Source organism: Joostella sp. (genome assembly GCF_048266025.1).
Taxonomy (GTDB): Bacteria; Bacteroidota; Bacteroidia; order Flavobacteriales; family Flavobacteriaceae; genus Galbibacter; species Galbibacter atrarenae.
Map to the genome: position 1 here is coordinate 173,015 of NZ_JBLXAF010000004.1, position 95,947 is coordinate 268,961.

Below are 95,947 nucleotides of genomic sequence, written 5' to 3' on the forward strand. Positions count from 1 at the left end.
CTTTATCTTTAAAATACGCAATAAGTTTTTTTATAAAGTCCAGTGATAGGAACTCAGTTTCCACATGAATAGACGCCAAATCAAAAGGGAAATCTTTAAAAAGAGCGTTGAGGTCTACGGTTTCATCAGGAAAGACAAAAAGAATACTTTGAGCTCCTTTTTCTATGTTTTCTAGAGCTTTAGCATTCGCACCAAAAGCTTTAGCAACATATATTCTTTCGCAAATATTCCATGGAGGGTTACTTCCAATTTCCATTTCAGTAGGAAGATCCTCTTGAGAATAAAAAGGCTTGATATTTATGTCTTCAAGCGTTTTTGTAACCAAAGTGGTGTTATAATCTTCACCTTTTAAATCGAATTGTATTTTCTGTTTCCATTCTTTAACAGAAACATCTCTAAACTCATTAAAAAGGGAATCTAACATAAGTCTTAGTTTTATTTTATTGGTTCTGGAGTTAATTAAGGCAGTCTTAAAGTATTAATTGCTCTCTAAACTGTCTTCATATTCAATGAGATAAATTTCTTCATTCTCTTTTTTAAGATAATATTCTTCTCTCGCAAATTTTTCAATTTCTTCTTCGCTATTTAATTTTCTAAGAATAGATTTATCTTTTTCTATCGCTTCTTTTAAATGTACTTTTTGCTCCTCGAGTTTTTCAATTTCTTTATTAAGTTCTCTATGTGTAAACCACCAAGAATTTGTGTCAAAAAAGAGCATCCATATTACAAATACCGTAAGTACAAGCACATAGATATTGCTAAAAAATTTAAACCATTTAGATTTCTTTATGTCTTTGAGCTTCATTTTATAACAAGCGTTCGTTTATAATGGTTCTTACAATATCAACGGCAACAGTATTGTATCTATTGTTTGGGATAATAATATCTGCAAATTCTTTAGTCGGTTCGATAAACTGCTGATGCATTGGTTTTAACGTTGTTTGGTAACGTAGTAAAACCTCATCAATATCTCGTCCTCTTTCAGAAATATCTCTTTTTATTCTTCGGATAAGTCGCTCATCAGAATCGGCATGGACATAAATTTTAATATCAAAAAGTTCACGCACTTTAGGATTAGTAAGAATTAGAATTCCTTCTACAATCATTACTTTTCTTGGGTGTGTAATAAGCGTGTCTTTTGTACGGTTGTGTTTTACAAAAGAATATACAGGTTGCTCAATTACTTTATTTTGTTTTAAATCAACCAGATGCTCATACAAGAGGTCAAAATCTATTGCCCGCGGGTGATCGAAATTTATTTTAGTACGCTCGTCATAGTTTAAATGAGAGGTTTCGTTGTAATAAGAATCTTGGGAAATAACCCCAACTTCATTCTCCGGAAGTTCATTTACAATTTGATTTACAACAGTTGTTTTCCCACAGCCGGTACCTCCAGCAATTCCAATAATGAGCATATTAGTTTTATTTTTTACAAAAATATGAATTTTAGGTGTCAATTATAACATTTAGATATTAACACTTTAGGCTTTACTTAGTAATTTACGCTTCTATATTGCATTGGAAGGAATGAGTTCAAATTTTATAACTACATTGATAATCATTAATTTATAGGTTTTTGTTTTCTTTAGTTTGATGAAAATCACATTTTTAAGAAAAGTTAAAATTATATTTAACGATTCTTGTCTTGTAAGAATTATACTCTTTTTGTAGTTTTAGCCCCTGTAATGAAACTACTACTTAGATTTTTTATATCGCTCTCTATTATCCTTATAAGCGGATATAGTTTGTTGTTTGCAAATAGCAATCAGCAGCAAGGCAGTATTTCCAAAATCGATAGTATTGAAAATTCAGCACCATCTGGTGTAACTCTCCTACAAAACGCTAAATTTTTTAAAGATTGCTTTTTTTCTCATTTTGAAAAGAAAGAGCATAAATTTGAGATTGTAGAGAGTGAAGTAGAAGAAGAGCTAACAGTTTATAAGAAAAATGCTGAGCTAAATACTTTTGTAAGTTCTGCATTATACTCTTTAGCATTATTAGCTTTTTTCCCTTTTCCTAAGAAACATTTATTTCACTGTAAGAAATTCTCCAATTTTTTATCTTACAGATTGTATGTCATATTTCGAGTATTCCGAATTTGATTTTTTAAAATATTTGAAGAGTAATAATAGCATTGCTTTTCAACTCCTATCATTTAAAATTTAAACACAAGCTTATAGCAGTTTACATGATTGCTATGGCAAACTTCTGTGTTTTTTCAACTTTAAATATAACCTTAAATAATCCTTACGCTTTAAAAAAGCATCATTTATTATGAAGAATACTCTCATAGTGATGAGCCTGTTTGCCTTACTGAGTCATACAAGTTGTTCATCTAAAAAAGAAAAAGAAAAAAAGGAAGAAACCAAATATGCGGTTACAAATCCTAAAGTTCAAGACACTATTATTACGGAAGATTATGTGTGTCAAATCCAATCCATCAGACATATCGAATTAAGAGCCCAAGAACGTGGGTATTTGCAAAAGATATATGTAGATGAAGGTCAGCATGTAAAAAAAGGACAATTGTTATTTCAGATAATGCCTAAACTCTATGAGGCAGAATTTGAGAAAGCAAAAGCAGAAGCAAATTTTGCAGAAATAGAATATAATAATACTAAGAAGTTAGCAGATAATGATATTGTTGCACCAAATGAATTGGCCATGGCAAAAGCCAAATTCGATAAGGCAAAAGCAGAGATGGCATTATCTAATGTGCATCTTCAGTTTACAGAGGTTAGAGCTCCTTATGACGGTATTATCGACCGTTTTCATGTTAGAGAAGGGAGTTTAGTAGACGAGGGAGAGTTGCTTTCTAACCTTTCTGATAATAGCGAAATGTGGGTTTACTATAATGTTCCAGAAGCTGAATATTTAAATTATACAACTAGTTTCAGTAAGGAAAATCCTATAAGTGTAGATTTATTAATGGCCAATAATCAGCTGTTTAAACACGGCGGTAAAGTGGGTACTATTGAGGCAGAATTTAATAATGAAACAGGGAATATTCCTTTTAGAGCAACATTTCCTAATCCTGAAGGTCTGCTAAGACATGGAGAAACAGGAAGTATTATGATGAAAGTTCCTTTTAAAGACGCCATGATAATTCCACAAAAAGCAACTTTTGAAGTCTTAGATAAGAAGTTTGTTTTTGTAATTGATAAGGACAATGTAGTAAGACAAAGAGAGATTTTTGTAGCTGCAGAATTACCGCATCTGTTTATTGTAAGCAAGGGACTATCCGAGGATGATAAGATACTACTTGAAGGTATCAGAATGGTGAAAGATGGCGAAAAGATTGAGTACGAGCTTGAAAAACCAGACAATGTGTTGGCAAGCTTAGATATGTACGCAGAGTAATTCAAACCGATAAAATTACAACAAAATGTTTAGTAAATTTATAAAAAGACCGGTGTTGGCCATTGTCATATCCGTAGTCCTAGTTTTTACAGGATTACTGGCTATGAAGCAATTACCAATATCGCAGTTTCCACAAATTGCACCAACCACCGTTAATATATTTATAGCTTATCCTGGAGCCAGTGCCGATGTATTGGTGAATTCAACATTAATTCCTTTAGAAACTTCGATAAATGGGGTGCAGGGAATGCGTTATATAGCTTCCGATGCTACTAGTGCTGGGGAAGGAACGCTACGTATTATTTTTGAACCAGGAACCGATCCAAATCAGGCAGTAGTAAGAGTTAAAACAAGGGTCGATCAAGTGATGCCTTTACTCCCAGAATTGGTACAGAGGGAAGGGGTCGTAATTACGCCTGTGCAACCAAGTATGTTGATGTATGTTAACTTGTTTAGTAAAAACAAGAATAACGATGAGAAATTTCTTTACAATTATGCATACACAAAAATAGTTCCTGAAGTACAACGTATAAAAGGGATTGCAAGTGCCAAAATATTAGGAAGTCGTAAATATGCAATGCGTGTTTGGTTAAAACCAGACCGTATGAGAGCTTATAAAATTTCTGCTGAAGAAGTTTTAGAAGCTATGGATGAGCAGAGTATTATTGCAAGGCCAGGACGTTTAGGAAGAAGTTCTGGTAAGAAATCTCAAGCCTTAGAATATGTACTTACTTATGAAGGAAGGTATAATGAAGCCGAAGATTATAAGAATATAATTATTAAGGCGAATGAAGACGGGGAGATTTTAAAATTAAAAGATATTGCAGATGTAGAACTCGGAAGTGAGTTTTTTGATATTTATTCCAATTTAGATGGAGATCCAGCTGCTTCGATTGTATTAAAACAAACTTTTGGAAGTAATGGTAGCGACGTAATTAAGTCGGTAAAAGATAAACTTAAAGAGCTTAAAGAGGATCTCCCTCCGGGGGTAGATTACCAAATTGGATATGATGTCTCTAACTTCTTAGATGCTTCTATTGAGCAAGTTGTTCATACACTTCGAGATGCATTTATTCTTGTTGGGATTGTTGTATTCTTATTTTTGGGAGATTGGCGTTCTACGTTGATTCCAATTATTGCAGTACCGGTATCATTAATCGGGACTTTCTTTGTCATGCAAATGTTTGGACTCTCCATCAACTTAATAACCCTTTTTGCATTAGTATTAGCTATTGGGATTGTAGTAGATAATGCCATTGTTGTGGTAGAAGGAGTTCACGTTAAAATCCACGAGGAAAATCTCTCGCCTTACAAGGCATCTTATGCTGTGTTAGAAGAAATGGGAGGAGCCATTGTTGCAATTACTCTTGTAATGGTTTCTGTATTTATTCCAATTTCATTTATGTCTGGACCAGTGGGAGTTTTCTATCGCCAGTTCTCAATAACCATGGCAGCTGCTATTATTTTATCAGCAGTTGTGGCGCTTACATTAACTCCAGTTTTATGTGCCATTCTTTTAAAGAATAATCATGGTAAGAAACGTAAATCTCCTGTAGATAAATTTATAGATTGGTTTAATTCTAAGTTTGATAATCTAACAGGGAAATATGTAAAAGTTCTTAAACTGATTGTTAATCGTAGGGTTGTTACTTTTGGATTATTAGGAGCTTTCTGTGTAGGTATATTTTTTACCAACCAGGTATTACCAGCAGGGTTTATTCCAAATGAAGACCAAGGAATGATTTATGCGATTATACAAACACCTCCCGGAGCTACCTTAGAGCGTACTAATGAAGTAGCTAAAAAACTTCAGAAGATTTGTGAAGAAACGGAAGGAGTAAAATCTGTTTCTTCTTTAGCAGGTTACGAAATTATGACAGAAGGTAGGGGATCTAATGCAGGGACATGTCTTATTAACTTAAAACCATGGGGAGATCGTGAACATACTGTACACGAAATCATGGAAGAGTTGGAAGAAGAAACAAAAGATCTAGGAGCTGTTATCGAATATTTTGAGCCACCAGCAGTACCTGGTTTCGGTTCTTCTGGAGGTTTTGCTATGCGTTTATTAGATAAAACGAACTCTACAGATTTTCATGAATTTGAAAAAGTGAACGATAACTTTATGGATGCCCTAAGAAAGCGTCCAGAAATTACAGGGTTATTTACATTTTTTGCTGCTAACTATCCTCAATATGAGTTGAAAATTAATAACAAAGCAGCAATGCAAAAAGGGGTATCCATTGGGAAAGCTATGGAGAACCTAAATATATTGATCGGTAGTACCTATGAACAAGGGTTTATTAAATATGGTAGATTCTTCAAAGTTTATACACAATCGGCTCCAGAGTATAGAGCGATGCCTTCTGATTTAGAGAAGCTATATGTTAAAAATGAAGAAGGAGAAATGGTACCTTATTCTGCTTTCATGAAAATGGAAAAGAAATTAGGACCTAATGAGATTACTAGATATAACTTATATAATTCTGCAGCGATAAGAGGACTTCCAGCAGCTGGATATACCAGTGGAGATGCTATTAAAGCAATCCGAGAGGTAGCAGAGCAAACGCTTCCTAGAGGTTATGATATCGGTTGGGAAGGATTATCTTATGATGAAGCTTCTCGAGGAAACGAATCGTTATACATCTTTGGTGTTGTATTAATATTCGTGTATTTGGTATTAGCAGCTCAATACGAAAGTTTCTTATTACCATTGGCAGTTATTCTTTCATTACCAGTTGGTGTTTTTGGTTCTTTTTTACTACTGAAATTAACAGGATTAGCGAACGATGTTTATGCACAAATTGGTGTAATCATGCTGGTCGGGTTATTAGGTAAAAATGCCGTATTGATTGTAGAGTTTGCAGTTCAGAAACGTAGGGAAGGAGCATCTATTGTAGATGCCGCAATTGAAGGAGCAAGAGTACGTTTTAGACCTATTTTGATGACCTCATTTGCCTTTGTTGCAGGATTAATTCCGTTAGTAATTGCAACTGGTGCTGGAGCAATTGGTAATAGAACAATTGGTAGTTCTGCCATGGGAGGAATGCTTATAGGTACAATCTTGGGAGTTTTAGTAATTCCTGGGTTGTATTATGTCTTTGCTAAAATGTCTGATGGGCGTGAGCTTATAAAAGATGAAAGTACAGAACCTGTTTCTGAAGAGTTTATGCGTACAGGAGAAGGAGAGAGAAAAACAGAAAAGAAGCTTCGCAAAATAGATAAGCTCATGAAAAAATTAATGAAAAAACCTGACGATGAACAATAAAAAGGGAATTATGTTACAGTATAAAAAAACATATCTGGTTGGGATTATTGCGATAACGACCCTTTATTCTTGTGTACCAGCTATTAAAAGTATGGAAGCGGACACTTCTGAGCTAGAGCAGTTGGAGACTCAGTCTAATGATACGCTAAATACAGCACGTGTAAAGTGGCAGGACTATTTTACAGATCCTTACCTCGATACGTTAATAGGAGAAGCACTAGAAAACAATCAAGAGTTAAATATCACTTTGCAAGAAATCCAAATCGCAAAAAGTGAAGTAAGAGCTAAGAAAGGGGAATATATGCCCTCTATTGGTTTAGGTGCTGGAGCCGGTATCGATAAAAGAGCTCGATATACAAGTTTAGGAGCAAACGATGCAACTACAGATATTAGACCAGGTGAAGAGATGCCAGACCCTTTACCAGATTTTATGCTTGGCGCTCATGCTTCATGGGAAGTTGATATTTGGGGTAAATTACATACAGCCAAGAAAGCTGCGGTAAGTAGATATCTTTCAAGTGTAGAAGGGAAGAATTTTGTAATTACAAATCTAATTGCAGAAATAGCTAATTCCTATTATGAGTTGCTTGCTTTGGATAATCAATTAGCAATTGTAAAGCAGAATGTCGAAATTCAGTCGAATGCGTTACGTATAGTTAAGCTTCAGAAGGAAGCAGCACGAGTTACAGAATTAGCAGTTCGTAAGTTTGAAGCAGAGGTACTACATACCAAGAGCTTGCAATATGATATTCAGCAGCAAATAACAGAAACTGAAAATAAGATCAATTTCTTAGCTGGGAGATATCCTCAGACGATAGAAAGAGATTCAAAATCGTTTTCAGATTTAACACCTATAGAAGTGCATACTGGACTCCCGTCTCAATTACTAGAAAATCGTCCAGATGTTAAGCAAGCAGAATTAGAGCTCGCAGCTTCAAAATTAGATGTTAAAGTAGCTAAGAAAAGGTTTTATCCGAGTTTAGATATTTCCGCAGCCATAGGTTATCAAGCTTTTGATACAAAGTATTTGTTTACATCGCCAGAATCTTTACTGTATAATATCGCAGGAGAATTAACAGCTCCTTTAATTAATAGAAGTGCTATTAAAGCAGATTATTACAGTGCAAACGCAAAGCAAATTCAAGCTGTGTACAATTATGAGCAAACCGTGTTAAACGCTTATATAGAGGTTGCAAATCAGTTAGCTAAGATTGATAATATTAAGCAGAGTTATGACCTCAAATCTGAGGAAGTTGCAGCACTTAATAAATCGATAGAAATTTCTAATGTACTTTTTAAATCTGCTAGAGCGGATTATATGGAAGTGTTATTAACACAGCGTGATGCTTTAGATTCGAAGTTTGAACTCGTAGAGACTAAAATGCAACAAATGAATGCCATGGTAGATATGTACCGTGCGCTAGGAGGTGGATGGAACTAACATTCGCTTTCTTATAACGATCCATACTTTAGTGTTAAGCAAGGTTCCCTCATTCTTGCATTTAATGTTGGATTAGTTTTTTTTTGATTAGTTTTTTTGGTGCGAGCTCGCTTAACAGTGAGCTCAATCCAAAATTAAAACTTTAAAGAGCCTTCAGAATATTTGTATTCTGAAGGCTCTTTTTATGATGTTAAAGAATAAATAAAGTGTGCTAAACTTATTATAAACTAACTGATAGTTATTGTGTTACGGTTTTTGGTGTGTAATTTTAAGTAATAGTAACCACGAAACTAAGATTATGAAAAAAGAAGAATTAATAAAAGTATTGTATGAATGTGTGGCCACATGTAATTCTTGTGCTGATGCTTGTTTAGATGAATCTATGAATATGAGTAATTGCATTAGGTTAGATAACGTGTGTGCTACAACTTGCAACGCTCTTGCAGAAGTACTATCTACTAATTTTAAAGAAGTATCAGGATTAATTAACTACTGCTTCTTTGTTTGTCAGCAATGTGAAAAGGAATGTGAAAAACACGATATGATACACTGCAAGGAATGTGCTGAAACATGCAAAAAATGTGCTCAAGCTTGTCAAGAGTATTTACAAGGACATGAATAATTAACTCTAAAATCATTGAAACATGCCAAATCCAAGAATAAAAAATGAAGATCAATACGAAGCGCTCCGAGATAAAGGATATAGTAAGGAGAAGTCTGCAAGAATAGCAAACTCTCCCAATGCTGGAAAAAGGGGAGGAGAAGCTAAACTATATGAGGAGTGGACAAAAGATGACTTATATGATCAAGCTAAGAATGTTGGTATTTCTGGTCGTTCAAAAATGAATAAAAAGGAATTGATTAAAGCGTTGAGGAATAATTGATTTTTTTAATGGAATATTAGCTGGTCATTAATAAATAAAAGTTAAATCCTTTTTTGTTTCTAACTGATTGTTTAGTTTTATACTGAAATTAAATATTTATGCCGCGTACGAAGAAATATAACGAGCAAGAAGTCATAGAAAAGGCGATGAATTTATTCTGGAAAAATGGTTATGAATTAACCTCTATGCAAATGCTCGAAAAAGAAATGGGAATAAACAAATTCTCTATTTATTCAAGCTTTGGGAGTAAGGAAGGGGTGTTTTTAAAAAGTATAAATTGTTATAAGCTTAAATTAAATAGTTTACTCAATAAACTTAAATCATCCGATGAAGGTATTAGTAGTATCAAAACTTATTTTTATGATTTTATAACGTTTTCTAAGGAAAGTGAAATTAGAAAAGGGTGTTTAGTGACTAATGCAGCTAATGAAATAGGAGCGCATGCAAATGACCAGATTAAATGTGCTTTATTAGACTTTACAGAGGATGTAAGAAATACATTTGCAACAGTTTTGGCAAAAGATCTATCGAAAGATAACGCAACGATAGAGCAACAAGCTGATTATTTAATTATTTCCATGTTTGGTTTATCATCTGCTTCAAAAGTATTTACAGAATCACAATTGGATAATTATATTTTAAACATATTTAAAAATATATAACTTTTTTTAATCCATAACTAACCGATTGGTTAGCTATATAAATAATAAATAAATTCTAAAATTATGAATACAACAAACACAGGAGAAAATTTACAGATTCATACAATTGAAACTGCTCCAGAAAAAAGTAAATCTTTATTAGAACAATCAAATAAATCTAATGGTTTTGTTCCTAATTTACATGGGGTACTTGCAGAGGCTCCGGGTTTATTAGAAGCTTATCAAAACATTCATGAGCTGTTTGTAAATTCATCTTTTAACAATGATGAAATAACAGTGGTTTGGCAAACTATAAATGTGGAACACGAATGCCATTACTGTGTACCAGCACATACAGCTATTGCAAAGATGATGAAAGTGGATGATGAGATAACAGAAGCATTACGTAATAAAACTGAATTGCCTATGCAGAAGTTGGAGGCTTTACGTAAGATGACATTATCAATGGTAAGGAATAGAGGTAATGTTTCAAAAGAGGAAATTCAGGCGTTTTACAATGCAGACTTTAACCAAAGACATTTATTAGAAATTATACTTGGGATTTCTCAAAAAACAATAAGTAATTATACAAATCATATTGCAGAGACACCTTTAGATAAAGGTTTTGAGAAGTACGCTTGGAATAAATAAACTTAATAAGTAAAGGTGTTGCAAAAGAGAGTCAGCACCTTTACTTATTTTATATCTAAACATATAGGAAATTGAAAAATAACAGAAGGAGTTTTATTAAAAACTTAGGAGTTATGGGCTCTTCGTCAATTTTAATGCCCAATATTATATTAGGACAACGAAAAGAAAACAACATGGAACCAATAATAAAAGAAAGACCAAAAGTTTTATTTTTTGATGTAAATGAAACGCTTTTGGATTTGACAAAAATGAAAAATGTTGTAGCAGAAGCATTGAATGGTAGAGATGATTTACTTTCTCTGTGGTTTACTACAATGTTACAATATTCTTTAGTTACTTCAGCAAGTGGTAAATACGAGCACTTCGGAAATATTGGAGCAGCCTCTCTTCAAATGGTAGCTGCAAATAACAATATAAAAATATCAGAAAGTGATGCTCGTGAGATAATTTTAAAAGCATTACGAGGATTACCAGCCCACCCAGAGGTAAAAGGGGCGTTAAGTAAATTAAAGGAAAATGGATACAAATTAGTGTCTTTTACAAATTCTTCTAATGAAGGTGTAAAAAAACAATTTGAGAGTGCCGACTTAACAGCGTACTTTGATCAACGTTTGAGTGTAGAAGAGGTTGGTAAGTTCAAGCCATTTAGAGAGACATATGAATGGGCATCAAGAAAAATGGACGTAAAACCTTCTGAAAGTTTATTGGTAGCAGCACATGGATGGGATATTGCGGGAGCATTATCTGCAGGCTGGAGAGGAGCTTTTATTAGCAGACCAGGAGCTCAACTATATCCACTTGCAAAAACACCAGAAATAAGTGAAAGTAACTTAGAGTTAGTTGCTAATAAGTTAATTTCTTTAAAGTAGATAATTAAACAGAATTATAAAAAATAAACACTTATGGGAGTTAAAAATAAAGTTATCATCGTTACAGGCTCTTCTAAAGGAATAGGAAAAGAAGTTGCTATTCTTTTGGCTGAAAATGGAGCAACAGTAATTGTAAATCATTCAAACAGTAAAAATGAAGCAAAGGAAACTGTAGAAACCATTATAAAAAATGGGGGGAAAGCTATGGAGATCCAAGCAGACGTTAGTAAAAAAGAGCATGTAGTTACACTCTTCGATAAGACGATAGAAACTTATGGAAAAGTAGATGTGTTAATAAATAACGCTGGTATAATGTATAATGAATTTCTAAAGGACCATACACAAGATGAGTTTTCTAAGCTTTTTGATGTTAATGTAAGAGGTATTTTTAATACACTTCAAGAAGCAGATAGTAAGCTAGCGGATAATGGAAATATTATTAACTTTTCATCAAGCACAGCAAGTCTGATGTTTCCAAAGTATTCGTTATATTCCGCTACTAAAGCAGCAGTTGAGCAAATAACAAAAGTTTTTTCAAAAGAAATAGGAAGAGGAATTTCTGTTAATGCGATTGCTCCTGGGGCTACAACAACCGAGCTGTTTTTAAACGGGAAATCAAAAGAAACTATAGAAAAATTAAGTGCTATGAATGCTTTTAATAGGCTGGCCGAGCCGATTGATATAGCACGAGTAGTTTTGTTTCTTGCTAGCGATGAGTCTAAATGGATATCTGGTCAAGTAATAGGTGCAAATGGAGCTATGGTTTAGTGAAAACTGAAACTACCAATCAATAAAATCTACAGGGAATAATTATTTTTCCTCGATAAATATTATCTTTAGGAATCAACATTTATTTTTAAAAAATGTAATCATGGCAAAATTTATAGTGTTACTTATCTGTAGTTTTTATACTTTTTCTATTAATGCTCAAAGCCTTATTGGAGCTTGGGAAGCTACCATTACTTCTCAAGATGGAGATAAGCTAAGAAGTGTATGGATTTTTGCTGACGGTTATCAAGCATTAACAACCTATGATGCAGCAACTGGGGAGTTTCTAAACACTAACGGGGGAACTTGGGATCTAAAGGGAGATGTTATCACAGAGTTAATAGAATTTAATACAGATAATGGGGAACTTGTAGGCGAAGAGATTAATATTAAAATAGCCGCAACTAAAGACCTTCTTCATATTGTTGATAGTAAAATAGAATACAAAAGGATAGATAATGGAAAACCTGGAGTGTTAAATGGAGCTTGGTTAATGTCTGGTAGGGTAAGAAACGGGGAAACACAGTTGCGAGATATTGATAAACCAAGGAAAACAATGAAAATTTTATCTGGTACTCGTTTTCAATGGATAGCCTATAATACAGAAACAAAACAATTTATGGGGACTGGAGGAGGAACTTATACAACCATAAATGGGGAGTATACAGAAACGATCGAATTCTTTTCAAAAGATAATTCTAAAGTAGGAATTAGTTTGAAGTTTAATTATAAATTAATTGATGGTAAATGGCACCACTCTGGTTTATCCAGTAAAGGTGATCCAATTCAAGAAATTTGGAGTAAAAGAAATTAGTCTTATTAACTGAAAGTTAGTTATAATAATGTAACTTTTTAGTTAGAATATTTGGATAAGAAAAACCACTGTCAATCTTGATTGATGGTGGTTTTTCTTATTAGTTGTCGGGATGACAGGATTTGAACCTGCGACCACACGGCCCCCAGCCGTGTACGCTAACCGGACTGCGCCACATCCCGTTTTTTAACGTTCGCAAAAATATAAAAATATGTAAAATCCCCTGTCAGAAAAGAATCAAAATAATTATGAGTTGTAATACTCCGTTGGATAAGTGAACTCTAAAATGCTTTAAGCCATTGCTTATGTGAGTTTCTACAGTTCTAATATGATTATTTAACTATTAGGTAATTACAATGCTTTTCTCTAATTTTAAGTTTATAGTAACTTCACAATTTCACTTTTTGACATCCATAATAATATTACTATGGATATTTAATACTATCTTTATAATGTCAGAAAAAACAACAAAATGAGACTGCTGTTATCACTGTTAATTTTATTAATAGTAAATGTTATGTCTGCTCAAGAGGAGTCAGGTTTTAGGTTATTTAAGGAAATGTTTATAAAAGGATCTGCTAAGACTATTGGAAATAATATCGTGAGTTTAGATTCTAAAGAACCCTATAATAAGGTGGGGTATCATGCTGAAAAAAATGACCGACTTTCAATGGTGTATGTTGATATCGATGAGGATCCAAATACGTTTAGCTCTAGTACCGCTATGTTAATTTCTCCAAAAAATTATACTAGAGTAGCTTATGCAGGATTGTTTTGGTCTGCAGTATATGAATATGAGGAAGGCAAGATTAAAAAAGTAAGGGGAGATTATGAGTATATTGTTCAAGAAGAAAGACAAGAAGATTTTAATACAATATTATTCAAGGGACCTAGTAATAACTATAATAGCATTTTAGGAACTGTTTTAGAAGATCATAAAGATAGTATAGGGCGACCTTATTTATGTTACGCAGATGTAACAAAAGTTTTAAATTCGAATTCAGAAATCTCAGGGAATTATACCGTTGCTAATATGAGAGCAACTCAAGGACACGTTTTAGGTGGGAGTTCTGGGGGTTGGTTATTATATGTTGTTTTTGAAAACCCTGCTGATCCTCTGCAAAAATTTATGCTTTATAATGGTTTTCGATCTGTTGAAAAAGAATCATATAGTATTGAATTTTCAGGTTTTAATCCATCGAAAAGTGAAATTAGAAAAGCGAATTTATCATTAGGGGTATTAGAGGGAGATGAAAGATTGAAAACAGACATGCTTTCTATTTCTTCTTCCACAGCTACCGTACCTAAAGAATTGAGTTCTAAAGAGAGATTAAGAAACAACTTTTTTAATAGTACCATTTCTAATAATGGTGATATTTCTATGGATCGAATTCCTAATAGCATTAATACACTGGGGTTAGATATTGCTTCTTTTGACCTTGAAGACAATCAGTTAATTACGTCATCTACAGAAAGTGTAAAGTTAGATTTTGAAACTGTGCGAGATAAGTTTTTAATTTTCTTTTTAGGATTTCAGATAGAAGTAGCCACTAAAGATGCTTTAGTAAATGATGAGGTGAGTATAGTAAAAGATACAATAGCTTCTCTTGGTATTGGAGTGGATAAAATAGAAGTCCGTGAGACCCTACAAATTTCAAATCTAGAAAAGGGATATTACTTGATAACTAATATTTTTTCTAATTCCGATTTAGCTAATAACTGGAAGGATTTTTTAAGAGAAAAAGGTTATAACCCCATGTCTTTTATTAATCCTAAAAATGACTGGGAGTATGTTTATGTGGTAAAGGGTGATGAAATTAGCGATTGCTATGAGTACTATATGGAGTTGAAAGGTAAGAAAGATTTTGAAGAGGTATGGGTATTGGAGTTAATAAATTAATGACTTTATTATTCGATTTTGAAAGTCAAAACAACTGTAATTAATGCTTATTTTTTTTAAAAAAAAGTATTAACAAACCGCTATAAACCTTCTAAAATCATTTTTATATCTGCACGTTGGTAAGGTGTGTTTTTTTCTAATGGCACTTCTATAAAGCCATACTTATGATATAAATAAATAGCATTCTCAAGTTTTCTGTTGGAATAGAGGAGTACTTCTTTAAAGTTTTTCTCTTTAGCAAAGTTAATACTGAATTTTAATAATTGCTGACCTATTTTTTTACCTTGAAACGCTGCAGAAACTGCCATTTTAGTAAGTTCATATACTCCGTCTTTAATCTTCATAAAGGCAAAACAACCAACTATTGTTTCCTCAATTTTAGCAAAAAATATATAGCCGCCTGTATCAATTATATTTTTCTTGCAATTAGCAAGTACTTCTTTATCATGTGGTTCAACAACAAAAAATTTCTCTAGCCAAGCAACATTTAAGGCTTTAAATTGAGGAGCATAAGCTTCCTCAAATGGAATAATATCAATATTCATTTATTTTCTAATAAAATCGGATACTAAATAGGCTATAGATTTGCCTACTTTCATTTTTTCAACTTCATTATCTAAATTTGGAGCACCTTCACAAATGTGTAGATAAGAAATGTTTTTAGATTTTTTACATTTAAAAATCATCTCTCTAACAGTGTTTATAGACAATCCAGAGCTTGTAATTGCACTACTAGGCATCCCTTCAATAGCATCTAAATCTATTTCAAGTCCAAATTTATCAGCTTTAACAAAATCAATAGCTTCTTTTATTTCAAAGTCAAAACCTCTTTCTTTACGCACATACAACTCCTCAAATGTGTTGTATTTAATTCGAAGTTCTTTTTCTAAAAGCTTAAATATTTTTTTTGAAGTATAATTTTCATGAAGTCCAAAAATGAAATAATTTTCAAGAAATCCTTCATGAAATGCGTAAGAAAATCCATTTCCGCTATGTCTCCCTTCTCTTTTTCTAAAATCGGTATGAGCATCAACATTCAAACTATTTATAGACTTTCCTATAGCTAAGGAAGTGCCTTTTATAATTCCATAAGCATTATTATGTCCGCCACCAATAACAATTGGTTTCTTACCACTAGCAACAATTTTATGGATAATGTTGGTAACTTCAACATCTATAAGAGCTGTTATATTACGAGCTTCTTCAATTTGGTTCTCTCCTTTAAGCGCATCGATTTTTTTTAATTCAGCAGAAAAATCTAAGTGGCCTAAAAGTAATATTTTATTCCCTTTAGTATGTTGATTATGCTGAATGTTTAAGATATAAGGGAGAGCTGTTTCCCAGGCATTTCGCGCTCCAGGTTTTCCATGGTTCCCAATAACACCAATATCTTCTGGGATCCCTAACAAAACATATTTTGCATCAGAATCTAAAAGTTGTGCCTCCAAGGAGTCACCTTGATGAAGCAAACCGATGTGTTCTCCAAGTTTTTCCTCTCCTTTTCTAGTAGAGAGGTATGGAGTTATCTTTTTAAGATCATAAATAACCAAATTTTCGGTCATAAAATTATTTTTATTGAATGATTATCTCTTTAAAGTACCTATAAATTAGATATATGTAAATGTTAAAAAAAAAGAGATAGAATGCAATAAAATAGCTATAAATGATCTATTTTTAATTTTTATTCGTATATACATTTGTGAAGCGATTTAAAAAAAAGAATACTTAAATTGCTAAACCAAATTTTTAAAAAACAACTTATGACAGAAACAAAATCTAATAATGGTTTAAAAGTTATAGCGGGACTACTAGCTGCAGCTTTAATTGGGACTCTTATTTATACTGCAAACTTATACAACAGCAAGAAAGAGACCAACGAGAAATTAAATAAAGAGAAGAATCTTGTTATTGAAGATTTAAATAATTTAAAATCTGATTACGATAGAGCGATTTCTGAAAGTGAATCTGCAAATGCAGAACTTGTAGAAGCTCGTAATAAAATTGCTACTTATATCGACTCTGTAAGTCAGATGAAAGCAGATATAAGTACTCTTTCTCGTTACAGAAGACAAGTACAACAATTAACTAAAGAAAGAGAGTTTTTATTAGTTCAAAACGATTCATTAAGAGCTTCGAATACGTTGTTGGCTATGCAAAGAGACAGTACAAATACTGCTTTACAACAACAATCTATGTTTACAGATTCTTTAATTATGCAAAACACACAACTTTCTAAAGTTGTACAAACAGGAGCATCTTTAGGATTGGCAAAATTTTCTGCTGAAGCTGTAAAAGAGCGTAATAGTGGTAAAATTGTATCTGTAAATAACAATAGAAGAGCAGATAAATTGAAAATTTGCTATACAGTAGGAGCAAATAAAATTACAAAGCCTGGAGCTAAGCAATTTTATATTCAAGTTACAGATCCTTCTGGAAATATAATGGGAGAACGTGCTGTAGCTGCTAAAGAAGCAGACGAAATTAACGAAGCAGCAAGTATTACATACAGTAAAGCATCTAGCTTTTATTATGAAAATACAGTTTTAGATGTATGTGATTTCATTAATAAAGAAGGAGACGACTTTGCAGAAGGAAAGTATGGCGTTATTGTATACGATCAAAACTTAAAAGAACTGGGTTCTACGGAATTCGAATTAAAATAAGCTGACGATATTAAGTCGATAGCATATAATACTCAACTAACCAATTAATTAGAAGAAGCATCGGGAAATCCTGATGCTTTTTTTATGATAATTGCACAATAATTTCAGCGACAATCTCTTCGGGGGTGTCGCCAATATCTACAGTTATGGCTTCTTTTGGAGGCTGTAGTGTGTCAAATTGCGACTTTAGTAAAGAAATAGGAAGAAAATGATCGGTTCTATTAGCGAGTCGCTCTTCTATAAGTTTAAAATCGCCCAATAAGTATACAAACTCTATATTTTCATGGAGGTCATTTCTTAAAACCTTCCGGTAGGAGCTTTTTAAAGCAGAACAAGCAATAATGCAGCTAGTGTCAGATTTTATTTTCTGAATGCAAAACTCATTTATTTTCTGTAGCCACCCAAGTCGATCGTCATCATTTAGTGGAATTCCTGCCGACATTTTTTTAATATTTGACGCAGGATGAAAATCATCACCATCAAAAAAGGAAATATTAATTCCTTTAGAAAGTAATTTCCCAATAGTTGTTTTTCCAGATCCTGATACGCCCATAATAATTATGGCTTTTGCTTTTTGTAACATAGGTAGAATTGTATATCATAAATATATAATTTTATTTGCAGTGAGTGATTTTGACCATCGTAAAAAATGAAAAAACCAAATGTTTAGATGATCTAGAAAAAGTAGTTTTATAAAATGAAAAAATCTAAAGCACTTCCCTTTGTAATATTAATCGGAATTCTTGGCGTTGTTTTGTTTTCTGCGAAAGCAGTGATGGTAAAATTGGCATATCAATACAATGTAAACCCTGTAAATCTGCTGATGTTTAGAATGCTATTCGCACTACCTTTTTATATTTTGGTACTTCTTTTTACTAAAAAATCAACAGTAAAGCATACCAAGAAAGATTATTTATGGTTGGTTTTCTTTGGGTTTATAGGTTATTATTTAGCCAGTTATTTTGATTTTTTAGGACTTCAATATATAAAAGCTAGCTTGGAGCGTATTATCTTATTTATATATCCTACAATTGTATTGATATTATCTCGAATATTTTTGAAGCGACCAATAACAAAGATTCAGTTAATAGCAATTTTAATTAGTTATTTAGGGATTCTTGTAGCTTTTTGGGATGAAGTAGCACTCGATGGAACCGAATTTTTAATGGGAGCAGGGTTTATATTTTTAAGCGCATTGACATACGCGTCTTATTTAACGGGCAGCGATTGGTTAATTCCAAAATTTGGAGTAGTACGTTTTACATCATACGCAATGATAATTTCTTGCTTGAGTGTAGTAATTCACTACGCGCTAACAGAGCATACATCCTTGCTAGGATATCATCAAAATGTATATTGGTTAGCCATATTAATGGCTATATTTTCAACCGTGATTCCTTCTTATTTAGTTTCATATTGTATAAAAGAGATAGGGGCATCAAATTTTGCAATCATTGCAGGTTTAGGACCTATTTCTACTATAATCTTGGCGTCTATTTTCTTAGGGGAAAGTTTAACATTGCTTCAGTTTGGAGGGACGGTTTTGGTTATTGTAGGAATAGTTCTAGTGTCTTTAAATAAATCAACTTACAAAAAATCAGGTTCTTAACAATTTTCAGTTAAAGCTTGTTAATTACTTTACTCGTAGAGGGTTTCATTTTAACGCGCGAAACATTATATTAGCAACGAAACCCTCTCTAATATTTTTATGTCGGAAGAAACTACTAAGTATACAGAAGATAATATACGTTCCCTAGACTGGAAGGAACATATTCGTATGCGTCCTGGAATGTATATTGGTAAATTGGGTGACGGTTCCTCAGCAGACGATGGTATCTATATCCTTATAAAAGAAGTGCTCGATAACTGTATCGATGAATTTGTTATGGGCGCGGGTAAAACTATCGAAGTATCCATTCAAGGAAATAAAGTAATAGTTCGCGATTACGGTCGTGGAATTCCACTTGGAAAAGTGGTAGATGTTGTTTCTAAAATGAATACTGGAGGTAAGTATGATTCTCGAGCTTTTAAAAAATCAGTTGGTTTAAATGGAGTTGGTACAAAAGCCGTTAATGCACTTTCACATTATTTTAGAGTAGAATCCAATCGTGATAATAAGTCTAGAGCCGCAGAATTTGAACAAGGGAATCTTGTAAATGAAGAGGAATTAGACGAAACTAGTAGACGTAGAGGAACAAAAGTATCTTTTATTCCTGATGATACCATTTTTAAAAACTATAAATTCAGAAATGAATATATAGAGAAAATGGTAAGAAACTATGTGTATCTTAATCCAGGGCTTACCATTATTTTTAATGGAGAAAAGTTTTATTCAGAAAATGGATTAAAAGATTTATTAGAGGATACCAACAATGTGGAAGATATGTTATATCCTATCATACACTTACGTGGCCATGATATAGAGATAGCAATTACCCACAGTAGAACTCAGTATAGTGAAGAATATCATTCTTTTGTAAACGGACAAAATACAACGCAAGGGGGAACGCATTTAGCAGCTTTCCGTGAGGCGATTGTAAAAACAATACGTGATTTCTACGGAAAAAACTACGATTCTTCAGATGTTAGAAAATCTGTAATCGCAGCCGTTTCTATTAAGGTAATGGAACCTGTTTTTGAGAGTCAGACAAAAACAAAATTAGGTTCTACAGATATGGGAGGAGATCTACCGACCGTAAGAACATATATTAATGATTTTGTAGGAACGCAACTTGATAATTTCCTTCATAAGAATCCAGAAGTCGCTGATAAAATTCAGCGTAAAATTCTTGCAGCGGAACGTGAGCGTAAAGAACTCTCTGGAATTAGAAAATTAGCAAAAGATAGAGCAAAAAAAGCGAGCTTACATAATAAGAAACTTCGTGATTGCCGTGTTCATTTAGGAGATACTAAAAATCAACGATCGCTAGAGACTACCCTTTTTATTACGGAGGGAGATTCTGCATCTGGATCTATTACAAAATCTAGAGATGTAAATACACAGGCAGTATTCAGTTTACGAGGAAAGCCCTTAAATACTTACGGGATGTCTAAGAAGATTGTGTACGAAAATGAAGAATTTAATTTACTACAAGCAGCTTTAAATATAGAAGAGTCTATGGAAGACCTTCGTTATAATAATATTGTAATTGCAACCGATGCCGATGTAGATGGGATGCATATTAGATTGTTATTAATAACATTTTTCTTACAGTTTTTTCCAGAATTAATAAAAGAAGGACATCTTTATATTCTTCAGACACCATTATTTAGAGTACGTAATAAAAAAGATACGTATTATTGTTATAGTGAAGAGGAGCGAAAAGAAGCCATTGAAAAATTAAGCGGAAAACCAGAAATTACTCGATTTAAAGGTTTAGGTGAGATTTCTCCAGACGAGTTTCAGCACTTTATTGGAGATGATATTCGTTTAGACCCAGTAATGCTTGATAAAGCTACCTCTATAGAAAGTTTATTAGAATTTTACATGGGGAAAAATACTCCTGATCGTCAAAAATTTATTATCAATAACCTTCGAGTAGAACTTGATGTTATAGAAGAATAATAAATAGATTTTGGAGCAGCGTTATCCTAAAAAATATAAAAAGAATATCACAAAAGCGATTAAATACCCTACTAGCCTTTTATGGAAGAGAATACAGAATTAAATCCGGAAGATAATAACAGTCAAGAAACTATTACGCGTGTTGGTGGTATGTACAAAGACTGGTTTCTGGATTATGCTTCGTATGTAATTTTAGAACGTGCTGTGCCAGCTATTGAAGATGGATTTAAGCCTGTACAGCGTAGAATTATGCATTCTTTAAAAGAATTAGACGATGGACGCTACAATAAAGTGGCAAATATAGTTGGGCATACCATGCAGTATCACCCACACGGAGATGCAAGTATTGCAGATGCTATGGTGCAAATTGGTCAGAAAGACCTTTTAATAGATACGCAAGGAAACTGGGGGAATATATTAACAGGAGATAGCGCTGCTGCCTCTCGTTATATAGAAGCTAGGATTTCTAAATTCGGAATGGAAGTTGTTTACAGTCCCAAAATTACCGACTGGCAGCTTAGTTACGATGGTAGAAAAAAAGAACCTATTAATCTTCCTGTAAAGTTCCCTTTACTATTAGCGCAAGGGGCAGAGGGGATTGCTGTTGGTCTTTCTACAAAAGTTTTACCACATAATTTTGTGGAACTTATAGAGGGTTCTATAAAGCACTTAAAAGGAAAAAAATTCACTTTATATCCAGACTTTCCTACTGCAGGAATTATGGATGTTTCCAATTATAACGACGGACTTAGGGGTGGGAAAATCCGAGTACGAGCAAAAATATCTCAGTACGATAAAAATACTCTTGTAATTAGTGAGATTCCTTATGGTACGAATACTTCTAGCTTAATAGATTCTATTCTGAAAGCAAATGATAAGGGGAAAATAAAAATAAAAAAGATTGAAGATAATACGGCTGCTGATGTTGAGATTTTAGTGCATCTACCACCGGGAATATCTCCAGATAAAACTATAGATGCCTTATATGCATTTACAGCATGTGAGAGTTCTATTTCTCCTTTAGCATGTGTAATTGAAGATAATAAACCGTTATTTATCGGGGTAACCGAAATGCTTAGGCGTTCTACGGATAAAACCCTTCAGTTACTAAAACAAGAGCTCGAAATTCAACTTCATGAGTTAGAAGAGCAGTGGCACTTTGCTTCTTTAGAGCGTATATTTATTGAAAAGAGAATCTATCGTGATATTGAAGAAGAGGAAACTTGGGAAGGGGTTATAAAAGCAATTGATAAAGGCTTACAACCACATATTAAGCACCTTAAAAGAGCTATTACAGAAGAAGATATTGTTCGACTTACTGAAATTCGTATTAAGAGAATTTCGAAGTTTGATATAGATAAAGCTCAACAGAAAATAGATGCTTTAGAAGCGGATATCGCTCAAGTAAAACATCATTTGGAACATCTTGTAGATTTTGCAATTGATTATTTTACAAAACTTAAAACGACATACGGTAAAGGAAGAGAACGAAAAACGGAGATTCGTATTTTTGATGATATTGAAGCTTCTAAAGTAGTTATTCGTAATACAAAACTCTATGTAAATCGTAAAGAAGGATTTATAGGGACTTCCTTAAAGAAAGATGAGTATGTAGGAGATTGTAGTGATATTGACGATATAATTGTATTTACTGCTACAGGTAAAATGATGGTTACAAAAGTGGATACAAAAACCTTTATAGGAAAAGATATTATCCACGCCGCTGTATTTAAGAAAAAAGATAAACGTACCATTTATAACCTTATTTATAAAGATGGAAAAGGTGGTGCGACTTACGTAAAACGATTCTTTGTGGCTAGTATCACTAGAGATAAAGAATACGATCTTACTAATGGAAAACCAGGGTCTTTTGTTCATTATTTTTCAGCTAATCCAAATGGAGAAGCAGAGGTAGTGACTGTCTTTTTACGACAAGTAGGAAGTATCAAAAAGCTTAAATGGGATTTAGATTTTTCAGGAATAAATATTAAAGGAAGGACTTCTAAGGGGAATATCGTTAGTAAATATGCTGTAAAACGTATAGAACTTAAAGAAAAAGGAGTTTCTACTCTAAAGCCTAGAAAGATTTGGTTTGATGACACAGTGCAACGTCTCAATGTAGATGGAAGAGGAGAATTACTAGGAGCTTTTAAAGGGGAGGATCGTTTACTCATTATTAATCAGGATGGAGTAGCAAAAACGGTAGTTCCTGAGTTGACGATGCATTTTGAAAGTAATATGATTGTTTTAGAGAAATGGAATCCTGAAAAGCCTGTTTCTGCAATTTATTATAATGGAGAAAAGGAACTGTATTATATAAAACGTTTTTTAATCGAAACAGAAGGAAAAGAAGAATCTTTTATTCCTGAAGATTCAAATTCTAGATTAGAGATTGTCTCAACAGATTGGCGACCGCTAGCAGATATAGAGTTTACTAAAGAGCGTGGTAAAGACAGAAAGCCAAATTTGGAAGTTGATGTTGAAGAGTTTATTTCTATTAAAGGAATTAATGCTATTGGAAACCAATTGACCAAAGAGAAAGTAAATCAGATTAGTTTGCTAGAACCGTTGCCTTTTGAAGAGCCTGAGGAGGAAAATCCTATAGATATGGATGCATTAGACAATGAAAGTGAAGATTCAAAAGCAAAGGATGATGATGGACCAACGCTATTTGATGTTGAATAAATTAGGCTGTTAGTTTTTAAGGCTTAATTATTAGATGCTTCTAATAGTAGTTTTAAGTGAATGTTTTTTATTAGGGCACTGATATTTAGCATCATGTAAGTGGTGGCGAAAGCCGAAATTTATATTTCCTAACGCAACTAACTAATAAGCTACACGTCTATTAAGAAAAGCAGCTATGAGAAAAGTGTTTTTATTAATTCTATTGGGAATATTAGTTTCAAGTTGCTCAAATGACGATTATAATAGTATTGATTGTTCTCTTTATGATCCTGCATTTCCTGAATTATATATAAAGCTGGTGGATGATAAAGGTAGAAATCTAATCGATGTAGGTGCAGTAGATCCTGATGATATTACTGTCGATGCTGACTTTTCATATCCAAATTTTATATACATTCCACCTGATGAATATGCTGAACCAGATGCGTCAATTAGAAAGTATGACAATACCCTTCTTCTGTTAATACCCAGAGAGTCAAAATTTGAGTATACCATTAATATAAATGAAACATCTTCTTTTGTTTTGAATTTCAAAGCAGAATTAACTGAAATTCCTTGTGGATTGTCTTATTATATACCTACAGACGTTACTTTTAAAAATAAAAAGCTAGAATTAGAAAAAGAAGAATCTGATATTAGATTTTTAACGGTAGTCGAGTTAACAGTTCCGCTTTAGGGAGTAGCAGTATATTTTTTCGTTTAATTATTTTTTTACTTATCAAAAAAGTGTCTTAACTTTTCACTGTAATTATAAAAATAAAGGATGAGTAATTATTTTAAAAAATATCCAGATAGCGAAGGCTTTTTTGAAGACTATGGAGGGTCGTTTATTCCACCTTCATTAGAAGTGGAAATGAAGAAGATTGCAGATGCATACCACACAATAAGTAAATCGCACAATTTTATTCAAGAGCTACGTAGTATTCGTAAACATTACCAGGGACGTCCAACACCTGTTTATTACTGTTCTCGTTTATCAGAGAAATATGGAGGTCGTATATACTTAAAGCGTGAAGACCTAAATCACACAGGAGCGCATAAGCTTAACCACTGTATGGGGGAAGCTTTGTTAGCAAAACACTTAGGGAAAAAGAAGCTAATCGCAGAGACTGGAGCGGGGCAGCATGGAGTTGCTTTAGCTACTGCTGCAGCTTATTTTGGTTTGGAGTGTGAAATACATATGGGAGAGATTGATATTAAAAAGCAATACCCAAATGTAGTGAGGATGAAAATACTTGGAGCAGAAGTGGTCTCAGTAACACATGGTTTAAAAACATTAAAAGAGGCTGTAGATTCCGCTTTTGAAGCATATCTTAAAGACCCTGAAAATACTATTTATTGTATAGGCTCTGTAGTTGGACCACACCCTTTTCCAATGATGGTTAGAGATTTTCAACGCGTTGTAGGAATCGAAGCTCGAGAGCAATTTATGGATATGACAGGAGAATTACCAGATAACGTAGTGGCTTGTGTTGGAGGAGGAAGTAATGCTATGGGAATATTCTCAGCATTCTTGGATGATGAAGAGTGTAAACTATATGGAGTAGAACCTGGAGGCCGTTCTTTAGAGTTAGGAGAACATGCAGCAACTATGACTTTTGGTACACCTGCTGTAATCCACGGTTTTAAATGCTATACATTACAAGATGAAAATGGAGAGCCAGCACCAGTTTATTCTGTGGCAAGTGGACTCGATTACCCTGGAGTTGGACCAGAGCATAGTATGCTTAAAGACATGAACTCTGCTACGTATGATATTATAAATGACGAAGAGGCTATTGAAGCTTTTTATGAATTGAGTCGTTTAGAAGGAATTATTCCTGCATTAGAAAGTTCTCATGCCGTAGCCTATGCAATGAAGCTAGCTAAAGAGCAACCTCAAAAATCCATTTTGGTTAATTTAAGTGGTAGAGGAGATAAAGATATTGATTATGTTGTAGACACTTATGGACTGCCTAAATAAAGCTATTTGATTAGATTATAAAATTATAGAAATTGAAAACAAGAGGAACCGTACTATGGTTCCTTTTGTTTTTTTATAATAGTTGGTTTTATTGTTCATTTTTTTAATGAAATCTCTTCATTACTGATCTCTTTTCGATTTAAGGTGTAAGTTTTCTATTTATAAAATTGCTCTTTAATTATTGTAATAGTTATTTCATAATGATTATAAATTCCGAAAAAAGATCTTATTTATTAAGAGTATTTACTATATTTCACTGAAAATAAAAGATACTTAAGATGAGTGAAAAAGATAAAAAGGTTTGGCATAGGGTTCTTATTAATAAGAAAGAATTGCAAGAAGGAAGAGTGGCAACAGTTGTTGCTGGCAATAAAACCTTGTGTTTGACTCACTTTGAAGGAAAAATATCGGCTTTAGATAATAAGTGTCCGCATCAAGGTGGACCTTTAGGAGAGGGAAGTATTGAAAAAGGATGGCTTAGGTGTCCTTGGCATGGTTGGGATTACCATCCGTGTACGGGGAATTCTCCAGGAGGTTTTGATGATGGAGTTGATACTTTTGAGGTTGAAGAGAAAGAAGATGGGATATATGTAGGTTTAGAAAAAGAACCACCTCATGAGACTACAATTACAGACGTAATGGTAGAAACGATGGTAAACTGGGGAGTAACAAGTGTTTTTGGAATGGTAGGGCATTCTAATCTCGGTTTGGCAGATGCTATGCGTAGAAAAGAAGAAAAGGGATTATTAAAATTTTATGGAATTCGCCACGAAGGGGCAGCTTCTTTTGCCGCTTCGGCATATGGTAAGCTCACGGGAAAACCCGCTGCATGTTTCGCTATTGCGGGACCTGGAGCTACAAATTTATACACTGGACTGTGGGATGCTAAAGTGGATCGAGCTCCAATATTGGCATTAACCGGTCAAGTGGCGAGTCAAGTTGTTGGAACAGGGAACTTTCAAGAGTTAGACTTGGTACAAGCTTTCAGTTCTGTGGCAGATTTTAACCATCGCGTTCTTCATAATAGTAAACACTCAGAATTAGTTTCATTAGCAGTAAAGAATTCAATTTTAAAGAGAGAGGTGTCACATCTTACATTCCCGGATGATGTACAGACTCTAAAAGCTAGTGATAGTTTAAAAGCGCAAACTCCTAAAAATAGAATAACACCGCTACAGATAACACCTCCGAAAGAGAGCTTAGACAAAGCATTGAAATTAATGGAAGCTGCAGAGCGACCAACTATTATAGTGGGACATGGAGCACGTTTTCATTTGGATAAGGTGATTGCCCTAGCCGAGAAATTAAACTGTCCTGTTTTAACTACTTTTAAAGGTAAAGGATTGATTTCAGATTTCCATCCGTTGGGTTGTGGTGTACTTGGTAGAAGTGGTACTCCAATCGCTTCTTATTTTATGAATGAGTCAGATTTATTGCTTGTAATAGGAGCTTCATTTTCTAACCATACTGGAATTACTCCAAAAATTCCTACCATACAAATAGATTTTGATCCACTAGCTTTAAGTAAATTTCATGAAGTGGAGGCAGCTGTTTGGGGAGAGATTTCTGTAACAGTAGATCTTTTAAGAGATAAGATAGAAGCCTTAGCTAATAAAGTTAATAGAAAAGAAGAAATAGCAGAGCGCTGGGGAATATGGAGAGCCGAGAAGCAAAAAAGACTTCTAGAGTCTCGAGGCATGGGATTAAGTGCTGTTTCTGTTTTTGATCAGCTAACAAAGCAAGCTCCAGAAAATGCAGTTATGACCGTTGATGTTGGAAATAATGCATATTCTTTTGGGCGCTATTTTGAAACGAAAAAGCAGTCCTTTTTAATGTCAGGATATTTAGGGTCTATAGGTTTTGCTCTTCCAGCTTCAATGGGTGCATTTGCAGCTGTAGAAAACACACGTCCGATTGTTGCAGTTGCTGGAGACGGTGGCTTATGTCAGTATTTATCAGAAATCACAACGTTGGTAAAGTATGATATGCCCGTAAAATTAATTATTATTAATAATAATGAATTAGGGAAAATTTCCAAAGAGCAACGTGCAGGTAGTTTTGATGTTTGGAAGACTGATCTTGTAAATCCCGATTTTGCAGAATTTGCAAGAAGTTGTGGGGCATGGGGGAAAAGAATAACAGAAGAGACAGAATTAACTGAGTCGATGTCTGAATTGTTTGCCCAGAAAGGGCCGGCAGTATTAGAGGTTTGCTCTGATGTAGGATTGATCTAGCATCTTATTTAATAAGTATATATAAAATGGCTTTTTAGTTCACTACAAAAGGGTAAGTTCTTTTCATCTTACCCTTTTGTAGATTTTAAGAAGTTTTCCCCTATTTAGTTTTTTTAATAATCTCTCTTGTTTGAATTATCTATGAAATACTTCAATAAAATATGATAATTCATTTAAAAATATAGTAATGCTATTATTTTACGGATAGGCATTTAATTTTTTTAAACATAAATAAGTATCTTTATTGTAGCTAGTTAGGAGAGAATCTATCATAATTACAGAGTAGTATGAAGTTAATACGCTATTTTTTTTCTATTATCCTTTGTTGTACATTTTTTCAGTCATGTTCATTGCTAAGAATCGAGAGTGCACAAGAGCCACTGTCTAAACGTCAATTAAACTCTAGATTGATGACTCAGAGTTTTATTGCAGATGCATCTGAACGGGTAGAATGGGCCGCAGATAGTATTATTTATGAGGAGTCTAATTTTGAAATTCAGAAAAATGCTTATCAATGGAAATTAAATACACTTACATCATATAGAGAAGTAGGATTTCAAACAATGCCACAATTAGCACTTATTGATAGTTGGGCTTTGAGTTTAGTGATTCAGAATTTTTTAGAATCCGATAAAGCGAAACCTCTATTTGGAAAATGGCAGTATTATGCTCTTAGTGTAGCTAGAAACAATAGCCTTATTGCAGAAAAAAATGCACATAGTTTATTAGATGGTAAAGAATTTGATAGTTTAAAAGAACTGGTTACGCAATATGCCGAAGAAAATCCTGTTTATGGACTTAATTTTAGGCATAAATCTATCAGAGATGCATATTTAGATTCAAAAAATATCCCAGACAGTACCGCTATACAAACTGTAGGAACGCTCTCCGAGGTGATGACAAATTTTTCTAATAGACTGGTATATACTTCGGAATCTACAGGAAAGCAACTAAATTGGAGTACGGAGTTATTATTGCGAGAGCAGGGGTTAGATTCTGCACGTATTCAGCAGGTTTTTAATAGTATGAATGGGAGCTTAGATCGCCTAGTTACAACAGCAGAAACGACTCCAGAAATGATCGATCAATCTGTAAAAGATTTTAGGGCAGACATGCAAGTTTTATTTCTTGGATTGCACAGGGATATTGAGAGTTCTAAAGAGTTTTTTAAGGAAGAACGCATTGCGATAGACACAATTATAGAGCGAGAGCGCATAGCAATAGATAGTATTATTTTGAGGGAGCGTAAAGCATTAAGTATTGAAACAAAGGATATTGCAAAAGAGATCATAAATGATACAATGACTCATTTTAAAGATATATTAAATGATGTCTTGTTTTATTTTGTTTTGTTTTTTGTTGTGATATTATTTTTACCATTTGGTTTAGGATTTTTAGCAGGTAAGATTCTTCAAAAAAATCAATCTAAAGACAAAGATGAGTCTTGATTCTCAGAATTATTTCTGTAAGTGAAATCTTAATAATTAAGCTAAAGATTGTATCTTTCGAGAGTAGAAGATAACAATAAGTCTACACTAAAACCATTAAAATCTAATTTGGTACTAATGAAACTACAAGTAGCAGCCTTGGTGCTCTTATCAATTATAGGATGTAAGCAAAAGGAAGAAAAGGAAAATACTCAAAAATCAGTAAATATAGAAAGTAGCGTAGCTATGGAAAGTGAAAAAACATTCTTTTATGTTGGCACATATACGGATGGAGCCAGTGAAGGAATCTATAGATACTCCTTAGGGGCAGACGGGAAATTAGCTAAAGATAAACTTGTAGCGAAAACAGAAAGTCCTTCCTTTTTAACTTTTTCAGAAGATAAAAAATATTTATTAGCGGTAAATGAATTAACAGAAGGAACAGTTTCTTCGTTTAAAATATCACAAGATTCATTACAGTTTTTAAATAAGAAACCTTCTGGGGGGATGCATCCTTGTTTTGTAGTAAGTAATGAAGAGGGATTTGTGCTTACAGCGAATTATTCGAGTGGAAATGTAGGATTATTGAAGCTGAAAGAAGATGGGAATCTTACGGATTTATTAGACACACATCAACATAAGGGAAAAGGTGCTCATGATAGGCAAGATGGTCCACATGCACATTCTGTATGGTTAGAGCCAACTCAAAACGATGTAATAGAAGTAGATTTAGGAACGAATGAGTTATGGTTTTCTGAAATTGACGCTGCTTCAAAAAAAATCAAACCTAAATCTATACCTAATTTAGCTTTTGAAGATGGGACTGGACCTAGACATATGGCATTTAATCCAAATGGAAAATGGACTTATGTATATGGAGAATTAAATAATACAATTACAGTTCTTTCAATCGGTGAAAAAGGAAATTATAAAGTAGAAAATACATATTCTACTCTTCCAGAAGATTTTGAAGGAGAAAATACAGGAGCAGATATTCATATTTCTTCCGATGGAAAGTTTTTATATGCTTCAAATCGCGGGCATAATTCTATAGTTATTTATAAAGTAAATGAAGATGGATCTTTAAATACTATTGGTTATGAATCTGTTCGTGGTGATGGGCCTCGTAATTTTTCTTTATCTCCAGATGGTAGCTATCTTTTAGTGGCCAATCAATACACAGATAATATAATATCATTTAAGAGAGATACCAATACAGGGCTGTTAACTTTTGTTGATGAAATAGAAGCACCATCTCCTGTTTGTATCTTATTTTAAAGGTAGATTTTACATACTAAATAAAGATAGCTTCAAGAGTATTCTTGGAGCTTTTTTTATTCCTACTACTATATTTTATGGATTATTAAATTAAGTTAAAAAATTACTTTATTGTATTTTTTAAATGTTTTTAGTGTGTATGTTATAAATAATTATTATTAAAAATATAGATTTAATATTTTATGTTATTTTTGATATAAACCACTAAACCTATTAATATAAACCTAAAATGTCTACAAAAGGCTATTTCTTTACATGTATTGGATTAATGATGAACATCATTTTATTTGCTCAAGAAACGAATAAGAAGTTCAATTTTGTGAGTATGATGAAGGATATTCCTAAAGTAGGAATTTATCATATTAATCAAGATGACAATGGGTTTATGTGGATTGGTACAAATGGAGCTGGTTTGTATAGATATGATGGTATAGATTACGATTCATATAGATATGTTTTAAACGATTCCACATCTCTTAGTAGCAGTGTTGTTTACTGTACATTTTTAGATAGTAAAAATAGATTTTGGGTAGGAACTGAAGAAGGTTTAAATCTTTATGATCAAAATAACGATCAGTTTTTAAGAATTCCAAGCACCAAATTTGAAGCAGAATATAACAAAAGCATATCTGTAAGAAATTTAATTGAAGATGGAGAAGGAAATATTTTTATTGGAACTTTTGGTGCTGGTTTATTTAAAATTGCTGTAGAGGAGCATCGAATTGATAAGATAGAGATTGAGAAAATCCAAAGCAGTAAATTAAATATGGATACACCTATCACCATAGAAGCAATAGCTATTGATAGGGATGGTAAAATATATGCAGGGACAAACTTGGGAATACAGGAATACGATTCACAAAGAAACATATTAAAACCTTCAGTTTTTTCTAAAGAGTTTTATGTTAAAGACCATGTTAAGTCATTAATAATTGATGAAAAAAATAATATATGGGCAGGTACAACATCTAGAGGTGTTTATAAAGCAAGTTATAATATAAATAACGATTCTTTTAGGGAGATTGAAAACTATTTGATTTCAGAAAACCCCTTTTTTTCAATTGAATCCTTAGAAGATGAAACGTTATTATTTGGAACAGAAAATGATGGAATGTTTCATGTAGACCAACAAGGAAATGTTTTAAACAATTATAAGGCTAGTAATAAAGATGAAAAAAGTTTATTATCTAGCTCTATTTGGTCTTTATATCAAGATAAGGATAACAAAATATGGTTAGGTTATTATAATAAAGGAGTTGCAGTGTATGATCCTTTGTATGATAAATTTAAAGGACTAGAAAGTTTGTATAATAACCATAATTCTTTACAAGCCAGTTCTGTTACTTCAATAGCAGAAGATAAGCAGGGTAAACTTTGGGTAGGAATGGATGGCGGTGGTATTGATGTGATAGATAGAAAGAAGAATAATTATACACATATAAATACATCATTAAAAAGTAGCTATAAAGGATTAACAAGTGACTATATTCAGGCTATTTTTATTGATAGTAAACAGAATATCTGGGCAGGAAGTTGGGATAAAGGTATTTTCTTTTTAAAAAATGGAACAAAAACTTTTATTAATACTACTACTAAAACAACAAATGGAGGTTTACAATCTGATGTAGTAGTTAGTTTTGATGAAGATTCTAAAGGAATAATATGGATATCTACTTATCATAAAGGGCTACATTCCTATAATCCAAAAACAGGTAAATATACTCATTACAATACATCAGAATTTCAAAAAACTGGGATTTCTTATAGTGATGCATGGAAGGTTTTGGTAGACTCAAAGGATAACATATGGCTTGGAACAACAAATGGATTATATAAGATAGAAATAAAGGGAAATGGAAACTTTATGATAAACTCCATGAAAAGTAAAATGGAAGAAAAATATCACAATGTGACCACAGCCAATCATATTCTGTCTTTGTATGAAAGTAGTGATAAGAATATATGGATTGGAACAAAAGGAGCAGGTTTGTGTAAATACGATATAGCAAACAATACCTTTATATGGTACAATAAATTAAATGGACTTACTCTTGAAAATGTTTGTGGAATAATTGAGTGTGAAAATCAGAATATATGGGTTTCTGGAAACTCAGGAATTGTAAAAGTAGATACAAAAATTAATGAGTTTACTAATTACACTATAAACGATGGCTTGCTTTCTAATGATTTTAATATGAATGCGAGTTATAAAAACTCAACAGGGGAAATCTATTTTGGAGGTTATGATGGGGTTGATTATTTCAAGCCAGGGGAAATAGATATTAATAAAAGCGAGAATTTTTTATACCTATCAGAATTAAAAATATTTAATAAGAAAGTCTTCCCAACACAAGAGAAGTCGCCTTTAGATAGAGTTATTGCAGAAACAGATAGTATTTCTTTTAACAACAAGCAATCTGTATTTACTATTGAGTATTCAGGAGTGAATCATACAAGACCTGAAAAAAATGAATATGCTTATTACTTAGCAGGATATGAAGATACTTGGAATTATGTAGGTAGTGTTAAGAGTGCAACATATACTAATTTAGATCCTGGGAATTATATTTTTAAATTGAAATCTTCGAATAATGATGGTGTTTGGAATACTACTCCGTTAGAGTTAAAAATAACAATCTTACCACCATGGTGGAAAACATCATGGGCTTTAATAGGATATTTATCATTGTTCTTTATAGGTCTATATCTTTTAAATAAATTGACTCAAAACAGAATCAGAACAAAGCAATTAGCTAAATATGAGGAGAACAAACGTATACAAGAGAAAGATTTGAATGAAAAGAAGTTTCAGTTTTTCACTAATATATCTCATGAGTTTAGAACTCCACTTACTCTAATAATGAACCCACTAAATGATATAATGAGTAATGATAAATTATATCTTCCTGAAGGAGTTAAAAGTAAACATCGTATTATTCAGAAGAATACAGCGAGATTACATAGGCTAGTGAATGAGTTATTAGATTTTAGGAAACTTGAGCTTAATAAAATCACCTTAAAAGCTAGAGAGTTTAATTTAGTTGGGTTAACAAATGATGTATTGAGCTATTTTAAAGAAGAAGCTCATGTAAAGTATATAGATTTAGAACTTATCACGGATGAAAAAGACTTATTAGTTTGGGCAGATCTAGATATGCTTGAAAAAGTTATTTTTAATCTTATCTCAAATGCTTTTAAAGCAACTCCAGAAGGGGGGACTATTAGTGTTTCATTATATACAAAAGATGAATTAGTTACTTTTCCTTTAGTAAATGAAAGCTATAAAGCAAAAGCAGTAGAATTAGTGGTTTCCGATACGGGAATAGGAATTCCTAAGGAAGAAATCGATAAGATGTTTGAAAGATTTTATCAAGTAAATAGTTTGAATAAAACTTATTATGGAGGTACAGGTATTGGTTTAGAGGTTGTACAAAGCTTTATAGAGCTTCATAAGGGTAAAATTGAAGTTTCAAGTGAAGTAGAGGACGGAACAACTTTCAAGATAATACTTCCTAAAGGGAAAGAACATTTGAATGAAAATGAAATATATTCTGACTTTTATGAGCAAAAGAAATCGAATGGGAGGTATCTACAAACAAATATCCTTACCAATAAGGCAGAAGAAGATCAACCAAAGGATTCAATTCACCAATATTCTGTATTAATTGTTGAAGATAATATAGAGCTTAGAAACTATCTTAAAAGTGAGCTTAAAAATCATTATAGAGTAATTACAGCTAACAATGGTAAGGAGGGGTACGATATGGCGATAGAAGCACTTCCAGATGTTATTATTACAGATGTTATTATGCCTGAAATGAATGGATTTGAATTTTGCAGATGTATAAAAACAGATATTAAAACGAGTCATATTCCATTGCTGATGCTTACCGCAAAAGCCAAAATTGAAGATAGAATTGAAGGAATAGAAATTGGTGCAGATGCGTATATGGTCAAACCTTTTGATCTACGTTTATTAAAGCTCCGTTTATCTCAGCTTATTACGAGTAGACAGCTTATTTTCAATAAATATTTTAGTGCAATTAGTGATTTACCAGCCAATGCAAATACAACCTCATTGGATAAAGAGTTTATTCAGAAAGCATTAAATTATATAAATCAACACATAGGAGATTCAGATATTAGTGTAGAATCATTGGCCTCTCATCTCAATTTAAGTAGAAGTCAGGTATATCGTAAAATTAAAGCACTCACAAATCAAACGGCTAATGAGTTTATTAGAAATATTAGACTTCATAAAGCTAAAGTGCTTATTCAAGCAGGTAATACAAATATTAGTGAAGTATCTTACACAGTAGGTTTTTCTACATCTTCTTATTTTACCAAATGCTTTAAAAGCTATTTTGGCGTTCTTCCAACACAAATAGAAGTTGAGTCTAAAGAGGATGAATAACCTTATTTTTGATTAGAAAACATTTTCAATTTAAAATTTGTGTTTTATGAAAAATGACTCGGCTTCAATTGTAGTATTTTTTATAATATAAAATATTTCAGTTTTAATTTTTCAAAAGATATCATGAAAGAAAACCCTTTCCTGTGGAAAGGTATAAATCATAGTACTTTTTAGTTATAAGCATACATCTAATTGTTCTTTTTTTACTTTATATGAATTCCAACTATATATGTAGCATACTTCTTGCCTTTAACAAATGATGTGTTTTAAGCTCTGCATTGCATTCTTTTATCTGACTTTCTTTTTATCTAGAGAAAAAGTGCTATGCTTTGATTATCAGTTAATTGAATTATATTAAAAAAAATGAAGCATCTATTGCAACAAATGAAGCATACATCATTTCTACTACATTTCTTGCTTCAAAAGTAATATCGATTGCTTTATTCGTCCTAATTTCTTTTTAATGTTTTGTTAACATTTACGTAATGAAAAAAAGCTTTTCAAAGTTTAGTTGGAGAACCTTAAGTGAGATTCTTTTAATAATCGTAATAATTGGGTTATTAATCTTTTTGGTCTTTTTTGTTTTTTAACAATGAAGTACTTCTTCTATTCTTCGAATCGCTTTTAATAAAACCTAACTCAATTAACTTAAATTAATTAAAGATGATGCTAAAGTTTAAATTCGCGATCATTGCTTTGGTTTTAGTTTGTTCACAAAGTGTGTTTTCACAAACAAAAACCATTTCAGGAGTCGTTACTGACGCTACAGGAGTCCCTATGCCGGGAGTTACTGTTCTTGTTGAAGGAACAAGTAATGGTACTAGGACAGACTTCGACGGTAATTACAACTTAGAAGGAGTAAATCCTTCAAACAGTCTTGTTTTTACTTATATCGGAATGGTAACACAAACAGTTCCGGTAGGACAACAAACTACAATGAATATTACTCTAGAAGAGTCTATGGAAGCTCTAGAAGAGGTTGTTGTTGTAGGGTATGGAGTACAGAAAAAAGCACTTACAACAGGCGCAAATGTAAATGTAAAGGGAGAAGATATTTCTAAACTTAATACAGGAACTGCAATGGAAGCGCTTCAAGGTGTTACGCCTGGAGTTAGTATTACCAGAAATAGTGGTGCGCCAGGTGCTGGAACTAAAGTTACAATCCGTGGTCTAGGAACTATAGGGAATTCAAATCCATTATATGTTGTAGATGGAGTAGTTGTTGGAAATATCGATTACTTAAGTTCTGGAGATATCGAAAGTATAGATGTATTAAAAGATGCGGCTTCTGCTGCAATTTATGGTTCTAGAGCAGCAAATGGAGTAGTTTTAGTTACTACGCGCAAGGGGAATAAGTCGAGACAAGCGCAAATTCACTACGAAACATATTACGGTTTCCAGAATATTTATAAAAATCTAAGTCCATTAAATGCACAAGAATATATGTACATTATGGATGAAGGACGTGTTAACGATGGTCTAGCTCCAAACGATTGGGAAGCAATTCTTAAAAATAACAGCTGGTTAAATGCTAACTACCCAGGAAATTTAGGAACTCAGTTAGGAGAAGATATATGGGGGATGCTTCAAAATGGTTGGGAAGGAACCAATTGGATTGATGAAATGTCTACTAAAAATGCACCGATTTCTAACCATTCTATAAATATAACTGGAGGAAGTGAAGATATAACTTATTCATTAGGGGCTTCCTTCTTCGATCAAACAGGTATTATAGGCGGGAATGTTACTGATGCCGGTTTTAAAAGATTAACTACAAGAATGAATACTGAGTTTACTCTTTTTAAAAATGATGAGCACAGTATTATTACTGTTGGAGAGAATTTTACTTATACACAAACAGAAAATAGAAGTGTAGCCACTGGAAATATATACTGGAATGATTTACACAATGCATTAGTACAGAATCCATTAATGCCTGCATATTGGGATCAATCGCCAGACCAATATGGTTATACACCAACTTTAGATGGACTTTCAAACAATCAACATAACCCATTAGCAGTAATGTATTATAGACATAATTATGCCAATCTTGGTAATAAGAATAATGCTATTGTTGGTAATGTTTATATAGAAATAGAGCCTCTTAAAAATTTAAAATTTAGATCTTCTTATGGAGTTAACGCATGGTTTGGTCATGGTCGTTCTTGGACACCTACCTATGCCCTTGGAACTCTATATAGTAATGCTACAGATGGTGTTTCTCAAAATCAATATTTAGGAAATAACTCTACTTTAACTAATACGATTTCCTACGATCATAGTTTTGGAGATCATAAGCTTACAGCTTTAATTGGTAATGAAGTTTATAAAAATGAAATTAATACAGAAGTAGGAGGAAGTAAAGCTGATAGTAGGTTTGGCTTGCCAGAATATGCTTTCCTTAATAACGTTGATAAATCGGTAATTGGTGCTATAGATACTTATGGAGCTGATTGGGCTGCTGGTGGAGGTGGATTGCTTTCATATATAGCAAGAGCACAATATAACTATAAAGAGAAATATTTATTGTCTGCAACAATGAGAGCAGATGGTTCTTCAAATTTTGCTAAAGGAAATAGATGGGGATATTTCCCATCAGTTTCTGCTGGGTGGATTATAAGTTCCGAAAACTTTATGAATGATTCTAATACTTTTATTAAGCTAAGAGGTAGTTGGGGACAAAATGGAAATCAAAACATCCCAAATTTCTATTATAGCTCAAGTATCGCATATTTTAACCCAGGTTATTATTTTGGAGACACAAAACCTGTTTCTGGACCAACAGCAGCTCCAGCAATAGTTCCGAATCCAGATGTAACGTGGGAAACTTCAGAGCAACTAAACTTTGGTGTAGATACAAGGTTCTTTAATTCTAGGTTGGCAATTACTGCAGATTGGTACAAGAAAAAAACTATGGATTGGCTTGTAAGAGCTCCTATTCAAGGAACAGCAGGAGCAGGAGCACCATATATAAATGGAGGAGATATTGAGAATACTGGTTTTGAATTTATGGTATCATGGAATGACAAAGTTGGAGACTTCTCTTATGGAGCTACAGTAACTGGAGCTTATAATAAAAATGAAGTAACAAAAATTGCAAACGCAGAAGGAATAATTACTGGGGAGCCTCATATATTATCTCAAGGAACAGCATATATTTCTAGAGCTGAGGTAGGACGCCCTATAGGATATTTCTATGGCTATGAGACAGATGGAATATTACAAACGCAAGATGAAGTAGATGCATATGTGAAACCAACAGACGGAGCACCATATTTTAGTGATCAACGTCCTGGTGATGTTCGTTTTGTAGACCAGAATCAAGATGGAGTTATAGATGAACTAGATAAAAAGATGCTTGGAGATCCTAATCCAGATTTTGAATTAGGAATTCAGTTAAATGCTGAGTATAAAGGTTTTTATACGAATGTTACATTAACTGGAAAATATGGAATGCAAGTAATGCAGTCTTACCGATCGTTTGCTGATAATTTTGATCAAAATTATACTACAGATATTTTTGACCGTTGGCATGGAGCAGGAACTTCAAATACATTACCACGCTTAAGCTCTGTCTCTAATAGAAATACAAACTGGATCTCAGATATATATATGCATGATGCAGATTATTTGAGAATTAGTAACCTTACAATTGGTTTTAAATTAGGACAATACTTAAAGCATATAGATTACATAAAAGAAATCAATATATATGCTGCGATTAATAACTTATACACATTTACTGATTACGACGGAATGGATCCAGAAGTATCTTATGGAGGGAATGATGATACTACTTGGGCTTCTGGTGTTGACTTAGGTTTATATCCATTACCAAGAACAGTGATGTTTGGATTAAGTGTTGATTTTTAATAAATAAAAACGATAACAATGAAAAAAGTAATATATAGTATCTCCATAGCTGTTTTAGCCATTACGGTTAGTTGCAGTGAGGATTATTTAGATACAGAAAACCTTTACGAAAAAAGCTTGGACAATTTTTATAGTAGTCCACAGGATATTGATGAAGCTATGTCTGGGGTTTATAATGCATTGTATACGGCAACACCACATAGTGATGAAGCCATTGCTGCCAACTTACTTTCAGATATGATGTTTGGAGGTGGAGGTCCAGATGATAGATCTGCAAAAAATGTAGATAGTTTCCAAGACCCTGAAGAAGATACTTATAGAGATTTATGGGTACAAACCTATAATGGCGTAGTGCGTTGTAATACAATAATAGAAAAAGTGGAAACTACAGATTTTTCTTCTTTTTTTAATTCAGATGCGGAAGCAGAAAGTTATAAGCAGCAAACTATAGGAGAAGCATATTTTATGCGAGGGTTTTTCTATTTCAGAGCAGCCAAATTTTTTGGTGGAATGCCATTAATTTTAGCTATTAACGACCCAAGAGATGCTCCAAGGGCTTCATATACTGAGACATTTGGACAAATAGCTGCAGATTTTAAAACAGCAATTGATTTATTACCATCACAAAGCTTTTCATCTATTCCAACAGCAAGATATGGACATGCTAATAAATGGGTAGCAGAAGCATATATAGCAAGAGCTTATTTGTTTTATACTGGATATATGACCAATATTGAAGGACAAGCAACCAGCGATATTGCATTACCTGATGGAGGTACACTTACTAAGTCTCAAGTAGTTGCTTATTTAAATGATTGTATGAATAGTAGCGGTTATGGATTAGCTTCAGATTTCAGAAACTTATGGCCATATTCTTATGTGAATCAAAGTGCAGGAGATGTTGTTCTCCCATGGGCAGAAACAGAAGGATTAAGCTGGGTTGGTCAAGATGGATTGACACCAACTTATGGTACTGGAAATAATGAAACTATGTTTATGCAACGTTACACCACTACTAATTGGGATTGGGGACAACAGTATAATAATAGATACCCTCTTTTCTTTGGAATTAGAGATAATTCTATGGTACCATTTGGTCAAGGATGGGGTTGGGGTTCTGTAAACCCTAAACTATGGAATCAATGGGATGACGCAGATCCACGTAAAAAAGGATCTATTCTTCAATTAGGAGATGCCGAGCAAGGAGCAGGTAGTTACGAAGCAGATAAAGGAGATCATGAAACTGGTTTTGTAAATAAAAAATATACAACTATTCAGCATCCAGATCCAGACCCAGAAGGGGAGGATGGAGTAAAAGGAATGTTTTATTTCCTATACGATATGAATAATGGAGACCCTTTACAGCTTTGGAATGCTCAAGATTACATTTACTTGCGTTATGCAGATGTACTTTTAATGCATGCTGAATTAACAGAAACAGCAGATGGAATTAATGCTGTTAGAAACAGAGCTGGATTGGAATCTGTTGGGTATTCTTTGGCTGCTTTAAAAGAAGAGCGTTTACATGAATTTGCTTTTGAAGGATTACGTTGGTTTGATTTAGTGCGTTGGGGAGATGTTGAGGATGCATTTGGAGATCAAATTGATGTTAGGAACTCTGGAGTTGATGCAAAGTATAGTGTTAAGTATAGACCAGAAACTAAAGGGTTAGTTCCAGTTCCAGAAACAGAAGTAAGACTTTCTAATGGTGTTTATGAACAAAACCCAGGGTGGTAAGATGTTAACTGAAAAAAATATAGACATGAAAAATAATAAGATTATAAATCTTTGGATTGTATCTCTAATGCTGATAATAGCAGCATGTCAACCTATAGAAGATAGAGATATATTGGAGAACACTACCGATGTCGAAGGAGTACAATTAGTTGCTACTCAAAGTACACCTGGAGGAAATAAAGTAGAACTCAATATGTTAACGGAAGGTGTTACGGGATATTGGGATTATAATTTAGGAAGGGCATATACCGATAGAGTTGAATTTATCTATCCAATCCCTGGAAAATCAACATTTACTTTTACAGGAACTTTAGGGGCCGAATTTTTCACAAAAACTATAGATGTACAAATTGATCAATTAGATAGTGCTTTGGATCAAGATTGGTATGATTTAGTAAGTGAAGAAACTTCAGAAGGAAAAACATGGGTTTTTAATGGAGGACCAGAACCCGATGGAAAGAAATGGTGGTATATGTCGCCACCAGATGATCCTGCTGCATGGGAAACAGCTTGGTGGAATGCAGCTGGAGATTGTTGCCCACCTGTAGATGCTGCAGGGAAAATGGTTTTTGATTTAGATAGTGGTGCTAATTATTCATATTACGCAGATGCAAATGGAGATGCAGTTATGGGAAGCTTTGTTTTAGATGTAAAAAATCAGACATTACAAGTAAAGGGAGCAAATATTCTTGGAGCTGAACAAGGAAATCCAGATGGGTTGTACACTATTATTTCCCTTACTGAAGATGAGTTAATTCTTTATGTTCCAAATAATGCAGGTGGTACAGGATGGACTTGGGTTTTTAAACCTGAGTAGTAAATAAGTGTTTTAATTAGTTTTTATAGCTTCATTTTATTTAAGTTAGCTATTGATTGAGAAGCCTCACTATCTGTAATGGATAGTGGGGTTTCTCAGTTTATACAGTCAGCTTATTAATTATTTTTTAGTGTTAGATTGCTTTATCCGAACTACAGAAAGAAGGGATCTATGTTTGTCAAAATTAATATAAAACAAATCAGCCTACCAAAAGAGGTAGGCTGAACAAACAACAAATCACGGCGGTACTATTTAAGCGAATTATAAAATGCTTATTTGTGGAAAATCATGGTGCTATCTATTGCTTTATAGGCTGTTTCGTCTGCTTTTCTATAAGTAACTTCAACATCATTCCAGTCAGATGCCCATCCTTTTATAACATTGTTTAAATACAGTATTTCTAATTTATGTAATCCCTTTTTTAAAGCGATTGTCCCCTCTAATGGAAATCTTTTTAAGGTGTATTCTGGGTCTATTATTAAAGAGTCAGCTATTCTTACTTTTTCCTGCTTACTAGCAAAATAATAAACTCCATCTTCAGGAATGTTTACATACCCATCTATAAAAGCAGCTTTAAATTGAGTGGTGTCTATTTCTTTCCCCCAATCGTAAGTAACATTAGCATCTTTTATATTTTTTATGACTTTTTCATTGCTTGGAGTTCCAGTAACATCAGATGCATCTGTAAAATGACCTTTTATAGTTTTTAGTGTTAATCCTGGCTTTAATCCATCAACTGTTGCAGGTTCTTTATAATTTACTTTTTTCACTTGTAATTTTCTTACAGTACTAACTTTTCCTGTAGGAAGTACTGAAGCGATGTTAATTTCAGTATCAGTAGTAAAAGAAAGTGGACTTTTATATACATCACTATTTTCAGAAGGAGTACTTCCATCTAATGTATACACCATTTTTATAGGATGCGTTGTGTTAAAATCTAGTGTGACACTGTCAGTAAAAGCAATATTATTAGCCGTAGGCCCTTCAGGTAAAGGGATGTGGTAATTTATATTATAATAATTTAGAATAGGATAGAGCTTATCTAAACGAGTTAAGAAATCTTCGTAATTCTTGGTTTTTTCTCCACTCCATGTGAGTTCTGCTATGGCTATTATTCTTGGATATGCATAGTACTCAATATCTTTGCCTTCGTATGCATACTCTGTCCAATGGTTTCCTTGCATACCAAGAATGTGCTTTTCATTACCTTCTTTTATAGCTTCAGGAATTGGGTTATAGTTATAAGCTTTCTCTAGCGGAATGTATCCGCCATGTGCCATTGGCTCCACACGGTAATCTCCTTGGTGAAAATTAAGATATGAGTAGCTCGTAGGAGTCATTATTACATCATGACCTGCATTTGCCGCTTTAATTCCTCCTTCTTCTCCTTGCCATGACATAATATTGGTAGTTGGGGTAATTCCTCCTTCTAAGATTTCATCCCAACCAATCATTTTTTTATCATGCTGTTGTAGTATTTTTTCAACTCGGGCAATAAAATAGCTTTGCAATTCAGCTTCGTCTGTAAGATTATTTTCTTTCATTCTTTGCTGGCATAAATCACATGATTCCCATCTTTTTTTTGGAGCTTCATCACCACCAACATGGTAATATTCATATGGGAATAGAGGAATTATTTCATTAAAAACATCTTCTATAAAGGCAAATACATTTTCTTTTCCAGCACAGAAAATATTGTAGTCAATTCCCCATAATTCTCTTGGAGTATAAGTTACGTCATCATTACAAGCAAATTCAGGATATGCAGAAAGAGCGGCAACAGCGTGGCCAGGGGTTTCAATTTCTGGTATTACATCAATATAACGCTCTTGAGCATAGGCTACAACATCTTTTATTTGATCTTGAGTGTAAAATTCTTTATGGTCTGAAGTTCCATCAATTCTTACTCCTTTTTCTGTAAGCTCTGGGTATTTTTTTATTTCAATACGCCAACCTTGGTCATCTGTTAAATGCCAATGGAACTTATTAATTTTAAATAGTGCTAATACGTCTAATTGCTTTTTTATTTCTTCTACGGAAAAGAAATGACGAGATACATCTAAGTGAATTCCTCTCCATGAAAATGTAGGTTCATCTACAACTTCTATAGCAGGAATAGATGCAGCAGTGATAGTGTTTTTATCTTCTGAAGAAACTAAAGGTACTAATTGAAGCAGTGATTGCATTCCATAAAACAACCCACGATTCGTTTTAGCTTCAATAGTAATATCACTTTTCGTAATAACTAACTTATAGCCTTCAATATTATCCGTTAATGCATTATTAATAGATAATTTGATTGTATTCTGTTCTTTTTCTTTATCAGAAACTAAAATATCGATTCCTGTATATCCTTTTAATTTATCAGTAAAAAAGGAGGCAATAGCTTTTGTTTTTTCATCTGAATATAAAAAAGTAGTTTCATTAGAAATAACAAATGAACCTTCCTTCTTAATTAATTCTTGAGGTTTTGGTGTGACATAACTATTGGTGTTTATTGCCTGTTGGGAATCAGAATTTTTACAGCTTACGCATGCAAACAGGAAGATGAGGAGATACTTTAGATTCATAATTTTAGAGTTTATGCTTGAATATTCTGACTTGCAATATATTTAACAAGTCTATCGATTGGTTTTCTTACAAATGTGCTTGCTCTGTACCCTTTTTCATTTAATTGCTTTGTAATAATATCTTGGGCATAAAATGCTATAGATCCTACAAAATGGATAGGGTGTTGTTGTAATTCCTCATGATAATGAGTAAGGTAAGTTTTTATAAAGCTTGCAATAGTATAGTTTAAAATGTCTTGAATATAAGGATCGTTTTTATGTGTAAAAGCAAAACGAGCAAAAGAAGCTAAGTATTTATTTGGATTCTGATTGTGGTATAGCTGCTGAAAAACTTGATTCATATCGGTATTATGAGCTTTCTCAAAAGCAGTAACCAAGTGTTGTGGCATTAGTTTATGATAATAGCCACGAAGTAATTCTTTACCTATGAAGTTACCACTTCCTTCATCTGAAAGTACGTAACCTAGTGATGGTATTTTTTGAATGATATTAGATCCGTCGTAATAACAGCAATTAGAGCCAGTCCCTAAAATACAGATTACTCCAGCTTTTTTAGTAGTTGCATGTATTGCAGCAACAACATCTTCTTTTATACTGATATGAGATGCGTTCTCGAACATGTTTTCGAGAAGGAGCTTCATTTTTTGATCAGCACTTTTAGTTCCACAACCAGCGCCATAGAAATGAATCTGAGAGACGAGCGTTTTGTATGGTTCTAAATCTTTGTTATTGTGAATAATGGATATGATTGCTTTATCCGACAATGCCATTGGATTGATACCCTCTGTTTGTGAAGAAAGTAATTGTTCTCCATTTTTATCAGCAAGTATCCAATCACATTTTGTCGAACCGCTATCAGCAACTAAAATCATAGTATTTTGTATTTTTAATTAGGGAAAAATTGAAATTTCAAGATAATCATTTTTTGTTAAAATTTTGTCGTTAGTTTGAATAGCTCCTCATGAAGAAAGGAGCTATTCTTTAAACTAACTCACAAGCTAACTAACTATAACTATTAAAAATGATATCTCTTAAAAGCTTCTATGGCTTCATATTCTGCTAACCCTAAATTGTCGTATAAAACAGCGGTATTTCTATTTCTCTCTTGGGCTCTTACCCAGAATTCTCGAGCATCTTCTCCTTGAAACATAACGCGATCTTTTTGTGATTGATGAAAGAGAATTGCATTAATTTTCTTGCTCATTTCATCAGGACTCAACGGAACTGCCATTTCAATATCTGCAATATCCCACTCATGCCAAGCTCCACGATATAACCACACCCAACAATCGTCCATAAAAGGTTGATTTTTTATAAGCTCAAGTGTTTCAAATATCGCATCTAAACATAATTTATGCGTTCCGTGAGGATCTGCAAGGTCTCCTGCAGCATATATTTGATGAGGTTTAATACTTGTAATTAGATCTGAAATTATTTGAATATCTTCACTACCAATTGGGTTCTTTTTAACTTTTCCTGTTTCATAGAAAGGCAAGTCTAAAAAGTGTACTTTAGAATCATCTAAACCAACGTAACGAGTAGCGCCATAAGACTCCATTCTTCTGATTAATCCTTTTAAGCTTCTTGTCTCTAAACTATCTTCATAGGCAGTAGTTTTAGAGTTTAAAAAGGATATTATCTTATCGAAATTATTTGCCCCTATAGAAATATCAATGTTTTTAGCTACTTCAGCAAATTTTAGTGCTTCTTCATCTGTAACAGCAATATTTCCTGATGTTTGGTAAGCAACGTGAACTTCATGTCCTTGGTCTATTAATCTAGAAAATGTACCTCCCATAGAAATAACATCGTCATCTGGATGCGGACTGAAAATTATAATTCTCTTTTTGGCAGGTGTAGAACGCTCAGGTCTATTTTTATCATCTGCATTTGGTTTTCCTCCTGGCCAACCAGTAATGGTACGTTGTATTTTATTAAAGATTTTAATATTCAAATTATATGCAGAACCCTCAATAGTTAATAGTCCAGACATACCATGTTCATTATAATCTTTATCGGTAAGTTTTAAAATTGGTTTTTTTAATTCTTCGCTCAACCAAGTAACAGCTTTTACTTTTAAATCTTCATTCCATATACATTGTGTAACAATCCATGGCGTTTTAATACGAGTAAGATCCGATGCTGCTTCTGCATCTAAAATCATAGTAACATTGTCGTGATTTTGAAGAAATGTTGCTGGGATTGTAGAAGTAACTTGTCCTTCAATAGTTTCTTTTACAATGGAAGATTTTTTATGCCCCCAAGCAAGCATAATAATACGTTTCGCTTTCATAATGGTACTTACACCCATTGTGATTGCTTTTTTAGGAACATTTTCAATTCCGTTAAAATCGGAAGCGGCATCTCGTCTTGTTACATGGTCTAAAGTAATTATTCTTGTACCAGAGTTTTTATGAGATCCAGGTTCGTTAAAACCAATGTGACCAGTTCTTCCAATTCCTAATAATTGAAAATCTAATCCTCCTAATTGTTTTATTTTAAGATCGTAATCTATACAATACTGATCTAATTCTTCTGAAGTAACTTCTCCGGAAGGAATATTTACATTCTCAGGATTTATGTCAACATGATCAAATAGATATTGATGCATGAAGTAATAGTAGCTTTGGCGATTTTCAGGTTCCATTGGGTAATATTCATCTAAATTGAATGTAATTACATTATGAAAACTGAGCTCTCCATTTTTATGAAGGTTAACTAACTCCTCATATACTTTAATAGGCGAAGAACCTGTTGCGAGGCCAAGAACGCAAGGCTTACCTTGTTGCTGTTTTTCTTTGATAAGATCAGCGATTTCGTGAGCTACCAGGACCGAAGCATAGTTAGAGTCTTCAAAGATTTCGTTGTGAATCTTCTCGAATTTGGTATCTTCAAACTTACCAACCTGTTTGTATTTAATTTCTTGTATCATTTTATAATAGCCTTTTATTTTCTTCTTCCTCGTTCTATTTTTTCCCCGTTAGATAGGGTAGTGATCGGTGTTAATGATCGTGTGTTTAATCTCTGTTCAATTAGAAATTTATGTGTAATCTTGCGTGGGATTACTATTTCTAAAATTTTATTTTTAAAAGATAGGCTCAGCTAAGAGCCTATCTTTATATTAGTTTTAATGCTTAGATAATCTTTAAAGATTATTAGCACCAGTATCCCACCATAAACGAGTTCCACCATTGTCTGCTCCTTTTAATAAAGAAGTAGCTTGGTCTACGTTTTCTCCATTGGTGTTTTTCTCTGTGTCTACAAAGTTTATTCTTCGGATTTGAACATCTGTATCAATAGTTCCGCCGCTGTTATTAATTACAACAGGGAATATTTTAGGATATCCAGTACGACGAAATTCACTCCATGCTTCTTGCCCATCAGGGAACATAGCAATCCATTTCTGAGTAATAATTTGCTCTAATTGCGCTTCTTTTGAAGCAGACGCATCGTAAGCTATTTTAACATCAGAAGAATAGGAAATATTATTAGCAGCATTTACAGCATCTACATAATCTGCAGGAGTACTAGTAGCATCAGCAATATATTCTTCAACTCCAGTAGCGCCGTGTTGAGCAAAAGAAGCTCTGATTCCACTTTCATAATTTGCTTGTGCATCTCCAGCTCCAGCCCATCCTCTTAAGGCAGCTTCAGCTTTTAAGAAATATACTTCTGCAGTTGTCATCCAATCTTTAGAAGTAAGATCTCCTAAATAAGAACCTAGTCTAGAGTGATCTCCATAATCAGACTTAGCTTCAATAGCAACACCCATTCTAATTCCTTTATAATCTCCAGAAACATTATTTCCTAGCGCAGGTTGGAAGTAGCTTTGTAAGCGTCCGTCGTTAAAACCTTTAAGTATAGATTCCATTTCTGCAGACATACGGATATCTCCCCATCCATCACTAATAGTAAAAAGCGGATGTACAAACCCTTGCATATCTACGGCCATGTTTTCAGACTCTAATAAACCAGCATCACTAGAAAGAGATTTTTCTCCTTCTGTTTGCGCTAATGCAGGTTCTACATTAGAGATTCTGATTGCTAGACGTAAGCGTAATGAATTAGCAAAAGTTCTCCATTTTGCGATATCACCTCCAAATTCTGATAAATCGAAAGCAGCAAATTGAGGTTCTCCTTCATAAGCTTTTAATTGGTCGATAGCATTTCCTAAATCATTAAAAAAAGCAGTATAAGCCTCTTTTTGGGAATCGTATTCTCCAGTAGTTGCATAATCGTTATACTTAGAGTAGCGAATAGGACCAAAAACATCAGAGATACGGTGCATAGCCATTACTTTGATAATATCTGATAGCGAAGAAAACATTTTGCTTCCTTCATCTCCAGCTAACTCTACTTGCTCATCGATACCTCTAGCGTATGGCATCACACCATTTCCGCCATTTGCATCATAAGCATCTGTCCATATAAACTGGTTCCACCCACTAACTAAACTATAGGTTTGGTTGTTTATATTTCCTGCGAATGGAGTAGGAGAGGTCATATATCCTGAGAACACATCTGAATTTAGATTGTGTTGTAGTTGGTAATTCCAAGCTGGTTCCACACGGATAACGTTGGCAAACATTGGAGGGAATTTAGCTCCAATATTATTAAAGCGTTGTTGTAAGCTCTCATCAGAAATTCCGTGAGGATCTGTGTTTATATCTGCAAAGTCTTCGGTACAATTAGTAAGACCTAAAGCCAAAACAGAAGCGAGTGTATATGTTATTAATTTTTTCATTTTTCTTAGAAATTTACGTTAATGTTTAAACCAATACTTCTAGTTGAAGGCTGGTTATAAATGTCTACTCCTTGTAACCCTAAACCTGTACTGGCAGCAATATTAGGATCGAATGGCGCATCTTTGTAGAAAAAGAAAAGGTTGTTTGCAATAAGTGAAAAGTTGATTCTTTGGATAAAGCTATCACTAAATAACAATCTGTATCCAACTGAAAACTCTCTTAAACTTACGTTAGTAGCATCGTAAACATATTCTCCAAGCATTCCTGCTCTACCACCAACAGCAGTATAATACTCTTGAGCAGTTATTTGAGAAGCAGCACCATTTTCGTCTACAACATTAATCATTCCTCCATTAGCATTTCTAGCATCTGCAGTAGCTTGAGAAACACCATAATAGTCATTAATAGCTTCAGTAACACTAACTACATCGCCACCAAACTTCCCATCAATTAAAAAGTTAACAGTAACATTTCCTATGTCAAAAGAGTTGTTCCACCCAAGAGTAAAATCTGGTTGTGCATGCGCAACAGTTTCAAAATCTGTAGACATTAAAGTACCTGTAGAACTTATAACTGGAGTACCTTCTTCATTTCTAATAAGAGAACGCGCTTTAATACTACCAAAATCTTCACCTTCAATTAAAGAATATTCATATCCATTAACTCCACGAGCAGTAATAATAGCTTCTCCGTCTTGTAAAGAAGGGTGTACAGAGATTACTTTATTGTCATTCTTAGCAAAGTTAAATGCAGAGTTCCAAGTAAAGTTTTCATTTGCTACAGGCTTACCGTTTAATACAATTTCAAAACCTTTGTTAGAAATCTCTCCCGCATTTACAATGTTTTGAGAATATCCATAAGGATTTGGTTCCGCTTGGATATAAAATATCTGATCAGAAGTTTTTGTGTCATAATACGTGAAATCAAAACCTAAACGTCTTTGGAAAAATCTCCATTCTGTACCAATCTCAAAAGATTTTTGTCTTTCAGGTCTCAAAGTTTCTCCTTCAATAGGAGCAAAAACTGGAGAACCTACATTAGGTCCAGTTGTAGAGATTTGATTTAAAGGAATTGTTGCGTATACAGGAATATCTTTACCAACTTCAGCATAAGAAGCTCTTACTTTAGCAAAAGAGATAGCCTCTGGCATTGTAAACATTTCTGATAAAACACCAGTTAAACCAACAGAAGGGTAAAAGAAAGAATAGCTATCTGTATTTGCAAGCGTAGAAGACCAGTCTGTTCTTCCTGTTACATCTAAATAAAGCATTCCTTTGTACTCAAAGTTAGCAGAACCAAAAATAGATTGCACTTCTCTGTTACCAACAGATTGTCTCATGTTGTTTGTAGTTGTAACATTTGCAAGTGTAAAAATATTAGGGTAGTTTAAACCAACACCATCTCTACCAGAATCAATAAATAATTGATCTCCAATTTGATATTTAGTTAAACTAGTACCTAGTAATGCAGTAATACCAAAGTCTTCAGTTATTTTTTTATTATAGTTGGCAATTAAATCAATATACTGTTGTGTATTTTCAGTTTTCTCATAGATATAACGTCCATTTTCACCTGAATTATTTGTGTCTGTTCCAGCATACATTCTTTTGTCATAAGTAAAGAAAGACTTATCATAACTTCCTCTTGACTGTAATGAAAAAGCATCTGTAATCTGATATTTTACAGAAAGATTTGCTAATACACGTTGTGCAATATCTTTACTTGGATTACGATGAATTAGCCAATATGGATTCTGCTGGATAGTCTCATCAAAAGAAGTAGCATATTGATCCATCATATTAGTATTAGAATTGAAATACTCGTACTTGTTTTTGTACATATCTCTACTGATACCAACTGGGTGTAAATAAACTCCAGTAAGCGGGTTTGAGTATAAACCGTTTGTAGGTCTATTCCAGATTCTTTGGTCAGAAAGATTAATACTTGCAGAAACATCTATTTTTTCATCTAAAAACTTAGCAGTTTCTCTTAGTGTAAGATTATTTCTGTTTAAACGGTTTTCTGGAATAACACCTTCTGCAGTTGTATTAGCATAAGAAAAGTAAGTCTGAGCTTTTTGGTTTCCAGCAGTTAAAGACATAGAATTAATAGAAGTAAAACCTGTATTAAAGAAGTCTTTTGCGTCGTTATCAATACCGTCAGCTTTTGCTCCCCATGATTTAGGGTCTGTAACTCTACCATTTTCTGCTATTGGTTGCCCAACAGAATTAGATTGATATTCCGATTGTAATTCAGGTAAAGACATTACATTATCTACTGTAAAACTCGTATTAAAGTTAACAGCTAGAGAACCTTCTTTTCCTTTTTTGGTAGTAATTAATATAACTCCATTCGCACCTTGACTCCCGTATAATGCAGATGCAGAAGCACCTTTTAAAACAGTCATACTTGCAATATCGTCTGGGTTAATCATAGACATAGCGTCTCCACCATCTCTATTTCCTGTTTGCCCTCCAAAAATATCAGTTCCAGGTTCAGCACCATTAGAGCCATTTCCACTATTTAGCATTGGCACCCCATCGATAACATATAGAGGATCGTTATTAGAAGTAGAAGAGTTACCTCTTAATACCACTTTTGCAGCCCCACCCAAACCAGAAGAACTTCTACTAATAGTAACCCCGGCAGATTTACCAGATAAACTATTTATTGGGTTGGTTTGTTTTACCTTAGTAAGTTCATCTCCACTTACTTCTTGAGCAGCATAGGTTAGTGCTTTTTCTTCTTTTTCAATACCTAATGCAGTAACGATAACCGCATCCAATTGCTCGCTGTCTTCCTCTAGTGCTACATTAATAGTAGTATTAGCTCCAACAGTTACTTCTTTAGCTTTCATACCCACATATGAAAACTTAATTACATCGCCTGGATTGGCGTCGATGGTGTAGTTTCCATCAAAATCAGTTTGTGTTCCTTTAGATGTTCCAACAATCATAATGTTAACCCCAGGAAGAGGTACATCGTCGAAACTACTCTTTACCACTCCAGTGATTTGAACTTCTTGTCCAAACACTCCATACATACATATGAATGATAAGAGAATTACTAATAGCTTTTTGTGTTTCATATTATCAATTTGTTAATTAATGGTTAAAAAGTACTCCATTGTGACTTTTCCAAAAATCTTTTTATACGAACAACAGCATTCAGCCAACAAACGACATTCAATTTTCGATGACGGTTTTTATGAATCACATATCATTAAATTTTTTTTGGTTATTCTAGTGAATAGTTATATTTTTTCACAGAATTTTGAATAAAATGACCAAAACGATGAAGAATATTTAATATGTCTGTAAATGAAGTCTTTGTAAAGAAAACGATTGCGTTGAAGTATCATTTATACTTTTGGGGGATCTATTTTTTTATAAATTTTATAAGGTGGGGGAGTTATTTTAATGATTATTCATATTCATTTGCTTCGAATTTGGTAGAATTTCCTCTTCATATTGTTATTGTTTACCTTAATATTTACGTTTTAATTCCTAAATTCGTATTCAAAAGAAAGTATTTCTATTACGTTATCGCATTAATTATATTATTAGGAGTACATTATATTATAAGAAGCGGATTAAATTATTGGTTGGTCACTAAAAATTTGTGGCCAGAATCTCAAGGAACACAAGAAGCTTTTGGGTTTAATCATATTTTGGCTGTTACCATTGGAGAACTATATGTAGTAGGAATTACAGCGGCGATTAAATTTACTGTGGATTTTGTAAATGTTAAGAATCAAAATCAGCAACTTCAAGAGCTTCAGTATAAAACCGAGTTAAAGTATCTTAAGGCGCAAATGCAGCCTCATTTTTTCTTTAATACGTTAAATAATTTATACGCTCTTACATTAAAGAAATCTCCAAAAGCGTCGGATGTTGTCCTTCGCTTGTCAGACATTATGAAATATATAATTTATGATGCTAGTAAAAAGAGGTTGTCATTAATCCAAGAGATAAACTATATAGATAATTATGTAGAGCTCGAGAAGTTACGATATGAAGAAAATATTGAATCGGAAATAAGCATTGAAGGAAATTTAGATGGGATTCAAGTTCCCTCTTTACTATTCCTTCCTTTTATAGAGAATTGCTTTAAGCATGGTGTTAAGAACGACGAAAAGCTGAAGTTAGAAGTTTCTTTTGAAAGGGTAGCTCAGGAATTAGTTTTTAAGGCAGTGAATAATTTTAATTATCATGAAAAAGATTCACATGGTGGAATTGGATTAAAAAATATGCGAAGGAGATTAGAAATTTTATATAAAGATAAGTTTGACTTGACGACTGACGTAATTAATGATATGTTTGTAGTTGTTCTAAAAATTCCGATACAATGATAATAAAAAGCTTAATTATAGACGATGAACCATTGGCTGTTGAGATTATTGAATCATATATTAGTGAATTTAAGAATGTAGAAGTAGTTGGGGTTTTTAATAATCCAATTGAAGCATTACATATATTAGATCAAGAAGAAATAGATGTTATTTTTTTGGATATAAATATGCCAAAAATGAATGGTTTGGAATTTCTTAGGAATCTAAATAAACATCCGTTAATCGTAATAACAACCGCGTATAGAGAATATGCTATTGAAAGTTATGAGTTAGAGGTTTTAGATTATTTAGTTAAACCTATTCCTTTCAATAGATTTCTAAAGTCTATTAATAAGCTTACTGCCCGATTAATGACTTTAAATGGAATAAAGCAAGCGGTAGATTTTGATCAAGATCCACATATTTTTCTTAAAGTAGATAAGAAGCTTATAAAAATATTTTTACACGATATACTATATATTGAAAGCTTAAAGGATTATATAAAACTTCATAGTAGAGAAGGTACTTATATGTCTCATAAGTCGCTTTCAAGTATTAGTGAGGAACTTCCTTCGGAAAATTTTGTAAGAGTGCATAAGTCTTATACAATAGCTATTGATAAGGTGAAGTCTCTAGAGGGAAATTTAATTGAAATAGATAATAAAAAGATTCCTATAGGAAGGAATTATGCTAAATATACAAAAGATAAGATTTTAAGGGATAAAGGGAATTTCTTAAATGAGTAATGATTAATTGATATATTAACTTAAGTTGAATTTTACACTATGACTACAACCTCCCAGAAGAACAACACATTAGTTCCAATTATTATTATAGCTGGACTTTTCTTTATTTTTGGTTTTGTTACCTGGATAAATGGAGCACTAATTCCATTTATGAAAACCATTAACGAATTAACAGACGCCCAATCATACTTAGTAGCTTCCGCTTCTTATATTTCTTTTGTATTGATGGCCTTGCCGTCCTCTTATATTATCCGTAAAGTAGGATATAAAAAAGGAATGTCTTTAGGACTTGCAATAATGGGAATAGGAGCCTTGGTTTTTATCCCTGCTGCAGAAGCTAGAACCTATTGGGTGTTCTTAACAGGAATATTTATTCAAGGAGTAGGGATGACAATTTTACAAACAGCTTCTAATCCTTACATTACCATATTAGGACCTATGGAAAGTGCTGCTAAGCGTATCGCTATTATGGGAATTGCAAACAAAACTGCTGGAGCATTAGGTTCATTAATATTTGGTGCTTTATTACTTTCTGGAATAGATGAAATACAAGAAAAATTAACACAAGTATCTCTTGATGAGAAGAATACTTTATTAAATGAAATGGCGGATAGCGTTGTAATGCCTTATGTTGTAATGGCAATAGTGTTATTTATTTTAGCAGCATTAATTACAAAAGCACCTTTACCAGAAGTAGAAGCAGCTCCAAGCGAAGAGGAAACAAATGGAACAGCAGTTACTAAAGAAAAGAGTATTTTTCAATTTCCACACTTATGGTTAGGTGTACTTGCTTTATTTGTTTACGTTGGAGTAGAGGTGATTGCAGGTGATACAATAATATCTTATGGTTTAGCATTAGGTATGCCTGGAGAAGAAGCTAAATCTTTTACTTTAATGACATTGATGGCAATGGTAGGAACTTATGCATTAGGGGTGTTTTTAATTCCTAAATATATGAGTCAGACTTTTGCATTAAGAGCAAGTGCCATATTAGGAATTTTATTTGGAATAGGAATTATATCTACTACTGGATTTACATCGATACTTTTTGTAGCAGCTTTAGGAATTGCAAATGCTTTAGTATGGCCTGCAATCTGGCCTTTAGCGTTAAATGGATTAGGAAAACATACAAAAACAGGAGGAGCGTTATTAGTAATGGCTATTTCTGGGGGAGCGATTATCCCACCATTATACGGAACTATTGTAGATCTTAAAAAAGAAGAACTAATTACTAGTGGCGTAGAAGCAGCTGTTGCTACTGGAGAAGCTGCAACAGCAGGGTATTGGATATTATTTCCATGCTATGCTATTATACTTTATTATGCAGTATATGGACATAAAGTTGGATTGAAAAAAAAGTAATTCAAGATTAAATAATCAATAAAAATCCCTCTAAGAAGTAATTTACTTTTAGAGGGATTTTTTTATTCTATAGTAATCTTATATTTATTTAATAGTAACAGCGCTCCTTCGGTAGAAAATTTAGCCTTTTTAAGGTTGTTTCGCTCTGGGTCTATATTAAAATTAGAAGCAGTGCTGAAATCGGCTTCTTGAAGATTTGTGTTTTCAAAAATAGTATTGGTAAGATTACTACCGCCAAAATCTCCCATGCTAAGGTTGCATTCTGAAAAATCTACTTGCTCTAAGTTGCAATCCTCAAACTTAATTTTTATCAATTTTAGTTTATGAAAAGAGGAGAAATTAAGGATGCAATTATTAAAATAAAAGGACATCAAAAAAGAATTACATTCATTAAATAGGAGCCCTAATAATTTACAATTATAGAATTCTACCTCACTAAAAGAGGAATTTATAATACTAGCCATACTAAAATCACAATCTCTAAAAGTTGTTGCTGTAAAGCTAATATTTGTTAAGTCACTATTTTTAAAATTGCAATTTGTAAATGTACAATTGTCATACTCTCCTTTAGGTAGCGGATTTTCATGGAAATCTGCTCCCTTATAATTTTGATCTTCAACAAATGGAGTGCTCATAAATAAGAGAAATATTAATTACATTTTTATTTATGATTGAACAACTCCGAGCGTATATAATTGCTCCATAGTTGGAGTTTCGCTTCCACCTGCAGGCTCTAAAGTAATTCCAAATGCTTGAGATTCATTTATGTTTTCTAATTCAAAAACTTTATTATCATCGCCAATAAAATCATCTAATAAACCTATACTAGTAGGAGTTAAAGGACTTAATTTTAAAGACCAAACTTGATATACTTTCCCTGGAGGAGGTTCTGGAAGTCCTAAGGCGTCAATATAAACTACATTCTCGTCTTTCTTCCAGTATACTTTAGCATAAGACTGTGGAGCTACATTTTGCCCATTCAAATTAATAGTAGTAATATCTTTATCTCTAATTATAGAAACCAATTCTTCTGCTTTCTCTAAATCTTGATTAGCTTCAGCAATTTTGTTCTCTAAAACAGCATTTTTAGCATCAGACGATTGTAGTTGGTAATTTAAATCGTTGTTTTGATTTGCCATATAATATAATCCACCAGCCAAAATTATGGTGGCAGCCCAACCAGTATATGCAGCCCAATTAGTTTTTCTAGTAGAGATGGTAATTACTTTAGGCTCTTCTTTAAGCACATTGGCTTTTATCTTATCGTATAGTTTTTGCGCATCTTTAGGCGCAACTGCAGCTGTTAGTTTTAAAATAGCAGATTCTATATCTTCAACAACACCTCTAACTTCTAGATGTTCTTTAATTGCTTTTGATACTTCTTCATTTTCTTTTTCTGATAGTACCCCTGCAACATAAAGTTCTAGTATTCCAGATTCTATGTATTCTTTTATATCCATTATTTAAGTAGCATTTGCCTTAAGTTTGCAATACAGTTTCTATTTCTAGTTTTTACAGTTCCAATAGGAATACTAAGTTCTTCTGATGCTTCTTTTTGAGTGAAACCTTTAAAGTATAACAACTCGATCAAAGCGATGCAAGTTTTCTTTAGTTTTTTTACGTATTTAGAAATACCGATTGCGTCTGTCTTATCATTTAAATTATCATGCGCATTTAAAATATCTACGAAATTATCTGTGCTGAGGTTTTTCTTATCTTTATTAAAATCCTTAGACCTTGTTTTATCTATGGCTGCATTTCTAGCAATATTAAGCATCCAAGTAAAAATCCTTCCTTTGGATGGCGTATAAGTGTCTGCCTTATTCCAAATCTTTATAAAGACATCTTGAAGAATCTCTTCAGCAACCTCTTCATTGCGGACAATATTAAAAATAATACCTAAAAGACTTTTAGAATAATTGTTATATAATATATCGAAAGCCTTGGGGTCTTTCTTTACTATTTGCTCAATAAGTAGTTCTTGCTCCATAAAGATATAAGGATTAATTCCTTAAAGGAACAAATTTGTTTTTTAATAGGCAAAAAAATAAGCTGTCTTTTCAGACAGCTTATGTATTATTTTTCTCTAAAGTTATTACTGGGTAATAGCTCCACAACTTACACGAGTACCTGCTGCACCACTTGGTTGAGAGGTGAAATCATCTGCTCCTTCATGTAAAATAATTCCTTTACCGATGATATCTTTCTTCGGATCGCCACAGTCTATACACCATTCATCAGTTTCAAAAGTAATTGTACCATTACCGTTTTCATCAGCAGTAAAATTACCTATATCTCCTTTATGGTATCCATCTTGGCTTCCCCATTTTCCGTGTTTATCAGAAGTTGGATTCCAGTGTCCGTTAGCAGATTTACCATCTTTGGAGCTACAATCTGCTTTTTCATGTAAATGAATTGCATGAACTCCCGGATTTAGTCCGTCGAATACCGCTGTCATAGTAACAACTCCATCTTCTTCTTTAAATACAACATTTCCGCTAGCATTAGAATCACTTTTAGATTCCATAGAAACTTTAATTTTCTTAGCTTCTGGTTTGCTAACTTCTTTTTTGACTTCTGTTGTAGTTTGCTTTTCTACAGTAGTTTCTTTATTCTCTTTTTTCTTACAACTCATGGCTACTACTAAAGTCAAAGCCAGAATTGAAATTCCTATTTTTTTCATTTTTGAACTTTTTTAATTAAACTTAATTTAAGAGTAGGCCTTATTAGAGGAATAAGTGACGTTATTTAGCTATTGTAACATCAATATTAACGTCTGTCCAAGTTTTATCTTGGTGTAATACTTTACAAGCTTCATGGATTGCTTTAAACGCCTCATTAGCAGAAAAGTCTTCAATCATATCGATACTTCCAGATAACAGCACATCATTTTCAGTAGCATTAAGCTCAAATGGAATGTCTTTTTCTACATCATTCATTTTAATAGTAACTATAGCTTCGTTTCCATTAAAACTTTTAAATGTACCTGTAATCTTTTGAGAAGCTAAATTATCAAAGAAAAATTCTTTTAATTTTATATCTCTTCCAGCATCTTTTGTAGAAATAGAACTCGTATTTATTTCAAAATTGGCACCAGTTAAAATATCTTTGATAGCATTTTCATCCTCTTGGATATTAGTAAGATTTATTTCTGTAAAAGTACCTTTAACACCAACTTTTTCTGGTGTTTTAAAAGCAGTAAATTGAAGTGAATTACGAAGTTTTAAAGGCTCTTTAGCAACTGCCTCAACGTTTTCTTTTACTTCAGTTTTACTTTCTTTTTTCTTACAGCTAACAGCCATAACCATGGCTAATGCTATAAATGTGATACCTATTTTTTTCATGTTGTTTGAATTTTTTTAGTTGAAACTAAATTAAGAAGATATCAGTCAATAGCAAAGGATATGTTTGGAATTAACGAAGTTTTCACGTATTCACAGGGAATATAAATCGGTTATAAATAATAAACCTTGCTATTGTTGAGCTGTAATGTAGTTTTAAAACTTGTTTTTGCTATGGAATTAATTCTTTTTTAATGCATTAGCTATAAAATCTGTTTTAAAGGCAACAGTTAAAGATATGCGATCAAAGTTTTTGTCTATAAAGTGATTTTTTAAATAACCAAGTTGGAAAGCTATGTAATTTGTAGGTATATAAGCGAAGCCTGCAAAAAATCGATTTTGATTGAATAAGTCTGGTTCGAAATTGATCATTATTTCATCAAAAACAATTAATTTCCATTTATCTGCTATAGGGTAAGTTACTTGTAGATTGTAACGAAACCTATTGAAAAGACTAGTGCTTCCAGAAGAACTTATCCAGCGTTGTTCTAATCTATAGCGATGTCTAAAACTAAATTTCCCTAAGTTATTCCTTAAGATAAACTGTTCGTAAATTCTATTTTCTGTAGACTTAAGAAGATCATTTACTCTATTGTATGGCGCCGTATCTATATATGCATATCCAGCAGTAACACTAGATTTTTTTGAAAAGTGATAATTAATTCCAGTTCGTAATAATGTCTGATTAAATTTATCTACAAACTCAAAATACCGAAACTGAGCTTCTGTATGCCAACTGAATTTTTTGGAAATCATATTTGTTCCATTGAGAGCAAACCAGCTCCCAAGATTATCAGTGCCATTTTGAGCAGAAATGTTAAATATGTTTAAAATGAAGAGTAGGAGGAAGGTTTTTTTTAATGTAAATATTCCTTTTTGCATTATTACTTTTTAAGTTTTCGCTATATTTTTTGTGCAATAGCTTTTTTCTCAACGAATTGCAAAATTAAGAAAACTTGTATAATTATTATAGATTCCCCATTGTTGATGTGTTAAATTTGGTATTCTGTAGAATTTATAATTAGTACTGAAATATATTCATTATTTACGCCCGAAAGTTAGTATTCTAATAATGGTAATGGTGGTGTTGGAAATTATTATTAGCTTTATATCTATAAAGGAAATTTATTTCTATGAAATTCGACCTCAAACTCTATAGAGGCTATGCTAATGAAGAGCAAATAATATTATTTGGTCATGTTTTTAAATCATTAGCTCCAGAATACTTGTTAACCGATAAAAAAGGTTATAGACATGCAAAAGGTGTGTATGAAATGTATACCATAAAAACATTGGAAAATGCATTAGTAACCATATTTTTTAAAGACCAAAAGCTTACAACAAGAACTTCAGAAGATGGTTATTTTAGGGTTTGTGTACCTTGTAGTAATATGGAAGCTGGTTGGCATGACTATCGGGTGGAGGCAAGTTATTTGGGAAATGTTGTAAAGCGCGAAAGTGAGTTTTTAAAGCCATACCCTGGTAAAATTGGTCTTATATCGGATATCGATGATACTTTTTTACTTTCGCATACAGGGAATTTTTTAAAAAAAATATACGTACTCCTCACAAGAAATGTAAAAAGAAGAAAGATTTTTGAGGATGTTGTAACTCATTATTCCTTACTGAGTAAAGCAGGAAAAGAAGATACTGTAGAAACAAATACCTTTTTTTATGTGTCTAGTAGCGAATGGAATTTATATAGCTTTATTCTAGATTTTACACGTATCCACGAATTACCAAAAGCAGTTTTTAAACTGAAAAAGATAAAAACGGGATTGTTAGATTTATTTTTCTCAGGAAGAGGAAATCACAACCATAAATTCGAAAAAATAAAAGACATTTTAGAGTTTTATCCTGAAATGAGATTTGTATTGATGGGAGACGACTCTCAACGAGACCCTTTTTTATATACTAAAATAGTAAAGTATTTTCCTAGAAATGTAGCTGCAATTTATGTAAGGCAGACAAAAAGTAAGCAAAATAGCAAGACGGTTAAAGAACTTCAAGATATGGAAGAATTTAATATTCCAACTTGCTATTTTAAACATAGTTCTGTGGCAATAGAGCATTCTAAAAAAATAGGTTTACTTAAAAGTGAAGCCTAGGTTTTATAGTTTACTACTTTTAATATAAAAATCTTGATCTACTTCAAAGCTCTTAATAGGAGCTTTAGTTTTTATTTCTTTCCACGTATTAGTTGGGTAAATCCACTGCTCAGAATTGTTTATTTTTACCTGAATTGGCATGTCAAAATCCGCTACAATTTCTGTGTATTTAAATTTAAGTGTATTTTTAGAAATCTTATATTCAAGATTAGGAATCTTTGTAGTTCTTAAATACTGATTAAAGAAAGCATGGAGGTCGATACCTGTTTTTTCTGACAAATAATCTTCAATTTGCTTAGTTGTTACCGTTTGGTGGTAAAAATCTTTATTTAAACCTCTTAGTATAGAACGCCATTTCTCATCATCTTCTACTAATTGCCTAAGCGTGTGGAGCATATTTGATCCTTTGTAATACATATCACCAGAACCTTCAGAATTCACATCGTATTGTCCAATAATAGGTTTGTTATTGTTAATACTTTTTCTTGTTCCGATTACATATGCTGAGGCAGCTTCTTTTCCATAGTAATAATTTAAATAAAGCGATTCAGAATATGCTGTAAAGCTTTCGTGAATCCACATATCTGCAATGTCCTTATTTGTAATATTATTGGCAAACCATTCGTGTCCAGTTTCATGAATAATGATAAAATCGAACTTAAGACCCCATCCAGAACCCGATAAATCTCTTCCTAAGTATCCGTTTTCATATTTATTTCCATAAGTAACCGAGCTTTGGTGCTCCATTCCTAAATATGGAACTTCAACCAGTTTATAGCTATCTTCATAAAATGGATATGGCCCAAACCAATGTTCAAAAGCTTCCATCATTTTAGGCGCTTGTTGGAACTGTTTCTTAGCTTTTTCAAGGTTATAACTTAGCACATAATAATCCATATCTAAGCTTCCTTTTTCGCCATCATATTTCTCTCCAAAATGAACATAATCACCAATGTTTACATTTACGCCATAGTTGTTTATAGGGTTGCTTACAAACCAATGATATGTAGCTGTGTTTTCATTCTTATCCACTTTTAAGAGTCGACCGTTAGACACTTCTTTTAAGTTCTTAGGAACGGTAACACTAATTTTCATGCTATCTACTTCATCATACATATGGTCTTTATTGGGCCACCAAACACTGGCTCCTAGACCTTGGCAAGAAGTAGCTATAAAATCATTTCCATTATCATCCTTTTCCCAAGTAAAACCACCATCCCATGGAGCTCTAACAGCTTCTTTTGGATGACCTGAATAAAAAACAACGATTTCGTTATAGCTTCCTACTTTCTGCTGTTCCTTTAATTTTACAAAATGTGCATTCCCTTCTGAAGTAAAGGCTAACTCTTGATCATTCTGAGTAACTTTTTCAATTTTTAATGGAGGTTGTAAGTCAACTTGAAGGGTTTGGTTTTCAGTAAGTACTTTGTAGCGAATAGTATTTTTACCTGAAATAAATTTATCTTCTGGGTTAACCTCAATATCTAAATGGTAATAATTTAAGTCCCACCAAGCTCGCTCAGGAGTAATACTACCGCGAAGGGTATCTTGTCTTGAAAAAGTGTTTTCATTATTGAATAAGCTTGTGTCTTGAGCTTCTGCATTAAAACAAAGGCACAGAAAAATTAATAGTAGTAAGTTTCTCATAGCGAGGTTTATTATTAAGAAGCTACAAAGCTAAATAAAATCTATTATAGCTAATGAGATGAGCGCCTATATTTTTGGTAGCTTATAACAACATATAATGATTAATTTATAGATAAATTAGTGTTTTGAAGAGTTATTCTTCATCTAAAATAGATAACAATTCACCCCATGCAGCATCTCTAGCTCTTTTATTTGGATCGTTAGCGCTTGCTTCAGCTCCTTGTCTCATAAATGCATGGCCAGCTCCATCATAGATGGTAGTTTCATATTTTTTATTATATTTTTCCATAGCATCTTTTGTGTCGTGAATAGTTGCATTTACACGGTTGTCATTTCCTCCATAAAAGCCATAAACAGGAGCAGAAATAGACTCTAATGTAGCGTAGTCTTTAGGAGCGGTTCCATAAAAAACCAAGGCTTTCTTAATTTCTTGATTATTTGTTGCATATCTAAAACTCTGAGAGCCACCCCAACAAAAACCTATTACAGAAACATTTCCGTTGCTAGAAGGTTCATTAACAATGTATTGAAATGTGGTGTTTAAGTCCTTCGTAACTTGCATTGGGTCTAATGCATAAATTGCTTCACGAGCTTTGTCAGTATTTTCAAAATCTGTTGTTTTTTCAATCCCTTCTACGGAATTAGAAATAAGGTCAGGGGCAATTACTAGAAATCCTTTTGAAGCTAATTGGTCTGCAAAAGAACGAGCCCAATCATTCAGGCCTCTATTTTCATGAATTACAATAACAGCATCGGTAGCTACATTACTTTCTGGGTAGACTACAAAAGCTTTAAAAGTGCCATTCTCTCTTTCTAGATCAATCCATTCATGGTGCCTTTGGGATTCCGATAATTCGTTACTAATTTCAGAAACTACTTTTTTAACAGGATCTTTTTCTTCTTTTTTAGAATCTGTTTTACAAGAAAAGCAACATAGAATTAATGCTGCAATAGTTAATAGATTAGCTTTCATAACGGTAAATGTTTTGTATGTTTTAAAAACGAATTTGTTATTAAAATTAAGGTTTTAGTCTCTAATAATCGCATTTGGAAAAGTAACAACACTCTCATGGCCATTTTCACCAACTGTAGAAACACCAAAAAAGTAATTATCGATAACAATCCCTTCTAAAGTAAATGATGTAATGTCTTCTACATATCGAGAATGATCCCAAGTAGGGGAAGTAGTATCTCTCCAATATATTTTATATCCCTTTGCTCCAGGTACTTCATCCCACTTTAATTTAGCTGAAGCCTCTACAATACCTCCAATTGCTACTTTTTTTGGTGCTGGTGGCGCCCAAGCGATTGAAGCAAGGTTAATAGCATTTACAGCAGTTAATTTGGCTGCATAATCAAAATTTACATGTTTAAGTACATCTCCATATTCAATGCCATTCTCTGTTCTGATATCTTGGTGTTGTTGCGTATAATTTTCATGAGCTTCCATGATTCTAATTCCAGCAAATCCAGCATCGTTAAATGGACGGTGATGCCCACCGCGACCAAAACGATCCAAACGATAAATCATCATCGGATTCATTTCTGGCATATATGTTTTTACATTTTTATGAATATAGCGTGCTAATTGTCTAGAAATTCCATCTACTTCACCACCATAAAATCTTCGCATTGTTCTTTCACGTTCTGTTTCAGTTGGAGGTGTTGGTTCTGAAAAAATTCTGAAGTCGGTATTGCTAATAATCCCATCAACACCCTTTATATTACCAATCATATCATTATTAAAGATTCCGATGACCTCCCAGTTGTTCTCTTTGGCATAATTAGCCAATCCTTTTCCTCCAAATAAACCTTGTTCTTCTCCAGAAAGTCCAACATAAATAATACTATTTTCAAACTTATATTTTGAAAGTACTCTTGCTGCTTCTAACGTTCCAGCCATTCCGCTGGCATTATCATTAGCTCCAGGAGATGTAGAAGTATAATTGTTTGCATCCGATACTCTAGAATCGATATCTCCACTCATTATAATGTAGCGATTTGGGTATTTGGTTCCTTTTTGAATAGCTACCACATTTACAATGTTTACATCTTTGGTGATACGTTCGTTGGTCCCTTTTTCTACAAAATTATTTTGAAAAGAAACATTCAAGCAGTTATTACAATCTTTAGAGATATTTTCAAACTCACTTTTAATCCATCTTCTGGCGGCTCCAATTCCTGTAGTTGTAGATATGGTATCACTCAGTGTATGCCGCGTTCCAAAGCTGACAAGCTTGGTGATGTCCTTTTCAATATTATCAGAAGAGACATTATTTATAATATCATAGATACGTTGATCTGTTTGAGCTGATATAATTGAACTCGCACAGAAAATAACTGCAAAAAATATTTTTTTCATTTATAAGAGGGGTTGTTTATCGGTAAAAGTATTAAAGTTCATTAAATTATTTATGAATCGATGAATTTTTTAAGCACGTCTCGAACTTCAAAAGTATCTTTTACGTAATATTTAGCTTTTGTTTTTTTGAATCCGACTTTAACGGTATAAGAACCTTCTGGTACTTCTTCAAACATATATTCATCTGTCCAATCATCTCCAATTGTAAAGATAAAATCGTAGCCTTTAGTTGCCAATAGTCTAGAAACTGCGCGTCCTTTATTTACGCTACTGCTTTTAATCTCTATCACTTTATTCCCCTGCAAAACAGTTAGATCGTTATTAGAAATAAGGCTAGTTAATACCGTATTTAGCTCCATAGTTCTAATCTGTGCTAACTCAGGATCTGCTTTACGGTAATGCCAAGCTAATGAGTATTTCTTTTCTTCGATAAATGTTCCAGGAGTTCGATCTACGAAAGTTTCTAATATTGGTCGGATATTTTCCATCCAATCACTTTTTAAACGTTCTAAAGGCTCCCAATCGGTACTTTTCTTTTTCAACCAAACCCCATGATCTGTAATCAGAGAGTAATCTTTATCGGCAAACCAATCTTCAAAGGTTTCTTTATCACGACCACTAATAATAACCATATCTGTATTTGGTTTATTATTTAATTGGTCTAATAATTTAAACAAATCTTCATCTGGCTTTGCATTCTTAGGATTGTCTTGGAAACCAGCAAGCGTTCCATCGTAATCAAGTAAAATAAGGCTGCTTTCTGCATCTTTATACTCACTTATCATTTGCTCCTGAAGCGTATTTTTTAATCTTTCAGCAACAATAACTTGCCCTAAATTTTTAGTAGCATTTAATGATTTCATAAATTCATGAGCCCATTTTTCTACGCTATAACGCTCCAAACGCTCTTGAAGAATTTTGTTTCTAGCTATTTGTTCTTCAACAGGCATTATTAATGCTTGTTTTATAGCATCTGCAATCTCTTCAAAGTTATTTGGATTTATTAATAGCGCCTCATTCATTTCTTTTGAAGCTCCAGCCATTTCACTTAAAATAAGAACTCCATCTTGCTTAGTTCTTGTCGCTATATATTCTTTGGCAACCAAATTCATTCCGTCTCTAACGGGAGTAATAAGGGCCACATCAGAAGAAGTGTATAAATCGATCAGATTATCAAATGGCATAGAACGATAGAAATACCAAATTGGAGTCCAACTTACCGTTGCAAACTTCCCATTTATTCTCCCTACCAGCTCATCGGTTTCTTTTTTTAATAATTGATATTGCGGCACATCGGAACGCGATGGTACAGACAACATTATAAGACGAACCTTTTCTTTGAATTCAGGATATTTATTTAAAAAATACTCGAAAGCACGAATTCTATTAGGAATTCCTTTTGTGTAATCCAGTCTATCTATGGAAAGTATAAGTTTTGTGTCTTCTGAAGACTGCATATGGTCGTCAAGTCTTTTTTGTAGCTCAGACCTATCTTTTGTTTTTAATTGAGTGTGATTAAGCGCTGCATCATGAAATTTTTTGTAATCAATTCCCATTGGGAACGAATCAACTTTTACAATCCGATCATGATAAATTACCTCGTTGAACTTAACATCCAATCTTAAGATTCTTTTTACTGAACTTAAAAAATGACGTTCATAATCATAGGTGTGGAAACCGATAAGATCTGCTCCCAGCATTCCTGTTAAAAGTTCTTCTCTCCAAGGGAATGTTCTGAAAATCTCATAGGAAGGAAAAGGAATATGAAGGAAAAAACCAATAGAAACATCAGGTCTCTTCTCTTTAATAAGTTGTGGGAGTAGTAATAATTGATAATCATGAACCCAGACTTTGTCTCCTTCTTCTAGGTTTTCTATAACTACTTCAGCAAATTTTTCATTTACTTTTTTATAAGATTCCCAATAATCTTTTTCAAACTCTGTATATTCCGTAAAATAATGAAAAAGGGGCCACAGTGTTCTGTTGCTAAATCCAAAGTAATAATTGTCAATGTCTTTTTGAGTTAGATTTACCGCAGCGCAATTTTCATCTGCAACAGCTTTATCTACCTTTTTTATTAGGGTATCGTCTAATTCTTCTTCGGTAAGTCCAGACCAACCAATCCAAATTCCATCGCCATCTTTATGAACAGATTTCATTCCAGTGGCAAGTCCTCCAATACTAGGAGTTATTTCTAGTTCACTATCGTTAAGTTTAATTTGTAATGGTAGTCGGTTGGAAACAATGATTGTTTTACTCATAATTAAGATCTAGTTTTCTTTTTCTATGTTGATTGTTTTTTAGTACTAAATTTATCAAAATAATATTTTTAGCCTCTTTGTTTTATCAATATATAAATGCGTCTTATTATTAACTTTCATTTATTAATTGGATCTTGGTTTAAAGCTAAGATTTTCGTTAATTTAAGGAAATATTACTTTTTAAACGTTATAAAATTTATAATTAATGAATAATTTAGAATACGGAATTATTGGAAATTGCAGAAGCGCTGCTATAATATCAAAAACGGGTTCTATTGATTGGTGCTGTTTGCCCGAATTTGATTCTTCTTCTGTATTCGCTAAAATATTAGATGATGAAATAGGAGGTTACTTCGGTTTTAAAGTAGATGAGAGCTACACTATTTCTCAAGAATACTACAAGAATACAAGTGTTTTAGTAACAACTTTTTCTAACGGAAAAGACGCTTTTGCCATTTGGGATTTTATGCCTCGTTATTACGAAGAAGATGGTGGATATAATTCCCCGCCAGATGTAATAAGATATGTAGAGCATAAAAGTGGAACTCCAAAATTTAAAGTAGACTATAACCCGAAGTTAGAATATGCTTTAGGGGTTACCAATACTTATGTAAAGGAAGATTTTATTGTTAGTTTAACTGATAAAGAAAAATTTGACACACTTTTTCTCTACACGAGTTATGATAAAGATAAAGTAGCAAAAGGGGAGGAACTTGAAATTACTGAAGATGGTTATTTTTTAGTTGGTTATAATGAAAAAATATTTGTTCCAACCGTAAATAAAGCTTTTTTAGAGCTTACGCGAACTAAAACATACTGGTTAAATTGGTCCGATAGAACACCAACTTACGAGAAGTATAACGAAGAGATTATAAGAAGTGCCCTTACTTTGAAGATGTTGAGTTATGATAAATCGGGAGCGGTTTTAGCTGCTGCAACAACTTCTTTACCAGAAACAATAGGGGAAGTTAGAAATTGGGATTACCGTTTCTGTTGGATTCGAGATGCTTCAATGGTTATAAAAGTTGTTTCTGAATTAGGACATAAAAATATGGCCAAGCGTTTTCTTCAGTTTATTATTGATTTAATTCCTGATAAAGATGAGAAGCTCCAAATTATGTATGGAATTAATAAGGAGAAGATGCTTACAGAAGAGACTTTAGACCATTTAAGTGGTTATAAAGGATCTAAACCCGTTAGAATTGGAAATGCTGCTTATGAACAGCGACAAAATGATATCTATGGAATTTTAATGGATGTTATTTACGAGCAGTTTATGAAATTTAGCACTCAAATTGAAAATAGTGAGGACTTATGGACTATAACTAAAGGGATTGTTTGGGTGGTTAATAAGCATTGGAAAGAAACTGATAAAGGAATATGGGAATTCCGTACAGAAGAGAAACATTTTACATTTTCTAAAGTATTATGTTGGGTAGCTGTAGATAGAGCTTTAAGAGTTGCTAAAATGCTAAATAAGACACGTAAGATTGATAAATGGTCTGCCTTAGAAAAGGAAATAAAAGATGACATTCATGAAAATGCATGGAACGGAGAGGTAAATGCATTTACACAATTTTACGGTTCTAAAGATTTAGACGCATCAGTTTTATTGATGGAGCCTTATGGGTTTATAGACGCTAAAGATGAAAGGTATGTTGGGACTGTTAAGGCAATAGAAAAAGAGCTTAGCAATGACGGACTTTTATATAGATATAAAAATCAAGATGATTTCGGATTGCCATCCTCATCGTTTACAATATGTACATTCTGGTTTATTAATGCGTTAAATAAAATTGGAGAGCACGATAAGGCGGTTAAGCTATTCGATCAATTGCTTTCCTATAGCAATCACTTAGGCTTGTTTAGTGAAGATATAGATTTTAAAACGAAGAGACTTCTGGGTAATTTTCCGCAGGCATATTCTCACTTAGCACTTATAGAAACGGCTATAAACCTTTCTAATTATAAGACTGAAGAAGAGCAGATTATTGGAAATGTAAGGCAAGATTAACAATAAAAAAATCCAAGATAGGTATATGAAACCTATCTTGGATTAAAGCAAAATCTGAATAAATGTATTTTTTCTAAACTATTAAAACTGGTAAGTTTTGATAGCATTAGTTCTGAATATTTTTTCTAAAACTTCTTCTGGTAATTCTAAGCCTTTAAAAGTTCCTTTAAATTCTGGAGCTGTTAATATTTTATCTGTAGCGAAGAAATCCCAATGGTTTAACCAAAGTGTTTCAAACTTATTGGTAAGTGTTTCATCATCCATGCTACCATCGTCAATTACATCTGTTCCATAGATAATTCGATCTTGATATTTTATGAAAAAGTCTCTCACTTTTTTATGATCATCTTTAGCTTGTAGTTGCACATGGCATATTCTTTCTGCTAAATCTGTCATTGTATTAGGATAAGCATCCAAGCGTTTTGCAACCTCGTCTATGCTCCATTCCATGCTAAATAAATGTAATCCTACATATTTTAAATCAGGGAATTTCTTTAAAACATTATCACGAGCTTCCATTTGCGCTTCATAAGAAGGGTATTCTGGTAATAAGTGCATATGATATTCTGGATGCTCAGAAAAATAATTCCTATCAGAATCTACAGTCATTTCTTCAAGAGGAAGCCAGCAGTTTCTAGGTTCTCCTTGATGTCCAATTAGTAAAATATCATTATCAACTAAATATTGATAAATTGGATCAAAACGGTCATCATCTAGTAAAACAAAGTTTCCGTCTTTGTCTTTAATATCTGGATCCATCCCGATATTCTTCCATATTTTAACACCAACAGCGCCATTTTCTAATCCAGTTTTTATGAGCTGTAATGCACGCGGAAGCCATTTGTCTGTATTCCAATATTTAGTGTCAAAGCTTGTAATAAACTTTGTCATATTTGGAAATTTAGCTTCTAAATCATGAATCACTTGCTGTTGATCTTCAACACTTTCAAAAAAAGGAATTTCGGTGTTGATAGATAAAAACGAAACATTGTATTTTTTCGCTAATTTCATCTTTGCTTCAGAGCGCGTATTTAAATGTACATGCGCATCAATAAATGGGTTTAGCATAACTTTAATTTTTTACCATTACTAATTTTGTTTTCACTAAATCGGTAACTTTATTTGTTGCTTTAGGGAAAACTTTTCTTAAATCGATTTCCTCATTATTTGTGAGTTCTTGCTGAAGAGTTTTCATAAACATATTCTTAATTTCAGTAGCAAGATTTACTTTGCAAATACCATTGCTAATAGCTTCTTGTACCTGGCTATGAGGGACACCAGAACTACCGTGAAGAACAAGAGTGGCATTGGTTACTTCTTTTATAGCTTTTAGCAACTCGATATCCAAATTAGGCTCTTCCTTATAAAAACCATGAGCTGTACCAATTGCAACAGCAAGCGCATCTACACCAGTTGCATCTACAAATTCTTTTGCTTCTGATGGTTGTGTAAATCCTTGTTTTCCGTGAGATTGCCCGAGTTTTGCAACATATCCTAATTCTGCCTCTACATGAGCTCCATAATCTTTAGCACGTTTTACAACTTCTTGTGTCATTTTGATATTTTCTTCAAAAGGAAGCTCGCTACCATCTATCATTACAGAATCAAAACCAGCATCTAAACACTGCTGAACAAGCTCTACAGAACCACCATGATCTAAGTGAATCCAACCTTCAACACCAAATTGCTCTAAACCAGCTCTTCCTAGTTTTACAGCAGAATCTAATCCCATATAATCTATAGAGCTCTTTGTGAGTTGTAATATAATCGGTTCATTTAATTCTGAAGCAGCTCCTAAAACTCCGTGTAGCGTTTCAAGATTATAAAAATTAGTTGCTAATAATCCTCTTTTCTCACTGCTAAATTGTTCTAATTTATCTTTTAATTTCATAGCTTTTTTTATAATTCAGAATTAAACTTTGATTTTATTGTTTCTTTAATCGATTCTAGGTTTGTAAAAGCAGTAGTTCCGCCAGCAGCTGTTGTATTTAAAGCTCCCATTAGATTTCCTACTCTTAAGCACTCTTTTAAAGGTGCTTTTTCAATATATTTCTTTATAAATCCAGCATTAAATGAATCTCCAGCACCAATAGAATCAACTAGTTCTGGATTGTTAAATACTGTTGCTTTATATTCTTCTTTGTTTTTGAAGGCAATACTTCCTTCTTCACCCATTTTGACAACTATAATATTTGCATATTCTTCGATGCAACTTACAGCTTCTTTAATGGTGTTCTTTTTTGTTAATGCGAAGATTTCTTCCTTGTTTGGCATAAAGACATCTACAAAAGGTAAACACTCTTTATAGTCAAAATCCCATTTATTCTCTGGGTCCCATTGTAAATCTAAAGAAGTCGTTAATCCACATTCTTTAGCTTTTTTAAAGATTTCGGTAATATCTTTTCTGATTCCTTTCTGAATAAAAAAGTTAGAAAGGTGAAAGTGCTTAAAACCCTTGATATCATTCCAAGGAATAAGATCTATTGTAAGTGCTTCCATGGCGCCACAATAGGTAACATTAGCGCGGTCTTGATCGTAATTCATTACAATTGTAATTCCCGACTGATGCTCGTTAGTTTTTTTTATAAATTCAGCACTAACTTGTTTCTTTTCTAATTCAGCTTCAATAAATGTTCCATAATCATCATTCCCAACAACACCACAAAAAGCTGTGTTTATCCCAATTGCAGAGGCGTTGGCAGCCATTATTGCAGAAGAACTCCCTAACGTTAGGTTCATTTTATCAGCAATAATCTCTGTTCCGATTTTAGGAAACCCTTGAATCTGATTTAAAATTAGATCTACATTTAATTCTCCTACAACAAGTAGTTCTTTATGCTGCATATGTATTTTCTTTTATTTTGACTTTAGGTAATAAGTTTTCTACGTCCTCTAATTTAAGAATTCCTAGATCTTCATTCAAGCAATTTGCGGCACCACAAGCAACACCATATTTAGCTATATCTTCAATGTTCATATTGTTATTAACAGCGTATGCAATACCAGCTGTTAGGCAATCGCCACTTCCAACTGTACTAATAACTTGATCGATAACAACGTTTGCATGTACAAATTTACCATTATAATAAAGCCATAGACCTTCTCTTCCTTTTGTTATAGCAATAAGGTTAATTTTAGGGCTAAGTTCTTTTACAATAACTTCAATAGGAGCGTTGTTATAAATAGATTTTAATTCGTCTTCATTAATATGGATCCCAAAGAAAGATTTAGTAAGTGCATTTTTAAGTTGTGCACCAGAACAATCTATAATAATTCTCTTGTCTATAGTGTTACAAATATCAATTAATTTGCTGTATCCATCTTCTGGAGCGCCTTTAGGCCAAGATCCAGAGACACATATAAGAGAGCTTTTAGAAGCTTCTGTCTTAAATATTTCTAAGAATGGATTCCAGTCTTCTTTTTTAAAGGTAGGGCCTGGTTCTAATAATTCTGTATTATTAAACGAACTTATTGGAGAACGAAATGTGTAACATTTTCTGTTTTGCCCTTCAAGTTCGATACCTGATATATTAATATCCCTTAGTTGACATTCTTGTTTGATCCATGTTCCGCTTGTACCAGCCCAATTTCCTAGCAAAGTATTTTTTTGCTTTAACTCGCTTAGTGCCATGGCAATATGGGTTGCTTTTCCTCCAGGGTATTGTTTCAATTCTGAAATCCTGTTAGGAAGCCCACTTTCTATGGTATCTAGCCATGCATAAGTGTCTATTGACGGATTAGGACAAACACTTAATATCATATTTCTATCTTTTATAAATATTTACACCTTGTACAACTCTATTAATAGCTCCAGAAATAGATGGATTATCTGGACTAAGCCCCAATTCTAAGGACTTGTAAAAGCCTAGTAACTGAGCCAATATTGTTGTTGGTACAGCTTGTAATGAATTATTTGGTGTGTGTTTTATATATATATTGGTAGCATTTTTAAGTTTAAAATCTGCTGGTGCACCAATAGTTAACGATTGTATATTTCTTGAGTCTTTTGCTATATCTTCTACCAAATCCTTTTCATACTTAAATGTATGTGCGTCGTTAGAGAATAAGTAGACAAGTAATGTATTTGCATTTACAACTGCTCTCGGACCGTGTCTGAAACCTAAAAAGGAGTCATGTTTACAAATCACCTGACCATCCGTTAGTTCTTGAAGTTTTAAATGAGACTCTCTAGCAATTCCTAACATCTCTCCAGACCCTAGAAAAACAACTCTTTCAAAACTTCTTTTTGCGATCTCTGCAATAGTTTCATGAGCATCTAAAATAGTTTGTCCTTGTTCGCAAATTGTACTAACCAAGTCTTTTTCTGTTTCAATGTTATTGATATCAGAAACAAGAATAGCAGTTAATAGCATAGAAGTAAAGCTACTTGTCATAGCTAAACTTTTATCATTTGTTTCTTCAGGAAGAATAATGCTATAGCATGGGTTTTCTGTTTCTGAAGAATAAGAAGCTAATTTCCCTTCTTTATTACACGTAATAATTAGGTGATATATATCTTCACAATGCTCATCAGCTAATCTTACAGCTTCAATACTCTCAGGACTATTCCCTGATCTTGCGAATGAAACTAACAATGTAGGATTGTTTTTTGTTAATAAGGAATCGATATGAGTTACTATGTCTGTAGTTGCGACAGCTTGTGTTACTATTTTTGTTTTCTTTTGAATTATTCCTTGAGCAGCCTCTCCTATAAAAGCAGAAGAACCTGCACCAGTTAATATGATTCTAAGTCCTTCTTTTTTTAATATTGGATTAAGGAAGTCTTTAATGCTCTCTTTATTAGCTATTAGCATTAAAAAAGTTTCCATCCATAATCTTGGCTGTGCTTTTATTTCACGCTCTGTATGTAAATCTTTATTTATGATTTCTTGATTCATGATCTCGTAATTGATTTTTTTTAATTGGGTACTGGTTAATCTATTCGCAAACTAGCGATATGCAAATTAAACAATAAATCGAAAATAAAAAAAATTTCGATATCTTTTTATTTATGCTTTTCGATAAGTTGATTTATGAATATTATTTATTTATTACTTAATAATTGTCGTTTGTACCTTTAATAAGTATACGAAAGTTAAATTTTTGTTATTCTTTGCTTAATTAAAAAATATATTTAAATTAGCAAACGATATGAAAACACATAACTTACGTATTCTGTGTTTTTTTAGAAAAAAAACTCTATAACATAAATTATAACCTATATAATTATGTTATTCAATTAAATCATCTTAAACCATTCTTATGAAGAAACTCTTATTTACTTTGGTTACTTTCATATACTGCCTGTCTTCTTTCGCTCAAGAGAAAGAAATTACAGGAGTTGTAACCGATTCAGAAACAGGGATGCCAATTCCCGGAGCAAATATATTGGTGAAGAACACTACAAAAGGAGTTGTTACCGATTTTGACGGAAATTACTCTATCTCAGCAGAAGAAGGAGCTACTTTAAAATTTACTTATATAGGTTTTAAAGAAGAGGAAATTGTAGTAGGAAGTGATTCAGAAATAAATGTTGCTATGCAAGTATCGGCATCACAGCTTGATGAAGTGGTTGTAGTAGCGTATGGAACGCAAACGAAAGAAGAAGTTACGGCTTCTGTTTCTACAATAGACGCTAAAGAACTTACAGATGTTACTTCTCCAGATGTATCTACAATGTTACAAGGTAAAGTTTCTGGGGTACAAGTAATTCAAGGGTCTGGACAGCCTGGTTCTGTACCAGATATTAGAATTAGAGGGATGTCTTCTATCGATGGAAGTGTAAGTCCTCTTTGGGTTGTAGACGGTGTAATTATGCACGGAACTCCAAACTTAAATCCTAATGAAATTGAATCTCTTTCAGTCTTAAAAGATGCTTCTGCTACTTCTCTTTATGGTTCTCGTGGAGCTAATGGAGTAGTAGTTGTTACAACTAAACAGGCAAAAGTTGGTAGAAGCGAACTTACTGTTAGTACAAGAACTGGTTTTTCTGAATTTAATCAGGGGAACTTTGAAGTAATGAATTCTCAACAGTTGTATAACTATTATGAAGGGTTTGGAGATACATTCAATCAGAATGATAATGAGTGGTATAACCCTAGTTTATTAGATCGCGATTATGATTGGATAGATAATGGTACACAAACGGGATTTGTACAAGATCATAACTTAGTTTTTACTGCAGGAACAGAAAAATCTAAAACTTATATTTCTTTAGGATATTATGATGAAACGGGTTCTATTAAGGGGTATGAGTTTGATAAATTAAGTTTCCGTATCAATCAAGATTATAAGTTTGGAGAGCGATTAACTTTAAAGCCTAAAATTGGTCTTAACTATAGTACAGTTGATGATAGACAACATGAATTACATTCGATGCTTACTAATATGCCATGGGATTCTCCGTATAATGAAAGTGGAGAGTTAGTAAATCCACAAGAAAATGGAGTGCCATGGATAGGAAGAGACAAGAGTAACTATTTATATGATTTACAATGGAATAACTCTCAGTCTCAGGAATTTAATTTATATGCAAACTTTGATTTAGAATTTAAAATAACAGACCATCTTAAATTCATCTCTACAAATGGTTATACTTTATATAGAAATGATGGTAAATCATATGTAGACCCTGCTTCAAATAGTGGTTTAGCAGATAACGGAAGATTATCTCAATCTACAGCAAGAAGAATAACAAGGTTCACCAATCAAATGCTTAAATATTCAAACCTTTGGGGAAATCATAGTTTCACTGCTTTGGCTGCATATGAATATAACGATTATGTATATGATGATTTTTCTGCAACAGGACAAGGAATTGTTGCTGGAACTGATATATTAAATAATGCTGCCAATCCTAATTCTGTTGGAGGTTTTAAAAATGAATATGCTTTGCAGTCATTTTTATTCAATACCAATTATAAATTCGATAATAGATATTTAGTTCAATTGTCTATCCGTAGAGATGGGGCTTCTAACTTTGGAGAAGATAATCAATATGGAACTTTTTATTCTGCAAGTGCTGGATGGAATATCCATAATGAGGATTTCTTCAACATAGATGCAATAAATGAACTTAAATTAAGAGCTAGTTATGGTGCTGTAGGAAACAGACCAAGTTCTTTATACCCTCAATATGATTTATATAGTTTAGATAACACATATAATGGTGTGCCAGTAACAACGCCTTCTCAATTAGGAAATGAAGATGTAGGTTGGGAAAAATCTTTTCAATCAAACTTTGGTTTAGATCTTCGTCTTTTTAATAGAGTAGGGTTGACATTCGACTATTATATTAAAGATACTTCAGACTTATTATATTTTGTTTCTATCCCAGATGTAACAGGATATAGTGGGTATTGGGAAAATATTGGAGGTGTTAAAAACACTGGGTTCGAAGTTTTCTTAGATGCAGATGTTATCCGTAATGAAGATTTCTTATGGTCTGTTAATTTTAATATTGGTGTAAATACTAATGAAGTTACAGAACTTTTGGAAGATCAAGCAATCATTAAAGGTAATAAGAGGTTAAACATAGGTCAAGATATTAATACTTGGTATATGCGTGAATGGGCTGGAGTAGATCCAGAAAATGGAGATCCTTTATGGGAAGTTGTAGACCAAGATACTGGGGAAGTTACAACAACTAATAACTGGAATGATGCTACACAACAAGAAGTTGGAACTTCTACACCAGATTATTATGGAGGTTTTGGAACTGCATTTAGTTATAAAGGTTTATCTCTTTCTGCGAATTTTGCTTTCACTAGTGGTAATCTAATTTACAATTATAGTAGAGAGTTGTATGATGCAGATGGAGCTTATCCAACATATAACCAACAAGTATTAGCTGATGGTTGGAGCAGATGGGAAGAACCAGGAGATATTGCAACACATCCTAAGTTAGTAAACGGTGGAAATAGTTTATCTAATAAAGTGTCTTCAAGATATTTAGAAGATGGTAGCTATTTAAGAATGAGAAACTTAAGATTAGGGTATACTTTACCTTCTGAGTGGGTGACTACAATGGGAATGAGTAACTTAAACATCTACTTATCTGGTGATAACTTATGGACATTAACTGATTTTTCTGGAATGGATCCAGAGGTAGGAGTTGATGGTACATATAACGCATTGTATCCAGTTTCTAAGCGAATTACGCTAGGGTTATCATTATCATTTTAATATCAAAAAACTATAAAAATGAAAAAAATACTATATATAATATTAGCAGCAGCAAGTTTTACAGCTTGTGAACTAGATAGATTCCCTTATGATTCTGTTGCTTCAGACGAATTGTTTGAAAGTGAAGGAGGATTGGAAGCCGTAACGGGAGGTTCATACTCTTTATTAAAAGGAGATGGAGATGGAAATGGATTCTCTCCGCAGTTGCATAGAGCAGCAGAATTTTCTGGAGATAATGTATCCTTAAGTGGTAATACTACGGATGCTTTATTCTATACATACAATTATAATAATATTACAACTAGTGGTAGAATAAATGATGTATGGAGTTCTGGTTATAAAGCAATTGTAAGTTGTAATAAAGTTATTGAACTTGCAGTAGAGGGAGAATCTGTAGAAACTGATCAATTAATTGGGGAAAATTATTTTTTAAGAGCTTATACCTATTTCGAATTGGTTAACGTTTTTGGAAGGCCATACAATCAAGGGACTTCAAATTTAGGAGTTCCATTAAAGTTAACATCAGATGTTTCTGATGTTCCAGATAGAAATACAGTTGGAGAAGTATATGATCAGGTAGTAAAAGATCTTTTAAAAGCAGAATCTTTAATGAGCGTAAATAAAACCAACTCTTACGCTACAAAAGAAGCAGCGCAAGCGCTTTTATCTAGAGTATATCTGTATATGGGAGTTAATGATCAGGCAATTACATATGCTGATAAAGTGATTAACTCAGGAAGATTTCAGTTGTTACCAACTTCAGAACTTGGAGATTATTTTCAAAAAGTACCTGAAGACAATACAGAAACGATTTTTTGTTTCCGTTTTGTTGAAGAATCAGATTACAACGAAAGTGGAGCTCCAGGATGGTATACTGTAGGATCTCTTTACGCAAATATTGAAGGAACAGGTTGGGGAGAAATGTATGCTTCTAGTTCTTATTTAGATCTTATAAATGAAAACCCTAATGATGCTAGAAAAGAGTTTATAGATCCACAATTCGAATTAGATGAAGATGGAAATAAAATTCCTGCTGTTTATTGGATTAATGATAATTATACATACCAATTCCGAAGAACTACAGAGGAGAATGGTAAGATCTACTTTACAGAAGATGGAAGTAAAGTTGAGGTGATGACAGAAGAAGGAGATGATGAAACGTTATATTACTTTAATAATGGAGGTTCTAAAACATATGTTACTTATGGTTACGACATGTTTAAGAGAAATGGATTTCCTAAATTTTACGTGTTGAAAGCGTCGTTACAAGAAGGGGTTCCTCATTTATGGTCTCCTGTAGTTTCTCGTCTAGCAGAAATGTATCTTAACAGAGCAGAAGCTTACGCTAAAATGAGTAACGAGTCTCAAGCGCTAAGCAATATAAATATATTAAGAGAGAGAGCAGGAATAGACGCTTACGATAGTGCTTCAGACTTTCCAGCTGGGAAAAACTTATTGGATGTAGTTTTAGATGAAAGAAGATTAGAGCTAGCATATGAAGGGCATAGAAAATTCGATGTTTTTAGAAATAATGACACAATGGATAGAAAGTACCCAGGAACTCATTTATCAGGAAGCAATCCTTATTATGAGATTTTACCAACAGATGATAGAGTTATAGAATACATACCAGAAGTTCAAATTAATGTGCAGCCAACGTTAATTCAAAACGATTAAATAATATTAATATACAGCTGAATCATAAATTATGATTCAGCTGTAATTTTTTATATATGAAAACAAAAAACTTTCAAATAATTTTAGGATTACTTTTCGTAGTAATGTATCTAAATGGATGCAATACTAAAAGTTCTAATTCTAACGAAGAACTAGCTTTATCTATAGAAATCCCAACGGAAGGAAATAGTTGGGCTATAGATGATTTTTCAAAAAATAAAAATTTGGTATCAGAAAAAGGGATCACTAATTGGTCTAGTTTAGATACTAAAATTAGAACTTACTTTAAAGTAGATACTATTGGAGAGATTCATGTGGGTTTAAATGCGAAATCTTTAGAAGGTACTTCTGTAGTTAAAGTAACTTTAGGGGGGAATAGTAAAGAAGTAACTATTTCTAATCCTGATTTTGAAGTTGTTAATGTTGGAGTTTTTAATATAGAAAAAGCAGGCTATAATTTTATTGAAATCCAAGGAGTTAATAAAGAAGGAGAAGAGATTGCCGCTGTAAAAGATCTTCGTATTGGTGGTCCAGCAACCAATGGGGAAGTAACTTTTGTAAAAGAAGATTTTTACTGGGGGAGAAGAGGTCCTTCTGTACATTTAAATTATACACCTCCAAAAGACAAAGATATCTTATGGTTTTATAATGAAATCACAGTTCCAGAAGGTCAAGATGTATTAGGCTCATATTTTATGGCAAATGGTTTTGGAGAAGGCTATTTTGGAATGCAAGTAAATTCTGAATCTGAAAGAAGGGTTCTTTTTTCTGTTTGGAGTCCATTTAAAACTCAAAATCCAGACGAAATTCCAGATGATTATAAGATAATCTTATTAGGAAAAGGAGAGGGTGTTACTACTGGAGAATTTGGAAATGAAGGCTCTGGAGGGCAAAGCTATAAAGTCTTTAATTGGAAAGCAGCAAACACATATAAGTTTTTACTTAAAGGGGAGCCTTCTGTAAATAACTCTACAGATTATACAGCATATTTCTTTGATCCAGAAGCGGGAGAATGGAATCTTATAGCAAGTTTTAGAAGACCACATACTTCTACCTACTTAAAGCGCCAGCATTCTTTCTTAGAAAATTTTATTACTGGAACAGGATTTAAAACACGAATGGGTGTTTATGGAAATCAATGGGTACGAGATACCGATGGAGTTTGGAATGAGCTTACAGAAGCTAAGTTTACTGCGGATGCTACTGCTAGAAAAGGATCCCGATTGGATTATGCAGGAGGAGCAAAAGGAAATACATTTTTTATGAAAAATTGTGGATTCTTTAGTGAACAAACAGAAATGAATACCATGCATACAAGAACTGCTAATGGAAAAGCTCCAGAGATTGATTTCTCAAAACTGGAAACTCCTAACTAGTATTTATGAACTAGTTAGTAATGATATTTAAAGTAAATGAAATAGATTTTATATTGTTGAGTTAGCTTTCATATTAAGAAATCTAAATTTTGTTTAATAGTTAGTTTGTGTGAACACCGTTGATATTTTTATCGACGGTGTTTTTTTTTATAAAAATGTAATACCCTAATTTTCTTTCCTTAAAATGAAAGGCTAATTAAATCTTAACATGTTCATATTGTATATAAAAATCCTTAATTTTATGGAGCTATGAATAAAACAAGAAGAAAAGGATTTGTATTCACAAAATATGAAGCTCCCGATATATCTCCATTCGATAAGTTATTCGAAATTTTTAAAGAGTTGATAACTCACACTTCTGGAGATTTTGATGAGGCGATCGATTGGCTTCGGGAACTCGATGTTGAATACAGTTTAACAGACGAGAACTATACTATAGACGACTTTATAGAGGAGCTAAAGCGTAAAGGGTTTATACAAGAGGAAATTGATCCTGAAGGTGGTAATGGTAGTGACGGAGATGGTGAAGGCAAGTTTTCTATCACTGCAAAAACAGAACAGCTTATCCGAAAGCACGCCTTAGATCAGATTTTTGGTAAACTTAAAAAAGGAACTAGTGGAAATCACCGTAGCAAACATACTGGTCGTGGTGATGAGCATACTGGTGACTTCAGAGATTATCAGTTTGGAGATCCTTTAGAGCGAATTTCTATGACAGAAAGTATCCGAAATGCACAAGTAAATCATGGATTAGGGAATTTTATGCTCAATGAAAATGACCTTGTCGTGGAAGAAACCCATCATAAGGCACAAATTAGTACCGTTCTAATGATAGATATTAGTCATAGTATGATTTTATATGGAGAAGATAGAATTACTCCTGCTAAAAAAGTAGCCATGGCATTGGCAGAGCTTATTACAACGAGATATCTAAAAGACACTTTAGATATATTAGTTTTTGGAAACGATGCTTGGCCAATTTCTATAAAAGATCTTCCATTTCTAAAAGTAGGTCCTTATCATACTAATACGGTGGCTGGACTTCAACTCGCTATGGATATTTTAAGACGTAAGCGGAATACTAATAAACAGATTTTTATGATTACCGATGGGAAACCTAGTTGTATTAGGGAACCCAATGGAGAATACTATATGAATAGTGCTGGCTTAGATACATATATAGTTGATAAGTGTTATAATATGGCGCGTCAGGCTAGAAAACTCCACATTCCAATTACCACATTCATGATTGCAAAAGATCCTTATCTGATGCAGTTTATAAGGCATTTTACAGAGGCGAATAAAGGAAAAGCATTTTTTACAGGACTTCAAGGTCTTGGAGAGATGATTTTTGAAGATTATGAGGCCAATAGAAAAAAAAGAATCAGGTAAAAAATAGATATCGATAGTTTTGATTGACTTCTATAATAGAATACATAAAGTTTAAAAGATACGAAATGCAAATACAAAAGATAAAAACGCTTGGAACACTGGTTGCTTCAGGATATAAATCTAAATCTATAAAAGACGAATTAAGAGATAATCTTATTCAGAAAATAAAAAATAACGAAACTACTTTTGAAGGAATTCACGGTTATGAAAATACAGTAATTCCAGAATTAGAGCGAGCGATATTATCACGTCATAATATTAATTTTCTTGGTTTACGCGGACAAGCAAAAACAAGATTGGCTAGAATGATGGTTAATTTGCTTGATGAATGGATTCCTGTGGTGAAAGGATCAGAGATAAATGATGACCCATTAAATCCAATATCTAGATTCGCTAAGAAAGCTATTGAAGAGCACGCAGACGATACCAGAATTGTATGGGTGCATAGAGAAGAGCGTTTCTTTGAAAAGCTGGCTACACCAGATGTAACGGTGGCCGATTTAATTGGGGATGTAGATCCTATTAAAGCTGCGAACTTAAAGTTATCATATGCCGATGATCGTGTGATTCACTACGGAATGATTCCTAGAGCTAATAGGAGTATTTTTGTTATTAATGAACTTCCAGATTTGCAGGCTAGAATACAAGTAGCATTATTCAATATTTTACAAGAAGGAGATATTCAGATTAGAGGTTTTAAATTGAGACTTCCTTTGGATATGCAGTTTATATTTACAGCAAATCCTGAAGATTATACAAATAGGGGTAGAATAGTAACACCGTTAAAAGATAGAATAGGTTCTCAGATTTTAACTCATTACCCAGAAACTATTGAGACCGCTAAAAAAATCACTAAGCAAGAGGCTAAGTTAGAAGCAGCTCAAAAAGACAATATTTACGTTCCAGAATTGGTTTACGACCTTTTAGAGCAAATAGGATTTGAAGCTCGAAACAGCGAATATGTAGATGCCAAGAGTGGTGTAAGTGCTAGGTTAAGTATTAGTGCTTTTGAAAATATAATGAGTACCGCAGAACGAAGAATGCTTAAAAGTGGTAAGGATAAAACGAGTGTGCGGCTAAGCGATTTTATGGGAGTGATTCCTGCAATTACTGGAAAAATAGAATTAGTATATGAAGGAGAACTGGAGGGGGCAGCTTTTGTAGCAGAACAATTATTTGGAGCTGCAATAAAAACATTATTCCCAGAATATTTCCCTAAAATAGATAAATTAGAACGTCCAGATGCTCCAAGTGCTTATGATGAAATAGTAACTTGGTTTTTTGAAGGAAGTGGTTTTGAGCTATTAGATGATGTTTCTGATGAAGATTATAAAAAGCAATTGGATGAAATTGCACCATTAAATAATCTTATAAAAAAGCATCAACCAGAAATTAAACCTGAAGATGCATATTTTTTAAAAGAGTTTCTTTTATGGGGATTAGTAGCTTATAAAAAACTTAGTAAACATCGATTTACTGAAGGATATCAATTTAAAGATCCATACGGAAGTTACATAAGCGGATTGTAAAATATTTGAGATTTATAAATATAAACCTCTGTGTATAAAATTATATGCAGGGGTTCTTTTTTGGTTGTTACTTCTTGTCTTTATCAATAAATTGAAGCCATTCATCAAGTAGTTTAGGCCATGCTTTTAAGTGTGGATACTCTAACGCTAATCCAAATCCATGTCCTCCTGTTGGGTAAAGATGTATTTCAACAGGGACATTATTTTCTTTTAACGCCTTGTAAAATAGCAAGCTATTTTCAACGGGAACAGCATTATCATCGGTGCTATGAACTATAAAAGTTGGAGGTGTATCTGCTGTAACTTGGAGTTCATTAGAGTAAAAAGTTATTTTTTCTTCAGAAGGATTTTTTCCAAGAAGGGCATTTCTTGATCCCATATGCGTATACTTTTCTTTCATGGTTACTACTGGGTACATCAAAATCATAAAATCAGGACGTGCACTAACCGATTTATAAGAATCGTCTTTTATATTCGTATCTATATTAAAATGAGTTCCGAGTGTGGATGCTAAATGACCTCCAGCCGAAAATCCCATAATTCCAATATTATTCTCATCCAGCCCCCATAAAGATGCATTTTTACGTACTATTTGTATCGCCCTTTTAGCGTCTTGTAAAGGGACTTCATTTTTATTAGTAACCGTTTTTGCAATTGGAAGTCTATACTTTAATACAAATGCAGTATATCCTTTAGAATTAAACCATTGTGCAATTTCTGTACCTTCCCAATCATAAGCTAATATTCCGTATCCTCCGCCAGGACAGATAACAACAGACTTTCCGTTATTATTTCTTTTAGAAGGGAAAAAGGTTTCTAGTGTAGGAGTTTGAACATTTGAAATTCGCTTTATATTCGAAATTTCTATCTTTTCTTTTTCCTTATCATTTGAAATGCTATTTGGAATCTCACCTTCGTATAGATGGATAATTTTATCCTGACAAGCAGCTATATTTATAGATAGGAAGGTAGACATTAGCATAGCAATGCTAAGAATAGTGATTTTCATAATCAAGTGGTGTTAGTTGGATACAGAAAGTGGCACGGTAGATAAAGAGTCTGGATTTTCTTTAATACATTCTTCAATAAAATCGACATAAGTGTTTTTACCGTTAGCAAGAATACCACGAGGAATGCGTTCGTTTTCACTGTGGATATTATCAAGGTAACTCATTTCGATATTCACAGGTACTGTACAGAAAGTAGCTATTCCTTTTGCTCTAAAAAGACCAGCATCACTTGTATTAGGAAGTAAAATAGTTATTACGTCTGTTTCGGTGTGGTTTTTAAGAATGGCTTTCTTTAAGTTCTTATAATAAATGCTTTCATCATCCGAAGATTTCATTTCAGGCATTGAATATATCGTAGAAACTTCAATATCGTCATTATCAAGACGCTTCTTTATGTTCTCTAAAAATTCATCTTTCGAAGAGTTAGGAAGCAATCTACAGTCTAGAAGTGCAGTAACCTCACTAGGAATAACATTTACAACATCATTCATGCTGTCTACGCTGGTTAGCGTAATAGTATTAGAGAAAATAGAAAAAAGCTCAGGTTGCTGTCTTAATTTCGGAGTAATAAACATTCTAAAAAGCTTAGGGTGGCGCATGGCGAAACCAGTAAGTCCTTTTTCTAATTGTCCCATTTCTTTAAGCATTTTTACATTTAAATCTGTATAAATGGCTTTTTGCTTTTTACCAAGGAGATTATCTAATGCCTCAACCATTTCTTTATTTGCATAGCGTAATGGAGTAACAGAACCATGGGCAGAAGTGTTTATATTTAATTTTAACTTAATCCATAAAGCTCTTTTATGAGCCACAGAAATAGGGAAAACAGATTTATCAGGCCTTGTTTGTAATGCTCCTTTTATCGCTGGAGGACCTTCGCCTAAAACAACTGCGGGATTAAGTTCATCTAGATAATTATTTATCACATATTCTGCACCACCACGGCATTGTGTTTCTTCACAAGAAACAGCTAAAAAAGTAACATTAAAAGGTAATTGTTTGCCTTTATATTTATTTAAAATTTCTACAACACTAAATAACTGCATAATAGCATTACCCTTGTTGTCCCATGCTCCACGGCCCCAAATATCTGTTTCTGTTATTTTACCAGAAAAGGGAGGTTCTATCCATTTTGATAGATCTCCAGCAGGAACTACATCAATATGATTTAATAATACTATGTTTGGTAGCTTAGAAGAAAGAGGATAGATAGAAGCAGTAAAGTTATACTCTCCATCTGTATCGCCCATTTGTTTTATATGAAGCCCATTTTCTATGCAAATATTCTTAATCCATTCTCCAGCTTCTTTTTCATGACCACTAATAGATTCAAACTTCACATATTCACTTAAATAGGTGTCTATGTTTTCATTGGTAAGTGGCCCTAAATTTTGTGTTGTAGAGTCGCTATTTACAACTTGAGAATAGGAGGATATTGCAGTTATGAATATGAGGAAGAAGCTTAAAAAAGCCTTTATTTTACTTAGCATAAAATTCTATATAGTTTGATTCAATATATTGATAAAATTTGGGTTTATATAAACTATTTCAAGTTTAATAGGAAAATTTAAAAAAACCATTAAATTTATAGAACAATTACTCATCTTTGAAGTATAATTTTATGGGTGCCATTAATATAATTTATGCATAGCCGAATTTAGGTATTAAATTACAAATTCTAGAGCGGATTTCTAAAACAGTTTTTATTTTGTATACAAAGTCATTTCCAATACAGCCACATCCTTTTATCTCTTATATTAGAGTAGGGAGGTTATTGTATATGTCTTTGATTCTTTTCATATTAGAATCATGGATTTATTGGAAGTATTTAAGCGCGTCATTAGACGAAGGTTCCTTATTACCGATACTGTTTTGGGCTTGGTGTTTTCTTTTTTCATTTATACATATCTATTTAGTTATGATGGATGGATGGTCTCGTTATCAGAATTATAAAAGGGCAAAAGATCAATTTTATATGTATGGTTTTAAAAAAAGAATAGCAGCTACTTATATGAATTCTAAATGCCAACGGATGGCAGCAGAAGTTGCCGCTGAAGAATTAGGACTCGAAAACAAACTTAAGAGCTATTATAAATCTTGCGGTGTACGCTGGTATCACTATATACCTTATTTTATGGTAAAGGATCCTCTTTTTCTTTTTAAGAAAAGCTTCTGGTCGCGTACTTTTTTGGAGAAAAATTATCAAGCGAAAATAGATTTTAGAAACTTAGAATTAGAGTCGTCCATATGATTATTGCTGCTGAAGAAATCACCAAAAAATATGATGGCGTTACCGCTCTAAAAGAAGTAAGTATATCTTGTAATTCAGGTGAAATTATAGGCCTATTGGGTAAAAATGGTGCTGGGAAAACTACGCTTTTTAAAATTTTATTCGGATTGATACATCCAGATTCTGGTCGGTTAAAAATAAATTCGGAAAAAGTAAAACCTCTTGGAGGAATTATAGAAAAACCTGCTTTATATGAATATTTAAATGCAAAGGAGAATATAAAAGTGTTTTCAAAAATCCAAGGTTTAGATTTCAATACACAGCAGATAGAAGATAGCTTGCTTAAAGTGGGACTTCCATTAGATAGAAATGATCCTGTTAAGAATTTTTCTATGGGGATGAAACAACGATTAGGAATTGCAATCGCTTTATTAAATAACCCTGCTTGTTTAGTTTTAGATGAACCTTTCTCTGGATTGGATCCTATTGGAATAAAAGCAATAAGGAAATTGATTTTAGAATTAGTTTCTAAAGAAAAAATCGGAATTATTATATCATCACATATTACAGAAGAACTTAGTAAAATCTGTGATGTTCTATATGTTATTAATAAGGGAACAATAATTAGTAAAGGAGAAACTCAAAAGATAATCGCAGAAAACACCACTTCTTTTAGTATCTATGCTTCTGGAATAGAAAATTCTATAGCGATAAAAAAATACCCAGCAATTATAAAAAGGAACAGTGCTGAGGTGACTATTTCTCAGCAAGAGATTCCAGAATTACTTCAGCAATTAACAGAAGAAAAGATTTTTATTACAGCTTGTGTGCCAGAAATAAATTTCGACAAATTATTTGAATCGCCAAGTCTATGAAAAATTTAATAGCAATAGAGGTATTCAAACTCTTTAAGCAAAGTAAAACCTATTATGCGCTAGCTGCAATTTGCATTATAGAGTTCTTAATTCTTATAGGAGCTTATTTTCAAGGGAATGCTATTATAGATATATTATTGAGTAACCTTCGAGATTCGTTTTATTTTGAGGGATCTCTTTTAAATGGGAATCTTTTAATTTACCTTATTTTAAATACACTTTGGTTTCATCTGCCGCTTATATTGATGATTGTAATATCGGGAATGTTAACTTCAGAATATAAAGATAATACCATACAAACGGTAATGTTGCAACCAATAGTAAAATGGAAATTTATACTCAGTAAATATATAATAGCTATATTTTTTACTTTGGGAGTAGTTATTATTACTGCGATATCTTCCTTTCTATTATCGTATTTACTTTTTGGGAAGGGAGATTTAATTGTTTATTTGGGGAATCTAAACTTTTTTCAATCAGAAGATGCTCAATATAGATTGCAATTAGCATTTCTCTCTGGAATGGTTTCCATGGTATTTTTCTCTGTAGTGAGTTTAACGCTAGCTGTAATTTTTAAGGAAGCTACAAAAACATGGATTGTAGCCGCATTATTTCTTATAATCACAAATCTATTTCTGAAATTTGAAATAGAAAGTACCTTTTTTAACGAATGGTTTTTTCCGAAGTTGAACAATACATGGCAATACTTTTTCTATCAAGAAATCCCTTGGAATATTATTTACCATAACAATATTGTACTTACACTTTATACGTTGCTCTTTCTTGGAGTTGGAGTTTTAATTTTTAATAAGAGAGATATAGGATAATGCAGAAGTTCACAATTTTAATATGCCTATTGCTAGGGCTTAATTGTATGCTGGCTCAAGAAATTAATAGTGATCTATTGGTTGTTAAAAATCGTCTTGATAGTATTCAAGGGTTTGAAGCTAATATGGAACTAAATGTAGACATTAGTTTTATTAATATGCCTACAAAATATGCAGCTATAAAATACCAAAAGGACACTCCAATGGAATTTGAATCTGAAGATTTTATTATGATTCCAAAGCGTGGCCTTGATTTTTCTATGCAAGAACTTTTCAGATACCCTTTTATAACTGTAGATCGAGGATCAGAAGAAGAGGAGGGAGTAATTCTAAAAAAAATAAATATTATCCCTACGGATAAAAAAGCAGACTTTGCGCTCGCTACTTTATGGTTGGATACAAATTTGAAACGTATAGAAATGTCTGAAATAAATACAAAGAAAGATGGCACTTTTACCGTTTCTATGGAATATAATTCCTCTCAAGCGATCATGCCAAGTGAAGTGATTATCAGTTTTGAAATTGAAAAAATAAAGCTTCCGATTCAATATTTAGCAAAAGATGTGGATGTAGATAGAAAAGAAATGCGAAATCAAGATGTAAAAACCGGAAGGATTATCTTAAAGATTGATAATTATAAAATCGATTATAAATAAAAATGCCCTCCCTAATAAAAGAGAGGACATCTTCATTCACCTAAAACGGATTCTTATTTTTCTATCCATTCACCACTTTCATTGGCGAATAGGTTTCCAGTTTGGTCACCCATTTTTACTTCTAGCTTATATTCATTTTCTTCATTAACGAAAGCCTTTGTAATTTCTGCTCCTGGGTAATCAGCCTGTAGTGATTCTAAAATTGCTTGTGGAAGCTCTGCTACTGCAATTTCTTTATAATTGTCTTGCATTACAACTACTTTTACGTCGTTGTTTGCTGTTGCAGGCACTGCTGCAAATGCTGTTAAACTTCCTAATGCCATTGCTGCTACTAATACTATCTTTTTCATGATCTTTATATTTTGAAATTAAACTTATTGTTGTTGATTTTTATGATTGGTTAGTCAAAAGAGCTCTTATTGCTCAATCCATTCACCGCTTTCGTTAGCGTAAAGATTTCCAGTTTGGTCTCCCATGGCAACTTCTAGCTTGTATGTTTTTTCTTCATTTACAAAAGCTTTAGTAATTGTTGCTCCTGGATAATCTGCTTTCAAAGCATCTTGAATCGCTGTTGGCAGTTCTGTTACTGCAATCTCTTTATAATCATCTTGCATTACAACTACTTTTACATCGTTGTTTGCTGTTGCAGGCACTGCTGCAAATGCTGTTAAACTTCCTAATGCCATTGCTGCTACTAATACTATCTTTTTCATGATCTTTATATTTTGAAATTAAACTTATTGTTGTTGATTTTTATGATTGGTTAGTCAAAAGAGCTCTTATTGCTCAATCCATTCACCGCTTTCGTTAGCGTAAAGATTTCCAGTTTGGTCTCCCATGGCAACTTCTAGCTTGTATGTTTTTTCTTCATTTACAAAAGCTTTAGTAATTGTTGCTCCTGGATAATCTGCTTTCAAAGCATCTTGAATCGCTGTTGGCAGTTCTGTTACTGCAATCTCTTTATAATCATCTTGCATTACAACTACTTTTACATCGTTGTTTGCTGTTGCAGGCACTGCTGCAAATGCTGTTAAACTTCCTAATGCCATTGCTGCTACTAATACTATCTTTTTCATGATCTTTATATTTTAAAAATTAATGTTATTGTTTATTGGTGTTTATAGTTGGTTGTAAGGTTTTTTATTGCTCAATCCATTTACCGTTTTCATCGGCGTAAAGGATTCCATTTTGTTCTCCCATGGCAACTTCTATCTTATATGTTTTCTCTTCATTTATATAAGCTTTAGAAATTGTTGCTTCAGGATAATCAGCTCTAAGTGCTTCTTGAATCGCTGTAGGAACTTCTCCAACTGCAATCTCTTTGTAATCGTCTTGCATAACAACAATTTTAGTGTCGTTGTTTAAAGTTGTTGGAACAGTTGCAAATGCTGTTAAACTTCCTAATGCTAATGCTGCTACTAATACTATCTTTTTCATAATTCTAATATTTGTGGTTATACTTTGTTTTCGTTATTTGTATTGTATAGTGCTATTTTCATACCAATAGGAAACTAGTAAAGTCAAACACGTGTAAACGTCTGTTTATTAGGTAATTAATTTATTTTGTAAAAAATAGGAAGTGGGAAAAACTGTGTAAAGTAGCTAAACAGTGTGTAACGAATACACAGTTTTAGTGTGTAAAAGTTTTAATATTGATAAATAGTAGTCGGATTTATTGTAGAAATATCATTTTTATATATAATTATTCGATATTTTAATACAATTGGATCCTCTGTAGATACATAAATAGGTTTTTGTCCTGGGTAAGCAGCATTTTGCATACTATTTTTAGACCTTAAAATCCATTCATTATTTGGAGAAGGATTCTCTTTACTTGCAATTATTATAAGCCCGCTCTTTTTATTATTGTTGAAAGAGCCACTTATAACCACATTCCTTTCCGCTTTAATAGCTTTATTTATAGGGGTGATATTTCTTTGGTAATTTTAAATTAGTAAAGAGGTTAGAAATCTCTTTATATTCTCAGAGTTACTTATTTTTAAAATGTATGTCAGAAAACTTATATGTGTAAAACACTAATAAAGAAGTAGTGTCTTTTTATTCAACCATAAAAAGGGCATTTACAAAAAACAACTTTCCATTTTCCCAGAAGCCTCTAAAAAGAGGATTGTCTACCATGTAAATAACTTTTCCTTTCCCCATATTTTCAGAACCTAAAACAAGACTGTTGGCCTGTTGTTTTTGAGCATCGCTACCCGCAAATCCAGCAAGAGGCTTCGCATTGTCTTCAATATAAACAGCATTTTTACTCTTTAAGAATTTATAGGCATTGCCACTAAGCTTTAAAGTGTAATATGTGTCTTCATAACCGTAAGACAAAGGGTGGGTGTTATCTACTTTCGCTTTATAAATAGCTCCAGTAATCATTTTTTTAATGTATTCACGCTTGCTAGAGATATAGCTTTCTGGTTTCTGAATGCTATCATTTTCTTCCTCAGCTTTATTAGCGGAAATATCAAAATCGTCATCGTTATCAAGCACTTTAATAGCGTCTCCAATAGCAATTAGTTTCCCTCCGTTATGAATCCATTTCTTAATTTTCTCTAATTTTCCCTTTTCTAATTTACTAAGCTCAGGTAAAATTAAAACATCATATTCCGAGAGGTCGGTGCTATTTATATAGTCATTATCAATAACAGTAATCGGGTAGTGGAGCTGTTGCTCAAAAAAGTGCCATACTTCTCCAAAATTAAGTGTAGCAACGCTGCCACCAGATAAAGCAGCAACCTTAATATTCGGAATAATATGTACAGCGCTAGAACCAAAATCTTTCCCTCCACTCACAAAACCTGTAGTCGTTGAGGTTAATATTTTATGGTGCTTTGTAGCTGCATTTTTCAGAATCGTATTAAAATCTTTAACCTTAGTATTATCACTCTTTGTAATAATTAAACTCCCGCGACCATAAGATTTCTCATCAATAGTAAAAGGCTCCGAAGCATAACGAATCTGTATCTTTTGAGATAGTAACTCCGTTAAAAAACGAGCATCATCCATGCTATTCCAATCGGTAATATATGCATAAGAGTCGCTGTTATAATCTAAAGAAGGATATTCTAAGCTTTCCGAAGTAGTATTAATCATATTTTTAGAAGCCACAGCCTCCAAACCATATGCATAAGGTAATGACCATGCTGTAATATCGTAAGTAAGCGAGTCTGTTAACTTTGTTTCAGGCTCAAATAAAACTGTTACTAATGTCGATTTCGGCTGATTAGTACTTACCACCAATTTTGGATTATCACCCTTTAAAGAACCATTTTCTTTAGTATCATAATGTAAACCCTTTACCGTTTCCGTAGTAAAACCATATTTTATTTTATGAACATCCAGAAGGCTGGTAAGCGCTTTTATCTTATCAATATCCCCAGAAAGGGCATAACTATTATAGGTAAAATCTTTATTTGCATAGAACGCACTAAACTGTTTGTTTAGCTTATCGGTATTTTTAGAAGCCATTTCTAACGTAGATATTCCCGTTGTAAAATGGTGAGCAATACGGTCTTTTAAAGTCAAGGTATCTCCACTTTTTATTTTCACTCCAAGCCCAGCACGTCCGCTACCGCCTTGTTCATAGGTCATTCCAATAGAACCGCTATAAATAGGGTAGGTGTCACCATAACTAGGGTAGAGTAAATCGAACACCTCTTTAGTGAAATAAAACCATCCGTTCTTATCAAAATATTTAGCGTGGTTTTTTCCAATTGCAACTTGGAAATCGCGCTGCCATTTGGTAATCACTTCGTGCATAGGTTCCGCAGCAGGCGCAAAATAATATGGGTTATCCATGCTTTGCTCATGGAAATCAACATGGATATGCGGCAACCACTCGTTATAAACAGCCAAACGTTGCTTGCTCTCCTTTTGTGTAACCCATGCCCAATCGCGATTTAGATCAAACATATAATGATTTGGGCGACCAGAAAGCCAAGGCTCGTGGTGCTCCTTAGAATTTACATCTACATTATAAGGAGTGTTTTTATAACTATTATACCAATTTACATAGCGATCGCGACCATCAGGATTCACACTCGGATCCATAATAACAACTGTATTCGTTAGATATTCCTTTTTAGAAGTAAGAATTTCATAGATCGTTTTCATGGAAGCTTCCGAGCTCACACTTTCATTACCATGTACATTATAGCTAAACCAAACCAAGGCTTTTTTAGATTCAGAATTACCATCTAAAGCCTTTAAATGTTCGAGTCTAATGTTTTCTAGATTGCTTAGGTTTTCTGCAGTAGAAACAAAAGCAAGTAGTAATTCTCTCCCCTCATTGGTAGAACCATAAGATTTTAATTGCACCATTTCCGGAACTGCATCCGCCAAATATTTATAGTAAGAAACTACTTGGTGGTGTCTAGAAAAGCGAGTCCCCAATTCGTATCCTAAAAATTCTGAAGGAGATTTTATCTGCTGAGCAGTTGCAAAAAGGGATATAAATATAAAAGCAATTAGAAATCTAAACTTCATGGTCGTTATTTTGAATTAGCCTGCCAAAACTACTAATATAATTTATTAGCAGCACATCTTAACTAATTTTTTAGATACAAAAACCTGAAAGAATTTTATATTTACTGATTATGAGAAATTTTATTTGGGCGCTCCCACAAATTATGTTTCCATAATTATAGGTCGGGCTTTTCGCTGTATCTATTTTGTTATATTTAGAACATAAAAAATAGTTCTAATAAGTAAGGTAACGGTTTTCAACCGACAGATAGCAATAGCAAAATAGGATGCCGCTACAATCCCTAGCGCAAAAAGTATTAAGTAATCAGAAATAAAATATTACACTTTAAAAATACTATTTTCGCTTTTTGAAATTATAAAGAGATCTGTACAAGATTACAGTTTTTACAACGCTAAACTTATAATGGTAGGCGAGTAGAAACTAAATAAATATTTCATTTTATACCTAGAAAGTGTATTTCAAGGTAACTGACGCTGAAAAAATAACTATGCCAACAAATTATATATCATTTAAAGAAACTGGATATTTTTCTAAACTGATGTGCGATTATATCAGTCAGAAAGAAGAATTAAAACCTTTCTACAACCGTTTCCCTACTTTAGAAAATTTTAAAGCACAAATAGAAGAAAAGAAAGCCTCTTTTCCGATGGAAAATAGAAAAGTGTTGGCATCTGTATTACAATCGCAATATAAAAATATAGATACTTCTAGTGCTACACAGGCACATATTACAGCCTTAGCAGATGAAAATACATTTACAGTAGTAACGGGGCATCAGCTTAATTTATTTACTGGACCTCTTTACTTTTTATATAAAATTGTTTCTACAATCAACTTGGCAAAGCAACTCCAAGAAACATATCCAAACAATCATTTTGTGCCTATTTATTGGATGGCAACAGAAGATCATGATTTTGAGGAAATCAATTACTTTAATTTTAATGGCAAGAAATTTCAATGGAAAGGTCCAGAGACTAAAGAAACTGGCGGTGCTGTTGGAGAACTTCCAAATAACGGACTAGAAGATGTTTACGAGTTATTTAGTCAAGAATTGGGTGTAGGGAAAGATGCAGAAACATTAAAAAACTGGTTTAAAGAAGCTTATTTAGAACACGATAACCTCACCGACGCCACAAGGTATCTAGCAAATAGAATTTTTGGTAACGAAGGACTCGTAATTATAGATGGTGCAGATAAGAATCTGAAGCAACTTTTTGTTCCCTATATGGAGACAGAGATGTTCCAACAAGATTCCCAGAAAGCAGTAACAGAAACTATAGAAGCGTTAAATAATGTAGACGCTTCCTATAAAATCCAAGTCAATCCACGAGAAATAAACTTATTCTACTTATCGAAAGGTCTCCGAGAGCGAATTATAGAAGTAGATGGGAAATATGCAGTAAACGAGACTGATATTTCTTGGACTAAAGAGGAACTTAAAAAACATTTGCAGGAGCATCCAGAGCTATTTTCTCCAAATGTAATGACGCGACCTTTATATCAAGAGGTGATTTTACCAAACCTATGCTACATCGGTGGAGGTGGAGAGATTGCATATTGGTTGGAACTAAAAAGCTTTTTTCAAACAGCAGCCGTTCCATTCCCAATGTTATTATTGCGTAATTCTGCTTTGATTATCAATAAAAAGCAAGTAAAAAAATTAGAGAAGCTAAATATAAGTTTCGAGCAACTTTTCTTAAAGCGACATACTTTTATAAATAGAAAGGTAAGAGAAATTAGTAATATTAATATAAACTTCGACGAGCAGAAAGCACATTTGGTAGCACAATTCCAAGAGATGTATCGCTTGGCAGAATTAACAGACAAATCTTTCTTAGGAGCGGTAAAAGCGCAAGAAGTAAAGCAATTAAAAGGACTAGCTAATTTAGAAAAGCGATTATTAAAAGCACAGAAAAAGAAGCTCTCCGACCATGTTTCGAGAATCGTAGAAATACAAAATGACCTCTTTCCAAATGAATCATTACAAGAGCGCACCGATAATTTTGCCAATAGCTATGAAGAATATGGTAATGAATTTATAAAGCTATTATTATCAGAACTCGATCCGTTGAGGCAAGATTTTGTAATACTTACAGTTTAAAAAACTACTGAATAGCGCATTTGCAAATCTGCAAATGCGCAAATTTGTAAAAGATACTTTTTATGTCTTTTCACTGCCTCGTTCTATTCTCTTTTTTCTCATATTGTGGATTCCCGTAAGTAATTTATTTTTTGAAAGTGTATATTTATAAAAAACAAACGCAATTACGATTGTTTGATAGTTGCCATTCATTGTGGTTCACTCAATACTGAAACAAAAAACGAATGAATAAAATAAGACTGACTTTAATTTTTATACTGTTATTTTCTTTAGAATGTTTTAGCCAACAAACCGCAAAAAATGGAATAGCACAAACTGCTGTTAAAAACGGTATTGGAATTGGAAGCGCAATTGCAATTGTAGTTTCTTGGGACAGAAATAAATCAATTCTTTATGCATTATTACACGGAATATTGGGCTGGCTTTATGTTATTTATTTTGTAATAGTCCGTGAAAGTGAAGAAAAGAATAAATAATCAAAAACCGAACTGAATACGGAATTTAGCAAGTTTCGGAAATGCTTACTCAATCGGAATTGAAAAAATTGAGGAATATAATGCTGATTGAATTTACTCAATCGCTGAAAAGTTGAAAACGGAATTTTAGTCGGATTATTTGAACCCTAAAAAACAACGAAATGGCAACACCGTGTATAATTAATTGCTTGGCTTTAGACTACTTACGAAAGTCCTCGCGGACTTTCTATCTATGATTTATTTGCTAACTTTAGTGCTTAAATCACGCAACTAATCATACACAACAACGTTAGCAAACATAATGACCCGTCCTGAAATATGTATACACTAAAACAATTGTATATGTATAAAAATGATGGATATGTAAGACGTTAT

At 33.0% G+C, this 95,947-nt stretch carries 75 protein-coding genes and 1 tRNA gene (1 of these 76 only partly in view); 41 read left to right on the plus strand and 35 right to left on the minus strand.

Features of this window, described 5'->3' with window-relative positions; all coding sequences use genetic code 11:
* The 3 genes in view from ACN0TY_RS09600 to udk are tightly spaced (at most 54 nt apart) and all read right to left on the minus strand, a layout consistent with a single transcriptional unit that may run on beyond the window.
* Window positions 1–424, minus strand: partial view of a methylmalonyl-CoA mutase subunit beta gene (locus ACN0TY_RS09600; protein ID WP_417444315.1) — the beginning only. It extends 953 nt beyond the left edge of the window; 424 of the gene's 1,377 nt are visible here — the first part of the coding sequence; it begins with the start codon at window positions 422–424; its stop codon lies beyond the left edge, outside the window.
* 54 nt (window positions 425–478) lie between these two features.
* Window positions 479–805: an FtsB family cell division protein gene (locus ACN0TY_RS09605; RefSeq protein ID WP_236958780.1), complete on the minus strand. Its 327-nt coding sequence runs from the start codon at window positions 803–805 to the stop codon at window positions 479–481.
* A 1-nt stretch (window position 806) separates the two neighbouring features.
* Window positions 807–1,415 carry a uridine kinase gene (udk, locus tag ACN0TY_RS09610; RefSeq protein WP_236958779.1) on the minus strand — a complete coding sequence of 203 codons (609 nt, stop codon included), beginning with the start codon at window positions 1,413–1,415 and terminating at the stop codon, window positions 807–809.
* 270 nt (window positions 1,416–1,685) lie between these two features.
* Between udk and ACN0TY_RS09615 the strand changes: the two genes are divergently transcribed.
* From ACN0TY_RS09615 to ACN0TY_RS09665, 11 genes are all read left to right on the plus strand, one after another.
* Window positions 1,686–2,102, plus strand: coding sequence for a hypothetical protein (locus ACN0TY_RS09615; protein WP_417444316.1), 417 nt, complete (start codon window positions 1,686–1,688; stop codon window positions 2,100–2,102).
* 172 nt (window positions 2,103–2,274) lie between these two features.
* Entirely contained in the window at window positions 2,275–3,360 is a 1,086-nt protein-coding gene (locus ACN0TY_RS09620) for an efflux RND transporter periplasmic adaptor subunit (RefSeq protein ID WP_417444317.1), read from the plus strand.
* Between the two features lie 25 nt (window positions 3,361–3,385).
* The gene (locus ACN0TY_RS09625) at window positions 3,386–6,628 is read left to right on the plus strand and encodes an efflux RND transporter permease subunit (protein WP_417444318.1); all 3,243 of its coding nucleotides are present in this window, start codon (window positions 3,386–3,388) and stop codon (window positions 6,626–6,628) included.
* Window positions 6,618–8,069, plus strand: a complete 1,452-nt coding sequence (locus ACN0TY_RS09630; protein ID WP_236958775.1) for a TolC family protein — start codon at window positions 6,618–6,620, stop codon at window positions 8,067–8,069. The genes ACN0TY_RS09625 and ACN0TY_RS09630 overlap by 11 nt, the downstream gene beginning before the upstream one ends.
* 298 nt (window positions 8,070–8,367) lie before the next feature.
* Window positions 8,368–8,691, plus strand: coding sequence for a four-helix bundle copper-binding protein (locus tag ACN0TY_RS09635; protein WP_417444319.1), 324 nt, complete (start codon window positions 8,368–8,370; stop codon window positions 8,689–8,691).
* 22 nt (window positions 8,692–8,713) lie between these two features.
* The gene (locus ACN0TY_RS09640; protein WP_417444320.1) at window positions 8,714–8,953 is read left to right on the plus strand and encodes a Rho termination factor N-terminal domain-containing protein; all 240 of its coding nucleotides are present in this window, start codon (window positions 8,714–8,716) and stop codon (window positions 8,951–8,953) included.
* A 98-nt stretch (window positions 8,954–9,051) separates the two neighbouring features.
* Window positions 9,052–9,615 carry a TetR/AcrR family transcriptional regulator gene (locus tag ACN0TY_RS09645; protein WP_417444321.1) on the plus strand — a complete coding sequence of 188 codons (564 nt, stop codon included), beginning with the start codon at window positions 9,052–9,054 and terminating at the stop codon, window positions 9,613–9,615.
* Window positions 9,616–9,678: 63 nt separating this feature from the next.
* Entirely contained in the window at window positions 9,679–10,245 is a 567-nt protein-coding gene (locus ACN0TY_RS09650) for a carboxymuconolactone decarboxylase family protein (RefSeq protein WP_417444322.1), read from the plus strand.
* Between the two features lie 173 nt (window positions 10,246–10,418).
* Window positions 10,419–11,114, plus strand: coding sequence for a haloacid dehalogenase type II (locus tag ACN0TY_RS09655; RefSeq protein WP_417444323.1), 696 nt, complete (start codon window positions 10,419–10,421; stop codon window positions 11,112–11,114).
* 33 nt (window positions 11,115–11,147) lie between these two features.
* Window positions 11,148–11,882 carry an SDR family oxidoreductase gene (locus ACN0TY_RS09660; RefSeq protein ID WP_417444324.1) on the plus strand — a complete coding sequence of 245 codons (735 nt, stop codon included), beginning with the start codon at window positions 11,148–11,150 and terminating at the stop codon, window positions 11,880–11,882.
* A gap of 103 nt (window positions 11,883–11,985) precedes the next feature.
* Window positions 11,986–12,696, plus strand: a complete 711-nt coding sequence (locus tag ACN0TY_RS09665; RefSeq protein WP_417444325.1) for a membrane or secreted protein — start codon at window positions 11,986–11,988, stop codon at window positions 12,694–12,696.
* 107 nt (window positions 12,697–12,803) lie between these two features.
* On the opposite strand, the gene ACN0TY_RS09670 is transcribed toward ACN0TY_RS09665, so the two are convergent.
* Window positions 12,804–12,878 (minus strand) — tRNA-Pro (locus tag ACN0TY_RS09670).
* 290 nt (window positions 12,879–13,168) lie between these two features.
* Between ACN0TY_RS09670 and ACN0TY_RS09675 the strand changes: the two genes are divergently transcribed.
* Window positions 13,169–14,596, plus strand: coding sequence for a hypothetical protein (locus tag ACN0TY_RS09675; protein ID WP_417444326.1), 1,428 nt, complete (start codon window positions 13,169–13,171; stop codon window positions 14,594–14,596).
* 80 nt (window positions 14,597–14,676) lie between these two features.
* Here the strand turns inward: ACN0TY_RS09675 and ACN0TY_RS09680 are convergent, their stop codons facing one another.
* Both ACN0TY_RS09680 and ACN0TY_RS09685 read right to left on the minus strand, forming a co-directional pair.
* Window positions 14,677–15,141, minus strand: coding sequence for a GNAT family N-acetyltransferase (locus ACN0TY_RS09680; RefSeq protein WP_236958760.1), 465 nt, complete (start codon window positions 15,139–15,141; stop codon window positions 14,677–14,679).
* Entirely contained in the window at window positions 15,142–16,158 is a 1,017-nt protein-coding gene (locus ACN0TY_RS09685; protein ID WP_417444327.1) for a formimidoylglutamase, read from the minus strand.
* A gap of 198 nt (window positions 16,159–16,356) precedes the next feature.
* On the opposite strand from ACN0TY_RS09685, the gene ACN0TY_RS09690 reads away from it, so the two are divergent.
* The gene (locus ACN0TY_RS09690) at window positions 16,357–17,259 is read left to right on the plus strand and encodes a hypothetical protein (RefSeq protein ID WP_236958758.1); all 903 of its coding nucleotides are present in this window, start codon (window positions 16,357–16,359) and stop codon (window positions 17,257–17,259) included.
* Between the two features lie 82 nt (window positions 17,260–17,341).
* Here the strand turns inward: ACN0TY_RS09690 and ACN0TY_RS09695 are convergent, their stop codons facing one another.
* Window positions 17,342–17,842 carry a gluconokinase gene (locus tag ACN0TY_RS09695; RefSeq protein ID WP_417444328.1) on the minus strand — a complete coding sequence of 167 codons (501 nt, stop codon included), beginning with the start codon at window positions 17,840–17,842 and terminating at the stop codon, window positions 17,342–17,344.
* 114 nt (window positions 17,843–17,956) lie between these two features.
* Here ACN0TY_RS09695 and ACN0TY_RS09700 point away from each other — a divergent pair, with 114 nt between their 5' ends.
* The 12 genes from ACN0TY_RS09700 to ACN0TY_RS09755 all read left to right on the plus strand — a co-directional run bounded on the left by ACN0TY_RS09700 (window position 17,957) and on the right by ACN0TY_RS09755 (window position 41,255).
* Complete coding sequence (locus ACN0TY_RS09700; RefSeq protein ID WP_417444329.1) at window positions 17,957–18,868, plus strand: DMT family transporter; 912 nt, start codon at window positions 17,957–17,959, stop codon at window positions 18,866–18,868.
* Window positions 18,869–18,967: 99 nt separating this feature from the next.
* Complete coding sequence (locus tag ACN0TY_RS09705) at window positions 18,968–20,824, plus strand: DNA topoisomerase IV subunit B (protein WP_236958755.1); 1,857 nt, start codon at window positions 18,968–18,970, stop codon at window positions 20,822–20,824.
* An 81-nt stretch (window positions 20,825–20,905) separates the two neighbouring features.
* The gene (locus ACN0TY_RS09710; RefSeq protein ID WP_417444330.1) at window positions 20,906–23,509 is read left to right on the plus strand and encodes a DNA gyrase/topoisomerase IV subunit A; all 2,604 of its coding nucleotides are present in this window, start codon (window positions 20,906–20,908) and stop codon (window positions 23,507–23,509) included.
* Window positions 23,510–23,807: 298 nt separating this feature from the next.
* Entirely contained in the window at window positions 23,808–24,185 is a 378-nt protein-coding gene (locus tag ACN0TY_RS09715) for a hypothetical protein (protein WP_417444331.1), read from the plus strand.
* 87 nt (window positions 24,186–24,272) lie between these two features.
* Window positions 24,273–25,472 (plus strand): tryptophan synthase subunit beta, encoded by a 1,200-nt coding sequence (trpB, locus tag ACN0TY_RS09720; RefSeq protein WP_417444332.1) that lies wholly within the window; start codon window positions 24,273–24,275, stop codon window positions 25,470–25,472.
* Window positions 25,473–25,750: 278 nt separating this feature from the next.
* Window positions 25,751–27,706, plus strand: coding sequence for a thiamine pyrophosphate-binding protein (locus ACN0TY_RS09725; protein WP_417444333.1), 1,956 nt, complete (start codon window positions 25,751–25,753; stop codon window positions 27,704–27,706).
* A 410-nt stretch (window positions 27,707–28,116) separates the two neighbouring features.
* Window positions 28,117–29,154, plus strand: coding sequence for a hypothetical protein (locus tag ACN0TY_RS09730; RefSeq protein WP_417444334.1), 1,038 nt, complete (start codon window positions 28,117–28,119; stop codon window positions 29,152–29,154).
* Window positions 29,155–29,271: 117 nt separating this feature from the next.
* The gene (locus ACN0TY_RS09735) at window positions 29,272–30,411 is read left to right on the plus strand and encodes a lactonase family protein (RefSeq protein ID WP_417444335.1); all 1,140 of its coding nucleotides are present in this window, start codon (window positions 29,272–29,274) and stop codon (window positions 30,409–30,411) included.
* Between the two features lie 229 nt (window positions 30,412–30,640).
* Complete coding sequence (locus ACN0TY_RS09740) at window positions 30,641–34,825, plus strand: two-component regulator propeller domain-containing protein (protein WP_417444336.1); 4,185 nt, start codon at window positions 30,641–30,643, stop codon at window positions 34,823–34,825.
* Window positions 34,826–35,488: 663 nt separating this feature from the next.
* A complete protein-coding gene (locus ACN0TY_RS09745; protein WP_417444337.1) occupies window positions 35,489–38,701 on the plus strand; it encodes a SusC/RagA family TonB-linked outer membrane protein in 3,213 nt (1,070 codons plus the stop codon).
* Between the two features lie 18 nt (window positions 38,702–38,719).
* A complete protein-coding gene (locus ACN0TY_RS09750; protein ID WP_417444338.1) occupies window positions 38,720–40,438 on the plus strand; it encodes a RagB/SusD family nutrient uptake outer membrane protein in 1,719 nt (572 codons plus the stop codon).
* Complete coding sequence (locus ACN0TY_RS09755) at window positions 40,416–41,255, plus strand: hypothetical protein (RefSeq protein ID WP_417444339.1); 840 nt, start codon at window positions 40,416–40,418, stop codon at window positions 41,253–41,255. The genes ACN0TY_RS09750 and ACN0TY_RS09755 overlap by 23 nt, the downstream gene beginning before the upstream one ends.
* Before the next feature lie 272 nt (window positions 41,256–41,527).
* On the opposite strand, the gene ACN0TY_RS09760 is transcribed toward ACN0TY_RS09755, so the two are convergent.
* From ACN0TY_RS09760 to ACN0TY_RS09780, 5 genes are all read right to left on the minus strand, one after another.
* On the minus strand, window positions 41,528–43,825 hold the full coding sequence (locus ACN0TY_RS09760) for a family 20 glycosylhydrolase (RefSeq protein ID WP_417444340.1): 2,298 nt from the start codon (window positions 43,823–43,825) through the stop codon (window positions 41,528–41,530).
* A gap of 11 nt (window positions 43,826–43,836) precedes the next feature.
* On the minus strand, window positions 43,837–44,697 hold the full coding sequence (locus tag ACN0TY_RS09765; RefSeq protein ID WP_417444341.1) for a BadF/BadG/BcrA/BcrD ATPase family protein: 861 nt from the start codon (window positions 44,695–44,697) through the stop codon (window positions 43,837–43,839).
* Between the two features lie 143 nt (window positions 44,698–44,840).
* Entirely contained in the window at window positions 44,841–46,757 is a 1,917-nt protein-coding gene (gene nagB, locus ACN0TY_RS09770; protein WP_417444342.1) for a glucosamine-6-phosphate deaminase, read from the minus strand.
* Between the two features lie 213 nt (window positions 46,758–46,970).
* Complete coding sequence (locus ACN0TY_RS09775; RefSeq protein WP_236958745.1) at window positions 46,971–48,569, minus strand: RagB/SusD family nutrient uptake outer membrane protein; 1,599 nt, start codon at window positions 48,567–48,569, stop codon at window positions 46,971–46,973.
* A gap of 5 nt (window positions 48,570–48,574) precedes the next feature.
* On the minus strand, window positions 48,575–51,658 hold the full coding sequence (locus ACN0TY_RS09780) for a SusC/RagA family TonB-linked outer membrane protein (RefSeq protein WP_417444343.1): 3,084 nt from the start codon (window positions 51,656–51,658) through the stop codon (window positions 48,575–48,577).
* A gap of 222 nt (window positions 51,659–51,880) precedes the next feature.
* On the opposite strand from ACN0TY_RS09780, the gene ACN0TY_RS09785 reads away from it, so the two are divergent.
* The 3 genes from ACN0TY_RS09785 to ACN0TY_RS09795 are packed head-to-tail and all read left to right on the plus strand — an operon-like array spanning window position 51,881 to window position 55,008.
* Window positions 51,881–52,921, plus strand: coding sequence for a sensor histidine kinase (locus ACN0TY_RS09785; protein ID WP_417444344.1), 1,041 nt, complete (start codon window positions 51,881–51,883; stop codon window positions 52,919–52,921).
* On the plus strand, window positions 52,918–53,646 hold the full coding sequence (locus ACN0TY_RS09790) for a LytR/AlgR family response regulator transcription factor (protein WP_236958742.1): 729 nt from the start codon (window positions 52,918–52,920) through the stop codon (window positions 53,644–53,646). Before ACN0TY_RS09785 ends, ACN0TY_RS09790 begins: the two co-directional genes overlap by 4 nt.
* A gap of 39 nt (window positions 53,647–53,685) precedes the next feature.
* On the plus strand, window positions 53,686–55,008 hold the full coding sequence (locus ACN0TY_RS09795) for a sugar MFS transporter (RefSeq protein ID WP_417444345.1): 1,323 nt from the start codon (window positions 53,686–53,688) through the stop codon (window positions 55,006–55,008).
* A 62-nt stretch (window positions 55,009–55,070) separates the two neighbouring features.
* Here ACN0TY_RS09795 and ACN0TY_RS09800 read toward each other — a convergent pair whose 3' ends face one another.
* The 6 genes from ACN0TY_RS09800 to ACN0TY_RS09825 form a co-directional block, all read right to left on the minus strand.
* Window positions 55,071–55,643, minus strand: a complete 573-nt coding sequence (locus ACN0TY_RS09800; RefSeq protein WP_417444346.1) for a pentapeptide repeat-containing protein — start codon at window positions 55,641–55,643, stop codon at window positions 55,071–55,073.
* Between the two features lie 30 nt (window positions 55,644–55,673).
* Entirely contained in the window at window positions 55,674–56,468 is a 795-nt protein-coding gene (locus tag ACN0TY_RS09805) for an anti-sigma factor domain-containing protein (protein WP_417444347.1), read from the minus strand.
* Window positions 56,468–56,998, minus strand: a complete 531-nt coding sequence (locus ACN0TY_RS09810) for an RNA polymerase sigma factor (protein WP_236958738.1) — start codon at window positions 56,996–56,998, stop codon at window positions 56,468–56,470. Before ACN0TY_RS09810 ends, ACN0TY_RS09805 begins: the two co-directional genes overlap by 1 nt.
* A gap of 105 nt (window positions 56,999–57,103) precedes the next feature.
* Entirely contained in the window at window positions 57,104–57,691 is a 588-nt protein-coding gene (locus tag ACN0TY_RS09815) for a superoxide dismutase family protein (protein WP_417444348.1), read from the minus strand.
* A 61-nt stretch (window positions 57,692–57,752) separates the two neighbouring features.
* Window positions 57,753–58,352 carry a YceI family protein gene (locus tag ACN0TY_RS09820; protein ID WP_236958736.1) on the minus strand — a complete coding sequence of 200 codons (600 nt, stop codon included), beginning with the start codon at window positions 58,350–58,352 and terminating at the stop codon, window positions 57,753–57,755.
* 177 nt (window positions 58,353–58,529) lie between these two features.
* Window positions 58,530–59,231 (minus strand): DUF2490 domain-containing protein, encoded by a 702-nt coding sequence (locus tag ACN0TY_RS09825; RefSeq protein ID WP_417444349.1) that lies wholly within the window; start codon window positions 59,229–59,231, stop codon window positions 58,530–58,532.
* Between the two features lie 251 nt (window positions 59,232–59,482).
* Here ACN0TY_RS09825 and ACN0TY_RS09830 point away from each other — a divergent pair, with 251 nt between their 5' ends.
* Window positions 59,483–60,457 carry an App1 family protein gene (locus ACN0TY_RS09830; RefSeq protein WP_417444350.1) on the plus strand — a complete coding sequence of 325 codons (975 nt, stop codon included), beginning with the start codon at window positions 59,483–59,485 and terminating at the stop codon, window positions 60,455–60,457.
* Window positions 60,458–60,460: 3 nt separating this feature from the next.
* On the opposite strand, the gene ACN0TY_RS09835 is transcribed toward ACN0TY_RS09830, so the two are convergent.
* The 4 genes from ACN0TY_RS09835 to ACN0TY_RS09850 form a co-directional block, all read right to left on the minus strand.
* Window positions 60,461–62,104, minus strand: a complete 1,644-nt coding sequence (locus tag ACN0TY_RS09835) for a M1 family metallopeptidase (RefSeq protein WP_417444351.1) — start codon at window positions 62,102–62,104, stop codon at window positions 60,461–60,463.
* 133 nt (window positions 62,105–62,237) lie between these two features.
* Window positions 62,238–63,077 (minus strand): dienelactone hydrolase family protein, encoded by an 840-nt coding sequence (locus ACN0TY_RS09840; RefSeq protein WP_417444352.1) that lies wholly within the window; start codon window positions 63,075–63,077, stop codon window positions 62,238–62,240.
* Window positions 63,078–63,131: 54 nt separating this feature from the next.
* A complete protein-coding gene (locus tag ACN0TY_RS09845; RefSeq protein WP_417444353.1) occupies window positions 63,132–64,466 on the minus strand; it encodes a M28 family peptidase in 1,335 nt (444 codons plus the stop codon).
* 50 nt (window positions 64,467–64,516) lie between these two features.
* Entirely contained in the window at window positions 64,517–66,727 is a 2,211-nt protein-coding gene (locus tag ACN0TY_RS09850; protein WP_417444354.1) for a bifunctional alpha,alpha-trehalose-phosphate synthase (UDP-forming)/trehalose-phosphatase, read from the minus strand.
* 205 nt (window positions 66,728–66,932) lie between these two features.
* Between ACN0TY_RS09850 and ACN0TY_RS09855 the strand changes: the two genes are divergently transcribed.
* Window positions 66,933–68,741, plus strand: coding sequence for a glycoside hydrolase family 15 protein (locus tag ACN0TY_RS09855; RefSeq protein ID WP_417444355.1), 1,809 nt, complete (start codon window positions 66,933–66,935; stop codon window positions 68,739–68,741).
* A gap of 81 nt (window positions 68,742–68,822) precedes the next feature.
* Here ACN0TY_RS09855 and ACN0TY_RS09860 read toward each other — a convergent pair whose 3' ends face one another.
* From ACN0TY_RS09860 to ACN0TY_RS09880, 5 genes are read right to left on the minus strand one after another with little or no spacing between them, the layout of a single operon-like run.
* A complete protein-coding gene (locus ACN0TY_RS09860; RefSeq protein ID WP_417444356.1) occupies window positions 68,823–69,809 on the minus strand; it encodes an amidohydrolase family protein in 987 nt (328 codons plus the stop codon).
* A 4-nt stretch (window positions 69,810–69,813) separates the two neighbouring features.
* Entirely contained in the window at window positions 69,814–70,632 is an 819-nt protein-coding gene (locus ACN0TY_RS09865) for a class II fructose-bisphosphate aldolase (RefSeq protein WP_236958727.1), read from the minus strand.
* A gap of 8 nt (window positions 70,633–70,640) precedes the next feature.
* Window positions 70,641–71,585, minus strand: a complete 945-nt coding sequence (locus ACN0TY_RS09870) for a carbohydrate kinase family protein (protein ID WP_417444357.1) — start codon at window positions 71,583–71,585, stop codon at window positions 70,641–70,643.
* Complete coding sequence (locus ACN0TY_RS09875) at window positions 71,575–72,501, minus strand: 1-phosphofructokinase family hexose kinase (RefSeq protein WP_417444358.1); 927 nt, start codon at window positions 72,499–72,501, stop codon at window positions 71,575–71,577. The genes ACN0TY_RS09870 and ACN0TY_RS09875 overlap by 11 nt, the downstream gene beginning before the upstream one ends.
* A gap of 4 nt (window positions 72,502–72,505) precedes the next feature.
* Window positions 72,506–73,639, minus strand: a complete 1,134-nt coding sequence (locus ACN0TY_RS09880; protein WP_417444359.1) for an SIS domain-containing protein — start codon at window positions 73,637–73,639, stop codon at window positions 72,506–72,508.
* Window positions 73,640–74,003: 364 nt separating this feature from the next.
* On the opposite strand from ACN0TY_RS09880, the gene ACN0TY_RS09885 reads away from it, so the two are divergent.
* The 5 genes from ACN0TY_RS09885 (at window position 74,004) to ACN0TY_RS09905 (ending at window position 82,899) form a co-directional block, all read left to right on the plus strand.
* Window positions 74,004–76,925, plus strand: a complete 2,922-nt coding sequence (locus ACN0TY_RS09885) for a SusC/RagA family TonB-linked outer membrane protein (protein WP_417444360.1) — start codon at window positions 74,004–74,006, stop codon at window positions 76,923–76,925.
* Between the two features lie 18 nt (window positions 76,926–76,943).
* Window positions 76,944–78,602: a RagB/SusD family nutrient uptake outer membrane protein gene (locus ACN0TY_RS09890; protein WP_417444361.1), complete on the plus strand. Its 1,659-nt coding sequence runs from the start codon at window positions 76,944–76,946 to the stop codon at window positions 78,600–78,602.
* A gap of 56 nt (window positions 78,603–78,658) precedes the next feature.
* Window positions 78,659–79,978, plus strand: coding sequence for a DUF3472 domain-containing protein (locus ACN0TY_RS09895; protein ID WP_417444362.1), 1,320 nt, complete (start codon window positions 78,659–78,661; stop codon window positions 79,976–79,978).
* A 249-nt stretch (window positions 79,979–80,227) separates the two neighbouring features.
* Window positions 80,228–81,370, plus strand: coding sequence for a vWA domain-containing protein (locus ACN0TY_RS09900; RefSeq protein WP_417444363.1), 1,143 nt, complete (start codon window positions 80,228–80,230; stop codon window positions 81,368–81,370).
* A 65-nt stretch (window positions 81,371–81,435) separates the two neighbouring features.
* Window positions 81,436–82,899 carry a sigma 54-interacting transcriptional regulator gene (locus tag ACN0TY_RS09905; protein ID WP_417444364.1) on the plus strand — a complete coding sequence of 488 codons (1,464 nt, stop codon included), beginning with the start codon at window positions 81,436–81,438 and terminating at the stop codon, window positions 82,897–82,899.
* 67 nt (window positions 82,900–82,966) lie between these two features.
* Here ACN0TY_RS09905 and ACN0TY_RS09910 read toward each other — a convergent pair whose 3' ends face one another.
* Window positions 82,967–83,908, minus strand: coding sequence for an alpha/beta hydrolase (locus ACN0TY_RS09910; protein WP_417444365.1), 942 nt, complete (start codon window positions 83,906–83,908; stop codon window positions 82,967–82,969).
* A gap of 12 nt (window positions 83,909–83,920) precedes the next feature.
* Window positions 83,921–85,399, minus strand: coding sequence for a M20/M25/M40 family metallo-hydrolase (locus ACN0TY_RS09915; RefSeq protein ID WP_417444366.1), 1,479 nt, complete (start codon window positions 85,397–85,399; stop codon window positions 83,921–83,923).
* A 218-nt stretch (window positions 85,400–85,617) separates the two neighbouring features.
* On the opposite strand from ACN0TY_RS09915, the gene ACN0TY_RS09920 reads away from it, so the two are divergent.
* From ACN0TY_RS09920 to ACN0TY_RS09935, 4 genes are read left to right on the plus strand one after another with little or no spacing between them, the layout of a single operon-like run.
* Window positions 85,618–86,160 carry a hypothetical protein gene (locus ACN0TY_RS09920; protein WP_236958716.1) on the plus strand — a complete coding sequence of 181 codons (543 nt, stop codon included), beginning with the start codon at window positions 85,618–85,620 and terminating at the stop codon, window positions 86,158–86,160.
* Window positions 86,157–87,014, plus strand: coding sequence for an ABC transporter ATP-binding protein (locus ACN0TY_RS09925; RefSeq protein WP_417444367.1), 858 nt, complete (start codon window positions 86,157–86,159; stop codon window positions 87,012–87,014). The genes ACN0TY_RS09920 and ACN0TY_RS09925 overlap by 4 nt, the downstream gene beginning before the upstream one ends.
* Window positions 87,011–87,841 (plus strand): ABC transporter permease, encoded by an 831-nt coding sequence (locus ACN0TY_RS09930; RefSeq protein ID WP_417444368.1) that lies wholly within the window; start codon window positions 87,011–87,013, stop codon window positions 87,839–87,841. The genes ACN0TY_RS09925 and ACN0TY_RS09930 overlap by 4 nt, the downstream gene beginning before the upstream one ends.
* Entirely contained in the window at window positions 87,841–88,497 is a 657-nt protein-coding gene (locus tag ACN0TY_RS09935; protein ID WP_417444369.1) for a hypothetical protein, read from the plus strand. The genes ACN0TY_RS09930 and ACN0TY_RS09935 overlap by 1 nt, the downstream gene beginning before the upstream one ends.
* Before the next feature lie 53 nt (window positions 88,498–88,550).
* On the opposite strand, the gene ACN0TY_RS09940 is transcribed toward ACN0TY_RS09935, so the two are convergent.
* The 6 genes from ACN0TY_RS09940 to ACN0TY_RS09965 all read right to left on the minus strand — a co-directional run bounded on the left by ACN0TY_RS09940 (window position 88,551) and on the right by ACN0TY_RS09965 (window position 92,994).
* Window positions 88,551–88,847, minus strand: a complete 297-nt coding sequence (locus ACN0TY_RS09940) for a hypothetical protein (protein ID WP_236958712.1) — start codon at window positions 88,845–88,847, stop codon at window positions 88,551–88,553.
* 66 nt (window positions 88,848–88,913) lie between these two features.
* On the minus strand, window positions 88,914–89,210 hold the full coding sequence (locus tag ACN0TY_RS09945) for a hypothetical protein (RefSeq protein ID WP_417444370.1): 297 nt from the start codon (window positions 89,208–89,210) through the stop codon (window positions 88,914–88,916).
* 66 nt (window positions 89,211–89,276) lie between these two features.
* Window positions 89,277–89,573 (minus strand): hypothetical protein, encoded by a 297-nt coding sequence (locus ACN0TY_RS09950; protein ID WP_417444370.1) that lies wholly within the window; start codon window positions 89,571–89,573, stop codon window positions 89,277–89,279.
* Between the two features lie 64 nt (window positions 89,574–89,637).
* A complete protein-coding gene (locus ACN0TY_RS09955) occupies window positions 89,638–89,934 on the minus strand; it encodes a hypothetical protein (protein WP_236958710.1) in 297 nt (98 codons plus the stop codon).
* 209 nt (window positions 89,935–90,143) lie between these two features.
* Window positions 90,144–90,389, minus strand: a complete 246-nt coding sequence (locus tag ACN0TY_RS09960) for a DUF6807 family protein (RefSeq protein ID WP_417444371.1) — start codon at window positions 90,387–90,389, stop codon at window positions 90,144–90,146.
* 166 nt (window positions 90,390–90,555) lie between these two features.
* Window positions 90,556–92,994, minus strand: a complete 2,439-nt coding sequence (locus ACN0TY_RS09965; protein ID WP_417444372.1) for a M14 family metallopeptidase — start codon at window positions 92,992–92,994, stop codon at window positions 90,556–90,558.
* 488 nt (window positions 92,995–93,482) lie between these two features.
* Here ACN0TY_RS09965 and bshC point away from each other — a divergent pair, with 488 nt between their 5' ends.
* Together bshC and ACN0TY_RS09975 are read left to right on the plus strand one after the other, a co-directional pair.
* Window positions 93,483–95,096, plus strand: coding sequence for a bacillithiol biosynthesis cysteine-adding enzyme BshC (gene bshC / locus ACN0TY_RS09970; protein WP_417444373.1), 1,614 nt, complete (start codon window positions 93,483–93,485; stop codon window positions 95,094–95,096).
* A 224-nt stretch (window positions 95,097–95,320) separates the two neighbouring features.
* Window positions 95,321–95,572, plus strand: coding sequence for a hypothetical protein (locus tag ACN0TY_RS09975; protein WP_417444374.1), 252 nt, complete (start codon window positions 95,321–95,323; stop codon window positions 95,570–95,572).
* Window positions 95,573–95,947: the final 375 nt, after the last annotated feature.

What these genes read in the sequence shown, in the direction of transcription:
- ACN0TY_RS09605 (WP_236958780.1), bottom strand. Translation starts at nt 805, where the DNA reads ATGAAGCTCAAAGACATAAAGAAATCTAAATGGTTTAAATTTTTTAGC.
- udk (WP_236958779.1), bottom strand. Translation starts at nt 1,415, where the DNA reads ATGCTCATTATTGGAATTGCTGGAGGTACCGGCTGTGGGAAAACAACT.
- ACN0TY_RS09615 (WP_417444316.1), top strand. Translation starts at nt 1,686, where the DNA reads ATGAAACTACTACTTAGATTTTTTATATCGCTCTCTATTATCCTTATA.
- ACN0TY_RS09620 (WP_417444317.1), top strand. Translation starts at nt 2,275, where the DNA reads ATGAAGAATACTCTCATAGTGATGAGCCTGTTTGCCTTACTGAGTCAT.
- ACN0TY_RS09625 (WP_417444318.1), top strand. Translation starts at nt 3,386, where the DNA reads ATGTTTAGTAAATTTATAAAAAGACCGGTGTTGGCCATTGTCATATCC.
- ACN0TY_RS09630 (WP_236958775.1), top strand. Translation starts at nt 6,618, where the DNA reads ATGAACAATAAAAAGGGAATTATGTTACAGTATAAAAAAACATATCTG.
- ACN0TY_RS09635 (WP_417444319.1), top strand. Translation starts at nt 8,368, where the DNA reads ATGAAAAAAGAAGAATTAATAAAAGTATTGTATGAATGTGTGGCCACA.
- ACN0TY_RS09640 (WP_417444320.1), top strand. Translation starts at nt 8,714, where the DNA reads ATGCCAAATCCAAGAATAAAAAATGAAGATCAATACGAAGCGCTCCGA.
- ACN0TY_RS09645 (WP_417444321.1), top strand. Translation starts at nt 9,052, where the DNA reads ATGCCGCGTACGAAGAAATATAACGAGCAAGAAGTCATAGAAAAGGCG.
- ACN0TY_RS09650 (WP_417444322.1), top strand. Translation starts at nt 9,679, where the DNA reads ATGAATACAACAAACACAGGAGAAAATTTACAGATTCATACAATTGAA.
- ACN0TY_RS09655 (WP_417444323.1), top strand. Translation starts at nt 10,419, where the DNA reads ATGGAACCAATAATAAAAGAAAGACCAAAAGTTTTATTTTTTGATGTA.
- ACN0TY_RS09660 (WP_417444324.1), top strand. Translation starts at nt 11,148, where the DNA reads ATGGGAGTTAAAAATAAAGTTATCATCGTTACAGGCTCTTCTAAAGGA.
- ACN0TY_RS09665 (WP_417444325.1), top strand. Translation starts at nt 11,986, where the DNA reads ATGGCAAAATTTATAGTGTTACTTATCTGTAGTTTTTATACTTTTTCT.
- ACN0TY_RS09675 (WP_417444326.1), top strand. Translation starts at nt 13,169, where the DNA reads ATGAGACTGCTGTTATCACTGTTAATTTTATTAATAGTAAATGTTATG.
- ACN0TY_RS09680 (WP_236958760.1), bottom strand. Translation starts at nt 15,141, where the DNA reads ATGAATATTGATATTATTCCATTTGAGGAAGCTTATGCTCCTCAATTT.
- ACN0TY_RS09685 (WP_417444327.1), bottom strand. Translation starts at nt 16,158, where the DNA reads ATGACCGAAAATTTGGTTATTTATGATCTTAAAAAGATAACTCCATAC.
- ACN0TY_RS09690 (WP_236958758.1), top strand. Translation starts at nt 16,357, where the DNA reads ATGACAGAAACAAAATCTAATAATGGTTTAAAAGTTATAGCGGGACTA.
- ACN0TY_RS09695 (WP_417444328.1), bottom strand. Translation starts at nt 17,842, where the DNA reads ATGTTACAAAAAGCAAAAGCCATAATTATTATGGGCGTATCAGGATCT.
- ACN0TY_RS09700 (WP_417444329.1), top strand. Translation starts at nt 17,957, where the DNA reads ATGAAAAAATCTAAAGCACTTCCCTTTGTAATATTAATCGGAATTCTT.
- ACN0TY_RS09705 (WP_236958755.1), top strand. Translation starts at nt 18,968, where the DNA reads ATGTCGGAAGAAACTACTAAGTATACAGAAGATAATATACGTTCCCTA.
- ACN0TY_RS09710 (WP_417444330.1), top strand. Translation starts at nt 20,906, where the DNA reads ATGGAAGAGAATACAGAATTAAATCCGGAAGATAATAACAGTCAAGAA.
- trpB (WP_417444332.1), top strand. Translation starts at nt 24,273, where the DNA reads ATGAGTAATTATTTTAAAAAATATCCAGATAGCGAAGGCTTTTTTGAA.
- ACN0TY_RS09725 (WP_417444333.1), top strand. Translation starts at nt 25,751, where the DNA reads ATGAGTGAAAAAGATAAAAAGGTTTGGCATAGGGTTCTTATTAATAAG.
- ACN0TY_RS09730 (WP_417444334.1), top strand. Translation starts at nt 28,117, where the DNA reads ATGACTCAGAGTTTTATTGCAGATGCATCTGAACGGGTAGAATGGGCC.
- ACN0TY_RS09735 (WP_417444335.1), top strand. Translation starts at nt 29,272, where the DNA reads ATGAAACTACAAGTAGCAGCCTTGGTGCTCTTATCAATTATAGGATGT.
- ACN0TY_RS09740 (WP_417444336.1), top strand. Translation starts at nt 30,641, where the DNA reads ATGTCTACAAAAGGCTATTTCTTTACATGTATTGGATTAATGATGAAC.
- ACN0TY_RS09745 (WP_417444337.1), top strand. Translation starts at nt 35,489, where the DNA reads ATGATGCTAAAGTTTAAATTCGCGATCATTGCTTTGGTTTTAGTTTGT.
- ACN0TY_RS09750 (WP_417444338.1), top strand. Translation starts at nt 38,720, where the DNA reads ATGAAAAAAGTAATATATAGTATCTCCATAGCTGTTTTAGCCATTACG.
- ACN0TY_RS09755 (WP_417444339.1), top strand. Translation starts at nt 40,416, where the DNA reads ATGAACAAAACCCAGGGTGGTAAGATGTTAACTGAAAAAAATATAGAC.
- ACN0TY_RS09760 (WP_417444340.1), bottom strand. Translation starts at nt 43,825, where the DNA reads ATGAATCTAAAGTATCTCCTCATCTTCCTGTTTGCATGCGTAAGCTGT.
- ACN0TY_RS09765 (WP_417444341.1), bottom strand. Translation starts at nt 44,697, where the DNA reads ATGATTTTAGTTGCTGATAGCGGTTCGACAAAATGTGATTGGATACTT.
- nagB (WP_417444342.1), bottom strand. Translation starts at nt 46,757, where the DNA reads ATGATACAAGAAATTAAATACAAACAGGTTGGTAAGTTTGAAGATACC.
- ACN0TY_RS09775 (WP_236958745.1), bottom strand. Translation starts at nt 48,569, where the DNA reads ATGAAAAAATTAATAACATATACACTCGCTTCTGTTTTGGCTTTAGGT.
- ACN0TY_RS09780 (WP_417444343.1), bottom strand. Translation starts at nt 51,658, where the DNA reads ATGAAACACAAAAAGCTATTAGTAATTCTCTTATCATTCATATGTATG.
- ACN0TY_RS09785 (WP_417444344.1), top strand. Translation starts at nt 51,881, where the DNA reads ATGTCTGTAAATGAAGTCTTTGTAAAGAAAACGATTGCGTTGAAGTAT.
- ACN0TY_RS09790 (WP_236958742.1), top strand. Translation starts at nt 52,918, where the DNA reads ATGATAATAAAAAGCTTAATTATAGACGATGAACCATTGGCTGTTGAG.
- ACN0TY_RS09795 (WP_417444345.1), top strand. Translation starts at nt 53,686, where the DNA reads ATGACTACAACCTCCCAGAAGAACAACACATTAGTTCCAATTATTATT.
- ACN0TY_RS09800 (WP_417444346.1), bottom strand. Translation starts at nt 55,643, where the DNA reads ATGAGCACTCCATTTGTTGAAGATCAAAATTATAAGGGAGCAGATTTC.
- ACN0TY_RS09805 (WP_417444347.1), bottom strand. Translation starts at nt 56,468, where the DNA reads ATGGATATAAAAGAATACATAGAATCTGGAATACTAGAACTTTATGTT.
- ACN0TY_RS09810 (WP_236958738.1), bottom strand. Translation starts at nt 56,998, where the DNA reads ATGGAGCAAGAACTACTTATTGAGCAAATAGTAAAGAAAGACCCCAAG.
- ACN0TY_RS09815 (WP_417444348.1), bottom strand. Translation starts at nt 57,691, where the DNA reads ATGAAAAAAATAGGAATTTCAATTCTGGCTTTGACTTTAGTAGTAGCC.
- ACN0TY_RS09820 (WP_236958736.1), bottom strand. Translation starts at nt 58,352, where the DNA reads ATGAAAAAAATAGGTATCACATTTATAGCATTAGCCATGGTTATGGCT.
- ACN0TY_RS09825 (WP_417444349.1), bottom strand. Translation starts at nt 59,231, where the DNA reads ATGCAAAAAGGAATATTTACATTAAAAAAAACCTTCCTCCTACTCTTC.
- ACN0TY_RS09830 (WP_417444350.1), top strand. Translation starts at nt 59,483, where the DNA reads ATGAAATTCGACCTCAAACTCTATAGAGGCTATGCTAATGAAGAGCAA.
- ACN0TY_RS09835 (WP_417444351.1), bottom strand. Translation starts at nt 62,104, where the DNA reads ATGAGAAACTTACTACTATTAATTTTTCTGTGCCTTTGTTTTAATGCA.
- ACN0TY_RS09840 (WP_417444352.1), bottom strand. Translation starts at nt 63,077, where the DNA reads ATGAAAGCTAATCTATTAACTATTGCAGCATTAATTCTATGTTGCTTT.
- ACN0TY_RS09845 (WP_417444353.1), bottom strand. Translation starts at nt 64,466, where the DNA reads ATGAAAAAAATATTTTTTGCAGTTATTTTCTGTGCGAGTTCAATTATA.
- ACN0TY_RS09850 (WP_417444354.1), bottom strand. Translation starts at nt 66,727, where the DNA reads ATGAGTAAAACAATCATTGTTTCCAACCGACTACCATTACAAATTAAA.
- ACN0TY_RS09855 (WP_417444355.1), top strand. Translation starts at nt 66,933, where the DNA reads ATGAATAATTTAGAATACGGAATTATTGGAAATTGCAGAAGCGCTGCT.
- ACN0TY_RS09860 (WP_417444356.1), bottom strand. Translation starts at nt 69,809, where the DNA reads ATGCTAAACCCATTTATTGATGCGCATGTACATTTAAATACGCGCTCT.
- ACN0TY_RS09865 (WP_236958727.1), bottom strand. Translation starts at nt 70,632, where the DNA reads ATGAAATTAAAAGATAAATTAGAACAATTTAGCAGTGAGAAAAGAGGA.
- ACN0TY_RS09870 (WP_417444357.1), bottom strand. Translation starts at nt 71,585, where the DNA reads ATGCAGCATAAAGAACTACTTGTTGTAGGAGAATTAAATGTAGATCTA.
- ACN0TY_RS09875 (WP_417444358.1), bottom strand. Translation starts at nt 72,501, where the DNA reads ATGATATTAAGTGTTTGTCCTAATCCGTCAATAGACACTTATGCATGG.
- ACN0TY_RS09880 (WP_417444359.1), bottom strand. Translation starts at nt 73,639, where the DNA reads ATGAATCAAGAAATCATAAATAAAGATTTACATACAGAGCGTGAAATA.
- ACN0TY_RS09885 (WP_417444360.1), top strand. Translation starts at nt 74,004, where the DNA reads ATGAAGAAACTCTTATTTACTTTGGTTACTTTCATATACTGCCTGTCT.
- ACN0TY_RS09890 (WP_417444361.1), top strand. Translation starts at nt 76,944, where the DNA reads ATGAAAAAAATACTATATATAATATTAGCAGCAGCAAGTTTTACAGCT.
- ACN0TY_RS09895 (WP_417444362.1), top strand. Translation starts at nt 78,659, where the DNA reads ATGAAAACAAAAAACTTTCAAATAATTTTAGGATTACTTTTCGTAGTA.
- ACN0TY_RS09900 (WP_417444363.1), top strand. Translation starts at nt 80,228, where the DNA reads ATGAATAAAACAAGAAGAAAAGGATTTGTATTCACAAAATATGAAGCT.
- ACN0TY_RS09905 (WP_417444364.1), top strand. Translation starts at nt 81,436, where the DNA reads ATGCAAATACAAAAGATAAAAACGCTTGGAACACTGGTTGCTTCAGGA.
- ACN0TY_RS09910 (WP_417444365.1), bottom strand. Translation starts at nt 83,908, where the DNA reads ATGAAAATCACTATTCTTAGCATTGCTATGCTAATGTCTACCTTCCTA.
- ACN0TY_RS09915 (WP_417444366.1), bottom strand. Translation starts at nt 85,399, where the DNA reads ATGCTAAGTAAAATAAAGGCTTTTTTAAGCTTCTTCCTCATATTCATA.
- ACN0TY_RS09925 (WP_417444367.1), top strand. Translation starts at nt 86,157, where the DNA reads ATGATTATTGCTGCTGAAGAAATCACCAAAAAATATGATGGCGTTACC.
- ACN0TY_RS09930 (WP_417444368.1), top strand. Translation starts at nt 87,011, where the DNA reads ATGAAAAATTTAATAGCAATAGAGGTATTCAAACTCTTTAAGCAAAGT.
- ACN0TY_RS09935 (WP_417444369.1), top strand. Translation starts at nt 87,841, where the DNA reads ATGCAGAAGTTCACAATTTTAATATGCCTATTGCTAGGGCTTAATTGT.
- ACN0TY_RS09940 (WP_236958712.1), bottom strand. Translation starts at nt 88,847, where the DNA reads ATGAAAAAGATAGTATTAGTAGCAGCAATGGCATTAGGAAGTTTAACA.
- ACN0TY_RS09945 (WP_417444370.1), bottom strand. Translation starts at nt 89,210, where the DNA reads ATGAAAAAGATAGTATTAGTAGCAGCAATGGCATTAGGAAGTTTAACA.
- ACN0TY_RS09950 (WP_417444370.1), bottom strand. Translation starts at nt 89,573, where the DNA reads ATGAAAAAGATAGTATTAGTAGCAGCAATGGCATTAGGAAGTTTAACA.
- ACN0TY_RS09955 (WP_236958710.1), bottom strand. Translation starts at nt 89,934, where the DNA reads ATGAAAAAGATAGTATTAGTAGCAGCATTAGCATTAGGAAGTTTAACA.
- ACN0TY_RS09965 (WP_417444372.1), bottom strand. Translation starts at nt 92,994, where the DNA reads ATGAAGTTTAGATTTCTAATTGCTTTTATATTTATATCCCTTTTTGCA.
- bshC (WP_417444373.1), top strand. Translation starts at nt 93,483, where the DNA reads ATGCCAACAAATTATATATCATTTAAAGAAACTGGATATTTTTCTAAA.
- ACN0TY_RS09975 (WP_417444374.1), top strand. Translation starts at nt 95,321, where the DNA reads ATGAATAAAATAAGACTGACTTTAATTTTTATACTGTTATTTTCTTTA.